At 73.1% G+C, this 115,343-nt stretch carries 92 protein-coding genes and 1 riboswitch (2 of these 93 running past the window's edge); of the genes, 45 read left to right on the forward strand and 47 right to left on the reverse strand.

The genetic code is table 11. The features are described from left to right. The 6 genes from AB0898_RS13845 to AB0898_RS13870 all read right to left on the reverse strand — a co-directional run. Window positions 1-419, reverse strand: partial view of an Lrp/AsnC family transcriptional regulator gene (locus AB0898_RS13845; protein ID WP_366803111.1) — the 5' portion only. It extends 67 nt beyond the left edge of the window; only the first 419 of its 486 coding nucleotides appear in the window; its start codon is at window positions 417-419; its stop codon lies off the left edge, out of view. Between the two features lie 68 nt (window positions 420-487). Next, the gene (locus AB0898_RS13850) at window positions 488-667 is read right to left on the reverse strand and encodes a hypothetical protein (protein WP_366803112.1); all 180 of its coding nucleotides are present in this window, start codon (window positions 665-667) and stop codon (window positions 488-490) included. 125 nt (window positions 668-792) lie between these two features. Next, window positions 793-1,743 carry a cytochrome c oxidase assembly protein gene (locus AB0898_RS13855; protein ID WP_366803113.1) on the reverse strand — a complete coding sequence of 317 codons (951 nt, stop codon included), beginning with the start codon at window positions 1,741-1,743 and terminating at the stop codon, window positions 793-795. A gap of 105 nt (window positions 1,744-1,848) precedes the next feature. Beyond that, window positions 1,849-2,874 (reverse strand): 6-phosphofructokinase, encoded by a 1,026-nt coding sequence (locus AB0898_RS13860; RefSeq protein WP_366803114.1) that lies wholly within the window; start codon window positions 2,872-2,874, stop codon window positions 1,849-1,851. 214 nt (window positions 2,875-3,088) lie between these two features. Beyond that, a complete protein-coding gene (locus tag AB0898_RS13865; RefSeq protein ID WP_161183228.1) occupies window positions 3,089-3,817 on the reverse strand; it encodes a type 1 glutamine amidotransferase in 729 nt (242 codons plus the stop codon). A 20-nt stretch (window positions 3,818-3,837) separates the two neighbouring features. Beyond that, complete coding sequence (locus AB0898_RS13870; protein ID WP_366803115.1) at window positions 3,838-5,076, reverse strand: MurT ligase domain-containing protein; 1,239 nt, start codon at window positions 5,074-5,076, stop codon at window positions 3,838-3,840. Between the two features lie 150 nt (window positions 5,077-5,226). Here AB0898_RS13870 and def point away from each other — a divergent pair, with 150 nt between their 5' ends. Continuing rightward, window positions 5,227-5,766, forward strand: a complete 540-nt coding sequence (def, locus tag AB0898_RS13875; RefSeq protein WP_366803116.1) for a peptide deformylase — start codon at window positions 5,227-5,229, stop codon at window positions 5,764-5,766. An 89-nt stretch (window positions 5,767-5,855) separates the two neighbouring features. Here def and AB0898_RS13880 read toward each other — a convergent pair whose 3' ends face one another. After that, the gene (locus AB0898_RS13880; protein ID WP_366803117.1) at window positions 5,856-6,500 is read right to left on the reverse strand and encodes a TetR family transcriptional regulator; all 645 of its coding nucleotides are present in this window, start codon (window positions 6,498-6,500) and stop codon (window positions 5,856-5,858) included. A 172-nt stretch (window positions 6,501-6,672) separates the two neighbouring features. On the opposite strand from AB0898_RS13880, the gene AB0898_RS13885 reads away from it, so the two are divergent. Beyond that, complete coding sequence (locus AB0898_RS13885; protein ID WP_366803118.1) at window positions 6,673-7,899, forward strand: acyl-CoA dehydrogenase family protein; 1,227 nt, start codon at window positions 6,673-6,675, stop codon at window positions 7,897-7,899. 85 nt (window positions 7,900-7,984) lie between these two features. Here AB0898_RS13885 and AB0898_RS13890 read toward each other — a convergent pair whose 3' ends face one another. The 8 genes from AB0898_RS13890 to AB0898_RS13925 all read right to left on the reverse strand — a co-directional run bounded on the left by AB0898_RS13890 (window position 7,985) and on the right by AB0898_RS13925 (window position 15,788). After that, the gene (locus AB0898_RS13890; protein WP_366803119.1) at window positions 7,985-8,503 is read right to left on the reverse strand and encodes a cupin domain-containing protein; all 519 of its coding nucleotides are present in this window, start codon (window positions 8,501-8,503) and stop codon (window positions 7,985-7,987) included. Window positions 8,504-8,510: 7 nt separating this feature from the next. Then, window positions 8,511-9,725 carry a cytochrome P450 gene (locus AB0898_RS13895; RefSeq protein WP_366803120.1) on the reverse strand — a complete coding sequence of 405 codons (1,215 nt, stop codon included), beginning with the start codon at window positions 9,723-9,725 and terminating at the stop codon, window positions 8,511-8,513. An 11-nt stretch (window positions 9,726-9,736) separates the two neighbouring features. Further along, on the reverse strand, window positions 9,737-10,789 hold the full coding sequence (locus AB0898_RS13900; protein ID WP_366803121.1) for a type III polyketide synthase: 1,053 nt from the start codon (window positions 10,787-10,789) through the stop codon (window positions 9,737-9,739). A 226-nt stretch (window positions 10,790-11,015) separates the two neighbouring features. Beyond that, a complete protein-coding gene (locus AB0898_RS13905; protein ID WP_026248708.1) occupies window positions 11,016-11,246 on the reverse strand; it encodes a DUF6213 family protein in 231 nt (76 codons plus the stop codon). 25 nt (window positions 11,247-11,271) lie between these two features. After that, window positions 11,272-12,657: an NADP-dependent succinic semialdehyde dehydrogenase gene (locus AB0898_RS13910; RefSeq protein ID WP_366803122.1), complete on the reverse strand. Its 1,386-nt coding sequence runs from the start codon at window positions 12,655-12,657 to the stop codon at window positions 11,272-11,274. 74 nt (window positions 12,658-12,731) lie between these two features. After that, window positions 12,732-13,205 (reverse strand): NUDIX domain-containing protein, encoded by a 474-nt coding sequence (locus tag AB0898_RS13915; RefSeq protein WP_366803123.1) that lies wholly within the window; start codon window positions 13,203-13,205, stop codon window positions 12,732-12,734. Continuing rightward, window positions 13,202-14,740: an ATP-dependent DNA ligase gene (locus AB0898_RS13920; RefSeq protein WP_366803124.1), complete on the reverse strand. Its 1,539-nt coding sequence runs from the start codon at window positions 14,738-14,740 to the stop codon at window positions 13,202-13,204. The genes AB0898_RS13915 and AB0898_RS13920 overlap by 4 nt, the downstream gene beginning before the upstream one ends. A gap of 55 nt (window positions 14,741-14,795) precedes the next feature. Continuing rightward, window positions 14,796-15,788 (reverse strand): NAD(P)/FAD-dependent oxidoreductase, encoded by a 993-nt coding sequence (locus AB0898_RS13925; protein ID WP_366803125.1) that lies wholly within the window; start codon window positions 15,786-15,788, stop codon window positions 14,796-14,798. 70 nt (window positions 15,789-15,858) lie between these two features. Between AB0898_RS13925 and AB0898_RS13930 the strand changes: the two genes are divergently transcribed. From AB0898_RS13930 to AB0898_RS13950, 5 genes are all read left to right on the forward strand, one after another. After that, window positions 15,859-16,482 (forward strand): XRE family transcriptional regulator, encoded by a 624-nt coding sequence (locus AB0898_RS13930; protein WP_366803126.1) that lies wholly within the window; start codon window positions 15,859-15,861, stop codon window positions 16,480-16,482. Between the two features lie 112 nt (window positions 16,483-16,594). After that, window positions 16,595-17,566, forward strand: coding sequence for an NADPH:quinone oxidoreductase family protein (locus AB0898_RS13935; RefSeq protein ID WP_366803127.1), 972 nt, complete (start codon window positions 16,595-16,597; stop codon window positions 17,564-17,566). After that, window positions 17,563-18,744 carry an acyl-CoA dehydrogenase family protein gene (locus AB0898_RS13940; RefSeq protein WP_366803128.1) on the forward strand — a complete coding sequence of 394 codons (1,182 nt, stop codon included), beginning with the start codon at window positions 17,563-17,565 and terminating at the stop codon, window positions 18,742-18,744. The genes AB0898_RS13935 and AB0898_RS13940 overlap by 4 nt, the downstream gene beginning before the upstream one ends. Continuing rightward, window positions 18,741-19,853, forward strand: coding sequence for an acyl-CoA dehydrogenase family protein (locus tag AB0898_RS13945; RefSeq protein ID WP_366803129.1), 1,113 nt, complete (start codon window positions 18,741-18,743; stop codon window positions 19,851-19,853). Before AB0898_RS13940 ends, AB0898_RS13945 begins: the two co-directional genes overlap by 4 nt. 135 nt (window positions 19,854-19,988) lie before the next feature. Next, window positions 19,989-20,183: a hypothetical protein gene (locus tag AB0898_RS13950; RefSeq protein ID WP_018546599.1), complete on the forward strand. Its 195-nt coding sequence runs from the start codon at window positions 19,989-19,991 to the stop codon at window positions 20,181-20,183. 24 nt (window positions 20,184-20,207) lie between these two features. Here the strand turns inward: AB0898_RS13950 and AB0898_RS13955 are convergent, their stop codons facing one another. The 4 genes from AB0898_RS13955 to AB0898_RS13970 form a co-directional block, all read right to left on the reverse strand. Then, complete coding sequence (locus AB0898_RS13955) at window positions 20,208-21,407, reverse strand: phosphodiester glycosidase family protein (RefSeq protein WP_366803130.1); 1,200 nt, start codon at window positions 21,405-21,407, stop codon at window positions 20,208-20,210. Between the two features lie 7 nt (window positions 21,408-21,414). Next, window positions 21,415-21,777 carry a DUF779 domain-containing protein gene (locus AB0898_RS13960; protein WP_366803131.1) on the reverse strand — a complete coding sequence of 121 codons (363 nt, stop codon included), beginning with the start codon at window positions 21,775-21,777 and terminating at the stop codon, window positions 21,415-21,417. Window positions 21,778-21,885: 108 nt separating this feature from the next. After that, entirely contained in the window at window positions 21,886-23,811 is a 1,926-nt protein-coding gene (locus AB0898_RS13965) for a peptidoglycan recognition family protein (RefSeq protein WP_366803132.1), read from the reverse strand. Between the two features lie 254 nt (window positions 23,812-24,065). Beyond that, window positions 24,066-25,592, reverse strand: coding sequence for a M1 family metallopeptidase (locus AB0898_RS13970; RefSeq protein ID WP_366803133.1), 1,527 nt, complete (start codon window positions 25,590-25,592; stop codon window positions 24,066-24,068). 184 nt (window positions 25,593-25,776) lie between these two features. Between AB0898_RS13970 and AB0898_RS13975 the strand changes: the two genes are divergently transcribed. After that, the gene (locus AB0898_RS13975) at window positions 25,777-26,685 is read left to right on the forward strand and encodes a UTP--glucose-1-phosphate uridylyltransferase (protein WP_366803134.1); all 909 of its coding nucleotides are present in this window, start codon (window positions 25,777-25,779) and stop codon (window positions 26,683-26,685) included. A 9-nt stretch (window positions 26,686-26,694) separates the two neighbouring features. Here the strand turns inward: AB0898_RS13975 and AB0898_RS13980 are convergent, their stop codons facing one another. Beyond that, window positions 26,695-27,276 (reverse strand): TetR/AcrR family transcriptional regulator, encoded by a 582-nt coding sequence (locus AB0898_RS13980; protein ID WP_366803135.1) that lies wholly within the window; start codon window positions 27,274-27,276, stop codon window positions 26,695-26,697. A gap of 83 nt (window positions 27,277-27,359) precedes the next feature. Here AB0898_RS13980 and AB0898_RS13985 point away from each other — a divergent pair, with 83 nt between their 5' ends. Then, entirely contained in the window at window positions 27,360-28,079 is a 720-nt protein-coding gene (locus AB0898_RS13985) for an SDR family oxidoreductase (protein WP_366803136.1), read from the forward strand. A 91-nt stretch (window positions 28,080-28,170) separates the two neighbouring features. Here AB0898_RS13985 and AB0898_RS13990 read toward each other — a convergent pair whose 3' ends face one another. The 5 genes from AB0898_RS13990 to AB0898_RS14010 are packed head-to-tail and all read right to left on the reverse strand — an operon-like array spanning window position 28,171 to window position 31,209. Beyond that, entirely contained in the window at window positions 28,171-28,935 is a 765-nt protein-coding gene (locus AB0898_RS13990) for a PIG-L deacetylase family protein (protein ID WP_366803137.1), read from the reverse strand. Window positions 28,936-28,939: 4 nt separating this feature from the next. Beyond that, window positions 28,940-29,626, reverse strand: a complete 687-nt coding sequence (locus AB0898_RS13995) for a M15 family metallopeptidase (RefSeq protein ID WP_366803139.1) — start codon at window positions 29,624-29,626, stop codon at window positions 28,940-28,942. After that, entirely contained in the window at window positions 29,605-30,129 is a 525-nt protein-coding gene (locus tag AB0898_RS14000; protein ID WP_366803140.1) for an NUDIX hydrolase, read from the reverse strand. The genes AB0898_RS13995 and AB0898_RS14000 overlap by 22 nt, the downstream gene beginning before the upstream one ends. After that, complete coding sequence (locus tag AB0898_RS14005) at window positions 30,126-30,695, reverse strand: NUDIX domain-containing protein (protein WP_366803141.1); 570 nt, start codon at window positions 30,693-30,695, stop codon at window positions 30,126-30,128. Before AB0898_RS14005 ends, AB0898_RS14000 begins: the two co-directional genes overlap by 4 nt. 37 nt (window positions 30,696-30,732) lie before the next feature. Then, window positions 30,733-31,209, reverse strand: a complete 477-nt coding sequence (locus AB0898_RS14010) for an NUDIX domain-containing protein (protein ID WP_366803142.1) — start codon at window positions 31,207-31,209, stop codon at window positions 30,733-30,735. A 138-nt stretch (window positions 31,210-31,347) separates the two neighbouring features. Here AB0898_RS14010 and AB0898_RS14015 point away from each other — a divergent pair, with 138 nt between their 5' ends. The 6 genes from AB0898_RS14015 (at window position 31,348) to AB0898_RS14040 (ending at window position 38,730) form a co-directional block, all read left to right on the forward strand. Then, window positions 31,348-32,661, forward strand: a complete 1,314-nt coding sequence (locus AB0898_RS14015; protein WP_366803143.1) for an MFS transporter — start codon at window positions 31,348-31,350, stop codon at window positions 32,659-32,661. A 12-nt stretch (window positions 32,662-32,673) separates the two neighbouring features. Further along, window positions 32,674-33,588 (forward strand): alpha/beta hydrolase, encoded by a 915-nt coding sequence (locus AB0898_RS14020; RefSeq protein WP_366803144.1) that lies wholly within the window; start codon window positions 32,674-32,676, stop codon window positions 33,586-33,588. 536 nt (window positions 33,589-34,124) lie between these two features. Next, the gene (gene kdpF / locus AB0898_RS14025; RefSeq protein ID WP_161183200.1) at window positions 34,125-34,214 is read left to right on the forward strand and encodes a K(+)-transporting ATPase subunit F; all 90 of its coding nucleotides are present in this window, start codon (window positions 34,125-34,127) and stop codon (window positions 34,212-34,214) included. Window positions 34,215-34,222: 8 nt separating this feature from the next. Next, window positions 34,223-35,884, forward strand: a complete 1,662-nt coding sequence (gene kdpA / locus AB0898_RS14030) for a potassium-transporting ATPase subunit KdpA (protein WP_366803145.1) — start codon at window positions 34,223-34,225, stop codon at window positions 35,882-35,884. A 32-nt stretch (window positions 35,885-35,916) separates the two neighbouring features. Next, complete coding sequence (gene kdpB / locus AB0898_RS14035) at window positions 35,917-38,016, forward strand: potassium-transporting ATPase subunit KdpB (RefSeq protein WP_407078339.1); 2,100 nt, start codon at window positions 35,917-35,919, stop codon at window positions 38,014-38,016. Window positions 38,017-38,022: 6 nt separating this feature from the next. After that, window positions 38,023-38,730: a potassium-transporting ATPase subunit C gene (locus AB0898_RS14040; protein WP_366803147.1), complete on the forward strand. Its 708-nt coding sequence runs from the start codon at window positions 38,023-38,025 to the stop codon at window positions 38,728-38,730. A gap of 37 nt (window positions 38,731-38,767) precedes the next feature. Here the strand turns inward: AB0898_RS14040 and AB0898_RS14045 are convergent, their stop codons facing one another. Beyond that, complete coding sequence (locus tag AB0898_RS14045; RefSeq protein ID WP_366803148.1) at window positions 38,768-38,968, reverse strand: hypothetical protein; 201 nt, start codon at window positions 38,966-38,968, stop codon at window positions 38,768-38,770. Window positions 38,969-39,229: 261 nt separating this feature from the next. On the opposite strand from AB0898_RS14045, the gene AB0898_RS14050 reads away from it, so the two are divergent. The 6 genes from AB0898_RS14050 to AB0898_RS14075 all read left to right on the forward strand — a co-directional run bounded on the left by AB0898_RS14050 (window position 39,230) and on the right by AB0898_RS14075 (window position 45,965). Beyond that, complete coding sequence (locus AB0898_RS14050) at window positions 39,230-40,447, forward strand: fused response regulator/phosphatase (protein WP_366803149.1); 1,218 nt, start codon at window positions 39,230-39,232, stop codon at window positions 40,445-40,447. A gap of 16 nt (window positions 40,448-40,463) precedes the next feature. Continuing rightward, complete coding sequence (locus AB0898_RS14055; protein WP_366803203.1) at window positions 40,464-42,098, forward strand: CHASE3 domain-containing protein; 1,635 nt, start codon at window positions 40,464-40,466, stop codon at window positions 42,096-42,098. Then, window positions 42,095-42,541 carry a response regulator gene (locus AB0898_RS14060; protein WP_366803150.1) on the forward strand — a complete coding sequence of 149 codons (447 nt, stop codon included), beginning with the start codon at window positions 42,095-42,097 and terminating at the stop codon, window positions 42,539-42,541. The genes AB0898_RS14055 and AB0898_RS14060 overlap by 4 nt, the downstream gene beginning before the upstream one ends. Window positions 42,542-42,627: 86 nt before the next feature. Next, window positions 42,628-43,392, forward strand: a complete 765-nt coding sequence (locus AB0898_RS14065; protein ID WP_366803151.1) for an alpha/beta hydrolase — start codon at window positions 42,628-42,630, stop codon at window positions 43,390-43,392. A gap of 62 nt (window positions 43,393-43,454) precedes the next feature. Beyond that, window positions 43,455-44,972: an amidohydrolase gene (locus tag AB0898_RS14070; protein WP_366803152.1), complete on the forward strand. Its 1,518-nt coding sequence runs from the start codon at window positions 43,455-43,457 to the stop codon at window positions 44,970-44,972. Between the two features lie 288 nt (window positions 44,973-45,260). Further along, entirely contained in the window at window positions 45,261-45,965 is a 705-nt protein-coding gene (locus tag AB0898_RS14075; RefSeq protein WP_366803153.1) for an isochorismatase family protein, read from the forward strand. Window positions 45,966-45,987: 22 nt separating this feature from the next. On the opposite strand, the gene AB0898_RS14080 is transcribed toward AB0898_RS14075, so the two are convergent. Beyond that, a complete protein-coding gene (locus AB0898_RS14080; protein WP_407078340.1) occupies window positions 45,988-47,355 on the reverse strand; it encodes a lysine N(6)-hydroxylase/L-ornithine N(5)-oxygenase family protein in 1,368 nt (455 codons plus the stop codon). 53 nt (window positions 47,356-47,408) lie between these two features. Between AB0898_RS14080 and AB0898_RS14085 the strand changes: the two genes are divergently transcribed. Further along, window positions 47,409-48,365, forward strand: a complete 957-nt coding sequence (locus AB0898_RS14085) for a methionyl-tRNA formyltransferase (protein WP_366803155.1) — start codon at window positions 47,409-47,411, stop codon at window positions 48,363-48,365. Window positions 48,366-48,393: 28 nt separating this feature from the next. Here the strand turns inward: AB0898_RS14085 and AB0898_RS14090 are convergent, their stop codons facing one another. From AB0898_RS14090 to AB0898_RS14100, 3 genes are read right to left on the reverse strand one after another with little or no spacing between them, the layout of a single operon-like run. Beyond that, window positions 48,394-49,272 carry an ABC transporter ATP-binding protein gene (locus tag AB0898_RS14090; protein WP_366803156.1) on the reverse strand — a complete coding sequence of 293 codons (879 nt, stop codon included), beginning with the start codon at window positions 49,270-49,272 and terminating at the stop codon, window positions 48,394-48,396. A gap of 4 nt (window positions 49,273-49,276) precedes the next feature. Next, window positions 49,277-50,362: an iron chelate uptake ABC transporter family permease subunit gene (locus AB0898_RS14095; protein WP_366803157.1), complete on the reverse strand. Its 1,086-nt coding sequence runs from the start codon at window positions 50,360-50,362 to the stop codon at window positions 49,277-49,279. A 2-nt stretch (window positions 50,363-50,364) separates the two neighbouring features. Continuing rightward, on the reverse strand, window positions 50,365-51,390 hold the full coding sequence (locus AB0898_RS14100; protein WP_366803158.1) for an iron ABC transporter permease: 1,026 nt from the start codon (window positions 51,388-51,390) through the stop codon (window positions 50,365-50,367). 225 nt (window positions 51,391-51,615) lie between these two features. On the opposite strand from AB0898_RS14100, the gene AB0898_RS14105 reads away from it, so the two are divergent. Further along, window positions 51,616-73,578: a non-ribosomal peptide synthase/polyketide synthase gene (locus AB0898_RS14105; protein ID WP_366803159.1), complete on the forward strand. Its 21,963-nt coding sequence runs from the start codon at window positions 51,616-51,618 to the stop codon at window positions 73,576-73,578. A gap of 32 nt (window positions 73,579-73,610) precedes the next feature. Continuing rightward, window positions 73,611-73,814 carry an MbtH family protein gene (locus AB0898_RS14110; protein ID WP_366803160.1) on the forward strand — a complete coding sequence of 68 codons (204 nt, stop codon included), beginning with the start codon at window positions 73,611-73,613 and terminating at the stop codon, window positions 73,812-73,814. 46 nt (window positions 73,815-73,860) lie between these two features. Here AB0898_RS14110 and AB0898_RS14115 read toward each other — a convergent pair whose 3' ends face one another. The 10 genes from AB0898_RS14115 to AB0898_RS14160 all read right to left on the reverse strand — a co-directional run bounded on the left by AB0898_RS14115 (window position 73,861) and on the right by AB0898_RS14160 (window position 82,818). Then, window positions 73,861-74,619 carry a glucose 1-dehydrogenase gene (locus tag AB0898_RS14115; protein WP_366803161.1) on the reverse strand — a complete coding sequence of 253 codons (759 nt, stop codon included), beginning with the start codon at window positions 74,617-74,619 and terminating at the stop codon, window positions 73,861-73,863. A gap of 194 nt (window positions 74,620-74,813) precedes the next feature. Further along, window positions 74,814-75,398, reverse strand: a complete 585-nt coding sequence (locus AB0898_RS14120) for a TetR/AcrR family transcriptional regulator (RefSeq protein WP_366803162.1) — start codon at window positions 75,396-75,398, stop codon at window positions 74,814-74,816. A 111-nt stretch (window positions 75,399-75,509) separates the two neighbouring features. Further along, window positions 75,510-76,580 (reverse strand): iron-siderophore ABC transporter substrate-binding protein, encoded by a 1,071-nt coding sequence (locus tag AB0898_RS14125; protein WP_366803163.1) that lies wholly within the window; start codon window positions 76,578-76,580, stop codon window positions 75,510-75,512. Between the two features lie 13 nt (window positions 76,581-76,593). Then, on the reverse strand, window positions 76,594-78,426 hold the full coding sequence (locus tag AB0898_RS14130; RefSeq protein ID WP_366803164.1) for an ABC transporter ATP-binding protein: 1,833 nt from the start codon (window positions 78,424-78,426) through the stop codon (window positions 76,594-76,596). After that, entirely contained in the window at window positions 78,423-80,228 is a 1,806-nt protein-coding gene (locus AB0898_RS14135; RefSeq protein WP_366803165.1) for an ABC transporter ATP-binding protein, read from the reverse strand. Before AB0898_RS14135 ends, AB0898_RS14130 begins: the two co-directional genes overlap by 4 nt. 140 nt (window positions 80,229-80,368) lie before the next feature. Continuing rightward, window positions 80,369-80,743 carry a metalloregulator ArsR/SmtB family transcription factor gene (locus tag AB0898_RS14140; protein WP_366803166.1) on the reverse strand — a complete coding sequence of 125 codons (375 nt, stop codon included), beginning with the start codon at window positions 80,741-80,743 and terminating at the stop codon, window positions 80,369-80,371. A 205-nt stretch (window positions 80,744-80,948) separates the two neighbouring features. Continuing rightward, window positions 80,949-81,323, reverse strand: coding sequence for a hypothetical protein (locus tag AB0898_RS14145; RefSeq protein WP_161183188.1), 375 nt, complete (start codon window positions 81,321-81,323; stop codon window positions 80,949-80,951). Between the two features lie 202 nt (window positions 81,324-81,525). Further along, a complete protein-coding gene (locus tag AB0898_RS14150; protein WP_366803167.1) occupies window positions 81,526-81,870 on the reverse strand; it encodes a hypothetical protein in 345 nt (114 codons plus the stop codon). 106 nt (window positions 81,871-81,976) lie between these two features. Beyond that, window positions 81,977-82,378 (reverse strand): PPOX class F420-dependent oxidoreductase, encoded by a 402-nt coding sequence (locus tag AB0898_RS14155; RefSeq protein ID WP_366803168.1) that lies wholly within the window; start codon window positions 82,376-82,378, stop codon window positions 81,977-81,979. 62 nt (window positions 82,379-82,440) lie between these two features. Then, entirely contained in the window at window positions 82,441-82,818 is a 378-nt protein-coding gene (locus AB0898_RS14160; protein ID WP_366803169.1) for a helix-turn-helix domain-containing protein, read from the reverse strand. An 81-nt stretch (window positions 82,819-82,899) separates the two neighbouring features. On the opposite strand from AB0898_RS14160, the gene AB0898_RS14165 reads away from it, so the two are divergent. Continuing rightward, the gene (locus AB0898_RS14165; RefSeq protein ID WP_366803170.1) at window positions 82,900-84,366 is read left to right on the forward strand and encodes an MFS transporter; all 1,467 of its coding nucleotides are present in this window, start codon (window positions 82,900-82,902) and stop codon (window positions 84,364-84,366) included. A 5-nt stretch (window positions 84,367-84,371) separates the two neighbouring features. Here the strand turns inward: AB0898_RS14165 and AB0898_RS14170 are convergent, their stop codons facing one another. Then, a complete protein-coding gene (locus tag AB0898_RS14170; RefSeq protein WP_366803171.1) occupies window positions 84,372-85,271 on the reverse strand; it encodes an aldo/keto reductase in 900 nt (299 codons plus the stop codon). A 135-nt stretch (window positions 85,272-85,406) separates the two neighbouring features. On the opposite strand from AB0898_RS14170, the gene AB0898_RS14175 reads away from it, so the two are divergent. Continuing rightward, window positions 85,407-86,333 (forward strand): helix-turn-helix domain-containing protein, encoded by a 927-nt coding sequence (locus AB0898_RS14175; RefSeq protein ID WP_366803204.1) that lies wholly within the window; start codon window positions 85,407-85,409, stop codon window positions 86,331-86,333. 19 nt (window positions 86,334-86,352) lie between these two features. Here the strand turns inward: AB0898_RS14175 and AB0898_RS14180 are convergent, their stop codons facing one another. Continuing rightward, on the reverse strand, window positions 86,353-87,513 hold the full coding sequence (locus tag AB0898_RS14180) for a tetratricopeptide repeat protein (protein WP_366803172.1): 1,161 nt from the start codon (window positions 87,511-87,513) through the stop codon (window positions 86,353-86,355). 47 nt (window positions 87,514-87,560) lie between these two features. Continuing rightward, entirely contained in the window at window positions 87,561-91,028 is a 3,468-nt protein-coding gene (locus AB0898_RS14185; protein WP_366803173.1) for a CHAT domain-containing protein, read from the reverse strand. Between the two features lie 140 nt (window positions 91,029-91,168). Here AB0898_RS14185 and AB0898_RS14190 point away from each other — a divergent pair, with 140 nt between their 5' ends. From AB0898_RS14190 to AB0898_RS14220, 7 genes are all read left to right on the forward strand, one after another. Then, window positions 91,169-91,609 carry a hypothetical protein gene (locus AB0898_RS14190; RefSeq protein ID WP_366803174.1) on the forward strand — a complete coding sequence of 147 codons (441 nt, stop codon included), beginning with the start codon at window positions 91,169-91,171 and terminating at the stop codon, window positions 91,607-91,609. After that, window positions 91,606-92,514, forward strand: a complete 909-nt coding sequence (locus tag AB0898_RS14195) for a hypothetical protein (RefSeq protein ID WP_366803175.1) — start codon at window positions 91,606-91,608, stop codon at window positions 92,512-92,514. Before AB0898_RS14190 ends, AB0898_RS14195 begins: the two co-directional genes overlap by 4 nt. A 220-nt stretch (window positions 92,515-92,734) precedes the next feature. Further along, on the forward strand, window positions 92,735-93,877 hold the full coding sequence (locus tag AB0898_RS14200) for a gala protein (RefSeq protein ID WP_366803176.1): 1,143 nt from the start codon (window positions 92,735-92,737) through the stop codon (window positions 93,875-93,877). Then, window positions 93,874-95,868 carry an ankyrin repeat domain-containing protein gene (locus tag AB0898_RS14205; protein ID WP_366803177.1) on the forward strand — a complete coding sequence of 665 codons (1,995 nt, stop codon included), beginning with the start codon at window positions 93,874-93,876 and terminating at the stop codon, window positions 95,866-95,868. Before AB0898_RS14200 ends, AB0898_RS14205 begins: the two co-directional genes overlap by 4 nt. Then, window positions 95,865-97,103, forward strand: coding sequence for an AAA family ATPase (locus tag AB0898_RS14210; RefSeq protein WP_366803178.1), 1,239 nt, complete (start codon window positions 95,865-95,867; stop codon window positions 97,101-97,103). The genes AB0898_RS14205 and AB0898_RS14210 overlap by 4 nt, the downstream gene beginning before the upstream one ends. Window positions 97,104-97,267: 164 nt before the next feature. Then, complete coding sequence (locus tag AB0898_RS14215) at window positions 97,268-98,443, forward strand: DUF2201 family putative metallopeptidase (protein ID WP_366803205.1); 1,176 nt, start codon at window positions 97,268-97,270, stop codon at window positions 98,441-98,443. 176 nt (window positions 98,444-98,619) lie between these two features. Then, window positions 98,620-99,102, forward strand: a complete 483-nt coding sequence (locus AB0898_RS14220) for a phospholipase (RefSeq protein ID WP_366803179.1) — start codon at window positions 98,620-98,622, stop codon at window positions 99,100-99,102. 72 nt (window positions 99,103-99,174) lie between these two features. Here AB0898_RS14220 and AB0898_RS14225 read toward each other — a convergent pair whose 3' ends face one another. Further along, window positions 99,175-99,711 (reverse strand): ABATE domain-containing protein, encoded by a 537-nt coding sequence (locus AB0898_RS14225; RefSeq protein WP_366803180.1) that lies wholly within the window; start codon window positions 99,709-99,711, stop codon window positions 99,175-99,177. A gap of 122 nt (window positions 99,712-99,833) precedes the next feature. Here AB0898_RS14225 and AB0898_RS14230 point away from each other — a divergent pair, with 122 nt between their 5' ends. Beyond that, the gene (locus AB0898_RS14230) at window positions 99,834-100,640 is read left to right on the forward strand and encodes a metallophosphoesterase (protein WP_366803181.1); all 807 of its coding nucleotides are present in this window, start codon (window positions 99,834-99,836) and stop codon (window positions 100,638-100,640) included. 8 nt (window positions 100,641-100,648) lie between these two features. Here the strand turns inward: AB0898_RS14230 and AB0898_RS14235 are convergent, their stop codons facing one another. Then, window positions 100,649-101,041: a hypothetical protein gene (locus tag AB0898_RS14235; protein ID WP_366803182.1), complete on the reverse strand. Its 393-nt coding sequence runs from the start codon at window positions 101,039-101,041 to the stop codon at window positions 100,649-100,651. Between the two features lie 318 nt (window positions 101,042-101,359). Here AB0898_RS14235 and AB0898_RS14240 point away from each other — a divergent pair, with 318 nt between their 5' ends. Then, the gene (locus tag AB0898_RS14240; RefSeq protein WP_366803183.1) at window positions 101,360-102,634 is read left to right on the forward strand and encodes an MFS transporter; all 1,275 of its coding nucleotides are present in this window, start codon (window positions 101,360-101,362) and stop codon (window positions 102,632-102,634) included. A gap of 38 nt (window positions 102,635-102,672) precedes the next feature. Here AB0898_RS14240 and AB0898_RS14245 read toward each other — a convergent pair whose 3' ends face one another. After that, complete coding sequence (locus AB0898_RS14245) at window positions 102,673-103,293, reverse strand: suppressor of fused domain protein (RefSeq protein WP_366803184.1); 621 nt, start codon at window positions 103,291-103,293, stop codon at window positions 102,673-102,675. Between the two features lie 211 nt (window positions 103,294-103,504). Here AB0898_RS14245 and AB0898_RS14250 point away from each other — a divergent pair, with 211 nt between their 5' ends. The 3 genes from AB0898_RS14250 to AB0898_RS14260 all read left to right on the forward strand — a co-directional run bounded on the left by AB0898_RS14250 (window position 103,505) and on the right by AB0898_RS14260 (window position 107,865). Continuing rightward, on the forward strand, window positions 103,505-105,649 hold the full coding sequence (locus tag AB0898_RS14250; RefSeq protein WP_407078341.1) for a SpoIIE family protein phosphatase: 2,145 nt from the start codon (window positions 103,505-103,507) through the stop codon (window positions 105,647-105,649). A 45-nt stretch (window positions 105,650-105,694) separates the two neighbouring features. Then, a riboswitch (Fluoride riboswitch) is annotated at window positions 105,695-105,762 on the forward strand. A 29-nt stretch (window positions 105,763-105,791) separates the two neighbouring features. Next, on the forward strand, window positions 105,792-106,319 hold the full coding sequence (locus AB0898_RS14255; protein ID WP_366803186.1) for an NUDIX hydrolase: 528 nt from the start codon (window positions 105,792-105,794) through the stop codon (window positions 106,317-106,319). Between the two features lie 43 nt (window positions 106,320-106,362). Beyond that, window positions 106,363-107,865, forward strand: a complete 1,503-nt coding sequence (locus AB0898_RS14260; RefSeq protein ID WP_366803187.1) for a cryptochrome/photolyase family protein — start codon at window positions 106,363-106,365, stop codon at window positions 107,863-107,865. Between the two features lie 25 nt (window positions 107,866-107,890). On the opposite strand, the gene AB0898_RS14265 is transcribed toward AB0898_RS14260, so the two are convergent. Beyond that, on the reverse strand, window positions 107,891-108,463 hold the full coding sequence (locus AB0898_RS14265) for a DNA starvation/stationary phase protection protein (RefSeq protein ID WP_366803188.1): 573 nt from the start codon (window positions 108,461-108,463) through the stop codon (window positions 107,891-107,893). Window positions 108,464-108,743: 280 nt separating this feature from the next. On the opposite strand from AB0898_RS14265, the gene AB0898_RS14270 reads away from it, so the two are divergent. From AB0898_RS14270 to AB0898_RS14300, 7 genes are all read left to right on the forward strand, one after another. Then, window positions 108,744-109,454, forward strand: coding sequence for an alpha/beta fold hydrolase (locus AB0898_RS14270; RefSeq protein ID WP_366803189.1), 711 nt, complete (start codon window positions 108,744-108,746; stop codon window positions 109,452-109,454). A 115-nt stretch (window positions 109,455-109,569) separates the two neighbouring features. Then, the gene (locus AB0898_RS14275; RefSeq protein WP_366803190.1) at window positions 109,570-110,994 is read left to right on the forward strand and encodes a cytochrome ubiquinol oxidase subunit I; all 1,425 of its coding nucleotides are present in this window, start codon (window positions 109,570-109,572) and stop codon (window positions 110,992-110,994) included. After that, window positions 110,995-112,002, forward strand: coding sequence for a cytochrome d ubiquinol oxidase subunit II (locus AB0898_RS14280; RefSeq protein ID WP_366803191.1), 1,008 nt, complete (start codon window positions 110,995-110,997; stop codon window positions 112,000-112,002). Window positions 112,003-112,136: 134 nt separating this feature from the next. Next, complete coding sequence (locus AB0898_RS14285; RefSeq protein WP_366803192.1) at window positions 112,137-113,315, forward strand: hypothetical protein; 1,179 nt, start codon at window positions 112,137-112,139, stop codon at window positions 113,313-113,315. A 113-nt stretch (window positions 113,316-113,428) separates the two neighbouring features. Then, window positions 113,429-114,325, forward strand: a complete 897-nt coding sequence (locus AB0898_RS14290) for a hypothetical protein (protein WP_366803206.1) — start codon at window positions 113,429-113,431, stop codon at window positions 114,323-114,325. A gap of 12 nt (window positions 114,326-114,337) precedes the next feature. Next, a complete protein-coding gene (locus AB0898_RS14295) occupies window positions 114,338-114,760 on the forward strand; it encodes a DUF6924 domain-containing protein (protein ID WP_366803193.1) in 423 nt (140 codons plus the stop codon). 75 nt (window positions 114,761-114,835) lie between these two features. Next, window positions 114,836-115,343 carry the 5' portion of an alpha/beta hydrolase gene (locus AB0898_RS14300; RefSeq protein ID WP_366803207.1) on the forward strand. 161 nt of this gene lie beyond the right edge of the window, so only the first 508 of its 669 coding nucleotides appear in the window; its start codon is at window positions 114,836-114,838; the stop codon falls past the right edge of the window.

Consider the following 115,343-nt stretch of genomic DNA (forward strand, 5'->3'; position numbering starts at 1 on the left):
ACGCTGATCGTCTTCCGGATGAAGGGCTCGGCGCGAATACGCTCAAGGACGTCCTCGAAGTGCTCCACGTCCCGCGCCCGTACGTGCAGCAGCGCGTCCGCGCCCCCGGTCACCGTCATGGCCGCCGCGATCTCCGGATGCCCCCGCACGACCTCGGCGAGCCGCCGGGGCGGGGCCGCGCCCTCGCAGTAGACCTCCACGTACGCCTCGGTCCGCCAGCCCAGCGCCGAGGGCCGCACGGTCGCCGTGAACCCCGTGATCACCCCGCTCTCCCGCAGCCGGTCCACCCGCCGCTTCACCGCCGTGGCCGACAGCCCGACCACCGCCCCGATCTCGGCGAAACTGCTCCGCGCGTTCGCCATCAGCGCGGTGATGATCTTCCGGTCGAGGTCGTCGAAGGACGCGGCCCTGCTGTTCATGCGGGCACTGTAAGTCAGCTGGCCGGGGCACTGCCCCGCGAGCCCTGCCGACCGGCCCTAGGGGGTGTCTAGGACTTGGTCAGGACCAGGGCCACGGTCAGCAGTACCAGGACGATCCAGCCGAACCAGAGCCAGCCGTTGCCGCCCAGGACGACCGTGTACGCGGTGACGACGACGAGGCCGCCGACCGTCAGGGCCCCCATGACCCTGGTGGAGCCGTTCGTGGAGCCGTTCGTGGAACCGGGCATCGCGGCACCCTCCTCGTGGTCGGTCCACCCCCATGGTGCCCCGCCCAGGCCGTCCGCGGTACGGCTCGGGGCCGGTCGCGTTCTCCGCGACCGGCCCCGTACGACCCTTGTTCCCATCGGTGGCGTCAGCCCTGGCGCCCGCTCAGCGAGGCCAGATAGGCGTTGTACGCCTCCAGCTCCTTGTCACCGTCCCGGTCCGCGGCGCGGTCCGTGCGGCGGGCCTGCCGCTGCTCGGAGCCGTACCACTGGAACAGCAGGGCGATCAGCACCAGCACCGAGGGGACCTCGCTGAAGCCCCAGGCGATGCCGCCGGCCGCGTTCTGGTCGGAGAGGGCGTCGATGCCGAGGGAGGCCGCCGGGTGCTGGAAGGTCTTCACCATCGGCTCGGACGCCATCATCAGCGCGATGCCGAAGAACGCGTGGAACGGCATCCCCGCGAACAGCTCCAGCATCCGCATCAGATAGCCGGGGCGGTGCGGGCCCGGGTCCACGCCGATGATCGGCCAGAAGAACACCACGCCGACCGCGAGGAAGTGGATCATCATCGCGATGTGCCCGAGCGGCGAGCCCATCAGGAAGTCGAACAGCGGGGTGAAGTACAGCGCGTACAGGCTCGCGATGAACATCGGGATCGTGAACGCCGGATGCGTGATCACCCGCATGTACCGGCTGTGCAGCAGCGCGAGCAGCAGCTCGCGCGGGCCCTTGCGGCCCCGGCCCGCGGTCGGCAGCGCGCGCAGCGCCAGCGTCATCGGGGCGCCGAGCAGGAGCAGGATCGGCGACAGCATGCTGATCACCATGTGCTGCACCATGTGCACGCTGAACATGACCATGCCGTAGTCGTTCAGCCTGGTGCACATCACCAGGCCGATCGTCAGCACGCCCACCGCGAACGACACCGTCCGCGCCGTCGACCACCGGTCCCCGCGCCGCCGCAGCCGCACCACGCCCCAGGCGTACAGCCCGAGCCCGGCCAGACAGGCGACCAGGAAGAACGGATCCGCCGACCACTCCAGCCCCCGTCCCAGCGTGAACGGCGGCAGATCCGGCATCATGCCGTGCCCGCTGTGGTCCATCCGGCGGCTCCTGGTTCGTGGGGGTTGTGCGGATTCTGTCCGCACTCAGGGTACGGGCGCCGCCGTGACCGCCCGTGAGCGGGGTCGCCCGTACCCTCCGGCCCCTCAGACCACGCACTCCGCCTCGGCGTACCGCTCCGCCGGGACCGTTTTCAGCCGGCTCACCGCCTCCGCCAGCGGCACCGTGACGATCTCGGTGCCGCGCAGCGCGGTCATCATCCCGAACTCCCCTCGGTGCACCGCCTCCACCGCGTGCCAGCCGAACCGGGTCGCCAGCACCCGGTCGTACGCGGTCGGAGTGCCGCCGCGCTGGACGTGCCCGAGGATCACCGGGCGGGCCTCCTTGCCGAGCCGCCGCTCCAGCTCCACCGCGAGCTGCCGGGCGACCCCGGCGAAGCGCCGGTGGCCGTACACGTCCGTGCCGCCCTCGTCGAACTCCATGGAGCCCGCGCGCGGCTCGGCGCCCTCGGCCGCGACCACGATGGCCGACCGCTTGCCCGCCTCGAAGCGTGCGCCGACCCGCCGCGCCAACTCCCCGACGTCGAAGGGCCGTTCCGGGACGAGGACGGCGTGGGCGCCCGCCGCCATGCCCGAGTGCAGCGCTATCCAGCCGGTGTGGCGCCCCATGACCTCCACGATGAGCACCCGCTGATGGGACTCGGCGGTGGTCTTCAGCCGGTCGAGCGCGTCGGTGGCGACGCCGACCGCCGTGTCGAAGCCGAAGGTGACGTCCGTCGCGGCGATGTCGTTGTCGATGGTCTTCGGCACGCCCACGATGGGCAGCCCGCTGTCGGAGAGCAGCCGGGCCGCCTTGAGCGTGCCCTCGCCGCCGATGGGGATGATCGCGTCGAGGCCCAGCTCCTCCACATGGCCCCGCACCCGCTCCACCCCGCCGCGCAGCCGCTCCGGACGCACCCGCGACGAACCCAGGATGGTGCCGCCGAGCGCCAGGATGCCGCTCACGGCGTCGAGGTCGAGCTTGATGTAGTCGCACTCCAGGAGGCCCTTCCAGCCGTCCCGGAAGCCGATCACCTCGTCGCCGTGGTCGACGAGGGCGCGGTGTACGACGGACCGGATGACGGCGTTCAGACCGGGGCAGTCGCCACCGGATGTGAGGACACCAATGCGCATAGCCCGAGATACCTTCTCGACGAGTACCGGGAGGCCGGACCGCGTTGTCCGGCGGCTTTCCCGGTCAGAGTACGGCGCGAGCGGCCGCCGCCCCACCGGGCGTCCGCCTGATGGACGCGCCCGCACAAGTGAGCGGACACACAGTCAGGCGGGCCCGTGACACCGTCACAGGCCCGCCTGGAATGTACCGCTTCAACCCTTTCGGGCGTCGCCCTTACGCGGGCTGCTTCGCCGCCGCGATCCGCTCCTCGCGCAGCGCCTCGTACCACCGGTCGTCGATGGGCGGCAGCGCGTTCACGTCCAGCGCCAGCTTCAGCAGCAGGTCCGCGATCTGCGGGTTACGGGCCAGCACGGGGCCGTGCATGTACGTGCCGAACACGGTCCCGTTGTACGCGCCCTCCGTGCCGTCCCCGGTGCCGTTGCCCCGGCCCAGACGGACCTGGGCGAAGGCGCGGGCGGTCGGGCCCAGATGGGTGACGCCCTGGTGGTTCTCGAACCCGGTCAGCGGAGGCAGACCGAGCTGCGGGTCGATGTCGCCAAGGACGTCGCCGACGCACCGCTCGCCCTCGCCGCGCACCGAGACCACGTCGAGCAGACCGAGGCCCGGCTCGCGCTGGCCCAGGTCGTTGATGAACTCGTGGCCGAGGATCTGGTAGCCCGCGCAGACGGAGAACACGATCGCGCCGTTCTCCACCGCCCGCTGGAGGTGACCGTCGCGGCGCAGCCGCTCGGCCGCCAGCCGCTGGGGCCGGTCCTCGCCGCCGCCGATCAGGTAGATGTCACCGGAGGTCGGGATCGGCTGGTCGCTGCGCACGTCCAGCCGGGCCACGTCCAGGCCGCGCTGGCGCGCCCGGCGCTCCACGACGAGGGCGTTGCCCTGGTCGCCGTAGGTGCTCAGCAGGTCGGGATAGATCCACACCAGCCGCAGTTGGTTGTCGCTCATGAGGTGATCGCCCTTCCTGATCAGTTGCCGACCCGGCGGCGCAGGTCCTGGAACGCGGTGTAGTTCGCGATGACCTCGATACGGCCCGGCGGTGCCGCGGCGACGGCTTCGTCGAGGTTCTCGCACACCTGGAAGTTCTGGTTCGCCACTTCCAGGCGGACGGCGAGGTCCAGCTTGCGGTCGCCGATGACGAAGATCGGGTGACCGGTCAGCCGGGTGTAGTCCACGTCCCACAGCCACGAGGTGTCGGTGCCGTCCGCGCCGCGCGCGTTCACGGAGAGGATCACCGGGGTGGGCGGCGGGTCGATCAGGGAGAAGGTCTCCAGCCAGCCGGCCGGGTTCTTCGCCAGCAGCAGCCTGAGGTCCCGGTTCTGGAACTGGACCACGTCGTAGCGTCCGGCGACCGCCTGCACCTGGTACATCCGCTCCAGGGCCACCTGCGGGGGCACCCCGAAGACGGCGGCGACGGCCGCGGAGCTGGCCGCGTTCGCCTTGTTGGCGCGGCCCGGCAGCTGGAGGTGGATCGGCCAGGCCGAGCCGTGCGGGTCGAGCACATGGTCGCCGGAGAGCGCCCAGCTCGGCGTCGGACGGCGGAAGCCGCACTCGCCGCAGAACCAGTCGTCGCCCGGGCGCTGCATGACACCGCCGCAGGACGGGCACGACCAGGCGTCGTCCTTCCACATCTGGCCGGCCGCGACCCAGACCACGTTGGGGGAGGACGAGGCCGCCCACACCACCAGCGGGTCGTCGCAGTTGGCGACGATCACGGCCTTGGAGTCCGACAGACCCTCACGCCAGTTCTCGGCGAGCATCCGGGTCTCGGCGGCACGGTCGAGCTGGTCGCGCGAGAGGTTCAGCAGCGCGATGCACTTCGGGCTGGTGTCCCGCGCCACACCGGCCAGGTACTTCTCGTCCACCTCTATGACGCCGAACTTGGCGTCCGAGCCGCCCGCGAGGGCGGAGGTGATACCGGCCGGCATGTTGGCGCCGAGCGCGTTGGACACGACCGGTCCGGCGGCGCGCAGCGCCTCCGCGATGAGCCGGGTCGTGGTGGTCTTGCCGTTGGTCGCCGACACCAGGACCACGTCCAGGTGTGTGGCGAGCCGGGCCAGCAGGTCGGGGTCGAGCCGCAGAGCGACCTTTCCGCCGATCACCGACCCGCTGCCGCGCCCGGCGGCGCGCGATGCCGCCGCGACCGCCTTGCCCGCGGTCACGGCCAGCTTGGCCCGCGGGGAGAGCGGGTCCGAGTTGCCTGCCATCAGTCCTCGATCCTCCTTGCGTACGCGCCGCGCCTCAGGCCATCCGGCAACGTGGTGGGGGCCTCAGCCTATCGAGAACCGTTCGCACACCCGAATCCCGGCCCACACCGCGCGGTGGTGAGGGGCCGAACGAACCGTACCCTTGCCGCCATGCGACAACGCTCCATCCCGGGCGCCCGAGGGCGCGTCAGGCCCCTTTCCCTCCTCGGCGACCCCGTTCTGCACGCCCCCTGCGCGGAGGTCACCGACTTCGGCCCGGAACTCGCCCGGCTCGTCGCGGACTTGTTCGCGACCATGTACGCGGCCGAGGGGGTCGGCCTCGCCGCCAACCAGATCGGCGTCCCTTTGCGGGTGTTCGTCTACGACTGTCCCGACGACGAGGAGGTCCGCCACCTCGGTCACATCGTCAACCCCCGCCTGGTGACGGCCGACGGAATCGAGCTGCGCGGACCCGAGGGCTGTCTGTCCCTGCCCGGTCTCGAGGCGGGCACGGAGCGGTACGACCACGCGGTGGTCGAGGGCTTCACGGTGGACGGCGAACCGGTGAGCGTGGACGGCACGGGCTTCTTCGCCCGCTGTCTCCAGCACGAGTGCGACCATCTGGACGGCACGGTCTATGCCGACCGGGTCACCGGCCTGCGCAAGCGGCGGCTGGAGCGGCAGGTGAGGCGGGCCGACTGGAGCCGCTGAGGGCCTTATCGGGGTTGCCGGAAGCCCGGGGTGACTCAGAAGCCGGGGTCGGCTCGGAAGCCCGGGGTGGCTGAGAACCCCGGGTCGGCTCAGAAGCCGGGACCGCCGACCCGGTCCCCGGCGGCCGCGAGGCGGCCCCACAGCAAGTCGGCCAGCGAGCGCACCAGTTCGGCACGGGAGCAGGGCCGCTCGCCCAGCCACCAGTCGCCGGCCGCGTGCATCATGCCGACGATCCCGTGCCCCCACACCCGGGCCAGCTGCTCGCTGCCCGGACCGAGGTCCACCCGCTCCTCGATGACCTGGGCCAGCTCCTCGCCCATCCGCCGCAGCAGCGGCACGCTGTGCTTGCCCACGTCGAAGCCCGGGTCGCCGGACGCGCTGCCCTCGGCGGGGTGCATCAGGAAGCGGTAGACCTGCGGCCGGGCCTCGATGGCGGCCAGGTAGGTGTCGAGGGTGTTCTCCACCCGCTCGCGCCGGTCCGAGGGCGCGTCCAGGGCCGCCCGCAGCGAGTCGAGCAGGGCGTCGGTGTGCCGTTTGGCGAGCGCGGCGTAGAGCCCGCCCTTGTCGCCGAAGTGGCGGTAGAGGATCGGCTTGGTGATGCCCGCCTCCGCGGCGATGGCGTTCATCGACGCCTGCGGTCCTTCGCGCAGCACCACCCGGTCGGCGGCCTCCAGCAACTCGCGCCGTCGGCGGTCGGCGGACCGCTGCTGATCGGTCCGCTGCGTGGTGTCCATGTGCTCTCCCCACCTGTGCTGATTCGGTGACGCCTGCGCAAAGTAACACTGAAAGGCCCCCTGACATCGAACGGGATACCGAGAGGCCCTGCGCGGTTGACTTCCCCTACCGGTCGGTAACAGACTGCGGTTACCGCTAGTAACAGTAGTACGCGCCGCCGCTGGAGGGGACATGGCCGAGTTCACCATGGAGCTCAACGACGAACAGAAGGAGGTCCGGGACTGGCTGCACGGTTTCGCCGCCGATGTGATCCGTCCCGCCGCCGCCGAATGGGACGAGCGTGAGGAGACTCCCTGGCCGGTCATCCAGGAGGCCGCCAAGGTCGGCATCTACTCCCTGGACTTCTACGCCCAGCAGTACTTCGACCCCACCGGGCTCGGCATACCCATGGCCATGGAGGAGCTGTTCTGGGGCGACGCGGGCATCGCCCTGTCCATCGTCGGCACCGGCCTCGCCGCCGTCGGCGTCCTCGCCAACGGCACCGAGGAGCAGATAGGCATCTGGATCCCGCAGATGTACGGCGACGCCAGTGACGTGAAGGTCGCCGCCTTCTGCTCCTCCGAGCCCGACGCCGGCTCCGACGTCGCCTCGATGCGGACCCGTGCCGTGTACGACGAGGCCAAGGACGAGTGGGTGCTCAACGGCACCAAGACCTGGGCCACCAACGGCGGCATCGCCAACGTCCACGTCGTCGTCGCGGTGGTCGACCCGGATCTCGGCTCCAAGGGTCACGCCTCCTTCATCGTCCCGCCCGGCACGGCGGGGCTGTCCCAGGGGCAGAAGTTCAAGAAGCACGGGATTCGTGCCTCGCACACGGCCGAGGTCGTGCTCGACAACGTCCGCGTGCCGGGGTCCTGCCTGCTCGGGGGCAAGGAGAAGCTGGACGAGCGGCTGGCTCGGGCGCGGGAGCGGGCCCGCAGTGGCGGTGAGCGGGTCAAGAACGCGGCGATGGCCACGTTCGAGGCGTCTCGACCTGCCGTCGGGGCTATGGCGGTGGGCACGGCTCGGGCTGCTTATGAGGTTGCCCTCGATTACGCCGTCACGCGGGAGCAGTTCGGGCGGCCCATCGTGGACAACCAGGGGGTCGCGTTCCAGCTTGCCGACATGCGGACCTCTATCGACGCGGCTCGGTTGCTCGTGTGGCGGGCTTCCTGGATGGCGGTCAACGGGAAGCCGTTCACCGCGGCCGAGGGGTCCATGTCGAAGTTGTTCGCCTCCGAGACGGCCAAGAAGGTTACCGGGCAGGCGATTCAGATTCTGGGTGGCAACGGGTACACGCGGGAGTATCCCGTTGAGCGGATGCATCGGGATGCGGCCATTTACACGATCTTTGAGGGGACCAGCGAGATTCAGCGGCTTGTTATCGCGCGGACGCTCGCTGGGGTGCCGATTCGGTAGCGCCGTCGGGGAACTGCCTGATTCGGTCCGCGCGTTCGTCGTGGCCGTTCGCGCAGTTCCCCGCGCCCCTTTCGGGTGGGACCAGTCAGCGGTGTTTCAGAGGGGTGAGTTGGGTGATGTCGTAGCGCTTCCTCAGCGCCTCTATCGCCTCGTGATCCGGAGGACCTCCGCTGTCCAGGATCTCCAACAGCTCCTCGAAGTAGCGTTCGTGGTCCGGTGGGGGAGAGGCCTGGAAGAACATCTTCGCCGGGGTGTCCGTCGGGTTGGCGAAGGCGTGGGGACAGCCTGGGGGGACGACGATCAGGGTGCCCGGGGTGGCTCTCACCACTCTCGTGCCCGAAGTCGACTCCCACTTCTGCCAGTTGTCGGGGGTGCGGATGCGCGGCTCGAAGGCGAGGACGTCCAGTTCGCCGTCCAGGACGTAGAACAATTCCTCGCTGCGCGTGTGGACATGGGCGCCGACGTCGAACCCGGGCGGGACCTCCACCTCGAAGGTGGAGGCCGTCCGCGAGTGGGTGCCGGTGACCTTGAACGTGACCCGCTGGGCGGCCGTTTCGACGATCCGGCCCTCTCCCGGCGGTACGAGCAGTCCCTCGGTGGTCATGGGCCGCTCACCAGGTCACCGGCAGCGCTTCTGGTCCCCGGATCAACGCGCCCTTGCGGAAGGGGACTTGATCCGGCGGCACCGCGAGCCTGAGGCCGGGTACCTGGTCCAGGAGCGTGTCCACCAGGAGTTCGGACTCCAGCCGGGCCAGCATCCCGCCGGGGCAGTAGTGCGGGCCGAAGCCGAAGGCGACATGCGGGTTGGGGCTGCGCTCGAAGTCGATCGTCTCCGGGTCCGGGAAGACCTCCGGGTCGCGGTTGGCGGCCAGGTAGGAGACGTAGATCGCGTCGCCCGCGCGCACGCGCACGCCCCTGATGTCCACGTCCTCCAGGGCGATCCGGGACAGCCCGACGGCGTTGCGGTGCGGGATGTAGCGCAGCAGCTCGTCGATCGCCTTCGGGCGGATCGCCGGGTCCCGGCGCAGCCGGTCCGCCAACTCCGGCCGGGTCAGCAGCAGATAGAACATCTGCCCGCTGTTGTTGGTGACCGCCTCGCCGCCGATCTGGAGCAGTACGGCGAGCCCGACGGCCTCCGCCAAAGTGACCTCCGCCCGGCCGACGGCCGCGCCGAGCAGCGAGGCCACGTCCTCGCCCGTGCTGCCCTCGCGCAGGGCGATCAGGTCGGAGAAGTAGGCGCTCATCTCGCGCTTGGCCTTCTCGCTGACCTCCTTGCCGTGCGCGGAGGACAGGATGAGCTGGGTCCACTCGTGCATCGAGTGCCGGTCGGCGGCCGGGACGCCCATCAGCTCGCAGATCACCCCGATGGGGAAGGGGCTCAGCACCGACCGGGTGAGGTCGGCGGGCGGGCCGTCCTGGAGGAGTTCGTCGACCAGCTCCTCCAGCATGTGCCGGGACTTCTCGCGGACCCGCTCCACGCCCTTCGCGGTGAACGCGGCGGCGACCGAGCGGCGCAGCCGGGTGTGGTCCGGCGGGTCCAGGAAGCCGACCGCGCCCCGGTCCGGGATGAAGTGCGGGGCGAGCCGGGTGACCGGCTTGTCCATGACCGCCTCCCGGCCGAACCGGGGGTCGTTGGTCACCATGCGCACATCGTCGTGCCGGGTGACCAGCCACGCCCAGCCCTCGCCGTTGGGCAGCTGGATACGGGTGACCGGGCCCTCGCTCATCAGCTCGGTGAGCACCGGGTCGAAGTCCGTCCCGGCCAGGTCGAGCGCCGGCCACCGCCGGACGGGAGGCTGGGTCTCGGTGAGTGTCTCCTCGGACATGGCGCCTCCTCTCAACTGCCGTCGGACCAGCGGCCGACGGTCATCTCGGCGGTGATACCAGGGCCGAACCCGGCCATCAGCCCCCGCTGTCCGTCCTCGGCGCCGCCGTCGTCGAACAGCCGGCGCAGCGCGTCCAGGACGACGGCGCTCGCGATGTTCCCGTACTCGGTGAGCGTGGACCGGCTGAACCGGAACGCGTACGGCTCGACGTTCAGGAACTTGCTGAGGTCGTCGAGTATCCGGGGACCGCCGGCGTGGATGATGTAGAAGTCCAGCTCGGAGGCGTTCCAGCCGTGGGTGCCCGCGAGGTCCTGGAGCGCCGGGGCGAGCGGCTCCATCGTGGTCGGCACCCGCTTGTCCAGCAGGAAGTGGAACCCGGTGTCCCGCACGTCGTACGAGATCCAGTCCTCGGTCTTGGGGATCAGATACGACCCGTTGCGCTCCAGCCGGACACCCCGGCCGCCCTGGCCGCGTACGACGGCGGCCGCGATGCCGTCGCCGAACAGGCCGTTGGACAGCAGTGATCCGACGCCGAGGTCGGTGGGCTGGTAGCACAGCGAGCAGAACTCGCAGGCCACGATGAGGGCGTTGGCCTCGGGGTAGGCCGAACAGAAGTCGTGCGCCCGGTTGACGGCCGCGCCGCCCGCCGCACAGCCCAGCTGGGCTATGGGCAGCTGCCGGGTGGTGCTGGAGAAGTCCATCTCGTTGATCAGCCACGCGGTGAGCGAGGGCATCATGAAGCCCGTGCACGACACGTAGATGATGACATCGATGTCAGAGGTGAGGAGCTCCGCGTCGTCGAGCGCCTCGCGGATCACCGCCGGGACCCGGGCCTTGGCCTCCGACTCGTACAGCTTGTTGCGCTGCTCGAATCCCGGGTGCTTCAGGGTCTCCTCGATGGGCTGCACGATGTGCCGGGTGCGCACTCCGGTGTTCTCGATCAGCCGGAGGGCCAGCGGGAGCTGGGGGTTGTCCGCGTGATGCGTACGCGCCAGCTCCAGCGTCTCCTCCATCGTGATCACATGCTCCGGCACGGACACCGAGGGTCTGCACAAAGTCGCCATGAGCGGTCCCTGCTTTCGCCGTCCGGCGGGCCTTCGTCCGCCGGTCAGAAGGTGGTCCACCCACACTCACCCGAGAGAGCGACGAACTCGCGCGGTGTTACTCCGAACCGGCGAGAACAGAGAGTAAGGGGTGCCCATTTCCGCAGGTCAAGGGCGACTTCCCTAGGGGCGCGGGGAACTGCGCGATCAGCCCCGGACGGCCCGCACCCAAATGACGACAGAACCCCTACGGCGCCCCACTGCTGTGCGCGATGCACGCCACATCGATCCGGTCCGCCAGTTTCGCCAACTCGATGGCCAGCGCGGCGACCGTATCCTCGTCCAGCCGCTCCCCCGCCTCCACAAGATGCACCCACCGCGCCCCCACACTGCGCAGCAACGCACTCACATCGGCCGCTGAAACCGACAGCGCGCCACGGTCGTCCACGATCAAGGGCAACGTCACTTCGCGGGTCACAGTCGGGATCGTAGTCCGATCAACCTCACGCACCCTGCCAAACCGTCGTGATGTTGCAGAACTCCCTGATTCCCTGCCCGGACAGCTCACGCCCGTACCCCGACCGCTTCACACCCCCGAAGGGGAACGCCGCGTGAGAGGCCGTCATCCCGTTGATGAAGACGCCCCCCGCCTCGATGTCCCGCGCGCAGTGCGCCATCTCGTCCGGGTCGTGGGTCCACACGCTCGAACTGAGGCCGAACGGCGAGTCGTTGGCGATCAGGATCGCCTCCTCCAGATCGTCGGCGCGATACAGCGTGGCCACGGGTCCGAACGCCTCCTCGCGGTGGATGCGCATCTCGCGGGTGATCCCGCCGAGGACGGTCGGCGGGTAGTACCAGCCCACGCCCTCGGGTGCCTCGCCCCCGCACAGCACCTCGGCCCCGCTGCGGCGCGCGTCGTCGACCAGTTCCGCCACGTCGTCGCGGCCCTGCTCGGTGGCGAGCGGGCCGATGTCCACGTTCTCGTCCAGCGGGTCGCCGACGGTGAGGTCCTTCATACGGGCGACGAACTCGGCCACGAACGCGTCGTAGACGTCCCGGTGGATGATGAACCGCTTCGCGGCGATGCAGGACTGGCCGTTGTTCTGCGTCCGGGCGAGCACCGCCGTGCGGGCGGCGCGGTCGAGGTCGGCGGAGGGGAGGACGAGATAGGGGTCGCTGCCGCCCAGTTCGAGGACCGTCTTCTTGATCATCTCGCCGGCGGTGGAGGCGACCGCGCGGCCGGCCGGTTCGCTGCCGGTGAGCGTCGCGGCCTTCACGCGGTCGTCGCGCAGGATCGCGTCGATGGCGGAGGAGCCGATCAGCAGCGTCTGGAAACAGCCCTCGGTGAAGCCCGCCCGGTGGAACAGGTCCTCCAGGTAGAGGGCGGTCTGCGGGACGTTCGAGGCGTGCTTGAGCAGGCCGACGTTGCCCGCCATCAGCGCGGGCGCCGCGAAGCGGATCACCTGCCAGAGCGGGAAGTTCCAGGGCATCACCGCGAGGACCGGGCCGAGCGGGCGGTAGACGACCCGGGCCCCGATGGCGCCGGAGTCCCGTACGTCCGCCGGGTCCGGGACCTCGTCCGCGAGCAGTTCCGCGGCCCGCGCGGCGTACCAGCGCATCGCCTTGGCGCACTTGGCGGCCTCGGCGCGGGCCTGGCCGATCGGCTTGCCCATCTCCAGGGTCATCACCCGCGCGACCTCGTCGCGGTCCTCGTCCAGCAGGTCGGCGGCCCGGTTGAGCAGCCGGGAGCGCTCGGCGAACGGGGTGGTGCGATAGGTGCGGAAGGTGGCCTCCGCGAGCTGGAGCCGGCGCTCCACCTCGGCGTCGTCCATCGGCTCGTACGTCTTGAGCGTCTCGCCGTTCGCCGGGTTCACCGTCGCGATGGGCATGGCTGGCCTCCCTGAGCGGTTTTTCCTCGACCTTCGCGCGCGCCGCCGGGCAGCGCAACGCGTGGCCGTCCGTCTCAGCCCGAGTGCTCCGCCAACCGGTCGAGAAACGCCCCCTGCCCGGCGACGAGCAGTTCCCGCGCCTTCTCAGGGGTGAACCAGGCCACCCGGTCCAGCTCGGGGAAGTCCTGCATGCGTCCCGAACGCGGCGGCCACTCCATGGTGAAGGTGCCGGGGGAGATGGTCTCCGGGTCGAGGTCGCCCGCGACCGCCCAGGCCGTGACGATCTTGCCGTTGCGCTGCGCGATCTCGCCCAGCGGCAGGGCCTCGCCGTCCGGCGGCTCCAGGCCCAGCTCCTCGCGGAACTCGCGCCGGGCCGCCTCCCACGCGGGCTCGTCCGGCTCGTACTCACCCTTGGGCACCGTCCAGGCGCCCGCGTCCTTCTTCGCGAAGAACGGGCCGCCCATATGGCCCAGCAACACTTCGAGACCATCAGCTGTGTGTCGGAACACCAGCAGTCCCGCGCTGCGCTTCGTCGCACGCACTGTCACGCCATGACCTCCGGGTGGGCCGCGAGCAGGTCCTCCACCGTATCGGCTTCCTCGGGCCGCTTGTCCTCGCGATAGCGGACCACGCGCGCGAAGCGCAGGGTGACACCGCCGGGGTAGCGGGTGGAGCGCTGGAGTCCGTCGTAGGCGATCTCCACGACGAGTTCGGGGCGTACGGTCACGCCCCAGCCGTTGTCCTCGACGGCCAGCTCCCCGAGGCGCTCGGTCTGCCAGGCGAGCATCGCGTCGGTCATGCCCTTGAAGGTCTTGCCGAGCATCACGAAACCGCCGTCGGCGCTGCGCGCGCCCAGGTGCAGATTGGAGAGCTTGCCGGTGCGCCTGCCGTGTCCCCACTCGGCGGCCAGGACGACCAGGTCCAGGGTGTGCACCGGCTTCACCTTCAGCCAGGACGCGCCGCGCCGGCCCGCGCTGTACGGCGCGTCCAGGCCCTTGGCCACCACGCCCTCGTGGCCGCGCGCCAGCGTCTCCGCGAGGAACGCCTCCGCCGCGCCGGTCTCCTCGGGACCCGCCACCAGCGCCCGTCGTACCCGCATCGGCTCCGGCACCAGCCGGGACAGCTCCGCGTGCCGCTCGGCGAAGGGCAGGTCCAGCAGATCGCGGCCGTCGACGGACAGCGCGTCGAAGAAGACGGGGGAGACCGGCACCTCCTCGGCCGCCCGCGCCACGTCCACCCGCGAGCCCACCCGTCCCGCCGTCTGCTGGAAGGAGCGCGGCCGCCCGTCCGGGCCGAACGAGATCACCTCGCCGTCCAGCACGAACCGCTCACCCGGCAGACCGAGGGCCGCCGCCACCACCTCCGGCAGCCGGTCGGTGATGTCGTCCAGGGTGCGGGTGTGGACGCCCACCGCGTCGCCGTCGCGGTGCACCTGGACCCGGATGCCGTCGAGCTTCTCCTCGACCGCGCACGCCCCCAGCTTCTCCACCGCCTCCGCCACCGAGGACGCGCTGCGCGCCAGCATCGGCAGCACCGGCTGACCCACGGTGAGCCGGAACCGCTCCAGCGCCTCCGGCCCCTCGGCGAGCAGCGCCCCGGCCACCGGCTGGAGCGACCCGGCCAGCATCACCGCCCGCCGCACCTCCGCCGGTGCCGCGCCGGTCGCGGCGGCCAGCCCCTCCACGGCGGCCGCGTCCAGCGCGCCCTGCCGTACCTCGCCGGTGAGCAGGGCCCGCAGGAAGCGCTGCTCGTCCTCGGTGGCCGCGCCCATCAGTTCGCCGAGAATCCGGGACCGTTCCTTCTGCGAGCCCGCGCCGGACACCGCGCCCAGCTCGGTCAGCCGGGCGTCGACCTCCCGCACGGTGAGCGAGGGCTCCGCTGCGGGCGGCACCGGCTCGCCCAGCACCTTCCAGCCGACACCGATCCGCCCCTGTGGCAGTCGCCCCGCCAGATACGGGATGACGACCGGCACATCCGCCGGCTCCGCCTCCCGGAACAGCTCTGCCAGCAGGGCGGTCTTGCGATTCCGGGACGCCGTGGCGGCGACCTCCCGGGAGACCTCCGCGAGCCGGGTCAGCAACATGCAGCCATGGTGCATCGGGGGAGGGCGGATCACACCCCGGTACGGGAGCCGGGGGTTACGCGGGCTCCGCCGCCTGCGCGTCCAGATCCGCGAAGAGCAGTTCGCCGTTGAGGGCGGCGCCCGCCCGGTAGCCCCGGCTCGCCGCGTTCACCACCTGCTCCGCGAAGCCGCTCGCGTTGCCCGCCGCCCACAGCCCCGGCACGCTCGTCAGCCCCCGCTCGTCGATCACCGGGTACCGGCCGAACGGCGTCTCGCGCATCTCGGCGCCCAGCGCGGTCAGCAGCTCGTCGCGGGGTACGGCGCGCGGGGCGACGTACAGGACCGCGCGGTCGTGGACCGTGCCGTCGCCGAGCCGTACCCCGGTGAGCCGGTCGTCGGTCACCACCAGGCCGGCCACCTCGCCGGGGACGACCTCCACCCCGGCGGCGGCCAGCCTGCGCCGGTCCTCGGCCGCCAGGTCGGACTCCGGTACTTCGTGCAGGAAGAGCCGTACGTCGTCGGACCACTGGGTCACCATCAGCGCCTGGTGCGCGCCGAGCGGGCTGGTGGCGAGCACGCCGGTGGGCAGGTCGCGGGACTCCCAGCCGTGGCAGTACGGGCAGTGGATCACGTCCCGGCCGAAGCGGGCGGCCACGCCCGGGACGGGCGGGAGGTCGTCCCTGAGACCGGTGGCGACGACGAGATGACGGGCGCGTACGGTCCGGCCGCTCGCGAGGGTGACGGTGAAGCCGCCGGGTGCGCGACCGTCAGGTGTCGGGCTCGCGGACACCGCGCGATCCCGCTCCAGTTCGACGCCGTACCGGGCGATCTCCTCGCGCCCCGCCGCCAGGAAGTCCGCCGGTGCCATGCCGTCGCGCGACAGATAGCCGTGCAGGTGGGCCGAGGGCGCGTTGCGCGGTTGGCCCGCGTCCACCACCAGCGTGCGCCGCCTGGCCCGGCCCAGCACCAGCGCGGCGGACAGCCCGGCCGCGCCGCCTCCGACGACGACCACGTCGTAACCGTCCCCGCTGCCGTACTCGTTTCCGGAACTCTCGGTCAAGGTGACCACCTCCGGGTCCGACGGTCGCGCGCTCCCTGCCGTGTTGACAAACCTGTTTGCCGATTCTGCAATGAAAGACATGGACCACAGCCACCAGGGGACGCAGGAAAGCACCGAGGAGAGCACGGAAGAGGTGCTGGCAGGCGTCGGCCCGCGTCTGCGGCGCATCCGCAAGCAGCGGGACGTCACCCTCGCCGCCCTCTCCGAGCGCACCGGCATCTCGGTGAGCACCCTGTCCCGGCTGGAGTCGGGGCTGCGTCGGCCGAGCCTGGAGCTGCTGCTGCCCATCGCACAGGCTCACCAGGTCCCGCTGGACGAGCTGGTCGGCGCGCCGCCGGTCGGCGATCCCCGGGTACGGGCGAAGCCGATGACGCGGGACGGGCGGACCTTTCTGCCGCTGAACCGGCGCCCCGGCGGGCTCCAGGCGTTCAAGGTGCTCGAACCGCAGCGCGTCCGCGAGCCCGACCCGCGCACGCACGAGGGCTACGAGTGGCTGTACGTGCTCTCGGGCAGGCTGCGGCTGGTGCTCGGCGACCACGACGTGGTGCTCGGGCCGGGCGAGGCGGCTGAGTTCGACACCCGGGTGCCGCACTGGTTCGGGTCCACGGGGGAGGGGCCCGTGGAGTTCCTGAGCCTGTTCGGGCCGCAGGGCGAGCGGATGCACGTACGGGCGCGGACGGGGCGGCAGGGGGAGGCGGGCTGATCTCGGGGGGATCGCCGCGGGGGTGGGCGGGACGGCCCTTCCCTCACCGGCAAGCGACCGCTTAGTATGCCGGGGAACCCGGTCGCACGAGGCAGTCCCGTGGAGGCTTCACATGCAGGCATGGCAGGTGCACGAGAACGGCGAGCCGGGTGAGGTGATGCGCCTCGCGGAAGTGGAGCAGCCCGTGCCCGGCGAGGGGCAGGTGCTGCTCCGGGTGCGCGCCGCCAACGTCAACTTCCCGGACGCCCTGCTGTGCCGGGGCCAGTACCAGATCCGGCCACCGCTGCCCTTCACACCCGGCGTCGAGATCTGCGGCGAGACCGAGGACGGGCGCCGGGTGATCGCCAACCCCGCGCTGCCGTACGGCGGTTTCGCGGAGTACGCCCTCGCCGACGCCCGCGCGCTGCTGCCCGCCCCCGACTCGCTGGACGACGCCGAGGCCGCCGCCCTGCACATCGGCTACCAGACCGGCTGGTTCGGCCTGCACCGCAGGGCGCACCTGGAGGCGGGCGAGACCCTGCTCGTCCACGCCGCCGCCGGCGGTGTCGGCAGCGCGGCCGTCCAGCTCGGCAAGGCGGCCGGGGCGCGGGTCATCGGTGTCGTGGGCGGCGCCGAAAAGGCCGCCGTGGCACGTGAGTTGGGCTGCGACGTGGTGGTGGACCGGCTGAGCGAGGACGTGGTCGCCGCCGTCAAGGAGGCCACCGGCGGCCGGGGTGCCGACGTGATCTACGACCCTGTCGGCGGCGCCGCCTACGCGCAGTCCGCCAAGCTCGTCGCCTTCGAGGGCCGGATCGTCGTCGTCGGCTTCGCCAGCGGCACCATCCCGAGCCCCGCCCTCAACCACGCCCTCGTGAAGAACTACTCGATCGTGGGCCTGCATTGGGGCCTGTACAACACCAAGGACCCCAAGCTGGTCCTGCGCTGCCACGAGGAACTCACCGAACTCGCCGCGCGCGGCGCCATCAAGCCGCTGATCAGCGAGCGCGTACCCCTGGACGGCGCGGCCGACGCCGTGCAGCGGGTCGCCGACGGTACGACCACGGGCCGTATCGCCGTGGTCCTGGAGAACGGAGCCGCCGTATGACCGACGCCGGGGAACTGCGCCGCCGCACAGCCGAGTTGCTGGCCGCGCACCCGCCCGCCACCACCGACCGCCTGGACTTCCTGCGCGCGCAGTTCGATGCCGGACTCGCCTGGGTGCACTACCCCGAGGGCCTCGGCGGACTCGGGGTCCCGCGCGCCCTCCAGGCCGTCGTGGACGCCGAGTTGGAGGCCGCGGGGGCTCCCGACAACGACCCCCGGCGCATCGGCATCGGTCTCGGCATGGCCGCGCCGACGATCCTGCGCTACGGCACCGACGAGCAGAAGTCCCGCTTCCTGCGCCCGCTGTGGACCGGCGAGGAGGTGTGGTGCCAGCTGTTCAGCGAGCCCGGCGCCGGCTCCGACCTGGCCGCGCTCGGCACCCGCGCCGTCCGCGACGGCGACTCCTGGGTGGTCGACGGGCAGAAGGTGTGGACCTCCAGCGCCCATCTCGCCCGCTGGGCCATCCTCATCGCCCGCACCGACCCGGACGTGCCCAAGCACGCGGGCATCACGTACTTCATCTGCGACATGACCGACCCGGGTGTCGAGGTCCGGCCGCTGCGCCAGATCACCGGCGAGGCCGAGTTCAACGAGGTCTTCCTCACCGGCGTGCGCATCCCCGACTCCCGCCGCCTCGGCGAGACCGGCGACGGCTGGCGGGTCGCCCAGACCACGCTCATGAACGAGCGCGTCTCCATCGGCGGCATGCGGCTGCCCCGCGAGGGCGGCATGATCGGCCCCGTCGCGAAGACCTGGCGCGAACGCCCGGAACTGCGCACCCACGATCTGCACCAGCGCCTGCTGAAGCTCTGGGTCGAGGCCGAGGTCTCCCGCCTCACCGCCGAACGCCTGCGCCAGCAGCTCGTCGCCGGACAGCCCGGCTACGAGGGCTCCGGCATGAAGCTCGCCTTCGCCCGCCTCAACCAGGAGATCAGCGGCCTGGAGGTCGAACTCCGGGGCGAGGAGGGGCTGTTGTACGACGAGTGGACCATGCGGCGCCCCGAGCTGGTCGACTTCACCGGGCGCGACGCCGGATACCGCTATCTGCGCGCCAAGGGCAACAGTATCGAGGGCGGGACCAGCGAGGTTCTGCTCAACATCGTCGCCGAACGCGTCCTCGGCCTGCCCGCCGAACCGCGCACCGACAAGGACGTCGCCTGGAAGGACCTCGCCCGATGAGCACGACGAACACCGGTGTGCGGACGCCGGACGCCGAACCCGATCTGCTCTACTCGGAAGAGGAGGAAGCGCTCCGCGCCGCCGTCCGTGACCTGCTCGGCGACCACTGCGCCCCCGAGTCCGTGCTCGCCCGCGTCGAGTCGGACACCCCGCACGACCTCGCCCTGTGGAAGCTGCTGGCCGACGGCATGGGCCTGGCCGGACTGCTGATCCCGGAGGAGCTGGGCGGCCAAGGCGCCACGCACCGCGAAGTCGCCGTGGTGCTTGAGGAGTTGGGGCGTTCCGTGGCCCCCGTTCCGTACGTCGCCAGCGCGGTCACCGCCACCGAGGCGCTGCTCGCCTGCGCGGACGCCGAGCTGCTGCGCGACCTCGCCTCCGGACGGGTCGTCGCGGCCCTCGCCGTGGCACTGCACCGCGCCCCCGGCGCCGCGTTCCCGACGGCACGCCTCGAAGGGGGCCTGCTGCACGGGGAGTTGACCGGCATCGCGGACGCGGCCGCCGCCGGCGTGCTGCTCGTCCCGGCCGACGACGGCGGCCTCTACGCGGTGAACGCCGACGCGGTCACCGTCACCCCGCAGCTCTCGCTCGACCTGACGCGCCCGCTCGCCACCGTCACCCTCGCCGGGGCGCCGGGCCGCCGCCTGGGTGCCGCCGATCCCGCCGTGCGACGCGCTCTGACGGCCGCCGCCGGACTGCTCGCCTCCGAGCAACTGGGCATCGCCGACTGGGCGTTGACTGAGACCGTGCGCTATCTCAAGGAGCGCAGGCAGTTCAACCGGCCCGTCGGCGGCTTCCAGGCGGTCAAGCACCGGCTCGCCCAGCTGTGGCTGGAGGTCGTCAGCCTCCGTGCCGCCGCCCGAGCCGCCGCCGACGCGCTCACCACGGGCGTGGACACCGAGGTCGCCGTGGCCGTCGCCCAGGCGTACGCCTCTCCGGCCGCCGTGCACGCCACCGAGGAGGCCGTCCAGCTCCACGGCGGCATCGGCATGACCTGGGAGCACCCCGCGCACCTGTACCTCAAGCGCGCCAAGGCCGACTCGCTCGCCCACGGCACGGCGGGCGCTCATCGGGAGACCCTGGCGACGCTGGTCGATCTTCAGGCGCCCTGACACCGGCCCCGTGACAGCCCCCGTCCGCGCGACATCACCCGGACGGGGGACACGTCAGCCGCCCGGACGAACCCTCCGCTACGCCACACTTGCGGCCGAACGCCGCCCAACGGGCGCGCGCGGAGGAGGTTTCCGATGGCCGTTTCCATCTCGGTGATGTTGCTGCTCCTGATCCTGGCGGTGGTCTTCCTGCGCAATGGCGCACTGAAGATCTCGCACGCCCTGACCTGTGTCCTGCTCGGCTTCTGCCTGGCCGGCACCAGCATGGGCCCGAGCATCTCCAGCGGGCTCACGGCGACGGCGGAGCTGGTGAGCGGGCTGCGGCCCTGATCCCCCGGCTGTCGCCGCACCGGCTCACGGCACCGCGAACACCCCGATGCCGTTCGGTACGGGGCGTTCCGCGCCGCCGCTCGGATGGCTGCGGATCACGACGGTGCCGCCGCGCTCCCGCGTCACCAGCTCGGTCGAACCGCCGCCGTCCAGGTTGAACCCCTCGGCCGCGCCCAGTCTCCGCAGCGTGCCGGCCTCCTCGGCGAGGGTCAGACCGCTCCGGTAGTCGGCGGAGCCGTCCAGCGCGAGCAGCAGGAGCCCCCGGCCGCCGGGGGTGATGCCCACCGCCGTACGCACGGCCGCGACGGTGTCGTCCAGGCCGGGCAGCGGCTCGCCCCGGCTGAGGACGGGAAAGCCGCCGATCGCGAAGGCGTACGGCACCGAGCCCGCCACTAGGCCGTACCTGACGCGCACCCGGTCGCCCACGGACAGCCCGCCCAGCAGCCGCGCCCCGCCGCCCCGCCCGAGCAGCACCGTCGTGTCCCGGTCGATCGGGCCGCCGCCGGGCCCCTCGGACACGGTCACCACCCGGCCGCCGCGCACGGCCACCTCCCGGGCGTCGGTGTCGCAGCCGCCTGCCCTGTCGGTGTCCGTGCCGCATACGGCGCGGGCTCGGGAGACGGTGCCCCACCACATGGTGAAAGCACCTATGGAGTCCTGGGGGACGGCGTACTGGTTGAGGCCGCCGAGCGCGAACGTGCCCGCCGCCGTGTGGACCGAGCCCACCAGCCGCAGCCGTCCCGGCCGGGCCCTGTGGTCGATCCCCACACCCACCACCTCGCGCCCGGTGGTGCCGGGTGGGGGCGTGGGTCCGAAGCGCTGGCCCGCCGGCACCGCCGCCTTCATGGCCCGTCCGTCCGCGACCGCCGGTCCCGAGGTCGCGCCCGTGGCCTCGACGCCCGGATGCCGGGTCTCGGTGATGTCGAAGAAGTCCCCGTTGACCCCCGCGACCGCCCCGGCCGTCTCCGTGAGCCGTGAGACGGTCTCGCGGGCGGCCACCGCGCCCGGATGCAGCAGCCGGACCCGCACATGCCGGTCGCCCAGATCGACGGTGAGCAGATGCGCCCGCGCGGTCCCGGCGGCGCCGGTGACGTCGAACTGCCGGTACCGCACACCCCGTACGACCTGTGTGCCCTCGGGCGCGGCCCCCGCCGGGGCCACGAACACGGTGAGCAGCGCGAACACCGCACCGCACGAAGCGGCCACCGCCGAACGGCGGTTCACGGCGAGGTCAGCCCTCGACCACGTGCGAGCGGATCAGGAACCGTACCCCTTCGGGTGCCTCGAGGGAGAAGCCGCTGCCCCGGCCCGGCACCACGTCCACGGTCAGCCGGGTATGGCTCCAGACCTCGAACTGGGACCTGGACATCCAGAACGGCACCGTCTCCGGCACGTCCTCGACGGCGAGTTCGGCGAGCAGGACGTCGGAGCCGCCGGTGCGGAACTCGCCGGCCGGGTAGCACATGGGCGCGCTGCCGTCGCAGCAGCCGCCGGACTGGTGGAACATCAGCGGACCGTGCTCGGCCCGCAGCTTGCGCACCAGCTCGGCCGCCTGCGGCGTGAGCCGGACGCGAGGGACCTCTTCGTCTGCCATCGCTTCCTCCAATGCCCCCAGTCTGCGGGCTCCCCAACAGCACGTCCAGCACGCGTACTTCACGGCCGAGGGCCGGTCCCGGCGACGGGGCCGGCCCTCGGGGCGTCCTCAGCGCTGCGGTGTCGGACCCGCGTGCGCGGGGGCTCCCGCCGCACCCGGCGTCGAGAGCACGTCCACGTCGCTGGCCCGGACGTAGGCGAGCCGGTGGTCCAGCTGGATCTCGTAGTACGGCTCCTGGCCCTTGATGACCGGCGCCGGGATGTCCTGGAAGGAGGAGCGGTCCACATAGGAGCCGAACACACGTGCCCCGGTCACATACCGCTGGCCGGCCTTGATGGTGTACGGCAGCGGGGTCTCCTGGGCCTCGTCCACGCCGTCGGGGTAGGCGGACTGCTCGGGGAGCGCGCGGCCGTAGACGGGGATCTCGCTCCGGCCCGCCTTGGGGGTGATCATGTGACCGCGCGCGCCGACCGCCGTCGGCCGGCTCTTCGGGTTCTTGAACCACGCCTTGTGGCCCTGGAACCAGATCGCCGTCCAGTCGCCCTTGCGCTCGGCGACCGCGAAGTTCTGGCCCGTCGAGACCCGCGAGGCGAGGTCGTCGATGTCCACCGTGGCGTCGTCGCCGTCCGGGCGCCGGCCGGGGTCCTGGATCAGCGGGGCGTCCTCGGAGGGCTCGGTGTACAGCCGGACGGCGCTCGAACCGTGCGGCGCGCAGGTCGCGCCCTTCTCCGAGCAGCCCGTGAAGAGCGGCTTGTGCTTCGCGTAGTCCGGAAGGATCATCACGACCTCGCTGTCCGGCCCCGCCGTGGCCTTGAGCGGCGCGCCGAGCAGGTCGAAGTAGTGCCGCCAGTCCCAGAAGGGACCGGGGTCGTCGTGCATGTCCGGGATGCTGCCCTCGGTCGGCGAGGGGACGTTGTCGTGCCCGAAGATGTGCCACCGGTCCAGCGGGATGGAGTAACGTTTCGCCAGATATTTCACGAGCCGGGCCGAGGACCGGTACATCTGCTCGGTGTACCAGGCGTCCGGCCGGCGCAGGAAGCCCTCGTGCTCGATGCCGATCGAGCGGCCGTTGACGAACTGGTTGCCGGAGTGCCAGGCGGCGTCCTTGGTCTTCACGTGCTGGGTGACATGACCGTCGCTGGAGCGGATGGAGTAGTGCCAGGACGCCTCCTCCGGGTCCTGGATGGTCGCGAGCATCGAGGCCAGCGGCGCCTCCGTGTCGTGGATGACGATGTACTCGATCCGCTGGTCCTTGGGGCGGTTCGCCAGGTCGTGGTTGCCGTAGGCGTCCTCGTTGATCCGGACGTACGGCGCGCTCAGCCACGAGCAGTTCAGCTCGGGCGGGCACTCGGTGTTCTTCGAGCGCTCCGCGCCCTGCGCGGTGGCGGGGTGCGGGCGCACCCGGGGGTTCGCGGCCAGGACCACGTGCTGCCCGGCGTCGGTGACACGGTCGGCGCCCTTGCGGATGATGTCGAAGACGTCGTTCGCGTACGCCTCGGCCTGTGCGGTGTCGGTCGTCCCGGCGAACTTCGCCACCGCCTCCCACCACTGGGCCGGGTCCGCGCTGAGCGGCTTGCCCAGCTTGCGCTGGGTCTCGGCGAGCAGGGCGGCACCGCCGCGCACATTGGCGGCGTCGTCCTTCTGGAGCCGCTCCAGGGGCAGCTTGAGGAGTCCGGCGGCCCGCCGCAGGTCCGCCTGACCGCCGGTGTTCCGGGAGGCGGCCCCGTGGGAGGCGGCCGGACTCGGCGTCAGCGTCTGCGGCCGGGGTGTCACATGGTGCCGGGGCTGCTCGGGCGGCGGCCCGGCGGAGTCCACCAGGTGCATCGGGCCGTAGCCGCCGACGACACTCGCGACGCCGGGGTGCGAGTCCCACCGCGACTGGAGGTAGGACACGCCCATCAGGACGCTGCGGGGCACGTGGTACTCGGCCGCGGCGGCGGTGTAGTCGTCCTGGAGGCGGTTGTCGGACGGGCCGCCGTCGTCCGAGTGGTCGAGCAGCAGCAGCGGCAGCAGCAGCGCTGCCGAAGCGCTCACACAGACGATTCGCCGGTGTCCGCGCACATAACCGGAGACGCGGGGGGCGACGCGTTTTCTCATACGGGGGGCTCCAACGAGGTCGGCGTGGCCAGAGAATGCGACCAGGGCGCGGGGGTTCGCCCTGCACGTCACCCCTCGTACGTTTCCTTGCCTCGCGCGCCACGTCGCGCCGAGCGTCAACCGCGTGGACCATCCCCCGCGCCGAGGCCACCCGGTCGGCGGCAGTCGCGCCCCGCCCGGCGGACGACGGGTCAGCCGCCCTCCACCGGGTCCGTGTGCCAGTCCGGGTGACCCGGCATCGGCGGGGTGTGCGCGCCGTACAGCCAGGGCTCCAGAAACGGTGTCAGGTCCTCACCCGCGACCTTGGAGGCCAGCCTGACGAAGTCTCGGGTGCCGGCCGTCCTCCCCTGGTACTCCGTCACCCAGGTGCGCTCGATCCGCGCGAAGGTGTCCGCGCCGACCTTCTCCCGCAGGGCGTACAGCACCAGCGCGGAGCCGTCGTAGCGGATCTTCCGGAACAGCGTTCCCTCGGTCGGCTCGGCCGGGGCGCCGTCGTCGTGGCGCCACTGGTCGTGCTGCTCGTAGGCCGAACGCATCATGTCCGCCATGCTCGGACCGCCGTGGCCGTCGGCGTACAGCAGCTCGTAGAACCGGGCGTGACCCTCGCTCAGCCACAGGTCGGACCAGCGGTGGATCGCCACGCTGTCGCCGGTCCAGTGGTGGGTGAGCTCGTGGACGAGGTTGCGCTCGGCGGTCACCTGATCCCCCAGCAGATCGGCGCTCGGCAGGGTCGACAGCGACTGGGTCTCCAGCGCCACGGGCAGATCGCCCGCGCCCACGAGCACGCCGTAGCGGCGGAACGGGTACGGACCCAGCCGCTGCTCCAGCCAGGCGAGATGGTCCGGCGTCAGCGAGCGGTACGCCTGGGTGCCGGCCACCAGCGAGTCCGGCACCACGTCCCTGACGGGCAGCCCGTTCGGCCCCTTGCCGTCGATGACCGTCAGCCTGCCGATCGCGACCTGGACCAGCTGGGCGGCGAGCGGCTGCTCCGAGTCGTACGTCCACCGGGTCCGCCCGCCCGGCAGGGGCTCGCGCTTGACGAGCCGTCCGTTGGCGACGGCCGTGATGCCCGGCGGGGTGGTGACGCGGAAGGTGTACGGCGCGCGCAGGCTGGGGTGGTCGTCCGCCGGGAAGATCATCTTGGCGCCGTCGGGCTGCGGCGACAGCAGGGTGCCGTCGTCGGTGGGCACCCAGCCGTAGTCCTGGATCGCGTCGTCGCGGTGGCGGCGCTGCGTCGGGTCGGCGGTGTACGCCACCCGCACGGTGAACCGGTGCCCGCGCGCGAGGGGCCGGGCCGGTGTGACGACCAGCTCGTCCCCCTTCCGCTCGGTCCTCGCCGGGGCCCCGTCCACGGTGACGGCGCCCAGCGTGTTCCCGGCGAAGTCGAGGTCGAACCGGGACAGGGCCTGGGTGGCGGTCGCGGCGAGGGTCGCGGTGGCGGGGAAGGGGGTGCGGGGCGCGCGCCAGTCGAAGTCGAGGGTGTACCGGTCGACGGTGTACCCGCCGTTGCCGTCGAGCGGCACGAGCGGGTCGCCGATGCCGGGCGCGCCGGGCGCGGGGATGTCGGCGGCCCGGGTGGCGGTATGGGCCGTACCGGGGGCGGGCTGGGCGTCCGGGGTCCTGGAGCGCGGTTCGAGGACGAGGAAGGCGGTGGCGGTGAGCGCGACGGCGGTACCGGTCAGGGCGAGGAGCGGGAGGGTGCGGCGGGGCAGAGGCATGGCGGCACTATGTCAGGGGTGGGGTGATATCAGGGGTTTGGTAGGGGTTTCCCTGATGTCGGTGCCCTCCCCGGGGGCCGCCCGCTGTCCCCGGACTGTGCGGAAGATGTCAACCCCGCACAGCCTTCGTCGTTAGCGTCGGTGCCTGCTGTGACACCCCCTCGGAACAACCTCTGGAGCGCTGATGCCCCCCACCATCCGCCGGGCCGTGATTCCCGCCGCCGGGCTCGGATCGCGGCTGCTGCCGCTGACCAAGGCCACGCCCAAGGAGATGCTGCCGGTCGGTGACAAGCCGGTCGTGGAGCACACCGTGCGCGAGCTGGTGGACTCCGGCATCACCGACATCACCATCGTCGTCTCCGGCGGCAAGTCCCTGATCCAGGACCACTTCCGCCCCAACCCGGCGCTCGTACGGCAGCTTCGGCAGGACGGCAAGACCGCCTACGCCGACGCCGTGGAGGAGGTCGCCGAGCTGGCCCGGCAGGGCCACATCACCTACCTCGACCAGCACGGCCCGTACGGCAACGGCACCCCCGTCCTCAACGCCGCCCGCGGCTTCGGCGACGAACCCGCCCTGGTCCTGTGGCCCGACGACGTCTTCGTGGCCGAGGTCCCGCGCGCCCAGCAGCTCATCCGCGCCTACGAACAGACCGGCTGCCCCGTCCTCGCCCTCCTCCCGATGGACCCCGCCGACTCCCGCCGCTACGGCGTCCCGGTCGTCAAGGAGGACCTCGGCGACGGCATGGTGCGCATCACCGGCCTGGTCGAGAAGCCGGAGCCGGAGGCGGCGCCGTCGGCCTACGCGGCCATCGGCGGCTACGTCGTCACCCCCGGCATCGTCGACGAACTCCGCGAGCAGACCCGGCTCTGGTACGAGGCGGAACGGCGGGGCGCCCCGGCCGGCGAGGTCTACCTCACCGACGCCCTCAACGCCTACGCCGCCCACCACGCGGTCTACGGCCAGGTCATCCAGGGCGAGTGGTACGACACCGGCAACCCCGCCGACTATCTGGTGGCCCAGATGGCCCACGCCCTGTCCCACCCCGAATACGGCCCGGTCCTGCGGGAGTTGGTGCGCAGGCTCGACGGCTGACGGCCGGTCTCAGGGCCGGGTCAGCATGGCCACCAGGTCGTCCGCGAGGGCGTCGTCCACCGGGCGGCCGGTGGCCAGCAAGCGGTACCACAGGGCGCCGAAGACCAGGTCGAGGACCGTCTCCGGCGTGGGGGAGGAGGGCAGATCACCCCGGGCGCGGGCACGGTCCAGGACGACCTGGAGCGCCTCCCGTCTGCGCTCGAGCAGGTCCGCGCGGAAGACCCGGCCGAACTCAGGGTCGATCTGCGCCTGCGCCATCAGCACCCGCAGGATGTCGGCGACCGGGCGTCTGCGGCTGAGCGCGAAGGTGTCGGTGAGGAATTCCCGCAGGTCCGCCGCGTAGGAGCCGTGGTCCGCGTTGGACACGAACAGGCCGGCCTTCGCCGCGAGCGCCTCCAGCAGGACGTGCGCCTTCGACGGCCACCAGCGGTAGATCGTCTGCTTGCCGCAGCCGGCCCGGCTCGCGATGCCCTCGATCGTGAGGTCCGCGTAGCCGGCCTCGCCGACGAGTTCGTAGGCGGCGGCCAGGATCGCGGTCCGGCTCTCCTCGCTGCGTCTGCGGCCTCGTCGGGGTGGGGGTTGCCTGTCCATGACCATGGGGGCTAGCTTAATCGAGACGCGACGGTTCGAAATAAGCGGGCCGTGCTGACGGCTCGCGTTGAGGAGATTTGGTCATGTCCCAGCACACAGCTCTGGTGGTCGGCGGCACGTCCGGGATCGGGCTCGCCACGGCGCGCCTGCTCGCGGCACGCGGCGCGAGCGTGCACATCGTCGGCCGCGGCAAGGAACGGCTCGACGCCGTCGCCGCCACCGACCCCGCCCTCGTCGGCCACCGGGCCGACGCCGCCGACGGCGACGCGATCCGCGCCGTCGCCGAGGGCATCGGCAAGATCGACTGGCTGGTCCTCGCGGCCAGTGGCGGCGAAGGCGCGGGCCCGCTCGCCGAGTTGGACCTCACCGTCCTGCGCCGGGCCTTCGACGCCAAGCTCTGGACGCACCTCGCCACACTCCAGGCGGTCCTGCCGCACCTGACCCCGAACGGCTCGGTCACCCTGCTCGGCGCCGTCAGCGCCCGCACCGGAATGCCGGGCACCGCCGGACTCGCCGCCGTCAACGGCGCGGTCGAGGCACTGGTACGCCCCCTCGCCGTGGAACTCGCCCCGATCCGCGTGAACGCCGTCTCCCCGGGCCTGGTCGACACCCCCTGGTGGGACGGGCTCCCGGAGGAGGCGCGGCAGGGCTACTTCGCCCAGGCGGCCGCCGCCCTTCCCGTACGGCACGTCGCCACGGCGGAGGAGGTGGCCGAGGTGGTGGCCCTCGCGGCGACGAACGGCAACCTCACGGGGACGGTGCTGGAGGCGGACGGCGGGGCGCGGCTGGTGACGCTGGGGTGAACGACTTTGCGGGGTGCGGGGGTTGGAGGCATCGGGCGGCTGAGGGCGCCGGGCGGTTCGGGCCGTCGGGTGAGTCGGGCCGTGAGGCGGTTCAGGCCGTGAGCTCGGTCAGGGGCGGTGTGGCCGGGGTCAGACCCACCCGCAGGTAGTACTCCGTGCCGATGATGCGGTGCCGTGTCGCGGCGGGGAGGCGGGCGAGGATGCCGGGAAGCGGGCGTTCGCGTTCGACCTGGCTGCGGTGGGCCAGGATCGCCGCCCACTTGCGGTCCAGCCACGGGCGTACGTCCACCACCGCGCTCACCTGCTCGCGCGGCACGGCCAGGACGGACTTGCGGACCCTCGTCATCAGGGGTCCGAGGTCGGCCACCGCCGAGTCGGGGTGGGTCGCCAGATACACCGCGCCCGGCTGCCATGGCTCGCCCGCCTCGGGGTGGAGGTCCCCGAGCCCGGCGGCGGCCGCCGCGAGCAGGGTGACCTGGTGGGTGCGGCGGTGGTCCGGGTGGCCGGTGAGACCGCCGTACGCGTCGTGCGTGAGGACGATCTCCGGGCGCGCGGCGCGGATGGCGGCCACCACCCGGGCGACCGCCTCCTCCAGCGGCACGTCGCACCAACGCGGCCGCCCCGGCGCCGAGTCGGGGGCGCGGTCGTCGGCATAGCCGAGCATCTGAGGCGGCTCGGCGCCCAAGGCCCGTACGGCATCGGCCAGTTCGTCCGCGCGCCGGGTGCCGGGCGCCCAGGTGGCGGTCACGACCGTCGTCCGGGCGCCCGCCGCCGCGTGCCGGGCGAGGACACCGCCGGCGACCAGCGACTCGTCGTCCGGGTGGCCGAACACGGCCAGGATGCCGGGCGGTGTCATCGGCTCACCGCTCCGGCGAGAGGGCGTGGTCCTCCACCGGGCCGTACAGCGCGGCGGGCTGGTCCGTCCGGAACGCCCAGTAGCGGTCGCCCCAGCTCCAATGCCACCACTCCGTCCCGTAGTTGACCAGGCCCGCCGAGGTCAGGGCGGCCGAGAGGAGGGCGCGGTGCTCACGGGCCCGGTCGCCGATGTTGGTGGCGTCGGTGTAGCAGGCGCCCGCGCTCTCCTCCGGGGTGGCGTTCATCCGCGTGCCCATGTCGAGTTCGACGCCGTCGCCGTCGGTCAGGGTGAGGTCGACGGCCGCGCCCGCGCTGTGCGGGGCGATCTCCGGGGGCGAGACATAGCGGCTGGCGGCGTCGCGGAGGCGGTCCGACGGCCACTCGGGATTGTCCCGGGCGAGTTCGCCCGCGTACTTCGCGAAGTACCGCCGCTGCAGGGCCGGTGGCCGGTACCCCTCCACGATCAGCAGACCGAGCCCGTCCGGCAGCAGCGACCGCGCGTGCAGCAGCCGCTCCACGACCCCCTCCCGCAGCTGCGCGAAGGCGCCGGCCGCGTCCCGCCTGCGGGCGTCCACATGGAACGCCCCGCCCACGCGGACGTCCACCAGCCGCTCCCCGCACTCCCTGACCGGTATCCCGGCCACCCGGGCGTCGGACATCAGCACGATGCTCACTCGGTCTCCCAGTCCCATGCGTCGAAGTATGCCGCCACACCGGTGAGCCGGGCCTCCAGCACCGCGCTCAGCCGGGCGAAGTCCCTTGACGGCATGAGCGGTTGCCACGCGCCGAGCGGCAGCACCCGCGCCTCGTCGTGTTCCTCCGGGTCGAGTACGAGACCCCGGATCTCCGCCTCGCCGAGCCGCCCGCCGTCGAAGACGAGCCCCATCGTGCTGTACGGCCACGGGGAGCCCGGCAGCCCGAACACCGTCGCCAGCAGCCGGGGCGGCCCCGTCACCCGGATGCCGGTCTCCTCCTCGCACTCCCGGACGGCCGTCTGCCACGGACGTTCCCCGGGCTCCATCGTGCCGCCCGGGAACTGCCAGGGGTGCTCGGCGCTGTAGACACCGTGCAGTTGCAGGGGCCGGTCGTGCTCGTCGGTGAAGAAGACGCAGGCGAAACCGGTGGCCTTCATGACCGTCTCGGCGTACTCCGCCGGAGGCAGCCAGACCTTCTTCCCGAGGGGTTTCTGTTTCAACGAGCCTCCGTGAGAGGGATGTTCGGGCTACCGGCCGCGCCGCCGAACCGTGCGGGGACGATACGGAGCCGCTCCGTCGCCGGGTCGTGGGCGACGGTGTCGCCCGGTTCCTGGAAATGCAGGGCCAGTCGGGCTCCGGCCCGGTAGGCGGTCAGGCCCGCGTGGCAGTACGCCACCACCGGCGCGGGCAGCGCGTCGAGGCCGGCCCAGGTCATCGCGTCGCACACCTCGGGCTCCATGACCGCGGGCTCGCCCGACCAGCGGCGCACCTCGAAGAACAGACCCACGCGCGCGCTGCCGCCGGGGCCGCGGTGGTGCACGGTGAGGGCGGCCCGCACGTCGTCCGGCGCGATGAGCACGCCGGTCTCCTCCCGCGCCTCCCGGATCAGCGCCGTCACCACGTCCTCGTGCGGCCCGTCCAGATGCCCGGACGGCAGGTGCCACAGCCCCGCCGCGTAGACCCGCCCCGCCCGCCGGGACATCAGCACCTCGGGGCCGCGCTCGCCCTCGCGGCGCAGGATCAGATGAACGTCCACCGGCTCGGTGTGACGGCGCCCGGCGCTCAACGGCGGCCCTTCTCACCGGACTTGGGAGTCACCCGACTCACCAGCCCAGCTCCGTGTACGCGCGCCCGGCGCGGATGCCCTCGATGGCCGCGCGGGCGTAGGGGACGACCGGGTCCGGGAGGGCGTCTGGGGGCCACCAGCGCCACGCCAGGCACTTGTCCGGTTCCCGCACCTCCGGCATGCCCTTCAAGTTCCGTACACGGAAGACCAGTTGCATGCGGGGCCGGGTGTGCCGGGCGTCCAGCAGATGCACCACGTGCGCGAACTCCACCTCGGCGGGGTCGATCACCAGCCCGCCCTCCTCGTACGCCTCCCGCACCAGGCACGCGATGGCGGACTCCTGCTCGCAGTGACCGGCCAGGAAATGCCAACTCCCGCCCTCGTAGGCGGAGTCGGGATGGCGCAGGCCGAGCAGCACCCGCCCCTCCGGGTCCTCCGCGTACAGGTGGACGCCGATGACGTTCAGGATTCTCCCGCCCCGCGCTGGTGTGAAGTCGGCGTCGTCGGCGGGCATTTAGGCACCTCTCGGGCGGATACGGCGGGCTTGCTCAGACTGCCCCGGCATGGGCGGGGTCATGCCGCAGGGCGCGGGGATGACCGGTTCGGGGCAGGTGGCGTGAACCCGGCGGTCGTTGGGGGAGACTGGCCGGTCGTGGACCTTGGACGTGTACTGCTCGACGTGACCCCGCTGCGCTCGTCGCCCGCCTTCCGGCGGCTGTGGCTGGGGCAGACCCTGTCCGGGTTCGGCGGGCAGATGACGGCCGTCGCCGTGATGTTCCAGATCTGGCGGACGACCGGGAGCACGGCGTGGACCGGCGCCGTCGGTCTGGCGCAGGCGGCCCCGCTCGTCGGCCTCGGGCTCTTCGCGGGCGCGCTGGCCGACCGGGTGGAGCGCCGCCGCCTCTATCTGTGGACGACCGCGGGCCAGGCCGTCTGCTCGCTGCTCCTTGCGCTCCAGGGGTTCCTCGGACCGCTGCCGCCCGCCGGCGTGCTGGGACTCGTCGCCCTCCAGTCCTGCTTCGTCGCCGGAGGGGCGCCGGTCTCGCGGACGTTCGTCCCGCAGCTGCTCCCCGAGCAGCAACGCGCGGCCGGCCTCGCGCTGCGGCGCATCGCCATGCAGGCCGCCATGCTGGCCGGACCCGCGCTGGGCGGTCTGCTCGTGAGCGGAGCGGGCGTCGGCGGATGCTACCTGGTCGACTCCGTCACCTTCCTCGCCGCGCTCCTCGGCGCCCTCGGCCTGCCCCGGATGCCGCCCGACGGCGACGGCGAGCCCGCCCGGCCGGGGCTGCGCGGCGTCGGGGACGGCCTGGCCTTCCTCGTGCGCACGCCCGTCGTGCGCGGGGCGCTGCTCACCGACCTGGCGGCGACCGTGCTGTCCATGCCGATCAGCCTGTTCCCGCTGGTCAACGCCGAGCGGTTCGGCGGCGATCCGCGCACGCTCGGCCTGTTCCTCACCGCGATCGCCGTCGGCGGGGTGAGCGCGTCCCTGCTGTCCGGGACCTTCACCCGGAGCCCGCGCCCCGGACGGGTCATGCTCGTCGCCTCCGCCGCGTGGGGAGCCGCGCTGATCCTCTTCGGGCTGTCGGCCGATCCCTGGCTCGGGCTGGCCTTCCTCGTCGTCGCGGGCGCCGCCGACACGGTGTCCGTGGTCGCCCGCAGCACGGTCGTCCAGGCGCACACCCCGCGCCCGCTGCTCGGGCGGGTCGGCGCGGCCGAGCAGATCGTGGGCCAGGCCGGGCCCGACCTCGGCAATCTGCGCGGCGGACTCGTCGCGTCCGTCACCACCGGCACGACGGCGCTCGTCAGCGGAGGTCTGCTGTGTGTGCTCGCGGTCGTCGCCGTGGGCGCCACCACGGCCGAGCTGCGCCGTAGCCCCGCGTACCGCGAGGGTGGCCGTGCGTGCCCGTGCGATAAAAATGTCGCCTGTGACACGATAAGTGAGGAATGTGCCCATCTTCAGACATAGGAGGGCGCTGATATGCCGAACGCCGAGCACGCGCGGGAGGCGCTCAAGGGCTTCCTCGACATGTGGGTGACCGGCACGACGGCCGGCCTCCGCGCGCCCCTGCTGCACCGGCCGGGTGAGGTCGGGCTCCCGTACGAGGACGTGTTCTTCCCGTCCATGGACGGCGTGCCGCTCGACGGCTGGTTCATCCCGGCCGACTCGGACAGGCTGGTCATCCACAACCACTTCCTGCCGGGCAACCGGTGCGGTTACCCGGGCCAGTTGCCCCAGTTCGGCGGCCTGGGCGGCTTCGAGGTGAACTTCCTCCCGGAGTACAAGGCGCTGCACGACGCGGGCTACAACATCCTCGCCTACGACCTCCGCAACTTCGGCCTGAGCGGCGCGGCCAACGGCGACACCGTGGGCATCGGACTGCTGGAGTACCGGGACGTCGTCGGCTCGGTGCGCTACGCCAAGTCCCGCCCCGACACGGCCGCCATGGACACCGTCCTGCTCAGCGTCTGCCTCGGCGCGGACTCGACGTGCGTCGCCATGGCCAGGCACCCCGAGGAGTTCGAGGACATCAAGTCGCTGATCCTCCTCCAGCCCGTCTCGGGCAGCTACATCATCGAGGAGTTCGTCAAGGCGAACGACATCCCCCACGGCTACGAGGAATTCGACCGCGCCCTCTTCGAACGCACCGGCTTCCACCTCGCCGAGCAGTCCCCCCTGGAGTACGCCAAGTCGATCCGCATCCCCACCCTCGTCGCCCAGGTCCACCACGACTCGATGACCCGGCCCGAGGACGTGCAGTCGATCTACGACGCGATCCCGGCGGAGGACAAGAAGCTCGTGTGGATCGAGGGGACGACGCAGCGGTTCCGGGGCTACAACTACTTCGGCGAGCATCCGGAGGTCGCGATCGAGTGGTTCGATTCGCATATGTAGCTGGAGCATGTGTGGGGCGTCTGTGTGTGGGGTGCGCACATGGGGGCCGCCCACATAGGGCCCGCCCACATGCGTCCACGCGCCCCAGACCTGCGGAGTTCCTCAGCGGCTACGAACCCGAGCTGATCCGCGCCGACCCCCACCGCCAGGCCGTACGGGCGAGCGCGTCACGCGCTAAGACAAGCAGCACCTCTTCCCGACGGAGACCGCGATCTACCGCGCGGGCGCGACCGGACGCACCCTCGAACTCGGCGGCCGGCGGCTGGACCTTGGCATCTGCCACGACTCCGGCTTCCCCGAGCACGCCCGAGCCGGCCTGCGGAGCCGTCGCCGTAAGAGCCTCGTCAAGGCAGGCCCCGGTGGCGTAAGAGGGCTGTCAACGTGGGGGCCGGACCGGGCGGGGGAGGGGTTTGCTCGAAGGGTAAGCGATCAGTTCTTTCCCTTCAGGAGTCCAAGATGGCCGATACGGCCCTCGTTCTCGCCGTCCTCGCGGGTTTCGCGCTGGTGGCTCTCGTCGCCAAGGGGGTGACGAAGCTGTGACCACCGAGAACGTCGTCGGTCTCGTCGTGGCCGTCGCCCTCCTGGGCTACCTCGTCCTCGCCCTGATCTTCCCGGAGAGGTTCTGAGCGCGGCCATGAGTCCCGTACTCGCGAGCGTGCTCCAGCTGCTCGCCCTGACGGGCGCGCTCGCGCTCGTCCACATCCCCCTCGGCACCTATATGGCCCGGGTCTACGACTCCCGCAGACATCTGCGCGTGGAGCGGTGGATCTACAAGGGCATAGGCGCCGACCCCGGCACCGGCATGACCTGGCCCGCCTATCTGCGCGCGGTGCTCGCCTTCTCGGTCGCCGGTGTCCTCTTCCTCTATCTCCTCCAGCGGCTCCAGGGCGTGCTGCCCGGCTCGCTCGGCTTCGCCTCGGTGCCGCCGACGCAGGCGTTCAACACGGCCGTCTCCTTCGTGACGAACACCAACTGGCAGTCGTACTACGGCGAACAGACCATGGGGCACGTCGTGCAGACCTCCGGTCTCGCGGTGCAGAACTTCGTCTCCGCCGCCGTGGGCATGGCCGTCGCCGTGGCCCTCGTACGCGGCTTCGCCCGGTCCCGCACCGGTGAACTGGGAAACTTCTGGGCCGACTTGGTGCGCGGCACGGTACGCGTCCTGCTGCCGCTCGCCGTGCTGGCCGCTCTCGTACTGGTCGCCTGCGGAGTCATCCAGAACTTCTCCGGCATCCACGAGGTCGGTCAGTTCATGGGTGGAGACCAGCAGTGGAACGGCGGCGCGGTCGCCTCCCAGGAGGCCGTCAAGGAGCTGGGCACCAACGGCGGCGGCTACTTCAACGCCAACAGCGCGCACCCCTTCGAGAACCCGACGCCCTTCACCAACCTCTTCGAGATCTTCCTCATCCTGGTGATCCCGTTCTCGCTGACCCGTACCTTCGGCGTGCTCGTCGGCTCGGTGCGGCAGGGGTACGCGATCCTCGCCACCATGGGCGTCATCTGGCTCGGCTTCTCCGCCCTGATGATGTGGACCGAGTTCGCCCACCACGGCCCGGCGCTCCAGGCGGCCGGCGGCGCGACGGAGGGCAAGGAGGTCCGCTTCGGGATCGGCGGCTCGGCGCTCTTCGCGGCCTCCACCACGCTCACCTCGACCGGCGCGGTGGACTCCTTCCACTCCTCGTTCACCGGGCTCGGCGGCGGTCTCACCATGCTCGGCATGATGCTGGGCGAGATCGCGCCCGGCGGCACCGGCTCCGGCCTCTACGGCATGCTGATCATGGCGGTGATCGCGGTGTTCCTCGCCGGTCTGATGGTCGGCCGGACCCCCGAGTACCTGGGCAAGAAGATCGGCGCGCGTGAGATGAAGCTCGCCGCCTGCTACATCCTCGTCACCCCCGCCCTGGTGCTGGTCTTCACCGCCGCCTCCATGGCGCTGCCGACCCCGCCGCACTCGATGCTCAACTCCGGGGCGCACGGCTTCTCCGAGGTGCTGTACGCCTTCACCTCGGCGGCGAACAACAACGGCTCGGCCTTCGCGGGGCTGAACGCGAACACCGACTGGTTCAACGTCACCACCGGGTTCGCGATGCTGCTCGGCCGCTTCCTGCCGATGGTGTTCGTGCTCGCGCTCGCCGGCTCGCTCGCCGCGCAGCGCCCGGTGCCGGTCACCGCGGGCACCCTGCGCACCGAGAAACCGCTGTTCACCGGATTGCTGGTCGGGGCGATCCTGATCGTCACCGGGCTGACCTACTTCCCGGCGCTCGCGCTGGGTCCGCTCGCCGAAGGGCTGGCGTGATGACCACTCGTATGGACAGGCAAGAGGACTCGATGTCCGCACTCACCTCCGCCCCCACCGCCCCCCAAGAGCCGCCGGCACCGAGGCGGGACCCCCAACGCCGGGTCGGCGTGGGCCTGTTCGACCCCCGGCAGCTGGTCAGGTCGCTGCCGGACGCCGCCCGCAAGCTCGATCCGCGTGTCATGGTCAAGTCGCCCGTGATGTTCGTCGTCTGGATCGGCTCGGTGCTGACCACCGCGTTCTCCCTCACCGACCCCACCGACTGGTTCGGCTGGGCGATCAGCGCCTGGCTGTGGCTGACCGTGCTCTTCGCCAACCTGGCGGAGGCGGTCGCCGAGGGCCGGGGCAAGGCGCAGGCCGACAGTCTGCGCCGGGCCAGGACGGACGCGGTGGCGCGCCGGCTGACCGACGGCCGCGAGGAGCGGGTGCCCGGCACCGAACTCGGCATCGGTGACCTGGTGGTCTGCGAGGCGGGGGACATCGTGCCCGGCGACGGTGACGTCGTCGAGGGTGTCGCCTCCGTGGACGAGTCCGCCATCACGGGCGAGTCGGCGCCGGTCATCCGCGAGTCCGGCGGCGACCGCAGCGCGGTGACCGGTGGCACGCGGGTGCTCTCCGACCGCGTCGTCGTCCGGATCACCACCCGGCCCGGCGAGACCTTCGTCGACCGGATGATCGGCCTCGTCGAGGGCGCCGCCCGGCAGAAGACGCCCAACGAGATCGCGCTCGACATCCTGCTCGCCTCGCTGACCATCGTCTTCCTGCTGGCCTGCGCGACGCTGCCGCCGTTCGCGGACTACGCGGGCACCCACCTCACCATGGTCGTCCTCATCGCCCTGCTGGTCTGTCTGATCCCGACCACCATCGGCGCCCTGCTCTCCGCGATCGGCATCGCGGGCATGGACCGGCTCGTCCAGCGCAACGTGCTGGCCATGTCCGGGCGGGCCGTCGAGGCGGCCGGTGACGTCTCCACCCTGCTGCTCGACAAGACCGGCACCATCACCCTCGGCAACCGCCGCGCCGCCGAGTTCGTGCCCGTGCGCGGCATCACCGAAGCCGAACTCGCGGACGCCGCCCAGCTGTCCTCGCTCGCCGACGAGACGCCCGAGGGCCGCTCCGTCGTCGTCCTCGCCAAGGAACGGTACGGGCTGCGCGAGCGGCACCAGGGCGAACTGGTGGGCGCCGAGTGGGTCGCCTTCTCCGCCCGGACCCGGATGTCCGGGGTCGACGTGGCGGGGCGCGAGGTCCGCAAGGGCGCGGCCGGTTCGGTGGTGGACTGGGTGCGCGAGCGCGGCGGATCGGTGTCCGACGACGCGGAGGCGGTCGTGGACCGCATCTCCCGCGCCGGGGGCACCCCGCTGCTGGTCGCCGTGCGCGACGCGAAGGGGGCGCGGGTCCTCGGTGTCGTCCACCTCAAGGACGTGGTCAAGGACGGGATGCGGGAGCGGTTCGCGGAGCTGCGCCGCATGGGCATCCGTACGGTCATGATCACCGGGGACAACCCGCTGACCGCGAAGGCCATCGCCGAGGAGGCGGGCGTGGACGACTTCCTCGCGGAGGCCACCCCCGAGGACAAGATGGCCCTCATCAAACGGGAGCAGGCGGGCGGCAAGCTCGTCGCGATGACCGGCGACGGCACCAACGACGCCCCCGCGCTGGCCCAGGCGGACGTGGGCGTGGCGATGAACACCGGTACGTCGGCAGCCAAGGAGGCCGGCAACATGGTGGACCTCGACTCCGATCCCACCAAGCTGATCGAGGTCGTCCAGATCGGCAAGCAACTCCTCATCACACGGGGTGCGTTGACGACGTTCTCCATCGCCAACGACGTCGCGAAGTACTTCGCGATCATCCCGGCGCTGTTCGCGGCGGTCTACCCCGGCCTGGACGCGCTCAACGTGATGCGGCTGTCCTCACCCGACTCCGCGATCCTCTCGGCCGTGATCTTCAACGCGCTGGTCATCGTCGCCCTGGTGCCGCTCGCCCTGCGCGGGGTGCGCTACCGGCCCGTCGGCGCCGACCGGATGCTGCGGCGCAACCTCGCCGTCTACGGCCTCGGCGGTCTCGTCGCGCCCTTCGCCGGCATCAAGCTCATCGACCTGCTCCTCTCGCTGATTCCCGGGATCGGGTGACGGACCATGAACAACTCCCTCGTGACGAAAGCCCGGTTGCTCGGCGCGGGCCTGCGGGCGCTGCTGGTGCTCAGCGTGCTCACCGGCGTGCTGTACCCGCTCGCGGTCACCGGCGTCGCCCAGTCGCTGTTCCACAGCGCGGCCAACGGCTCCGAGGTGCGGGCGGACGGCCGTACCGTCGGCTCGTCCCTCATCGGTCAGTCGTACGACCTGCCGCCGAAGAAGGGCGAGAACGCGCCGGGCCCCGACCTCCGGTGGTTCCAGGGGCGCCCGGCGAACGGGCTCGGCGCCAACAGCGTCAACACCCGCTACCACCTGCTGCTGTCCGGCGCGACCAACCTCGCCGCCGACAGCGGTGCGGTGCGCGGCCGTTGCCCCGCCGTCCCCGAGGAGGGCACCCTCTGCGCCCAGGTCCTCGCCGCCCGCGCCGCGGTCGTCCGCGACAACTCGGTTCCCGGCCACCGGGTCACCCCCGCCGACATCCCGCCGGACGCGGTGACCTCCTCCGGTTCCGGCCTCGACCCCGACATCTCACCGGCCTACGCCCTCCTCCAGGTCCGCCGCGTGGCCGAGCGCAACGGCCTGCCCGTCTCCCGGGTGCGTCACCTGGTGGACGCGCACACGGAGCGGCGGACGCTCGGCTTCATCGGTGAACCCCGGGTGAACGTCATGGAGTTGAACGTGGCGCTGCGGGAGGTGGTGGCGCGGGGCTGACCGGAGTGCCCTTCAGCCCGGCGGAGCGGAGCCCTCATCAGGCGCGCCGCTCCGCCGCCGCGTGCCACCACCCCGGCGGGGAAGGGCCGTTCACCTCGGAGGTGGACTGGCCGGGATGCAGCCCCAGCCGCCGGAGCGCCCCGGCGTCGACGCGGACGTCGAACCAGCCGTGCCAGTGGCCGTCGGCGCCGACCCCGCAGGCGTGCCGCCAGCCGATCTCGTCGGGGGCGAAGGGCATCCAGTCGATGCCGCGTTCGCGCAGTCAAGCCCGCGCGGCCGCCATCGGCCGGAGGGCGCCCGGCAGATTCTCGTAGGCCGTGACGGTGATCCACTCGGTGCCCGTTGTCTCCATGTTCTCCATGATGCCCGGGATCGCTTCCCCGCTCCCTGGGCATAGGGGACTGGTGACCATCGGATGGGTGCGATGAGTATGCTCGGCCCCTGGCGGTCGGCGTCCACTGAGCGTAGGCGACGGGTAAGGGTGGGGAGAGGCGGAGCCATGGTGACGTCGCGGACGAGTGCGGCACGGCTCGTGCCGGCGGCGCGCGAGGAGGCGGGGTGGGACGGCCGGGAGCCGTCGGTGCTCCTGGTCGAGGACGACCCCGGGGACGCCCTCCTGGTGGAGGAACTGGTCGCCGACAGCGCGCTCAAGATGAGCCTGCGCTGGGTGCGTTCGATGGCCGAGGCCGCGGACGTGCTCGCCGCCGAGGTGCCCGACTGTGTCCTGCTCGACCTGCATCTGCCCGACGCCCAGGGCCTGGAGGCCCTGTCCATGGTCCAGGCGCACGCCGACCAGATGGCCGTCGTCGTCCTCACCGGCCTCGCCGAGGAACAGACCGGCCTCGCCGCCGTCGCGGCGGGCGCGCAGGACTACCTCGTCAAGGGCCGCGTCGAACCCGAACTCTTCGGCCGTGCCGTGCGCTACGCGATCCAGCGCAAGCAGGCCGAACAGGCCGCCGTCGCCCTCCAGGCCAGCCAGATGCAGGCCCGGGAGAACGCCCGCCTCGAACGCGGCCTGCTGCCCCGGCCGCTGCTGCGCGCCGACGGCGTGAACGTCGTGGCCCGCTACCGGCCAGGGCGCGCCCAGGCGCTGCTCGGCGGCGACTTCTACGACATCGTGCAGAGCGCCGACGGCGCCGTCCACGCCCTGGTCGGGGACGTCTCCGGACACGGTCCGGACGAGGCCGCCCTCGGCGTCGCGCTGCGCATCGCCTGGCGCACCCTGGTCCTCAGCGGCATCACCGGCGCCGAACAGGTGGGCCGCCTGGAGGAGTTGCTGGTGGCCGAGCGCGCCCGGGACGAGGTCTTCGCCACCCTGGTGAGCCTCGCCGCCGTACCCGGTGCCCACAGCGCCAGCGTCGTACGGGCCGGACACCCCGGCCTGCTGCGCCGTACCGGCGCCGAGGTGGACTGGGTGGAGGTGCCCGGCGGACCCGCGCTCGGCGTGGTCCCCGGAGTGGCCGGCTGGCCGACCTCCGAACTGCCGGTGCCGCCCGGCGCGTCCGTGGTGCTGTTCACCGACGGCCTGTTCGAGGGGCACGTCAGCCGGGGCACCGAACGCCTCGGCGAGGAAGGCCTGCTGGCCCTCGCCCGCGAGTCGGGCGCCCTGCCCGCCGAGGACTTCGTGGACACCCTGATCGACCGCGCCGAGGGGCTGGCCGAGGCACGCGGCGGACTCGCGGACGATGTGGCCGTCGTCCATGTGAGCTGGAACTAGAAGCGACATGACACATATGGAGTCGGAGCACACGGTGAGGAACGACAAGGGCGCGCGCCGGCGCAGTCTGACGGTGCAGGGCTGGTTCCAGCTGGTGCTGGCGCTGATGGCCCTGCTCGTGGTGGTCGGCACGGTGATCGGCGCCGACCTGCTCGGCCGCACGGCCCAGGCCACCGACAGACTGCTCCTGCGCGTCCAGCCCGCCCAGACGGAGGCGTACCGGCTCCAGTCCGCCCTGGTCAACCAGGAGACCGGCATCCGCGGCTACGCGATCGCCGCCGACCGGCAGTTCCTCACCCCCTACACCCAGGGCAAGACCGACGAGGCCCGCTCGGCCGCCCGGCTGCGCGAGCTCGTCGAGGACCAGCCCGCCCTGCTCGCGGACCTGGACGCCGTCGAGCGGCAGGCCGCCGACTGGCGCCGCGCCTACGCCGAGCCGATGGCCGCCTCCGTCAGCCCCGGCGACCCGAAGCGCGTCGACAAGACCACCGCCGAACAGGGCCGGCGCAACTTCGACCACCTGCGCGCCACCTGGGCGAAGCAGAACGCCGATCTCGCCCGCACCGTCCGCGAGGGCCACGCCGAGATCGCCCACGAACGCACCGTGCGCAACTCGGTGCTCGGTGGCATGGTGGCCGCCTTCCTGCTCACCGGCGTCGCCCTCGCCTTCCTCGTGCGCATGCTGGTCGCCCGCCCGCTGGAGATCCTCGGCACCGCCTCCCGGCGCGTGTCGGGCGGCGACTTCGACCACGTCATCACCGGCGGCGGCCCCGCCGACCTGACCGCGCTCGCGGACGACGTCGAGGGGATGCGCAGGCGCATCGTCGCCGAACTCGACGCCTCCCGCGACCAGGAGCGCACCCTGGCCCGCCAGGCCGCCGACCTGGACGCCCAGGCGGTCGAACTGCGCCGTTCCAACGTCGAGTTGGAGCAGTTCGCCTACGTCGCCTCCCACGACCTCCAGGAACCCCTGCGCAAGGTCGCCTCCTTCTGCCAGCTCCTGGAGAAGCGGTACGGCGACCACCTGGACGACCGGGGGCGGCAGTACATCGACTTCGCCGTGGACGGCGCCAAGCGGATGCAGGTGCTCATCAACGACCTGCTCACCTTCTCCCGCGTCGGCCGGCTCAACGACGCCCGGGTGCCCGTCGGCCTCGGCCAGGCCCTGGACAAGGCGCTGGCCAACCTGGGCGCGGCCGTCGAGGAGTCCGGCGCCGTCATCGACCGCCCGGACACCCTGCCCGAGGTCGTCGGCGACCCCACCCTGCTCGCCATGCTCTGGCAGAACCTGGTCGGCAACGCCCTGAAGTTCCGCCACGCCGAACGCGTCCCGCACCTCACCATCACCTGCGAACCCGACCCCGACGAGCCCGGCATGGCCCGGATCTGCGTCAAGGACAACGGCATCGGCATCCCTGGGGAGTTCGCCGAGAAGGTCTTCGTCATCTTCCAGCGGCTGCACAGCCGGGACGCCTACGGTGGTACGGGCATCGGACTGGCGCTCTGCAAGAAGATCGTGGAACATCACGGAGGCAGAATCTGGCTCGACACCGAGTGCACGGACGGCACCCGCTTCTGCCTCACGCTTCCGCCGGCCGCCCCCGTCCCGGACGAGTCCGGCGCCGAACCCCAGGAAAAGGCCTTGACATGACGACCCCCGCCGCCACCCCCATCGACGTACTCCTGGTCGAGGACGACCCCGGGGACGAGCTGATGACCCGGGAGGCGTTCGAGGACAACAAGATCGGCAACACCCTCCATGTCGTCCGGGACGGCGAGGAGGCGCTCCACTTCCTCTACCGGGAGGGCGAGCACGCCGGCGCCCCGCGTCCCGACCTGATCCTGCTCGACCTCAACCTCCCCAAGTACGACGGCCGTCAGGTCCTGGAGCGGATCAAGTCCGACCCGGACCTCTCCCACATCCCCGTCGTCGTCCTCACCACCTCGGCCGCCGAGGAGGACATCCTGCGCAGCTACAAGCTGCACGCCAACGCGTACGTCACCAAGCCGGTGGACCTGGACCAGTTCATCGCCGCGGTCCGCCAGATCGACGACTTCTTCGTCCAGGTGGTACGGCTGCCCCGGCAGGGCTGAAGGGGCCTTTGGCGTCCGGCGGTTCGGCGAGGGGGTGCTCCGGGGGCGGTTACACTCGTCCACTCATCGTGATCAAGGAGTAGACCATGCGCAACGCCGCTGTCACGCCCCGAGGGGACCTCATGCGCTGGGTCGAGCTGCCCGGCCGGGACGCCCCGCGTGTCTACGTCCACGGACTCGGCGCCACCTCGCCCGCCTACTTCACCGAGAGCGCCGTACACCCCCTGCTCGCCGGCCACCGCTCGCTGTTGATCGACATGCTGGGCCATGGCATCAGCGACCGTCCGGCGGACTTCGACTACAGCCTGGAGTCCCACGCCGACGCCCTGGCCGCCGCGCTGACCTCCGCCGGAGCCGACGGCGCCGAGCTGATCGGGCACAGCATGGGCGGCTCCGTGGCGATCGTCCTGGCCGCACGCCACCCGGAGCTGGTCTCCCGGCTGGTCCTGATCGACGCCAACCTCGACCCGATCACGCCCGACCCCGACGCCCCCGGAAGCTCGGGCATCACCGCCTCCTCGGAGCGGGAGTTCCTCGACGGCGGCTGGGAGAGGTTGCGCGACACGGCGGGCCCGCACTGGTGGGCCACCATGCGCCTGGCCGACCGCACCGCCCTGCACCGCAGCGCGAACCGGCTCACCCAGGGCACCACCCCCACGATGCGCGAGCTGCTGCTGAAGCTGCCGATACCGCGCACCTTCCTGTTCCCCGAGGCGAACGGACCGTTCCCGGGCACCGAGGGCCTGGAAGAGGCCGGGGTGCGGGTCGTCGCCGTGCCCGACTGCGGGCACAACATCATGCTGGACAACCCCGAGGCCTTCGCGCGGGAGACGGCCGCCGCCCTGGCGTGACTTAGGCATGCCTAAGTAGAGTTCGGGTGGCCGGACGCCCCGACTCCCCGCTGGAGCCCGCCATGACGAGCACTGCCGATGTGTCCACCGCGACGGCCGGCACGGAGGCGCCGCTGTGGCTCGCCCGGGTACGGCTCGGTGCCGGGGGGCCGCTCGCGCGCATCCGGGTCGCGGACGGCCGGGTCACCGAGATCCGGGCCGGGGAGGGGCCTCAACCCGACTCGCGTGAGCCGGTGTTCGACCTCGCCGGGCGGACCGTACTGCCCGGGCTGTGGGACGCCCATGTGCACATGGGGGAGTGGGCCGTCGCCCGCACCCGGCTCGACGTCTCCGGCCCCGGCTCGGCCCGCGCGGTCGCCGAGGTCGTACGGGAGCGGGCCCGACTGCCGCTGGACGAGAAGGTGTTGACCGGGTTCGGCTTCCGGGACGGGCTCTGGCCCGACGCCCCGCACAAGGACGTCCTGGACGCCGTCGTCCCCGGTGTGCCCGTCGCCCTGGTGAGCCAGGACCTGCACACCGCGTGGCTCAACTCCGCCTGCCTCGCCCTCGTCGGCCGCACCGGCCACCCCAGCGGGGTGCTGCGGGAGCACGAGTGCCTGGAGGCTCTCGCCGCACTGCCGAAGGCGCCCGTCGAGACCGTGGACCGCCTGGTCGGGGAGGCATGCAGGGCGGCCGCCGCGCGCGGGGTCACCGGGATCGTCGACTTCCAGTACGGCGACACCGTCACGGACTGGGCGCGGCGCGCAGCGGCCGGACGGCTGCCGGTGCGGGTGGAGGCCGCCGTCTATCCGGCGTACCTCGACGCGGCGATCGGGCGCGGGCTGCGCACCGGCTCCGCCGTGGACGGAGGCGCCGGGACCGTGCGCGTCGGCCCGCTCAAGCTCTTCACGGACGGCTCCCTCAACACCCGTACCGCCCTGTGCCGCGACCCCTACCCGGGGCTCGGGGACACCCCGCACGCGCACGGCATCCAGGAGACCGGCACCGAGGAACTGGTCGCGCTGATGCGCCGCGCCGCCGCCCACGGCATCGAACCGGCCGTGCACGCCATCGGCGACCACGCCAACACGGTCGCCCTGGACGCCTTCGAGGCCGTGCGCTGCCGGGGCCGGATCGAGCACGCGCAACTGCTCGGCGCCGCCGACCTGCCGAGGTTCGCCGCACTCGGGGTCACAGCGGGCGTCCAGCCCCGGCACGCCACCGACGACCGGGACATCGCGGACCGGCACTGGGCGGGCCGCACGGACCGCGCGTTCGCCTACGCGGACCTGCTCGCGGCCGGGGCCCGGCTGGAGTTCGGCTCGGACGCGCCGGTCTCGCCGCTGGACCCGTGGCTCGGCATCGCGTCGGCCGTGGGGCGCACCGGGGACGAGCGGCCGGCCTGGCATCCCGAGCAGCGGGTGCCGCTCGCGGCCGCGCTCGCCGCCTCCGCCCGGGCCAGGCGGCTGATCAGGGTGGGCGACCCCGCCGACCTGGTGTTCACGGACGTGGACCCGCTGGCGGCGGACCTCGCGACCCTGCGCACGATGCCCGTCTTCGCGACCATGCTCGGCGGCCGCTGGACCCACGGACCGGCCTGAGCGAGGGAGCTTGCGCTTCGCCGTTCCACGCGCATACTTAGGGTACCCTAACTTGGGATCTCGTCTCCGGAGCGGAGCCGTGGACGGCGTGCGCCGGTGCGCGCGCCGCACAGGTGCACGGCGGCACGGCCGCCGGATCCAGAAGGTGTGGCGGTGCCCGTCGGCGCCGGAACACGCGGCGGCCCCCGACCGGCTTCGCCCCGCCCGGCGACACCCGGGCGCGCCGACGCGCGGCCGTACCCGAGGGCGGGGTGCGACCCGTCGAGCCGACCGCGAGAGGCGAAGCCCATGCCGTTCCCGTTCCCCGAGACCGTGATGCCGTCCGGAGCGATCCCGTCCGCCGGCGCCGCCCCGCTGCCCCGGCCCGCCCACCTCCCGGACGCCGCCGCCCCGTCCGCCGGTGCGGTCCCGTACGGGACGCCCGAGCCCGATGGCGGCCCCTCCTGGTGTCTGGAGGTCCGCCGGGCCGTGCTCCTCGTCCGTGACGTGCGCGGCTGCCCCGTGGGGGACGACTCCGGGTTCGTCGCCCGCACCGAGCGGCTGGTCCGGGCCGCGCGCGAGGCGGCCGTGCCGGTCGTCTACGCGGTGCGGGTGCCGGAGCCGGGTGCCGTCCCGGCGGTGCGCGGTGTCGTCGACGCCGTCCAACCCCGGCCCGGCGACAGCCTGTTCACCGGCAAGCGGTGCAGCGCCTTCGCCGGTACCCGGCTGCGGGCACGGCTGACGGAGCTGGGCCGCGACCAGCTGGTGGTCGCCGGGGTCGCCGCCGCCACCGACATACTGCTCACCGCGGCGGACGCCTGGATGCAGGACCTGGAGCCCTTCGTGGCCGCCGACGCCGTGGCCGACCGTACGGCCGCCGACCACGCGATGGCCGTACGGTGGCTGGCCGCCACCTGCGCCGTCGTCGTGGACACCGACGCGCTGGTGGCGGCGTTCGGCGGGCACGGGACGGCCGGGACGCCGGCGGACGGGCGGTCCGGCACCCCCGGGTGACCCTGCCGGGGGTGCCGGACCGCTAGGGCCTGTCGTAGGCCGGCGCCCGTCCGGCGAGCAGGGAGCGGTGGATCTCCTCCGCGCGGACCGCCGTCGTGGACAGCAGGGTGCTGGTCAGGCCGTGCGTGTGCTCGGTCCCGCCCTGGAGGTAGATCCCGGCGGTGACCTCAGGGGCCGTCGCCACCCGGTGGTCGCGGCCCACCCGCAGCTCGTCGCCGTCGTCCCGCAGGCAGAGCTTGGCCGACTCGCCGAGCAGCCGGGTCAGGTCGCGGGGCCGGTACCCGGTCGCGAGGACGAACAAGTCGGCCTCCAGGACCTCGTGTTCACCGGTCGGCAGGAACTCCACGGTGATGTCCAGCCCCTCGCCGCCGGAGCGGGGCTGTACGTCGCGTACCCGCGAGACGTTGAGGAAGCGCAGCCGTTCGCGGCCGGCGACCTTCTCGCGGTACGAGGTCGCGTACAGCGCCTCGATCAACTCCATGTCCACCACGGAGTAGTTGGTGGAGCGGTGGTAGTCGAACAGGGACTGTTTCACCTCGGCCGGGGCGCCGAAGTACAGGTCCACCGCCTCCGGGTCGAAGATGCGGTTGGCGAACGGGCTGTCGTCGGCCGGGGTGTAGCCGTACTTGGCGAAGACCGCGCAGACCTCCGCGTCCGGGAAGGAGCGGTGCAGGAAGTCCACCGCCTCGGCGGCGCTCTGCCCGGCACCGAGCACGACGGCCCTGCGCACCGGGGCGCCGGTGGTGCCGAGTTCGCCGACGCGGGGGAGCAACTGGCTGTTGTGCCAGACGCGTTCGGTCAGCTCCAGGCCGGGCGGCACATGCGGTTCCAGGCCCATCGCCACGCTGATGTTCCGCGTCCGGTACCGCACCGTGCGGCCCGGCTGCTCCGGGTCCCGGCAGTGCACGTCGAAGTACTCGACCGTGCCCGCCTCGTCGCGCACCGGCTCGACGGCCGTCACCTCGCTGTCGTAGCCGACGAGGTGTCCGACGCGCTCGGCGGCCCACTCGAAGTACTGGTGGAACTCGGCGCGCAGCGGGAACAGCGTCTTCTGGTTGAGGAAGTCGATGAGTCGGCCGCGCTCGCGCAGGAAGCAGAGAAAGCTGAAGTCGCTGGTCGGATTGCGCAGGGTGACCAGGTCCTTGAGAAACGACACTTGCATGGTGGCGTCGTCGATGAGCATGCCCCGATGCCAGCCGAAGCGCGGCTGGCGTTCCAGGAAGCGGGCGGTGAGGCGTTCGCCCTCCGGACGGCTCGCGTTGTGTTCCTCAACGGCTATGGCCAATGCGAGATTTGACGGACCGAACCCGATTCCGAGGACATCATGAACGATGTCGGATTCCGTGCGGGGTGACTTCACCGTGGCATCGCCTCCCTCAGGCAGCCACATGTTAGATAAGGTTAGCCTTACCTAGCAACGGAGTCGTCGAAGAGGAGATCCTCATGCGCGTCGCCATGTTCGGCTATCAGACCTGGGGCCACCGCACGCTCCAGGCGCTGCTGGACTCCGGTCACGAGGTCGTCCTCGTCCTCACTCACCCGGCGAGTGAACACGCGTACGAGAAGATCTGGGACGACAGCGTCGCCGAACTCGCCGAGAAGCACGAGATACCCGTGCTGCTGCGCAACCGCCCCGACGACGAGGAAGTCCTCGCCGCCGTGCGGGAGGCGCGGCCCGACATCATCGTGGCCAACAACTGGCGCACCTGGCTGCCCCCGGAGCTCTTCGACCTGCCCCCGCACGGCACCCTCAACATCCACGACTCCCTGCTGCCCTCCTACGCCGGGTTCTCGCCCCTCATCTGGGCCCTCGTCAACGGCGAGGAGCGGGTCGGCGTCACCGCGCACCGCATGAACGGCGAGCTGGACGCGGGCGACATCCTGATCCAGCGCGCGGTGCCCGTCGGGCCGTCCGACACCGCGACCGACCTCTTCCACCGCACCGTCGACCTCATCGCCCCCGTGGTGCGCGAGTCCCTCGACCTGATCGCCTCCGGCGCCGACGCCGGGCGCTGGCGGCCGCAGGACCGGAGCAGGGCCAGCTTCTTCCACAAGCGCTCGCTGGAGGACAGCCGCATCGACTGGAGCTGGCCGGCCGAACGCCTGGAACGCCTGGTGCGGGCCCAGTCCGACCCGTACCCGAACGCGTACGCCTTCCATCGCGGCGAGCGCCTGCGGATCGTGTCGGCCGCCGTCTCCGAGGGGCGCTACGGCGGCACGCCGGGCCGGATCTTCATCCGTGAGGGCGACGGCGTGGTGGTCGTGGCGGGCCCCGACGCCCACTCCGGGCAGGGACGCGGGCTGCTCGTGCGGCGGGTGCGCACCGAGGACGGCACGGAGCTGGCCGCCACGGAGTACTTCCGCACGATGGGCGGTTACCTCACCTCGCGGCCCGAGTAGCCCTGTCCTGAGGCTTTCTGAGCAGCCGTCAATCCGTCGCCGTCGCGGGCTCCTTGGAGTCCGCGTGGTGGCGGCCCATCGGTATCACCAGCGGGGTGCCGCTCACCGGGTCGGTGGTGATCCGGCAGCGCAGATCGAAGACGTGCTCGACGGTCTCCTCGGTCACCACCTGGGCCGGCGGGCCCTCGGCGACGATCCGGCCCGCCTTCATGGCGATGACGTGATCGGCGTACCGGCAGGCCTGGTTGAGATCGTGCAGCACCATGACGACGGTGCGGCCCTCGCGCCGGTTGAGGTCGGTGATCAGGTCGAGCACGTCGATCTGATGGGCGAGGTCCAGATAGGTCGTCGGCTCGTCCAGGAGCAGGACGGGGGTGCCCTGGGCGACGGCCATGGCGATCCAGGCGCGCTGCCGCTGGCCGCCGGAGAGCTCGTCCACCGGCCGGTCGGCGAGATCGGTCAGGTTCGTCGCCGCGAGAGCGCCGTGCACGGCCTCCTCGTCCGCCTTCGACCACTGACGCCACCACGTCTGGTGCGGTGAGCGGCCCCGGCTCACCAGGTCCAGCACGGTCAGCCCCTCGGGGGCCACCGGGGTCTGCGGCAGGATGCCGAGCTTGCGGGCGAGTTCGCGGGTGGGGACCGAGCGCAGGGCGGTGCCGTCCAGTTCGACCGTGCCCTGGCGCGGGGCCAGCAGCCGGGCGAGCGCCCGCAACAGGGTGGACTTCCCACAGGCGTTGGCGCCCACGATGGCCGTGATACGGCCGGTCGGCACGGCGAGGTCCAGGCCCTCCACCACCGCCCGGCCGTCGTAGGCGAGATGGAGGTCGTGCGCCGTCAACCTCGGTTCGTACCGCCCGGGTTGAGTGGTCTTTTCGGCAAGCGGGGTGCGCGCGTCGGTGGATGCCATGCGATCAGCCTCCTGAGCCCGCGCGGTTGGCGCGGATGAGCAGCCAGAGCAGGACCGGCGCGCCGAGCACACCGGTGACGATCCCCACGGGCAGTTCCGTACCGGGGATCGCCTCCCGGGCGATCAGGTCGGACCCGAGGACGACGAGGGCGCCGGTGAGACCGGAGACGAGCGGGGGCGGCGAGTCGGTCGCGGCAAGGCGCTGGGCGATCTGCGGGGCGGACAGCGCCACGAAGGCCACCGGACCGGCCGCCGCCGTCGCGAAGGCCACCAGGCCCACCCCGGTCACCAGCAGCGCGAGCCGCACCGGCTGGACCGGCGTGCCGAGCCCCGCCGCCACGTCGTCCCCGAGCTGGAGCGTGCGCATCCAGCGGCCCATCGCCAGCGTGACCGGCAGCAGCACCGCCATCGACACGGCGAGGGCGTCCACCTGGTCCCAGGTGCGGCCGTTGAGGTTCCCCACCAGCCAGCCGACCGCCTCCTGGGCCTCGAAACGGTTGCCGCGCGCCACCAGGAAGTCGGTCGCGCTGGTGCAGATCCACGACACCCCGATGCCGACCAGGATGATGCGGTAGCCCGTCGCCCCGCGCCGCCACGCGAGCGCGTACACGACGGCGGCGGTGGCCAGCGCGCCGAGCAGCCCCAGCGTCTGCAGCCCCAGCCCGCCGGTCCAGCCGAGCACGATCGCCGCCACGACCGCCGTACCCGCGCCCTCGGTCAGCCCGATCATGTCGGGGCTGGCCAGCGGATTGCGCGTCATCGTCTGGAACACCGCGCCCGAGACCCCGAAGGCGATCCCGGCGAGCAGCCCGGTCAGCGCGCGCGGCAGCCGCAGATCCTGGACGACGATCACCGTGCCCGGATCGCCGGCGCCGGTGAGCGCGCGGACCACGTCGGGCAGCGGGATCGGATAGTCCCCGAGCGTCAGCCCCCAGCAGAACAGCAGGAACGCCGCGGCGCCGACCAGTACGCCGGTCAGGAGGAGCCGCGGGCGCAGGATGCCCGAGACGGGCGGCACGGCGAGCCGGTACGGCCGTCCGCGCCGGATCGGGGGCGCCGGTATCGCCGGGGAGGTGGGGTGGGCGGGCATCCTCATACCTCCGCGAGCTTGCGGCGTCGTACCAGGGCGATGAAGAACGGGCCGCCGACGAACGCCACCAGGACGCCCGCCTGGATCTCGGTCGGCGGGGCGACGATCCGGCCCAGGGTGTCCGCCGCGAGGAGCAGCATCGGCGCGATGGCCGCCGACAGCGGCAGCAGCCAGCGGTGGTCGGGGCCGATGCCGGCCGCCTGGGCGAGGACGCGGGCGATGTGCGGGACGACCAGGCCGAGGAAGACCACCGGGCCGATCACGGCCACCGAGGCGCCGGTCAGCAGCACGATCGCCGTCACCCCCTGGAGCCGTACGAGCCCGAGACGGCGGCCGAGCGAGGCGGCCACGTCGTCGCCGAGGGCGAGGCTGTTGAGCGCGGGCGCCGAGGCCAGCGCGAGCACCGCGCCGACGGTGAGGAACGGCAGCACGCCGACCAGGTCGCCCCAGTCCTGGTCGGCCAGTGAACCCGCCGACCAGAAGCGGTAGCGGTCCAGCGCGTCCGGGTCGGTGAGCACGATCGCGCTCGTGCAGGAGGACAGCATGAAGGTGATGGCGACGCCCGCGAGCGCCAGCTTCACGGGCGTCGCCCCCGAACGGCCCTGCCTGCCGAGGAGGTAGACGAGGACGCTCGCCGCGAGCGCCCCGGCGAACGCGAACCACACGGTGCCGTGGAGCGAGGAGAGCCCGAACACGCCCACCGCGACGACGATCGCGAACGACGCCCCCGCGCTGACCCCGAGGATGCCCGGGTCGGCCAGCGGATTGCGGGTGAGTGCCTGCATCAGTGCCCCGGACAGGCCGAGCGCGGCGCCGGTCGTCAGGCCGAGCAGGGTGCGCGGGACGCGCGCCTCCCAAACGACGTTGTCGACCGTCCTGCTGGGCGCGTGACCCAGGAGGGCGTGCACCACCTGGTCCAGCGGGACGCTCAGCGCGCCCAGCGCGACCGAGAGCAGGGACAGCAGCAGGAGCGCGGCGAGAAGGAGGCCGACGAGGGCCGAGCCGCGCAGCTTTCCGCCTGGGGCCACTGGACTCTCTCCACGTCATCGTCCGTTCGCGGGCGCCTGGTTGACAGGTAAGGCGAGCATAACCTCAGTTGTCGCCCATCGGGTCGATCTTCTCGAAGAGGGCTATCAGGTAAGGCAATGCTTACCTTACTATGCGAGCGGTTGCGGCTCCCAGAGCCGGTTCCGTCTCGCGAAGGGGAGGCACGGGCCGCTGTGTCGGGTAACACGCGTTCTGCTGAAGAGGCGATGACCGAAGAACCGCGGACCCCCGGGGCCGCGACCGCGCGGGACCACTGGCGGCAGCGGTTCGCCGGCCCACCGGCGGACACCGCACTGCCGGCCGACCTGGCCGCCTCCCGCCCCTCCGCCCCCACGGCAGTGCGGCAACGGCCGCTCGGTGTGCCACGGCCGGCCGAACACGTCCTGCTCGCCGCCCACTTCGCGCTGCTGCGCCGGTACGGCGGTGCCGCCACCGACTTCGTGGCGGCCCGGGCGGGGCTCCCGCTGCGGGTCGCCGTGGAGGGGACGACGACCTTCGCGGAGCTGTGCGACCGGGTGGCGGCGGAGATCGACGCCGCCGAGGAGCACCGGCTGTCCACCGCCGAGGTGCTCGCCGCGCTGACCGTCGAACCGGGCCGTGGCGGAGCCCTGTTGTGCGCCACCGGCTTCGGACCGGACCCCTGGAGCGGCCCGCTCGACCTCGCCCTGAGCGTCACGGCGGAGGACGAGCTGCGGGTGGCGTACCGCACCGACCTCTTCGAGCCCGCCACCGCCGACCGCGTCCTCGGCCACTACGCCACCCTCCTCGCCGACGCCCTGGCCCGCCCCGAAACCCCCGTGGGCGACCTGGAGTTGCTGACGGCGGCCGAGCGCGCGATCGTCCTCGACGCCTGGAACGACACCGCGCACGACGTGCCCGCCCTGACCTGGCCCGAGATGTTCGCCGCCCAGGTCGCCGCCCGCCCCGACGCCGTCGCCCTCGTCCACGAGGACGTGACCCTCACCTACGCCGAACTCGACGCCCGCGCCGCCCGGTTGGCCCAGGCGCTCGCCGCGCGCGGGGCCGGTCCCGAGAAGGTCGTCGCCATCGCGGTGCCCCGCTCGGCGGACCTGATCGTCGCCGAGGTCGCCGTGCTGAAGTCGGGGGCGGCCTACCTCCCGCTCGACACCGACTATCCGGCCGACCGTGTGGCCTACATGCTCCAGGACGCCCAGCCGGTGTGCGTCCTGACCACCGGCGAGGTCGCGCCCGAACTTCCCTCGGACGTGCCGCTGTTGGTCATGGACGCCCCGGAGACCCGGGCCGGGCTCGCGGAACTCCCGACATGCGACCCCGAGTCCGCCCGCGCCCTGACCACCGCCCACGCCGCCTACGTCATCTACACCTCCGGTTCCACCGGCCGCCCCAAGGGCGTCGTCCTCACCCACGCGGGCGTCGCGGGGCTCGTCGCCACCCAGAGCGAGCGCTTCGGGATCGGCCCGCACAGCCGCGTCCTCCAATTCGCCTCGCCCAGCTTCGACGTGGCGTTCTGGGACCTCTGCCTCGGCCTGCTCTCCGGCGGCCGGCTCGTCGTCGTACCCGCCGACCGCCGCTTCCCCGGCGCACCGCTCGCGGAGTACGCCCTCGAACACGGCATCACCTTCATGATCCTGCCGCCCGCCCTGCTCGCCGCGCTGCCCGAGGATGTACAACTCCCCTCCACGGCAACCCTGCTGGCCGGCACCGAGCGGGTCTCGCCCGAGCTGGTCGGGCGGTACGCGCGCGGCCGGATGATGTTCAACGCCTACGGTCCGACCGAGGCCACCACCAACTCCACGCTGGGCCTGTGCGATCCGGACACCCCGGCAGGCACCATCGTGCCCATCGGCGTCCCCGACCCCGGCACCCGCGCCTATGTGCTGGACGACCGGCTGCGGCCCGTACCGGCGGGCGTGGTGGGCGAGTTGTACCTCGGCGGCGACGGGCTCGCGCGCGGCTATCTCGGCCGGCCCGCGCTCACCGCCGAGCGGTTCGTGGCCGACCCCTTCGGGGCGCCCGGCGAACGGCTGTACCGCACCGGCGACTTGGTGCGCTGGAAGGCCGACGGCCGGCTGGAGTTCCACGGCCGCGCCGACAGCCAGATCAAGATCCGGGGCTTCCGGATCGAGCCCGGCGAGATCGAGTCCGTGCTGCGCGCCCACCCGGCCGTCGACCAGGCGGCCGTCGTCGTCCGCGAGGACCGCCCCGGCGACCGCCGGCTCGCCGCGTACGTCGTGCCCTCGCTGGACGGCGAGGCCGAGGTCGCGGAGTGGAAGGACCTGCACGAACTGCTGTACTCGGCCGCCGGTGCGGAGGGCTTCGAGGAGAACTTCGCGGGCTGGAACAGCATGTACGACGGGCTGCCCATCCCGCTCGCCGACCTGCGCGAATGGCGGGACGCCACCGTGGCCCGCGTCCGCGCGCTCCGGCCGCGCCGCGTCCTGGAGATCGGCGTCGGCAGCGGGCTGCTGCTCTCCCGGCTCGCCCCCGACTGCGCCGAGTACTGGGGCACGGACCTGTCCGAGGAGGCGATCGGCGCCCTCCGCGCACAGGTGGCCGCCGTGCCCGGCCTCGCGGACCGGGTGACCCTGCTCGCCCGCCCCGCGCACGACATCACCGGGCTGCCGGAGGGCCACTTCGACACCGTCGTCGTCAACTCGGTGATCCAGTACTTCCCCGGCGCGGAGTACCTGACGGACGTGATCCGCGCCGCCGCCCGGCTGCTCGCCCCGGGCGGCTCCCTCTTCGTCGGTGACGTGCGCAATCTGCGGCTGCACCGGGCGCTGTGCGCGGCGATCGAGCAGGCGCGCGCCGAGGACGGGACCGACAAGGAGGCGCTGCGCGCGGCCGTGGACCGGGCGGTCGCCTGGGAGGGTGAACTCCTCGTCGATCCGGACTACTTCACCGCGCTCGACGGGTTCACCGCCGAGGTGCGGATCAAGCGGGGCGTCCATCACAACGAGCTGACCCGTCACCGGTACGACGTGGTCCTGCGGCCGTCGGCCGGCCTCGCGGGTGGCGGGCGTGCGGTGGAGACCGTCCCGTGGTCCTCCCTCGGCAGCCCGGACGCCCTCGGCTCCCGCCTCGGCGCCGGCCGCCCCGCCGCACTCCGCGTCACCGGGGTACCCAACGCCCGGCTCGCCCCCGACCTCGCCGCCCTCGGCACCCTGGACGACAGCAGCCGCTCCGGAACCGGCGGCGCGGGGGTGGACCCCGAGACGCTGTACGCGACGGCCGCGCGGCACGGGTATCGCGCGGACCTCACCTGGAACGGGGAGGCCGAGGACGGCAGCGTGGATGCCGTGTTCTTGCTGGGCGAGGGCGAGGGCGAGGGCGAGGGCGAGGGCGGGGGCGCCGTCCCCGGTCCGCTCTACCTCCCCGGCCGGAACCGCCCCCTCACCAACCGCCCCGCGCCGTTCCGCAACGTCACCGCCCTGATGACCGCGCTCCGCGCGCACGCCGCCGCGTCCCTGCCCGAGTACATGGTCCCGGCCGCCCTGGTCCCGCTGGACCGGCTGCCCGTCACCCCGAGCGGCAAGCTGGACGCGGCCGCGCTGCCCGCCCCCGACTACGGGCTGCTCAGCGCGGGACGTGCCCCGCGCACCCCGCGCGAACGGCTGCTGTGCGAGCTGTACCGGCGTGCGCTCGGCGTGCCCTCCGTCACCGTCGACGACGACTTCTTCGCCCTCGGCGGTGACAGCATCACCGCCATCCAGCTGCTCGTCCTGGCCCGCCGCGCCGGTCTGGAACTGACCCCGCGCGATGTGTTCCGGCATCGCACGGTGGCTCAGCTGGCCACCGCCGCGCGCATCCCGGCCGCGGAGAGCGACGCCACCGACGACATCCCGTGGCCCGCCCCGACCGAGGACGAACTCGCCGCGCTCCAGGGGCAGTACCCCCTCGAAGTCGCCGAAGTGCTCCCGCTCGGCCCGCTCCAGGAGGGCTTCTGGTTCCACGCGCTGGTCGACGGCGGGGAGAGCGACGCCTATGTCGTCCAGCAGGTCATCGAACTCACCGGCCCCGTCGACGGCACCCGGCTGCGCCGGGCGGCTCAACGCCTGCTGGACCGGCACGCCCCGCTGCGCGCCTGCTTCCGCCAGCTCCCCGACGGCCGCCCGGCCCAGATCATCGCCACCGGTCTCGAACTCCCCTGGCACGAGGTGGACCTCGCCGCCCAGGAACCCGCCGTACGCGCGGGCCTCGCCGAGGCCGTCGCCGCCGACGAACGCGCCCACCGCTTCGACCTCGCCCGGCCGCCCCTGCTGCGCTGCGCCCTCGTACGGCTCGGCGCGGAACGCAGCCGGCTGATCCTGACGTTCCATCACATCGTCGCGGACGGCTGGTCCCTGCCCGTCCTGCACCGCGAACTCCTCGCGCTCTACGGCGACGAGCCCGCACCGCTCCCGGAGCCCGCCCCCTACAGCGCCTACTTGGCCGGGATCGCCCGCGCCGACCGCGAGGCCGCGCGCGACGCCTGGCGTACCGCGCTCGCCGGGGTCGAGGAGCCCACCCGGATGGTGGAGACCCCGGCCGGCGCCGGGCCGCTCGCCCCGGCCCAGATCCGGGTCGTACTGCCCGAACGCGCCACCGCGCTGCTCACCGCCCGCGCCCGCGAGCACGGCGTCACCCTGGGAACCGTCGTCCAGGCCGCCTGGGGTCTGCTGCTCTCCGGGATGACGGGCCGTCAGGACGTGCTGTTCGGCACCACCGTCTCCGGCCGGGACGCGGCGGTGGACGGCATCGAGTCGATGATCGGCCTGTTCATCAACACCCTCCCCACCCGGTTCGCTTGGCGCCCCTCGGACTCCCTCGGCGCCGTCCTCGAACGCCTCCAGCGGGAGCAGAGCGCCCTGCTCGGCCACCAGCATCTCGGGCTCGCGGAGATCCAGCGCGTCACGGGGCACCCCGGTGGCGGTGAACTCTTCGACACCCTGGTGGTGTTCGAGAACTACCCGGCCGAGCCGCACCTCACGGACGCCACGGGCACGGTACGGATCGCGGGGCACGCCTTCCACGACACCGTGCACTATCCGCTGGCGCTCATCGTGAAGCCCGGCCGGCGACTCGACCTGCGCCTCAAGCATCACGCGGCCAGGCTGCCGGGGGAGGTTGTGCAGACCCTCGCGGACCGGCTCACCCTCGTCCTGAACGCCCTGGCCGACGACCCCGGCCGCACGCTCGCCTCCCTCGACCTGCTCACCCCGGCCGAGCGCGCCCACGCCCACCCCGAGGGCGAACGCCACCCGCTGCCCGCCACCACCCTGCCCGAGGCTATCGCCGCCCAGACCGCGCGCACCCCGGACGCGACCGCCGTCGTCTTCGACGGCACCACCTTGACCTACGCCGAACTCGACTCCCGAGCAGAGGCGTTGGCCCGCCGCCTGCGGGCCCGGGGGGCCGGTCCCGAGCGGTTCGTCGCCGTCGCCGTACCCCGGTCGGCCGAGCTGATGGTGGCGCTCCTCGGCGTGCTGAAGACCGGCGCCGCCTATCTGCCGCTCGACCTGGACTACCCGGCCGACCGGCTGGCGTATCTGCTCACCGACTCCGGCGCCCGTACGGTCGTCACCACGACACGGGACACCGAACGGCTGCCGGACGCGGGCGACTTGGACATCGTGTGCGTGGACGCCGAGGAGGACGCCGTCGCGGCCGGGGGTGACGCGGTGGAGGCCCCCCACCCCGACCATCCCGCCTACCTCATCCACACCTCCGGCTCCACCGGCCGCCCCAAGGGCGTCGTCGTCTCCCACCGGGCCGTCCTCAACCGGCTGGCCTGGATGCAGGGGGCGTACGGACTGACCGCCGAGGACCGGGTGTTGCAGAAGACACCGGCCGGATTCGACGTGAGCGTCTGGGAGTTCTTCTGGCCGCTGTGCGAGGGTGCCGCCGTCGTGCTCGCCGCTCCGGACGGCCACCGCGACCCGGCGTACCTCTCCCGGCTGGTCCGGGACGAGCGGGTCACCACGCTGCACTTCGTGCCCTCGATGCTGGAGGCGTTCCTCGCCTCGGACGAGGTGACCGCCGACCCCGGCTGGGCGATGAGCCTGCGCCGCGTCTTCAGCAGCGGCGAGGCCCTGCCCGGCCACGCGGCCGCCCGCTGGCACGCCCTGACCGGGGTGCCGCTGCACAACCTCTACGGCCCCACCGAGGCCGCCGTCGACGTCACCCACCACCCCTACGACGGCGCCCCCGACCCGACCGTCCCGCTCGGCCGACCCGTCTGGAACACCGGCCTGCGCGTGCTCGACTCCTGCCTGCGCCCGGTGCCCGACGACGTGCCCGGCGAGCTGTACCTCACCGGCGTCCAGCTGGCCCGGGGCTACCACGGCCGCCCCGGCCTCACCGCCGAACGCTTCCTCGCCGACCCGTACGCCGGCACGCCCGGCGCGCGGATGTACCGCACCGGCGACCTCGTGCGCCGCCGCCCCGACGGCACGCTCGACTACCTCGGCCGCGCCGACCGCCAGGTCAAGCTGCGCGGCAACCGCGTCGAGCCCGGCGAGATCGAGGCCGCGCTCACCGCCCAGGACACGGTGGCACGGGCCGCCGTGACCGTACGGGACCGGCGGCTGGTCGCCTACGTCGTCCCGGCCGCCGGGCGCACCGTCGAGCCCGCCGGGCTGCGCGCCGCCCTGGCCGACGCGCTCCCGGCCGCGATGGTGCCGGACGACTACGTGGTCCTCGACGCGCTCCCGCTCACCCCGAGCGGCAAGCTCGACCAGGCCGCGCTGCCCGCCCCCGAGGCCGAGCGCGCCGTACGCCGGGCTCCCGAGGGGGAGCGGGAGCGGCTGCTCACGGAGATCTTCGGCGCGGTCCTCGGCATCCCGGACGCCGGTCCCGACGACGACTTCTTCCTGCTCGGCGGCGACAGCATCAGCTCCATCGCCGTCTCCAGCCGGGCCCGCGCGGCCGGGCTCGACCTCGGCCCGCGCGACGTGTTCACGCACCGCACCCCGGCGGCACTGGCCGAGGCGGCCCCGGCGCTCGCGGTCACGGCCGGTACCCGTACCGCCTCCGCGCTCGCCCTCACCGACGCCGAACGGGCCCGGGTGCGCGCCCTCGCCGGACCGGCCGGGCTCGCGGACGTCTGGCCGCTGGCCCCGCTCCAGGAGGGCCTGTTCTTCCACTCGAACTACGACGACGGCTCGACCCTGGACGTCTACACCGTCCACGAGACCTTCGACTTCGCGGACCGGCTCGACGCCGGCCGGCTGCGCGCCGCCGTACGCACCCTGCTGGCCCGCAACCCCGGCCTGCGCGCCGGGTTCACCAGCGACGGACTCAGCCGCCCGGTGCAGTTCATCACCGAGGACCCCGGCATCCCCCTCGAAGAGGCCGACCTGTCCGGGCTGGCGCCCGCCGAACAGGACGCCCGGCTGGCCGAGTTGACCGCCGTCGAGCGCGAGCGCCGCTTCGACCTGACGGCGCCCCCGCTGTTCCGCCTGCTGCTGGTACGGCTCGGCGCGGAGCGCGGCGACCGGCTGATCATCGGCCGCCATCTGATCCTCTGGGACGGCTGGTCGGCGTGGCTCTTCCTGGACGAGCTGTTCACCCTCTACGCCACCGGCGGCGACGCCGACACCCTGCCCGAACCCGGCAGTTACCGCGACTACCTGACCTGGCTCGACGCCCAGGACGACCGCGACGCGACCACCGCCTGGCGTACCGCCCTCGCGGGCCTGGACGAGCCGACCCTGCTCGCCCCGGGCGCCGACGGCCTGGACCCGGTGATTCCCGACCAGTTGGACCTCTGGCTGCCCACCGACCTCGGCGAGAGGCTACGGGAGACCGGGCGTGCGCACGGTCTCACCCTCAACACCCTCCTCAACGCGGCCTGGGGGCTCACCCTCGCCTCCGCGACCGGACGTACCGACGTGGTCTTCGGCACCACCGTCGCCGGACGGCCCAGCGAGGTCCCGGAGGTGGAGCGCATCATCGGTCTCTTCCTCAACACCGTTCCCACGCGCATCGCCTACGACCCCGCCGAGCCGGTGCTCGACCTGCTCCGCCGCGTCCAGGGCGAGCGCCTCGACCTCATGCCGCACGAGCACTTGAGCCTCGGTGTGCTCCAGGCCGAGACCGGGCACCGCAAGCTGTTCGACACGCTCTTCGTACTGCGCAACAGCGACACCGCCGAGCGGCTGGCCGGCCTGCGCACCCGGCACGGCGCCACCGCCGTCGCCAACGTGGACGCCACCCACTATCCGGTCAACCTCGTCGTCACCCCGGGCCCGCGGGTGCAGGTCACCCTCACCCACCGCCCCGACCTGATCCCGGCCGGCCGCGCCCGCGCGCTGCTCGACCGCTTCGCCCTGCTGCTCGACCGGCTGACCACCGACCTCACCGCCCCCGTCGGCTCCCTCGACCCGGCGCTCCCCGAGGAACGGGCCGCACTCGCCCGGCAGTGGGCCGCCAGCCGTGTCCCCGACCCCGAGGACACCATCGCCGACCTGCTCGCCGCCCAGGCCGCCCGCACCCCCGACGCCCGCGCCCTCGTCTTCGGCGACCGCACCCTGACCTACGCCCAACTCGACACCGCCGTCGACCGCATGGCCCACCTGCTCATCGGCCACGGCGCCGGACCCGAGACGATCGTCGCCCTCGGCCTGCCCCGCTCCCTCGACACGGTGATCGCGCTCTTCGCGGTCCTGCGCACCGGCGCCGCCTACCTCCCGCTCGAACTCGACCACCCCGCCGACCGGTTGTCGCTCATGCTGGCCGACGCCCGGCCCCTGCTGCTCCTGACGACCACCGCCGTCTCGGCGACCCTGGACGGCGACCTGCCCCGCGTCCTGCTCGACGACCCGGAGACGCACGCCGCCCTGGACGCCCTGCCCGCCACACCCGTTCGGCGGCGCTTCAGCCTGGAGCACCCCGCCTACGTCATCTACACCTCCGGCTCCACCGGCCGCCCCAAGGGCGTCGTCACGCCCTACCGGGGCCTGACCAACATGCAGTTGAACCACCAGAAGGAGATCTTCGACCCCGCCGTCGCCTCGGCCGGCGGACGGCGGCTGCGCATCGCGCACACCGTGTCCTTCGCCTTCGACATGTCCTGGGAGGAGCTGCTCTGGCTCGTCGAGGGCCACGAGGTGCACATCTGCGACGAGGAACTCCGCCGTGACGCCGAGGCGTTGACCGCCTACTGCGAACAACACCGCGTCGACGTCGTGAACGTCACCCCCACCTACGCCCGCATCCTCATCGAGCAGGGCCTGTTGGAGGGGCACGTCCCGCCGCTCGTGCTGCTCGGCGGCGAGGCCGTCCCCGAGACGGTGTGGACGGCGCTGCGCGACACCGAGGGGACGTACGGCTACAACCTGTACGGCCCCACCGAGTACACCATCAACACCCTCGGCGGCGGCACCCACGACAGCGCCACGCCCACCGTCGGCCGCCCCATCCGGGGCACCCGCGCCCACATCCTCGACGCCTGGCTGCGGCCGGTGCCCGACGGCGTGCCCGGCGAGCTGTACATCGCGGGCGTCGGACTGGCCCGGGGCTATCTCGACCGCCCCGGCCTCACCGCCGACCGCTTCGTGGCCGACCCGTTCGGAGAGCCCGGCGAGCGCATGTACCGCACCGGCGACCTGGTGCGCCGGGGTCCCGACGGCAACCTCGACTTCCTCGGCCGCACCGACGACCAGGTCAAGATCCGCGGCTACCGCGTCGAGCCCGGCGAGATCGAGACCGCCCTCAGCCGCCACCCGCTGGTCGCCCAGGCCGCCGTCGTCGTCCGCGACGAACGCCTCGTGGGCTACGTCGTCCCCGCCCGCACCACCGGCGAGGAACGCTCCACCGCCGAGGACGCCCAGGTGGGGGAGTGGCAGGAGATCTACTCCGACGAGTACGAGGAGATCGGCACCGCCGTCCGCACCGAGCGCTACGACGGCTGGGACAGCTCCTACGACGGCCGTCCCATCCCCTTCGCGGAGATGCACGAGTGGCGCGAGGCCACCCTCGCCCGCATCACCGCGCTGCGCCCGCGCCGCGTCCTGGAGATCGGCGTGGGCTCAGGGCTGCTGCTCTCCGGCATCGCCCCCGACGTCGAGGCGTACTGGGCGACCGACTTCGCGGCACCCGTCATCCGCAAGATCGGTGAGGAACTGCACTCTCACGCGCCCGAGTTGGCCGCCAAGGTCGAGCTGCGCTGCCGGCGCGCCGAGGACTTCACCGGGCTGCCCACCGGGTACTTCGACACCATCGTCATCAACTCGGTCGTCCAGTACTTCCCGAGCATCGACCACCTCACCACGGTGATCCAGGGCGCCATGGACCTCCTCGCCCCCGGCGGCGCCCTGTTCGTCGGTGACGTACGCAACCTCCGGCACGCCCGCCTGTTCCACACCGAGATCCAGCGCGCCCGGGGCCTGGAAGGGGCGGAGCTGGAGCGGGCCGTGGAGCGCGGCCTGCGTCTGGAGAAGGAACTCCTGGTCGACCCCGACTACTTCACCACCCTCGGCCACCACGTCGACCTGCGCACCAAGCGGGGGCACCACCACAACGAACTCACCCGGCACCGGTACGACGTGGTGCTGTACCAGGGTGAGCCGGATGTGTTCGTGGACGGGCTGCCCCCGGTCGCCTGGCCGGGCGTCGCGGATCTCGAACAGCGGCTGGTGGACGGCCCGTTGCGCGTCACCGGAGTTCCGGACGGCCGTACCGTCGCGGGCGGCGTCGATCCCGAGAGCCTGCACGAGCTGGGCGCCCGGACCGGGCACCAGGTCCTCACCACGTGGTCTTCGGAACCCGGCACCTACGACGCCGTGTTCGTCGCCCCCGGCGAACTCCGGCTCACCGCCGGCCTCTACCGTCCCGGCGCGGGCACCGCCCCCTACGCCAACGACCCCACCGCGGCCCGCGAGACCAGCGCCCTGGTACGGCGCCTGCGCGAGGACCTCGGCCGCGAACTGCCGGACTACATGGTCCCGTCCGCCTTCGTCACCGTCGACACGCTGCCCATGAACGCCAACGGCAAGCTCGACGTGCGCGCCCTCCCCGACGCCGAACCCGTCACCGCGCTCGGCGGCGGACGCGGACCCCACACCCCCGAGGAGGAGACGCTGTGCCGGCTCTTCGCCGAGGTGCTCGGGCTGCCCGAAGTCGGCGCCGAGGACGGCTTCTTCGACCTCGGCGGCCACTCCCTGCTCGCGACACGGCTGGTCAGCCGGGCCCGCACCGAACTGGGCACCGAACTCGCCATCCGCGACCTCTTCGAGGCGCCGACCCCGGCTCTGCTCGCCGTCCGCGCCGACAACGGCAGGCCCGCCCGGCCCGCCGTCACGGCCGCCCCGCGCCGCCCGGACCGCGTGCCCCTGTCGGCCGCGCAACGACGCCTGTGGCTCGTGGAATCCCTCACCGGCTCCGGCGCCGCCTACAACTTCCCGCTGGTCGTGCGGTTGCGCGGCGCCCTGGACACGGAGGCCCTGCGGCTCGCGCTGCGTGACGTGGCCGCCCGCCACGAGTCCCTGCGCACGCTCGTCGCCGAGCACGACGGAGAGCCGTACCAGCACATCCTCGCGGCCGGGGACGCCGTACCCCTGCTGACCGTCACCGACCGCGCCGAAGACGAGCTGCCCGAGCTGATCGAGGCCGCCCAGCGCCGCCCCTTCGACCTCACCCGCGAACTCCCGCTGCGCGCCGAGGTGTTCCACCTCGCGCCCGACGACCATGTGCTGGCGGTCGTCCTGCACCACATCACCACCGACGAGTGGTCCGACCGCCCCTTCCTGGCCGACCTCGAAACCGCCTACGCCGCGCGGGCCGCCAGACGCGCCCCCGAGTGGCCCGCGCTGCCCGTGCAGTACGCCGACTACACCCTCTGGCAGGACGCTCTCCTGGAGCGGCTGGGAGAGCAGCAACTCGCCTACTGGAAGCAGACGTTGCGGGACCTCCCGGACGAGCTGCCGCTGCCGCTCGACCGGCCCCGCCCCACCGCGCCCACCGGCGAGGGCGCCACCGTGCGGTGCACGGTCCCCGAGGACACCGGGCGGGCCCTGCGCGACCTGTCCGCCACGACCGGCGCCAGCATGTTCATGCTGCTCCAGGCCGCCACCGCCGCCCTGCTCCACCGGCTCGGAGCGGGCGACGACATCCCCCTGGGTGCCCCCATCGCGGGCCGCACCGACAGTCAACTGGACGATCTGGTCGGCTTCTTCGTCAACACCCTGGTGCTGCGCGCCGATCTGTCCGGCGAAGACCTCACCTACCGCCGACTCGTGGACCGGGTACGGGAGTCCTCGCTCGCCGCCTTCGAGCATCAGGACGTGCCGTTCGACCATGTGGTGGAGGCCGTCAACCCGCCCCGCGCCAGCGGCCGCAACCCGCTCTTCCAGGTCATGCTGGGCTACCACCACCGCCCCGACGGCGACCCCGGCACCCTGCTCGGACTGCCGGTGAGCCGCTGGTACGACATGGACACCGGGACCGCCAAGTTCGACCTCGACTTCACCTTCGTGGACGAGTCCGACAGCACCGGCCGCATCACCCTCCTGCTGGAGTACGCGACCGACCTGGCAGACCCGGAGACCGCCGGCCTGCTCGCCCGGCGACTGGTCCTGCTCCTCACCGAGGCCGCCCGCACCCCGGACGCCCCGATCGCCGGGCTCGACCTGCTCACCCCGGGGGAGCGGGACGCCGGCTGGAACGACACCGGGCGGCCGCCGGAGACCCGCAGCGTTCCGCGGATCCTCGCGGACACGGCCCGCGCGCATCCCGGCCGTACCGCACTGGTCACGGGGCCGGACGGCGACCTCAGGCGTACCTCGTTCGCCGAACTCCAGGGTGAAGTGCGGGGGTTGGCTGCACTCCTGCGCTCCCGGGGTGTCACGGCCGGTTCCGTGGTCGGCCTCGCGCTGCCCCGGCACGCGATGGTGCCCGCACTCCTCGGTGTCCTCGCCTCCGGCGCCGCCTATCTCCCGCTCGACCCGGAACTCCCGGCCGAGCGGCTGGAGTTCATGCTCGGCGACGCGGAGCCCGTCTGCGTCCTCACCACCCGCGCGCTGGCCGACCGGCTGCCCACGGACACCCCGCGTCTCGTCCTGGACGAGGCCCTGCTGCCGGACCCCGGCGAGGGCCCGCTGTCCGACACCGGCGACGTCCGGAGCGCCGACCCCCAGGACGCCGCCTACGTCATCTACACCTCCGGCTCCACCGGCCGCCCCAAGGGTGTCGTCGGCACCCACCAGGGCCTGAGCAACCTCTACGCGTCCCACCTGCGCGACCTCGTCGAACCGGCGGTGCGCGACACCGGCCGCGACACCCTGCGCGCCGTACACGCCGCCTCCTTCGTCTTCGACGGCTCCTGGGAACCCCTGCTCTGGCTCCTCGCGGGCCACGAACTGCACGTCGTGGACGAGACGACGATGCTCGACCCGGCCGCGCTGCTGCGCCGGCTGGACGACAGCGCGATCGACTTCACCGACCTCACCCCGACGTATCTCCGCGAGCTGATCCACCACGGCTTCCTGACCCCGGGTACCCGCGTGCCCGCCGTGCTCGCCGTCGGCGGCGAGGCCACCCCGCCCGACCTGTGGGGGCGCCTGACCGCGCTGCCCGGCACGGCCGTGCACGATCTGTACGGGCCCACCGAGTGCGCCGTGGACGCCTACGGCTGGCACCACACCGCCGACGGTGCCGGCGCGGCCCCGCTGGACAACATCCGCGCCCACGTCCTCGACCCGCTGCTCCGGCCCACCCCTGTCGGCGCGCCCGGCGAGCTGTACCTCGCGGGTGCCGGACTGGCCCGGGGGTATCTGGGCCGACCCGGCCTGACCGCCGAGCGCTTCGTGGCCGACCCCTTCGGGGAGCCCGGCGCGCGGATGTACCGCACGGGTGACCTGGTGCGGCGGCGCCACGACGGCACGCTCGTCTTCCTCGGGCGCGTCGACGACCAGGTCAAGCTGCGGGGCTTCCGGATCGAGCCGGGGGAGATCGAGGCCGTCCTCACCGGCCACCCCGGCGTGTCGGCCGCCACCGTGGTCGTGCGGGAGGACCGGCCGGGGGCGCCGCGACTGGTCGCCTATGTCGTCCCGGCGCAGGACACTGCGGGTCTCGATCCCGCCGAGCTGCGCGCCCACTCCGCCACCCGGCTGCCCGAGCACATGGTCCCCGCGGCCTTCGTCACCCTCGACGCGCTGCCCCGCACGGTCAACGGCAAGCTCGACCGGAACGCGCTGCCCGCCCCCGACCCGGCTACGACCGCGATGCCGGGCGGCCGGGCGCCGCGCACCCCGCGCGAGGAGCTGCTGTGCCAGCAGTTCGCCGCCGTCCTCGGAGCGGAACGCGTCGGACCGGACGACGACTTCTTCGCCCTCGGCGGTCACTCGCTGCTCGCCATGCGGCTGGTCAGCCGCGTCCGCAGCCAGCTCGGCGCCGAACTCACCCTGCGCACGGTCTTCGACGCCCCCACCCCGGCCCGCCTCGCCGCCCGCCTGGACACACCCGGCTCTGGCCGGCGCCCCGCCCTCGCCGATCCCCGGCCGCGCCCGGAGCCGCTCCCGCTGTCGGCGGCCCAGCGGCGGCTGTGGCTGCTGGCCCAGGTGGAGCGGGACAGCACCGCGTACACGATCCCGGCCGCCTGGCGCCTGACCGGAGCGCTGGACCGGCGGGCGCTGGCGGACGCGCTGAACGACGTGGTGGCCCGGCACACCCCGCTGCGCACCGTCTTCCCGTCCGTCGACGGAGTGCCGTACCAGCGGGTGCTCGACCCGGCCGAGGCCCACGTCCCGCTCGCCGAGGCACCTTATGAGGAGCTGCCCGCCCACGCCGGTCACGTCTTCGACCTGGAGCGTGAACTCCCGCTCCGCGCCACGCTCTTCGAGACCGGCCCCGACGAACACGTCCTGCTGCTCCTGCTCCACCACATCGCCACCGACGAGTGGTCCGACCGGCCTCTGCTGGCGGACCTGAGCGCCGCCTACGCGGCCCGTACGGCGGGACGCGCGCCCGACTGGGCCCCGCTTCCCGCGAGTTACCCCGACTACACCCTCTGGCAGCGGGACCTGCTGGAGGCCACGGAAGCGGAGCTGGTCGCCCACTGGACCCGGGCCCTGCGCGGGCTGCCCGCCGAGCTGAACCTGCCGGCCGACCGGCCGCGCCCGGCCGAGTCCAGCGGGCGCGGCGACACCGTCGGCTTCACCGTGTCCGCCGAACTGGCCGACTCCTTGCGCGGGTTGGCCCGTACGCACGGCGTCAGTATGTTCATGGTCGCCCAGGCGGCCGTGGCCGCCCTGCTGCACCGGCTCGGTGCCGGGGACGACATCCCGCTCGGCGCCCCGGTGTCGGGCCGTACCGACGAGGCGCTGGAGGGGCTGGTCGGCTTCTTCGTCAACTCCCTCGTACTGCGGACCGATCTGTCCGGCGACCCGACCTTCGCCGACCTCCTCGCTCGCGTCCGGGAGACCGACCTCGCCGCCTACGACCACCAGGACCTGCCGTTCGAGCGGCTGGTCGAGGCCGTGAACCCCGAACGCTCGCTCGCCCGGCACCCGTTGTTCCAGGTGATGGTCGTCCACCTCGCGGGCACCGGCGCCGGACCCGCGCTGCCCGGCGTCGCGGCCCGCCGTGAACCGGTCGGCCAGGCGACCGCCAAGTTCGACCTCAGCTTCGACTTCGTGGAGGAGGGCGAGGGCATCCAGGGCTGGATCGAGTACAGCACCGACCTCTTCGACCGCTCCACCGCCGGCCTCCTCGCCCGCCGGCTGGAACGGCTCCTGGCGCAGGCCGCCGCCGACCCCGGCCGCCGCGTCCGCGACCTCGACGTGCTCCAGGACGAGGAACGCGCCCGCGTCCTCACCGAGTGGAACGCCACCGACCACCCCGTCCCGGCCGTCACCCTGCCCGAGCTGTTCCGTGCCCAGGCGGCGCGCACCCCCGACGCCACCGCCCTTGTCTTCGAGGGCAGTTCACTCACCTACGCCGCACTCGACGAGCGCGTGGACCGGCTCGCCCGCGCCCTCCGCGCCCGCGGCGCGGGACCCGAGGCCACGGTCGCCGTCGCCCTGCCCCGCTCCACCGCCCTGGTCGTCGCGCTGCTCGCCGCCCACCGCGCGGGCGCCGCCTACCTGCCGCTGGACACCGGCCACCCGGCCGGCCGGCTGGCCTACACGCTCACCGACGCGCGCCCGGCCTGCCTGGTCACCGCCGACAGCATCGACCTCCCGGACACCGGAGTGCCCCGCCTCGCCGTGGACCTGGACGGCACCCCGGCCACCACGCAATCCGCCCCGCTCCCGGACGCGTACGATCCGCTCCACCCCGCCTACGTCATCTACACCTCCGGTTCCACCGGCCGCCCCAAGGGCGTCACCGTCCCCCACTCGGCCATCGTCAACCGGCTGTTGTGGATGCAGGACGCCTATGAACTCGGCTACGGCGAGCGGGTGTTGCAGAAGACCCCGGCCGGGTTCGACGTGTCCGTGTGGGAGTTCTTCTGGCCGCTGATCACCGGTGCCACCCTGGTCGTGGCTCCGCCCGAGGCCCACAAGGACCCGGCCCGGCTCGCGAACCTCCTGTGTGAACAGGGCGTCACCACCGCGCACTTCGTGCCGTCCATGCTGCGCGCCTTCCTGGAGGAGCCCTCGGCCGCCGACCGCACGGCCCTGCGCCGGGTGTTCAGCAGCGGGGAGGCACTGCCCGCCCCGCTGGCCGCCTGCTTCCACCAAGTGCTCCCGGACGCCGCCCTGCACAACCTCTACGGCCCGACCGAGGCCGCCGTCGACGTCACCGCGCACGAGGTGGGCCCCGACCCGGTGAGCGTGCCGATCGGCCGGCCGGTCCACAACACCCGCGCCTACGTCCTCGACGCCGGACTGCGCCCGGTACCGCCGGGAGTGGCCGGTGAACTGTACTTGTCCGGTGTCCAGTTGGCGCGCGGCTACCTCGGCCGGCCCGCCCTCACCGCCGAGCGGTTCGTCGCGAGCCCCTTCGACGCGCCCGGCACCCGCATGTACCGCACCGGCGACCTGGCCCGCTGGACCGCCGACGGTGAACTGGAGTATCTGGGCCGCACCGACCACCAGGTGAAGCTGCGCGGCTTCCGTGTCGAGCCCGGCGAGATCGAGGCCGTCCTCGCCGCCCACCCGTCCGTCGCCCACGCCACCGTGCTGCTCCGCGGCGAACACCTCGTCGCCTATGTCGTCCCCTCCGGCGAGGGGGAACCCGGCTCCGCACCGCTGCGCGCCCACGCGGCGGCCGCCCTGCCCGACCACATGGTCCCGGCCGCCGTCGTCACCCTCGACGCGCTCCCGCTCACCCCCAACGGCAAGCTCGACCGCACCGCCCTGCCCGCGCCCGACTTCGCCGCCGAGGTCACGGACACCCGCCCGCGCACCCCGCGCGAAGAAGCCCTGTGCACCCTGATCGCCGGGGTGCTCGGGCTCGAACGGGTCGGCCCCGACGACGACTTCTTCGCCCTCGGCGGGGACAGCATCGTCGCCATGCAGCTCGTCGCACGGGCCCGCGCCGCCGGGCTGGCCTTCAGCCCGCGCGACGTGTTCCGCCACAAGACGGCCGCCGGACTCGCCGCCACGGCCACCGCCCCGGCCCTGCCGGACACCCCCGACGCCACCACCGACCTGCTCGCCCTCACCGACGCGGAACGCGCCGAACTCACCGGCCTGCCCCCGGGCACCGAGCTGCTGCCCGTCACCCCGCTCCAGGCCGGACTGCTCTTCCACGCCGCCCTGGACGACGGCGACGAAGGCCCCGACGTGTACACCGTCCAGGTCTCCTACGACCTCGAAGGGCCCCTGGAAACCGAGCGGTTGCGCACCGCCGCTCAGCGTCTGCTCGACCGGCACGAGAACCTGCGCGCCGGATTCCGGCACCTGGCGTCCGGGCGGCCCGTCGCCGTCGTACCGCGCACGGTCGCGGTGCCCTGGCGGCAGCTCGACCTCGGTGCGGACGACGCCGGGGACGCGGACGACACCGGTGGCGCGGACGGCCACGGCACCTGGAGCAGGCTCCTTCGCGAGGAGCGGCGCCGCTTCGACACCGCCCGGCCGCCCCTGCTGCGGCTCCTCCTCGCCCGCCTCGGGCCGGACCGGCACCGCCTGGTCCTCTCCCACCAGCACCTCCTGCTCGACGGCTGGTCGCTGCCCCTGCTCACCGCCGAGCTGTGGCAGCTCTACGAGGGCCGGGACCTGCCCGCCCCCGCTCCCTACCGCGCCCAGCTGCGGCTGCTCGCCGCCCGCGACCCCGAGGTCTCCGCCACGGCGTGGGCCGACGCCCTGGACGGACTGGCCGAGCCCACCCGGCTCGCCCCCGCCGACCCCGGCCGCGCCTCCGAGGTCCCGCACACCCACACCGTCGAACTGGACCCGGACCGCACCGCCGCCCTCGACGCCTTCGCCCGCGCCCAGGGCCTCACCCTCAACACGCTGGTCCAGGCGGCCTGGGGCATCCTGCTCGGCCGGCTCACGGGGCGTGACGACGTGGTGTTCGGCGCCACCGTGGCCGGTCGATCACCCGAACTCCCGGGCGCGGAGACGATGATCGGCCTCTTCATCAACACCGTGCCCGTACGCGTCCGCATCCGGCCGGGGGAGAGCGTCGCGGACCTGCTCGCCCGGCTCCAGGACGAACAGTCCCGGCTCATCGACCACCAGCACCTCGGCCTCGCCGACATCCAGCGGGCCGCCGGACTCGGCGAACTCTTCGACACGCTCATGGTGTTCGAGTCGTACCCGGTGGCCGAGGAGCCCGACGACGCGCGCACGGACCGCCCCCGGATCACCGTCCGGGACCACGAGGACGCCACCCACTACCCGTTCGCCTGGGCCGTGGAGCCCGCCGAACGGCTCCGGCTCACCGCCGAGTTCCGCCCCGGTTCGTTCGAGGAGGGGACCGTACGGCACATCACGGCCGCCCTGGTGACCCTGCTGACCACGATGGCCTCCCGTCCCGAACTGCCGGTCACCGGGCTCGACTTGCTCGACACGGCAGGCCGCCACCAGGTCCTGGAGACCTGGAACGACACCGCGCTGCCCGCGGCCTCCGAACACACCACCGTCCCCGCCCTGTTCGCCGCGCAGGCGGCCGCGACCCCGGACGCGCCCGCCGTCAGCGACGCCACGACCGGCTGGACCTTCGCCGAACTCGACGCCCGCACCGACCGGTTGGCCCGCGCCCTCGCCGCCCGGGGCGCCGCCCCCGAACGCCTGGTCGCCCTGGCACTGCCCCGCACCGCCGAGCACATCGCCGCGATCCTCGCCGTGCTGAAGTCGGGCGCCGCCTACGTGCCCCTCCACCCCGACCTGCCCGAGGCCCGCCTGCGCGACCTCCTCGCGGACACCCGGCCGGCCCTGATCCTCACCACCGCCGAACTGGCAACCTCCCTGCCCGGTACGGACGTTCCGGTCGTACGCCTGGAGGAGCTGACCGACGCCCCCGAGGCCCCCGTCACCCCGCCCGGGCCCGACCACCCCGCCTACGTCATCCACACCTCCGGCTCCACCGGCCGCCCGAAGGGCGTCGTCGTCACCCACCGGGGACTCGTCAACCTCTTCCACAGCCACCGGCACGACCTGCACGAGCCGGCCAAGCGCCGCACCGGCCGCCGTCATCTCCGTGTCGCCCACGCCTGGTCGTTCGCCTTCGACGCCTCCTGGCAGCCGCAGCTCTGGCTCCTGGACGGGCACGCGCTGCACATCGCGGACGACGACACCTGCCGCGACCCGGAACTCCTCACCGCGTTCATCCGCGACCGGGGCATCGACTTCATCGAGGTCACCCCCTCCGTGCTCGACCGGATGGCGGACGCCGGACTGTTCACTCCGGACGGAGACTGCCCGCTCGCGGCCGTCGGCTTCGGCGGTGAGGCGGTGCCCGAGCCGCTGTGGACCCGGCTGGCGGCGCTGCGCGACACCGACGCGGTGAACCTGTACGGCCCCACCGAGGCCACCGTGGACGCCCTGATCGGCCGGGCGGGCGACAGCGAGCGGCCCGTCGTCGGCCGTGCCGTGCACAACTCCCGCGCCTATGTGCTGGATGCGGCGCTGCGGCCGGTGCCGCCCGGGGTCACGGGCGAGCTGTATCTCTCCGGCCCCGGTCTGGCCCGCGGCTATCTCGGCCTGCCCGGCCGGACCGCCGAGCGTTTCACCGCCGACCCGTTCGGGGTGCCCGGCGCCCGTATGTACCGCACCGGAGACCTGGCCCGCTGGACCGAGGACGGCCTGCTGGAGTTCGCGGGCCGCGCCGACGACCAGGTGAAGATCCGCGGGTACCGCGTCGAACTCGCCGAGATCGAGGCCGCGTTGGACACCCACCCGGCCGTCGTACGGTCGGTGGTCACGGCCCGCGAACTCCGGCCGGGCGTACGGCAGCTCGTCGCGTATGCCGAGGTTCCGGACGGTGACGCCGAACCGGCCGATCTGCGCGCCCACTTGGCCGCGCGGCTCCCGCAGTACATGGTCCCGGCCGCCGCCGTGGTCCTGGACCGGCTGCCGCTGCTGTCCAACGGCAAGCTGAACCGCGCGGCCCTCCCCGCGCCCGACCTCGCGCGCACGGGCGGAAGGGCGCCCGGGAACGAGACCGAACGCCTGCTGCGCGACCTGTTCGCGGAGGTCCTGGGCGTGCCCCCGGCCGCCGTGGGCGCCGACGACGACTTCCTCGCCCTCGGCGGGGACAGCATCGTCGCCATGCACCTGGTCGCCCGCGCCCGGACCGCCGGACTCAGGATCACGCCCCGCCAGGTGTTCCGGCTGCGCACGGTCGCCGAGCTGGCCGCCGTCGCCGTACCCCTCGGCGCCGCCGAGCGTGTGCCCGGGCACGACGACGGCACCGGCACCGTCCCGCTCACGCCGATCATGCACGCCCTGCGCGAGCGCGGCGGCCCCATCGCCGCCTACCATCAGGCCGCCCTCGTCCAGACCCCGGCCGACCTGGACGAACCCGGACTGCGCACCCTGCTGCGGACACTCGCCGACCGCCACGACATGCTCCGCGCCCGCCTGGACCGGGGGCCGGACGGGCGGACGTGGACCCTCCAGGTGCCCGGCTCGCAGGACGTCGACACCTGGCTGACCCGCGTCGACGTACGCGACGCCGACGACGGAGGGCTGCGCGAGGCCATCGCCCGGCACGCCGCCCGCGCCCGCGACGGGCTCGACCCGGACGGCGGCGCCATGGTCCAGGCCGTGTGGTTCGACGCCGGACCCGGCCGGCCGGGACGACTGCTGCTCCTCGTGCACCACCTGGTGATCGACGGCGTGTCCTGGCGGGTCCTGCTGCCCGACCTCGCCGCCGCCTGGGCCGACCTGCGGGCCGGGCGTCCCCCGCAACTCGCCCCCGTGGAGACCTCGTTCGGCCGCTGGTCCCGGCTGCTCGCCGCCCACGCCACCGACCCGGCCCGCACCGGCGAGCTGCCCCGCTGGCGTGCCGAACTCGCCCCCGGCGCCGGGCTGCCGCCGGCCCGTCCGCTGGACCCGGCCCGGGACACCGTCGAGACCACCCGCTATCTCTCCCTGACCCTGCCGCCCGACATCACCGGGCCGCTGCTCGGCCGCGTCCCCGCCGCGTTCGGCGCCACCGTGAACGACGTGCTGCTGACCGCGTTCGCGCTCGCCGTGGCGGACTGGCGACGGCGCGCACTGGACGCCGGGAACGCGGGCGGAGCCGTCCTCGTGGACCTCGAAGGACACGGCCGCGAGGAGGAGTTGGCCGGGGACGCCGATCTGTCCCGCACGGTCGGCTGGTTCACCAGCGTGGTCCCGGTCCGGCTCGACCCCGGCGACATCGACCCGGCCGACGCCCTCGCGGGCGGACCCGCGCTGGACGCCGCGCTCGCCGCGATCGGCCGCCACCTCGCGGACCTGCCCGCCTCGGGCATCGGGCACGGGCTCCTGCGCCACCTCAACCCGGAGACCGGCCCGCTGCTCGCCGAACTCGACGAACCCCAGATCGAGTTCAACTACATGGGCCGCTTCGGCCACGCCGAGGCCGCCGACTGGTCCTACGCCCCCGAGGAGGACGCCGCCGACCTCGACGCCGACCCCGCCATGCCGATGTCGCACGCCCTCACGCTCAACGCCCTCACCGAGGACCGCGCCGACGGTCCCCGTTTGAACGCCCACTGGGCCTGGGCGGCCCGGCTGCTCACCGAGGACGCGGTGGACGACCTCGCCCGGACCTGGTTCCGCGCCCTGGAAGCCCTCGTACGACGGGCCGACGCCCGCACCGAGACCGACTGACCGACCGACCCGACGACCCGGAAAGGCCTCCCATGACCAACCCGTTCGAGAACCCCGACGGCGTCTACTCCGTCCTCGTCAACGACGAGGGCCAGCACAGCCTGTGGCCCGACTTCGCCGACGTACCGGCCGGCTGGCGTGTTGCGCACGGACCGGCCGGCCGCCAGGAGTGCCTGGACTACGTCGAGACCCACTGGACGGACATGCGGCCCAAGAGCCTCATCGAGCGGTCCTGAGGGCCGAGTCCCCTGCCGGGGAAGGGACGGCGAAGCCTGCGCACCGTCAGGCCGAGGCCCCGCAGTCGACGACCAGATCGGTGCCGACCACCGCACCGGCCTCGGGCGAGGCGAGGTAGAGCACCGCGGCCGCCACTTCCTCGGCTTCCGCGAGCCGGCCGAGCGGGTTTGCCGTCTTCACCCGCTCGGCGCGGTCGGCCTCGGTCTCGCCGGGCCGCAGCGACATGGGGGTGGCGGAGGCGCCGGGGCTGACGGCGTTGATACGGATGCCCTGGTGGACGTGGTCGAGAGCGGCGGCGCGGGTCAGCGCGGAGACCGCCGCCTTCGAGGTGATGTACGCGGCGAGGTTCGGGATGCGGAGGTGTGCGCCCAGGTTGGAGGAGATGTTGACGATGGCGCCGCCACCGTTCGCCTTCATGTACGCGATCTCGTGCTTCATGGCCAGCCAGACACCGGTGACATTGGTGCGCAGCACCGCGTCCCAGTCCTCCTCGCTCACATCGCCGACGGCTCCGACGGCACGGAGTATCCCGGCGTTGTTGACCGCGATGTCCAGCCCGCCGAAGCGGGTGACGCTCTCGCGTACGAGGTGCTGGAGCCGGCCGGAGTCCGTGACATCGGCGGTGACGGCGGTCGCGATGCCGCCGGCGACCTCGATGAGGGCGACCGTCTCGTCCAGGGAGGCCGCGGTGCGTCCCGCGACGACCACGGACGCGCCCTCGGCGGCGAAGGCGCGGGCGATCGCGCGGCCGAGGCCGGAGCCCGCGCCGGTGACGAGGACGGTCTTGCCGGTGAAGCGGTTCATTTCGGTGACTCCCGTGACTGATGGGCTACTTGGTGCGGTGGTTCAGTGGGGCGACCGCGCCGAGAGTGGTCCTGCCGCGACCAGGGGCGAGGCGTTGCCGCCGAGTGCGAGCAGGTTCTCCTCCGCCAATATTTGACTGATCGGTTCATTATTCGGGCATGCGGCAGGAGCCCGGTGGATGCGATGAGGGTGCGTCAGTCCAGCAGGGCCAGGGCCTGCTCGGCCGCGTCCCGCACCCGGGCGGGATCGTTCGACGCCTTGCCGACGACCCGTACCCCCTGGAGCAGTACGAGCAGCATGCGGGCCAGGGCGCGCGGATCGCGGCCCTCGGGCAGCTCGCCCTGGGCCTGGGCCCGCACGAGCGCGGAGTGCAGCGGGATCTCGACGTGCTCCCAGCTGAGCTCGACCCGACGGGCCGCAGCGGGGTCGTGCGGGGCCAGCTCGGCCGCGGTGTTGGTGACGAAACAGCCGCTCAGCCGGCCCTCGGGGGCGGTGGCCTCCGCGGCGAAGCGGCGCACCACGGCCCGCACCGCGGGCAGCGCGGGGCCCGGCTGGGACAACTCGGCGAGGAGAACCGGGTCGTGCGTCTCGGCGTACCGGTCCAGGGCCTTCAGATACAGCTCGTGCTTGTTGCCGAAGGTCGCGTAGATGCTGGCGCGGCCGATGCCGAGGTGCTCGACCAGATCCGTCAGTGACGTCGCCTCGTAGCCGCGCTGCCAGAACAGCTCAAGGGCCGACTGCAGTGCGGCGTCCGGATCGAATTCCTTGGTCCTGGCCATGGTGAAGACATAAGCAGATCTGGAACGGTCGGTCAAATAAGATGGTGGTGTGCTGCGCGAACAGCTCCAGCGGAAGCCGTGGCCCGCGCATCCGCTGGAGCTGTTCCGCCTTCAGGACGCCGGCTGCCCCACCTTGGTCGCCGGCTTGCCGTCCACGGCCGCGTCGAGCTGCGGCACCAGCCGGTCGAGGACGTACGGGATGCTCAGCACGGTGGAGAGGGACACCGCGTTGCCGTAGTCGCTGGTCTCCTTGACGAAGACCTCACGCCCCTGCTTCACCACCTTCAGGTCGCCGTACAGCGGGTTCTTGTGCAGCTTGGTGACCGCCGAGGTGGTGTCGGGCGCGATCCACACCGCCACGTCCTGGTCGAGCAGGTCGTACCGCTCCTTGCTGATGTTGGCGCCGAACTGGTCGCCGATCAGCTTGTCCAGGTCCTTCGGCAGCGAGAAGCCGAGGTCCGCGAGGAGCCGCGAGCGCGGGTCCTGGCTGCCGAAGACGAAGACGCCCTGGTACGGCGTCGCCATCACGGCCGTCTTCCCGGCGAAGTCCGGATGCGCCTTCTTGGCCGCCGCGAACTTGTCCTGCACGCCCTTGACCAGCTGCTTCGCCTCGGCCGGCTTACCGAGCGCCTTGCCGATCTCCTCCGTCTGCTGCTGCCAGGGGATGCCGTAGTCGTTGTACTGCTTGGGCTGCGCGACGACCGGCGCGAACTTCGACAGGTTCTCGTACTGCGACTTGGTGAGCCCCGAGTACAGGGCCAGGATGAGGTCCGGCTTGAGCGCGGCGATCTTCTCCACCTGCGGTCCGGTGCCGGTGTCCTTGAGGACGGTGGGCGCGGGGGACGAGCCCAGCTTGCCGCTGGCCCAGGGGCCGACGGCGCCCTTGTAGCCGCCCACCCACTCGGTCGTGCCGACCGGCACCTTGCCGAGGGCGAGCACCGCGTCCTGGTCGGTCAGGCCGACGGTGACGATCCGCTTCGGCTCGGACTTGATCGTCGTACTGCCGTATTTGTGCGCGATGGTGACGGGGAAGGCGCCGCTCGACGCCGACGAGCCCGACCCGCCGGACGACCCCGCGTGGTCGTCGTCGGCGGAGGAGCCGCACGCGACGGCCGCGCCGACGAGCAGGAGTACGGAGGTGAGCAGTCCGGTCAGCCGGGTGGCTCTACTGGCACGGGCCATCGAGTGATCATCCTTACGGTCGTGAACGGTCGGTCGGTGCGGGGGGTCCGGGGGGTTCTGGTGCGGGGGAGGGGCCGGGGGACGCCGGGCGCTGTGCGGACCAGGCACGCCACAGCCGCGCGTACGCGCCGCCGGCGGCGAGCAGTTCCTCGTGGGGGCCCTGCTCCACGATCCGGCCCTCGCGCATCACCACGACGCGGTCGGCGGTCGCGGCCTGCCCGAGCCGGTGGGCCACGACGATCGCGGTCCAGCCCTTGAGCACCTGCCGGGCGGCCGACTCCAGCAGCCGGGCGCCCGAACTGCCCGCCTCCGCCGTCGCCTCGTCGAGTACGGCGACCGGCGGATCGGCCAACCACAGTCGGGCGAGCGCCAGTTGCTGGGCGCGGTCGGCGGTGAGCCGGTGTCCGCCGTCGCCCACCACCGTGTCGAGCCCCTCCGGCAGCGCTTCGGCCCAGTCCCGCGCGCCCACGGCGGCCAGCGCCTCCAGCAGCTCCCCGTCGGTGGCGTCAGGGCGGGCGAGTCGTAGGTCGTCGGCGAGCGGCCCGGCGAAGACGTGCACCTCCTGGGTGACCAGCGCGACCGAGCGGCCGTACTCGTCCGGCTCCGCGCCGTCCACCTCGATCCGGCCCGCGTCCGGCCGGTGGAGCCCCGAAATCAGCTTCGCCAGCGTCGACTTGCCCGCTCCGGTGGTGCCGACCAGGGCGACGGTCTCGCCGGGGCGGACGGTGAGGTCCACGTCGTGCAGCACGGGGCGGCCGGGCAGGTAGGCGTGGGAGACACCGGTGACGGTGACACCCGCGTCGGAGCCGGGCAGCTGGCCGACTCGCCTTTCCTCGGCCGGGAGTTCGTCCACGACACCGACGAGCCGGGCGAGCGCGGCCGTGGCGGACTGCGCGTCGTCGAGCAGGACGAGGGCGGTGTTGACCGGGCCGAAGAGGCTGTGGAAGTACAGCGCGGCGGCCGTCGCCGTGCCCAGCGAGGCCGAACCGGAGCGCACCAGCAGGAAACCGGTGGCGAGAACGGCCGCGAGTCCCGCGAACTCGGCGATGTGCAGGCGGGCGTAGAAACGCAGGACCAGTCCGACACCGCGCATGGTGAGGTCCACCGCCGCCCGCGAGCGCTCGGTGACCCGGCGCAGGTGGGGTGCCTCAAGTCGCAGGGCCCGTACGGTCGTCGCGCCGCCGATGGTGTCAAGGAGCTGCTGCTGCTGGGCGCCGGTGGCGACGCGCTCGCGGGCGTACAGCGGCACGGCGTTGCGTACGTACCAGCGGGCCGTGTGCGCCTGTACGGGCACGGCGACCAGCGCGGCCAGCAGGAACCGCCAGTCCAGCACGGCGAGGGCGACGAGGGTCAGCACGATCGACAGGGCGGAGCGGGCGAGTTCGGGCAGCGCGGTGCGGACCGCTTCGGCCACGCGGGAAACGTCGCGTGTGACACGGGAGTTGAGGTCGCCGGACCCGGCCCGCTCCAGCCGGTCCAACGGCAGGGACAGGGCGCGCTCCACGAACCGCTCGCGCAGCCGGGCGAGTGCGCTCTCGCCGAGCCGGGACACCCGGGCCATGCCGAGCGCGGTCGTCACGCCCTGCACCACCGCGACGGCGGCCAGGGCGACGACCGGCGCCGTGAGCGCGCCCGGCGGCCGGTGCTCGGTCACCAGGTCCACCACCCGGCCGAGCAGCGGCTGGGTGGCCAGTCCCACGGAGGTGGAGAGGACCAGCAGGCCGAACCCCGTTGCCGCGAGCGCGCGTTGGGGGCGGAGCAGCTCACGTACGGCGGCGCGGGTGCGGGCCGGGGTGGCGGTGGGCAGGAGCGCGTGGTCCGGCGCGGGCGCCTCGGGGAGGGTCATGCCAGTACCGCCGTCCGGTAGGCCGCGTCGGTCTGTACGAGGTCCGCGTGCGTGCCCCGGGCGCCGACCCGGCCGGCGTCGAGCAGGACCACGCGGTCGGTGACGGCCAGCAGGGCGGGGCTGTTGGTCACCAGGACCGTGGTGCGGCCCGCGCGCACCTCCCGTACGCCCTGGGCGATCCGTGCCTCGGTCACCGCGTCCACGGCGGTCGTCGGGTCGTGCAGCACCAGGACGTCCGGTGCGGCGCCGAGGGCTCGGGCGAGGAGGACGCGCTGCCGCTGGCCACCGGAGAGGGAGCGGCCGCCCTCGCCGATGCGGGTGGCGGGGCCGTGCGGGAGGGAGCGGATGACCTCGTCGGCTCGGGATGCGGCGAGTACGTGATCGTTCTCCGCCGGGCCTCGGCCGGCGGTCGGCCCGGCGTTCACGGTGGTGGCCCAGGGGTCCAGGTTCTCCGCCAGCGTGCCGTCGAACAGGGCCGCGTCGTGCGCCGCGACCAGGACCGCCGTGCGCAGCAGCGCCGGGTCCAGGGAGGTGAGCGGTACGCCGTCCAGCTCGACGCCGCCCGCCTCCGGGTCGGCCTCGCGGGCGAGGCAGCGCAGCAGCGCCTGGGCGTCGGCGGGGTCCGTGACGGCGATGCCGGTCAGCTCGCCGGGGGGCAGGTCGAGGTCCACTCCGGCCAGGCTGCCGAGCCGTATGCCGCGCAGCCGGAGGCCACCGGGGGTGGGGGTCGGCAGGGGGGTGGGGTCCGGGGGTGTGGCGGGGGCATCAGCCACGGGGGGCGCAGGGGTCACGGCGGCCACAGCGGGCACGGGGGCCGCAGGGGCCACGGCGCCCACCGCGGGCTCCGCCGCGAGGACGGCGGCCACGCGGGCGGCGGAGGCGCGGCCCTGGGCGAGTTCGGCGTTGACCCAAGCGAACACCTCAAGTGGCCCCAAGAGAAAGAGGGCCAGACCCACGGCCGAGACCAACTGGCCGAGGGTGATGGCGCCGCTCAGGGCCAGCCGGCCGCCCGCCAGGGCGATCAGCGCGATGAAGACACCGGTGAGGGCGAGGACGAGACCGGTCTGCCAGGACTCGGCGCGGGCCGCCCGCAGGGTCGCGGCGAGCGAGTCGCGGCTCGTGCGCCGGTACCGCTCGACCGCCGCGCGCTGGGCACCGAGCCCCTTGAGCACCCGCAGCCCGGCCACCAGATCGGCGGCCACCCCGGACGCGTGCGCGGCCCGCTCCTGCTCGGCCTCGCTGCGCCGCTCCAGCGGCTTGCCGAGCAGATGCCCGGCCCACAGCAGCGCGGGCGTGCCGAGGAGCACGATCAGTCCGAGCGGTACGGACACGAACAGCAGGGCCACCGCGCCCGCCGCGACGCCGACGAAGGCCGAAATCCCGCTCATCAGCGCCATGTTGACGGCGCCGACCCGCTTGGCGTCCTCGGTGGCGATGCTGACCAGCTCGCCGGGCAGCCGTCCCGACTCCGCGCCGCCCCGGGCGTCCAGGACCCGGCGTACGAGGGCCACCCGGAGTTCGTGCGCGGCCTCCTCGGCGGCGCGTTCACCGGCGCGGGCGCCCAGCCGGAAACTCCAGGACAGAGCCACGTAGACGACAGCGAGCACCCCGAGCCAGAGGGCCAGCAGCCGCCCGTCCGAACGGGCCACGGCGCGGTCCACGACGACACCGATGAGCACCGGCACGGCGACCTCGCCCAGTTGATGACCCGCCCCGAGCAGCACGGCGAGCGTGAGGCGGCGCCTCTGACGCTGGACGGCGTGTGCCAGGACGTCCCGCCCCGACGGCTTCCCTGTTCCCACCAGCCACCCTCCGGAACCGGTCAACTTAGGGAAGGCTAGTCTAAGTAAGCGCGGCCGCGTCAATGCTTTCGGCAGGGTGGTGGGTGCCGAGTGGCCGCCGGGCCGCCCGCCGGGCGACGGCGGGGATGTGACGACAGGGCCTAATGCGCGGTGCGCGAGGACATCGCGGGCGAGGCGTCCGCCGCCTCGTCCGACTGCCGCAGCTCCGCGAGGAGTTCGTTCTGCCCGGCCAAAAGCTCGGTGAGGATGCGGCGGGCCGCCCGCAGCAGCTCGGCCACATCACCACCGGCGAGGGCGTAACTCACCGTCGAGCCCTCGCGGATGGACACGACGATCCCGGACCGCCGCAGTACGCCGAGCTGTTGGGAGAGGCTGGACGGCTCGATCTCTATGTCCGCCAGCAGGTCCCGCACGGGTACGGGGCCGTGCTGGAGCAGTTCGAGGACCCTGATGCGCACGGGGTGCCCGAGCATCCGGAAGAACTCCGCCTTGGCCTGATAGAGGGGGACTTGCATCGGAGCTCGCTCCCTGCCGCGTCGGGGACGGTCGGTCCAGGGCGCGGCGGCCGGCCCGGAGGGCGCCGCCGCGCGCCATACGCCCTGTACGGGCGATCCTTCTCGTCCCGGGCCACGCACGACCGCGAGTTGGGATCATGCTGATGTCGCGACTTGAAGAAGTCTTCACATCGTGGGCATGCGGGGCCCGGGACCTGAGAAGGCGTCAGACCTCAAGCTGTTCTTCGACGCGCTTGAGCTGGTGGCGGGCCATCGCGAGATTGGAACGCGACTTGTCCAGCACCAGGTAGAGGAAGAGGCCGTTGCCGTTGCGCCCGGTGACCAGCCGCATCAGGTGGTACTGCGCGCCCAGCGTGATCAGCACGTCCTCGATCTGGCTCTTGAGCCCCAGCTCCTCCATCGTGCGCACCTTGGCGCGGATCACGTCCGTGTTCCCCGCCGCCGCGATGTTGAGGTCCAGATCCTTGCCCCCGCCCAGGGTGCCCAGGGCCATACCGCTGGTGTAGTCCACCACCGCCGCCCCCATGGCCCCCTCGACCCCGGCCATCATCTCCTTCAGCGAAACCTCGACACTCGCCATGGTGATCCTCCCCTTGAACCTCGTCCGAACCGGCGCGACTTGATCCGCCCGGTGCCCGCACGCTAGGCGAGCGGCACCGGCGCCGGTACGAAGGTCTTCGGGAGTGAAGGGTGTTGACCGAGAGGTGTCGAGCGACGATCGCTCAGCGACCGCAACAGGGCGTCCAATGACAGGAGTTGACCGTGTGGCGGAGACTCGACCGTCACTCGGGGTGAGCCACCGCCGCCTTCTGCAGCCGGACCGCCGTCAGCAGACTCAGCCCCCGCTCCGACTGGCGCAGTGCCTTCAGGGCCGAGACCGAGCCGATGTCCCCGGTGAAGCCGGCGGCGGCCAGCCGGTCCCGGTACCACTGGGCGCACAGCCGGCCTTCGTCGGCGGTTCCGGTGTCGGCGACGATCTCCAACGCCCGCTCCAGTCCCGGCCGTTCCCCGGGAGCGGCCTCCGCGAGTGCCTGCCGGAGCGTGGCCGACACCAGGTCCGCGTCCCGGACGACCAGGGCGAACTCGCGCCTGCCGGTGAGGTCCTTGAGGTGCTTGATTTCCGTCATGCGGATCATGGTGCTCGGCAACCGGCGCCGTGGCCAAGCGACTTGAGCAGACTCTGAGCCGGGCGGCCCGCGGCCCCGTGAGGCCGGCCGCGGGAGCCCGACGGTGTCAGCCGCGCGGGCTGCTGATCCGCTCCGGCTGGATCACGTAGACGACCCGGACCTGGTCGCGGCCCCCGAACCACGGGTACGGGCCGCCGAGGTACTTCTGCGAGAGCGCCTCGATGTGGTCGACCGCGCCCTCCTTGGTGACCTTCACGACCCGGCCGCGGATCTGGACGTAGTTCGAGGGGTCCGACGGGTCGGACACCGCGACCGCCACCCGGGGGTCGCGCTCGATGTTGCGGGTCTTCTGGTGCGACTCGACGCTGTTGATCAGGACGTACTCGCCGTCGGTGTCCACCCAGGTCTGGGTGAGCTGGGGCGAGCCGTCAGGCATCGTGGTGGCGATGTAGCAGGTGCTGGGGCGGCGCAGCAGCGCCACCAGGTCCTGGCCGAGGGGGACGGGCATGGGGCTTCTCCCGGATCTGTTCGCTGAGAGGATCACCGTATCCGGGGCCGCTCCCCGCCGCGCTAAAGGGCGGCGTCGTACGCGGCCCGGGCGGCGGTGATGTCCGCCCGGTGCCGTTCCGCCCAGCCGACGAGCCCGGTGAGGCTCGCGTGGAGTTCGCGGGCCATGGGGGTCAGGTCGTACTCCACCTTCGGCGGCACCGTGGGGTAGACCGTTCGCACGAGCAGGCCGTCGCGTTCCAGCTTGCGCAGGTTCAGGGTGAGCATCCGGCGGCTGATGCCGGGGATGGCCCGCTCCAGCTCGGTGAACCGGACCGGTCCGTGTGCGGTGGCGACGAGGATGCCGATGCTCCACTTGCCCGCGACGTGGTCGAGCACCTCGGTGAGCGGGCACGCCTCGTTGCTGACCTGGTCGGACACATCGGTGTGACTGCGTGACATGAAAGTGCCTCCTTCCGCCGCGCGTCATGGTTACAGACCATGGCCCCTGTAACAAGTCGTGCCCCATAGGAGGGAACCCACATGTGGCGAACCCACACACCCGCACGTACATCACGGTGGCCGGCGCTGGCCGTGCTCTGCGCCGGGCAGCTGATGGTCATCCTCGACGGGACCGTGGTGAACGTGGCCCTGCCCGCTCTCCAACGGGACCTCGGCTTCTCCCCGTCCGGCCTGGCCTGGGTGCTCAACGCCTACCTGGTCCCCTTCGGCGGTCTGCTGCTGCTTTCCGGACGCCTCGGCGACCTCGTGGGACGTAAGCGCGTCTTCGTCGCGGGCCTGGTCATTTTCACGGCCGCCTCCCTGCTGTGCGGGGTCGCCCAGGACCCGGCGACCCTGCTCGCGGCCCGGTTCGTCCAGGGTGCCGGCGGCGCGGTGACCTCCGCCGTCACGCTCGGCATGGTCGTCACCCTGTTTCCCCGGCCGAGGGAGCGGGCCAAGGCCATCGGCGTCTACAGCTTCGTCCAGTCCGCCGGCGGTTCGCTGGGCCTGCTCGCCGGGGGTGCGCTGACCCAGACCGTCGGCTGGCACTGGATCTTCTTCGTCAACGTCCCGATCGGCATCGCGGCCGCGCTGGCGGCCGGACGCGTGCTCGCGCCCGAATCCGGAGCCGGCCTCCGCGAGGGGAGCGACGCCGTGGGCGCGCTCCTGGTCACTACCGCGCTGATGCTCGGCGTCTACACGATCGTCGGGACGGCCGGCCGCGGCTGGACCTCGGCCCACACCCTGGGCTGCGGCGCCGCCGCGCTCGCCCTGCTCCTGGCCTTCGTCGCCCGCCAGGCGAAGGCGGCCCACCCCCTTCTGCCGCTGCGGGTGTTCCGCTCGCGCGAGGTCTCCGGAGCGATGGGCATCCAGGCCCTCATGGTGGCCGGGATGTTCAGCTTCCAGTTCCTGTGCGTGCTCTACCTGCAGAAGGTGCTCGGCTTCGACGAACTGCGCACCGGGCTCGGCATCTTCCCGGTCTCCGTCTCGATCGGCGCGCTCTCCCTCGGCCTCTCGCCCCGGCTGATCGCACGCTTCGGCCCCCGCGCCGTCCTTCTCCCCGGACTCGCGCTGATCACCGGAGGCCTCGCCGCGCTCGGCCGCGTACCGGCGGGCGGGAGCTACGCCGTCGACGTCCTGCCCGCGCTGCTGCCCCTCGGCATCGGCTTCGGCCTCGCGATGCCGTCCCTGGCCACCCTCGCCATGTCGGCGGCCACACCCCAGGACTCCGGGATCGCCTCCGGCATGTTCAACACCATGCAGCAGATCGGCAGCGCCTTCGGCCTCGCCGTCCTCAGCACGCTCGCCACCACGCACACGGACGCGCTGCGGGCCGACGGGGCGTCCAACACCTCGGCGCTCACGGGCGGTTACCAGCTGGCCTTCCGTATCGGCGCGGCCCTGGTCGCCGTCGCCCTCCTCCTCGCCGCCACCCTGCCGCGCCCCCGCGCCACGGCGCTACGCCCGGCGAGCGAGGAGGAGCCGGTCGCCGGGAACGCCGCCCGATGACCCGGTCACGCGGCCGCGTGGTGGAGGGTGGCCAGTTCGTCCTCGGAGAGGCGCAGCGAGCCGGCCGCCACGTTCTGGGCGAGGTGGCCGAGGTCGCCGGTGCCGGGGATGGCGAGGACGTGCGGGCCCTGTTGGAGTGTCCACGCCAGCCGGACCTGGGCGGTGCTCACCCCGTGGGTACGGGCGATGGCATGCACCCGGCCGCTGTCCCGCGCGGGGGCGCCGACCGTGCGTCCGGTGCCCGCGATCGAGTAGAACGGCACGAACGCGATGCCCTGTTCACCGCAGATCCGCAGGAGTTCCTCCTGCTCGGGTGACGCGCCGACGCCGTACATGTTCTGCACGCAGACCACCGGTGCGATGGCCTGGGCCTCGGCGATGTGGTGGGAGCGGATGTTGGACAGGCCGAGGTGCCGGACGAGCCCGGCGTCGCGCAGTTCGGCGAGCGCGCCGAAGCGGTCGGCGATGGAGTCGGTGCCGACGATGCGCAGGTTGACCACATCGAGGTGGTCGCGGCCGAGCTGGCGCAGGTTCTCCTCGACCTGGCCGCGCAGTTGCGCAGGGGTGGCGTGGGGCAGCCAGTCGCCCGACGGGTCGCGGCCGGGGCCGACCTTGGTGGCGATGACGAGGTCGTCCGGGTAGGGCGCGAGGGCGCGGCCGATCAGCTCGTTGGCGGAGCGCAGGGGCGAGAAGTAGAACGCGGCGGTGTCGAGGTGGTTCACACCGAGCTCGACCGCCCGGCGCAGCACCCGGATCGCCTGGTCGCGGTCGCGCGGGACGGCGTCGGGCACGAGCGCCTCGCCGTGCTGGGGGAGGCGCATCGTGCCGAAGCCGATCCGGTTGACGGTGCGGTCGCCGAGCTTCCAGGTGCCCGCTGCCGCCGCGGTGATCGTCTGTGAGGTCATGCCGGGATGATCGGCGCACGCTAGCCTGAGGGGCCATTGATTAAGGCATGTCTGAATCCTCCGGGGGAGCCGGCCGTGGCGGAACTGGCGTTCTCTGCGAACGACTTGGCGAAAGTGCGGTTCGCCGTCTCGCCCATGTGGGAGGTCGCGCCCAGCTTCCGGCTGCTGATGGCGGACACGGCTCACCCGGTCCACCGGCCCTGGATCGAGCAGGTACGGCCCCGCGTACTGGCCGCCGGCCTGGACCGGGGGTGGCTCGCCGAGCTGATCGGACCGTCCGGCTACGTGCCCGACTTCCTCACCCCGGCCCCGGCGCAGTCGGCCCCCGCACCGGTGGCGGAGTGGGACGCGATCAAGGCCTCGCCCGCCGACCGGGTCCGCCGGGACCTCGACCACCTCGCCCGCCACCAGGGACATCTCGGACCGCGCCTGACGGGCCTGCGCGCCGACCCGCCCTCCCGTCTGGCCAGGCTCACCCAAGAGATCGAGACCTACTGGGAGTTGGCGCTCGCCCCCTACTGGGCCCGGATCAGGGCCGTACTGGACGCCGACATCTACCACCGGGCCCGCACGGTCGCCGAGCACGGCGTGGAACGCCTCTTCAACGACCTTCACCACTCGGTGAGTTGGCACGACAACGCGCTCACACTGGTCCGCCGGAAGCGGAGCATGCCCCGCCGGTCCGTGGGCGCGGGGCTGCTGCTGATCCCCTCCGCGTTCACCGGCCCCGGACCGCGCACCCAGGTGAGCCCGCCGGACCCGCCCCAACTCGCCTATCCGGCACGGGGTATCGGCACGCTGTGGGAGACGCGGACCGCCGCCACCGGCACACCCGCCCTGGTCCGCGTCCTCGGCCGCTCACGCACGCTGCTGCTGACCGAACTGGAGACCCCGGCCTCCACCACCGAACTCGCCCACCGCACCGGACTCTCCCCGGCCGGGGTGTCCCAGTACCTCACCGCGCTGCGCGACGCGGGCCTGGTCAGCGCCCACCGCGCCGGACGCTCCGTGCTCTACGCCCGCACCGCTGCCGCCGAAACCCTTCTCCAGGCGTCCTCCTGACGCCTTCCGGCGCCGGTCGCTAAGCGGGGTTGTCCCGCAGCCACGCGAGCCGTTCGGCGGCCGTGCGGGTCAGCGGGTGGTCCGGGCCGAACACGCGGGTGTAGTCGGACCGGCAGCGGCGCAGCAGATCGGCGGCCTCGGTGCGCTCGCCCGCGTCGATGAGGACGTTGGCCAGGTTGTCGCGGGCCTGGACGGTGTCGGGGTGCCCTTCGCCCTTGATGCGGGAGGTCTCGGACACCACCTCGCGCAGGATCACGGCCGCCTCCCCGTACCGCTCACGGGCGTGCAGGACGGCAGCGAGGTTGTTGCGGGTGTTCCGTGCCTCCGGGTGCGCGGCGCCCTTGACCCGCCGCTGGGCGGCGAGGACGGTACGCATCACCGCCTCGGCCTCGTCGAGCCGGTCCAGGCGGCACAGCGCGGCCCCCAGATTGGCCTGGGCGGCGAGTCCGGTCTCGCCGTCGCGCTCGCCTTGCCGCTCCAACTGGGTGAGGAGAGTGCGGAGTTCCGTCTCCGCCTCGGCCCAGCGGCCGCATCTGATCAGCGCGGCCGCGTGCCGCCCGGTGTCCGACAGCACCGTGGGATGGCCGGGCCCGAGCTGCCGCCTGCGGCGCTCCAGCACATCCCGGTGGAGGCCCACCGCCTCGGGTTCGCGCCGGAGTTCCTCCAGCGCCCGCGCCAGCCCGCTCGCGCTGTCGAGGGTGTCCGGATGGTCGCGGCCGAGCAGTTCGGCCCGGCCGGTCCACACACTGCGCCAGACCTCCTCCGCCTTGCCGGGATCGCCCATGCGCTGCAGCAGATCGGCGATGTCGGCGGCGGTCGTCAGGGTGTCCTCGTGGACGAAGCCGAGCTGCTCGGCCTGGAGGCGCACCAGGTCCATGAGACGTTCGAGGGCCTCCTCGCGGCGCCCCTCCAGCCGCGCCAGCGCGCGGGCGTAGTCGCGGAACGCCAGCAGGGTGTCGGGGTGTTGGGGCCCGAGCCGTTCGTAGGCGGCGTTGGCCTTCATGCCATAGAACTCGTGCGGCGGGATGCCGACGCGGGCGATCTCCTCCTCACCGCCGTCCTCGTTCAGCAGCGTCACCACCAGGTCGGCCGCCCGGGGCTGCTCCGGATCGGCGGAAGGTGGTGCCGGCGGCGGCTGCCGTGGTTCGTCGTCGCGCTTCCCGCGCCACAAGGGGGCCATGTCGCGACCAACTCCTTCTCGTCTGCTTCCTCTTCGGGCTTTTCCGGTCAGGCCCCCGAGTGCACATGGGCCGCCCAGAGGCTGGGGCTGTCGGGGAACGCGGTACGGCACTGTCGTACGGCGTGGTGCAGCGCGAGCGCGGCGCGGTCCGTGCCGAGGGCCGGCGACGCGGACGGTACGCCGGTCCGTAGCCGGCGGTAGAGGCTCTTCGTCACACGGACCGCCACCGCGTCGTGCACGGGCCACAAGGTGCCGATCGCGTGCGGGTAACCGGCGATCTGGAAGGCCGAGGTGATGTGGATCGCCTCGTCCGCCAGCAGCTCGGAACCCCGCGCCGTGTCGCACGCCGACAGCACCGCGAGCCGGGCGTTGGGCAGTTCGAGACGCGAGATGTGACGTACCGTCAGCGGATGCTCCTGGTGGTCGTGCACCAGCAGCCGCGCCCGCGACGGGTTATCCGGGTCGCTCACCCCGTGACAGGCGAAGTGCACATACGGATGCGCGGACAGGACGCCCAGCACGTTGTCGCGCGTCGCACGCGGGCCCGCGAGCACGCCGGGCACCGGGAACAGCGCGCGCAGCTCCCGCACCTCCCGGCGCACACCGCCGAGGGGCCGGGTGCCGGGCGCGTCGGGGACGACCACCGCCAGCAGGCCGCCCGCCGGATGGGGCGTCGCCGCGCGGGCGCGGGCGTAGGCGAGGGCGCGGACGGTCGGGGTGTAGGACGAGACGACGAGGTCGAGGACGGTCTGCGGTCGGTCCGCCTGCGGCGAGGGTTCGGCCGGCGGCCCGGAATCTGTCGGTGGCGGGGGGCCGGCCGGCGGCCGGGAATCTGACGGTGACGGGGGTTCGGGTTGCGGCCCGGGTTCCGGCAACTCCTCGTGGCGGCCCGCCGCGTGCAGCGGAAGTGCCGCGAAGGCACCGCCCGGCGACCACCACAGCCGGGGCCACGCGCCGTCGGCGGGCGGAGTGAGCAGCCCCAGCTCGCCGAGCACCGGCTCCGCGACACAGTCCCACGTCCAGGCCAGCACCTCACCGACCGTCTCCTGGCCCTCCCGCTCCCGCCCCGGTACGGAGGCGTCGACCAACGCGCCTTTCAGCCGCTCCACTTGTCCGTCCAGCACCTCGGGAGTCACCCGGGACAGCGGGACCAGCCCCACGCCGTCCGGCCGTACGACCAGGGCGTCGCTCCGGTAGACGCTGGAGTACAGCACCGCGACGGGACCGTCCTCGGCGCAGGCCAGCACCTCGTCGTACGTCGGCGCGCCGAGGAAGTTGGCGAAGCCCGGCAACGCGCGGATGTCGGTGACGAGTTGCTCCCACCGGACCGCCAGGGTGTGCCGCAGATCCGCGATGCCCGCCGCGTCGGAGCCTTCGGCGGGCGTGTCGGAGTCGGTCAGCTCGATGAGCCGGCGCAGATGGACGAACCGGTCCGCCGCGAGCGGATGTCCGGCACGCAGCCGCTCCCACTCGGCGCGCTCGGCGATCGCCTGGCCGAGCAGCACTCCGCGTCCCTGCTCCAGGAGCAGTACGGCGTGGTCGAGTCTGCCCAGCTGTACGGCGCAGGCGGCGGCGTCGGCGGCGAGCCCCTGCACACTCACCAGCTCGTGTTCCTGGTCGTCCCGTGCGAGACGCCGGGTGATGCTGAACGGCAGCAGCGCGAGGGCGAGTTCGAACCCTTCGAGCGCCTCCTGCCACCGGCCCGCGTCGGCCGCCGCCGTACCCCAGTCGCAGGCGGCCAGGACGCGCCGCGCGGCGGGCAGCGCCTCGATCCGGGCCACCTGCCGGTAGGCGTCCTCGGCCGCGCGCAGCACGGCGGGGTCCTCCGTCACGAGATGCAGGGTGCGCAACGCGGAGGCGTACGACTGGAGATACCCGGCGGTGTGCGCCGTGCCGGCGGCGGAGGCCCACACCGCCCGGCCGAGCGTGGACACCGCGCGGTGCAGGAGCGCCGGGTCCTCGGCCGAGCGGGCCGCGCCGAGCAGGCTGAGGCCCAGGTTGTGCAGGTAACTCGCGTGCTCCGGGCTGCCGTACGCCGAGCCCTCCACCGCGAGGTTCAGCACCTCGGCGGACTCCTCCAGGTCGGCCGGGTCGCCGCCGCTCAGATACCGCTTGTGCAGGGCGTTGCCGAGGTGGTTGAGATGTGCGGCGAGTTCGGGGGAGTCCGGCGGGGTCTGGGCGAGGACCTGCCGGGCCGCTTCGACGGCCTCGACGGCCGCGCCGGGGTCCGCCGTGCGGTCGTACCAGGTCTGGAGGAGGACGCCGAGGTTGGCCAGTTGCAGCGCGGACTGCTGCGGGGAGTGGGGGAAGCGCGGGGCGAGCCGGGCGAGTTCGGCCGCTTCGCGCAGGGCGGCGAGATCGCCGGTCTGGTGGTAGCGCTCGCGCAGGGCGACGGCCAGATTGGTCAAGCGGCCGAAGTGGTCGGGGAGGTCCGGGGACGGTCCGGCAACTGCTTCGCGCAGGATCTCCACCGCCTGGTCCAACAGCACAGTGTCACCCGTGCGTTCCTCCAGTCGGTGCAGGGCGTTGCCGAGGCTGTTCAGCCGCTGGGGGTGTAACGGGCTGTCCGGGGCGGTGCCCGCGACCGCCTCGCGCAGCAGCGTCACGGCCTCGTCCAACTGCCCGGTGTCCTCGGTGTGTTCGGAGGCGAGCCGCAGGGCGACCCCGAGTTCGGCCAGACCGCGTGGGCGTGCGGGATGGCCCGGGGGCGTGACGGCGACGGCTGCCCGGGCGGCCTCGATCATGTCCTCGATGTCGGCGGTGTCGCCGGTGAGTTCGGCCCGCGCGACGGACGCCGTGGCGAGATTGAGCAGTGCCGGTGTCCGGCGGGGATGGCCGACGGGCGTGGCCGCCAGGACCGCTCGCAGCAGTGCCACGGCCTCGCGCGCGACATCCGGTGAACGGTGGGATCTGACGGCGTGGTTGAGCGTGGAGGCCAGGTTGTTGCGGAGGGCCGCGATGTCCTCCTTGTTCTCGGGAACGTCGGCGAGCAGGCTGAGGGCGTGCCGCTGCAGTCGCTCCGACTCGGCCAGATCGGCCGCGCTGCCGGTGAGCCTGGCGCGTTCGAGCAGCAGGGTGGCGAGGGTGTCGTAGGTCGCCGAGGGCTGGTTCGTGCCGTCCTCGGGCATGCCGGCCGCGCGCCGCAGCACCTCGATCGCGGTGTCCATGTCCGCCTGGTCCCGGTCGAGTTCGAAACGGTCGGCGAGCATCCGGCCCAGCAGGCGCAGATCCTGTTCGCGCACGGTCGGGCGCACCACCAGCCGGTGGCCCAGCCCGATCGACTCGTCCAGGTCACGCCGGTCGCGGAAGGCGGTCCAGCGCAGCACCAGGGTCAGCCGCAGGGTGGACTCCCAGGTGGTTCGCACGTGTTCGGCCGCGGGCTCCGTCCTCAGCACCGCCCGGCAGATCTCGGTGCCGCTGTCCAGCGAACGGCGGTCACCGGTGCGCCGGAAGTGTCCGACCAGCGCGACGACCCGTTCGAGGGACTCCCTGTCCGGTCCGTTGCCGTCTGCCATCGCCCGCCCCCGTGCGGCTCGCTGTGGGCTCTCGACCGTGGCGCGCGGCGGGAACTCCGAAGCCCGATTTTACCCAGGAAGCCCCGCTGTCACGCTCGTTGTGGTGAGCTTGCGACCGGCTGATCCACGGAGGTGCGGTGATGGGCGGACTCGGTGACGGAGCGGGCGAGGGAGCGAGCGGGTTCGGGCACGAACGGCTGGCGGCCCTGTGTCATCGGCTCGCCGCCTTGCGGGGGACGGCGGACCTCGATCCGTCGGCACGCCTCCTGATGGAGCACATCGCCTCCGAGGTGCGCGGCGGCCGTCCGCCCGAGGAACTGGAGGACGACTTCGACGAGTTGGAGGACCTGTTCCTCGCATCCGGGCTCAGCGCCGGACTCGGCTCCTACCGCACCGACGCCCCTCCTCCGTACCAGAGCTTCCCCGGCACCGGCCCGGGGCACCCTCCGCTGTACTTCCTCGCCTGCCCGCGCGGCCACTGTGCCCGGGTCGAGTCCCCGCCGTCCGAGGAGGCGGACGAGGGCCCCGCGGCCTGCCTGATCTTCGGCGAGACGCTGCGGGAGATCGGGCTGCGCCAGTGAACGCGTTCCTCGGAGCGCTGAGCGGCAAGATGGCCGAACGCTGGCTCGCCCTGCTGGCCGTCCCCGGGCTGGTGTACCTGGTGGCACTGGCCACGGCGGTCACCCTCGGGCAGCGCCACTGGTACGACACCGGGCGGCTGCGGGCCCGCCTGGACTCCCTGGCGGAGGCGCCCGGTGCCCACAGCCCCGGCGCCCTCGCGGTCGCGGCGGTCGCCGTACTGGCGGGGGCCGCGCTCACCGGTACGGCCGCGCAGGCGCTCGGCGCCCTGATCGAGCGGACCTGGCTCATGGCACCCCGGGGTCCGCTGACCCGTCTGCTGGCCGCGCGCCGGCTGCGCCGCTGGCGCGCCGCCGACGCCGGCTACCGCGCGGCGCTGGTCGCCGCCGGACGCGCCAGGCTGAGCGGCCGGGACGACACCGGCGCGCTGGCCGACGAGGCGGAGGCGCGCTACGCCGAGCGCAACCGGATCGCCCTGCTCCGGCCTCGGCACCCGTTCTGGACGGGGGACCGGGTCACCGCACCGGACCGGCGTGTCTGGCGCGCTTACCGTCTCGACCTCAACGCCGCCTGGCCGCACCTCTGGCTGCTCGCGCCGGACAGCACCCGTACGGAACTGAGCACCGCGCGTGGCTCCTTGAGCGCGGCGGCCCGGCTGAGCGCCTGGGGCGTGGCCTACCTGCTGCTGGCGCTCTGGTGGTGGCCCGCCGCGTTCGTCGGCGCGGCGACCGCCCTGACGGGCCTGTCCCGTGGCCGCGCCGCCGCCGTGTCCTTCGCGGAACTCGCGGAGGCACTCGTGGACTTGCACGGCAGGGACCTGGCGACGGCGGTCGGGGTGGAGTGCGCGGGGCGGATCACTCCGGAGGTGGGGGACAGCGTGACGCGGCTGCTGAGCAAGCCGGACTGAGGGTCGGGGAGGGGTGGGGGATTCACTCAAACCGGTGATCGAAAATCTGTTCCCGTGTGGCTAAGATCATTCACGCAAGGCCGTAGCGCAGAGGTCGTCGCGCCTACGCATCAAGCTGGAGGACGTCGGTTCGAATCCGACCGGTCTTGCACCCTCCTCTTCTCATGTCGACGCACGTCGACGCGGACCGCCGGGCCCCGGCGAAGGATCGGTGAGTGTGATGACCCAGCCGACGACGCCCGTACGCTGCCCGGCGATCGAGCACCCCGACCTCCCCCTGGCCGACCCCGCCGCGCTCGGCCCGCTGCTCGAACGCCTCATGGACCCCCAAGCCCCGGGCGCCGACGAGACGTTCGCGCTCGGCACCCTGCGCGCCGACGGCCGGGTGGACCTGTGCAAGCAGGGCCTCGGGCCCGACGGCGCCGCCCGGCTGCTGCCCGTCGCCGCCGCCTCCCGGCACGCCGCCCATCTGCTGCTCGGCACCAACGCCCTCGGTGACGAAGGCGCCCGCTCGGTCGCCGCCGCCCTGAGCGGCACCCCCGCCCACGGCGTGCACACCCTCTACCTGGGCTGCAACCGCATCGGCCCGGACGGCGTGACCGCCCTCGCCGGAGCCCTCGCCGACGACACCGCGCTGCGCGCCCTCTGGCTCAAGCGCAACCCCGTCATGGCGGACGGCGCCCGCACCCTCGCCGCACTGCTGCGCCGCAACACCACGCTGCGCACCCTCGACCTGGTCAACTCCGGCATCGGCGCCGAGGGCGTACGCCTCCTCGTGGACGCCCTCCTGGACCGCCCCGCCCCGCTGGAGCGGCTCTTCCTCGGGGGCAACGGCCTGACCCCGGCCGAGGCCCCACTGCTCGCGGCCCTAGTCCGGGACGCGGGCGTGCGCGAGCTGTACCTCACGGCCAACCACCTCGGCGACGAGGGCACCGCCGTCCTCGCCCGCGCGGCCGACCCCGCCCGCCCCCTGCGCCTCGGCCTCGGCGGCAACGGCATCGGACCCGACGGCGCCCGCGCCCTCGCCGATGCCCTCGACGGCATCGAACACCTCGACCTCGGACGCGCCATGTCCGAGCGCAGCCTCGGCGCCCCCGGCAACGAGACCGGCGACGAAGGCGCCCGGGCCCTCGCCGACGCCCTGCCCGGCAGCCCGCTGCGCCGCCTCGAACTGCGCCACACCGGCATCACGGGACGCGGCGCCAAGACCCTGCTCGCCGCCCTGCCCGACGGCCACCGCCTGGAGTACGTCGGCCTCGGCCCCGGCCTGCCCCGCCGGGTCAAGCGCTCCTTCGCCGCGCGCATGTGCCCGGCCCGCCCCACGCACCCGGACCTGCGCGCGATCGGCAGCGTGTACCGATGAGCCCGCTGCCGCCCGTCGCCCTCCCGCCCGAGGACGCCTCCGCCTGGGCCCGCGTCCGCCGGTACGCCGTACCCCGCTGGATGATCGAGCGCGCCACCGAGGCCCGGCTCGCCGGTGACTGGCGCGCCGCCTGCGAGGCGGCCGCCGTGGACATCACGCCCGGCGTCGACCCGGAGCAGGCGGCCGTGGCCCACGGCGCCGACGTGGCCGCACGCGTCGCGGAGGACCTGCGCCACTTCGCCCCCGACCTGCTCCGCTGGCACCTGCCCCGCGCCCTCGGGGGCCGTACCGTCATCGCCCCCTCCCGCCGGATGCTCCTCGCCGTCTACGGCGGCAGCGGAGCCTGCCTCTCCGTCACCACCTCCCCGATGCTGCGAGGCCCCCAGCGCCTTTGTCTGCACCTCGGCCCCGTCGCCGAGTCCGGCCGCGACCGGCTCCACGGACTGCCGTACTCCACCGAGGACTGGACCGCCGCCCGCCGCTTCTGGGACGCCCGCCGCAGCGGTGAACTGCGCTACAGCGCGGGCGGATTCGGCTCCGCCCGGCTGCCCTTCCTGCACCCGGACGGCACCCCGCTCACCCCGGAGGAACTGCCCGCCGAGGACCCCGGCCCCGCCGACCCGGCCGCCCGCGCCGAGTGGGTCGCCGTGCTCCAGTCCCGGGGCGAGCATGCCGAGGCGTACGCCCTGGCCGGTCTCGACCTCGACCTCACGGCACCGCCGGCCGGCAACCGCTACTACCGGCCGCTCGACGTGGCCGCGATGGCCCACCGCGACGAGCACGACCTCACCAGGATCGTCCCCGAGATCCGGCTGCTGGAGCGGGCAGGACGGGGTACGAGCTTCCGCATCCCCCTGCACTGGCAGGGCCACCTCCGCGTCGACGTCGCCCCGGCGGACCAGGAGGGCACCCCCGCCCGGGTCACCGGCCGCGAGCACAAGGACGACGCCGCCGTCCCCCGTCTCCCCGAGTACGCGCGGCAGCGGCTGCCCGACATCGCCCTGTTGCGCGCGGGGCTGATCCGTCCGCAGGCGCTGCACCCCCTGGTCGCCGCCGCCCTGCTGCCGCACGCGGGTCCCGCCACGGGCCCTGACGGGCCGCCCGAGCCCGTCCCGGTCCGCGTGCGCTGCCGGGGCGAGTGGCACCAGGTCGTCTTCCGCGACGGCACGCTCGCCGTACCGCACACCGAGCAGGAGCAGCGGCGCGAGGTCGCCCTGCGCGCCTTCGGCGGCGCCATCTCCGGCTGCTTCGCCACCCAGCACACCTGGACCAGCGGCGAGGGCCGCCTGCCGCGCGCCCTGCGGGCCCAGCACCGTGACCTGTTCGAGCGCGCCCAGCACGGCGACACGCCCGGTGTACTGGCCCTGCTCGACGCCGGTACGGACCCGTACGTCAGGAATGCGGGCGGCCGCACCCTGCTGCACGTCCTGCACCTGCTGGACCACCGCGAGCTGCTGCCGCGCCTGCTGGCGGCCGGCCTCGACCTGGAGGCGCGGGACAAGACGCAGCGCACCCCCCTCCAGAGAGTCGTCGAATTCGGCGGCTCGCCCGCCCTGGTCCGGGATCTCCTCGACGTGGGCGCCCGCATCGACGGGGTCAACGACAGCGGTCTGTCCCTCGCCCAGGTCATCCGCTCCTACGACCGGTACGACCTCATGTTCCTGCGCCGCCGCGTGCTGAAGGAGCACCCGGGCATCGGCTCCGAGTGGTACGACGAGTACCTGAGCGAGCGGGACGAGGAGCCGGACTGGGACGAGGACCCGCCCTTCGACTGGGACGACGACCCGGACGCCGGCGACCGGGAACCGGGCGAGGACCCCGAGACGGTCACCGGGACCCCCTGGGCGGCCGAAATACCGGACACCGCAGAGGAGTTCGGGCCGCACCCCGCCGAGGAGGCCGGCCACGGCGACGACCCCTGGCCGCCCGGCACGGGCCGCACCGTCACCCGGCACGAGCACGACGACGAGCACGAGGACGACCGAGCATGACCACCTCCGCCACCTCCGCCACCTCCGCGCCGGCCCCCGAGTCCGTCCCCGCCGCACCTCCCGGCCCCCTCGCCGCCGCCGACGCCCTCAACGCCCGGCTCGGCGTCACCCGGCGCGAGCCCTCCGCGAACCCCCAGCTGGAGGCGCTCGCCCTCGCCGTGACGGCCAACCAGCCGGTGCTGCTGTGGGGCGAGCCGGGCATCGGCAAGTCCGCCGGCATGGAGCAGCTCGCCGCCGCGCTCGGGGTCCGCCTGGAGACGGTCATCGCCAGCGTGCACGAGCCTTCCGACTTCGCCGGACTCCCCATCGTCGGCGACGACCCCGCCACCACCGGCGTCCCCATGGCCCCGCCGGACTGGGCGGTCCGGGTCGCCCGCACCGGACACGGCCTGCTCTTCTTCGACGAGCTCTCCTCCGCCCCGCCCGCCGTGCAGGCCGCCCTGCTGCGCGTCGTCCTCGAACGCCGGGTCGGCAGCCTCGCCCTGCCTCCCTCGGTACGTATCGTCGCCGCGGCCAACCCGCCCTCCAGCGCGGCCGACGGCTGGCACCTCAGCCCGCCGCTCGCCAACCGCTTCGTCCACCTGGACTGGACGCACGACCCGCGCACCGTGGCCCGTGGCATGGCCGGCACCTGGCCCGAGACGACGCTCCCGGCCGTCGACCCCGCCCGCGCGTCCGGTGCCGCCGCCCGGGCGAGGGGCGCGATATCCGGCTTCCTGACCGCCCGTCCCGGGCTGGTCCACCACATGCCCAAGGAGGCCGAGGGCCGGGGCCGCGCCTGGCCGTCGCCGCGCACCTGGGAGATGGCGCTGCGTCTGCTCGCCGCCGGATACGCTTCCGGTGCCCGGGCGGAGGCGCGGGCCGCCGCGCTGATGGGCGCCGTCGGCGAGGCGGCCGGCATCGAACTCCTCTCCTACCTGGAGAACCTCGACCTGCCCGACCCCGACCGGGTGCTGGCCGACCCGGCCGCCTTCGCCCTTCCCGAACGCGGCGACCGCCAGCTGGCGTTCCTCATCGCCGTGGTCGCCGCCGTGCAGAGCGAGCCCACCCGCCCCCGCTGGGAGGCGGGCTGGGAGGTGCTGGCCAAGGCCGTCGACGCGGGCGTACCCGACGTGGCCGCGCGGGCGGCCGGCGACCTCGCCGCGATGCGCGAGCCGGACTGGCCCGTCCCGCCCGGCATCGACGCCTTCCTGGAACTGCTCCAGCTCGCCGGCGCGCTGCCCGGCGCGCACTGACCGGCCCGCCCGTGTCAGCTTCCCGGGACTCGGCCGAGCGGCCGCGCCACGAACCGCCGGACAGCCAACCACAGGACGGCAGCCCGTCGTCACACCGCGAGCGGCCGCACGGCGAACCACCGGTCCACGAGCCACCGCACCACGACCTCCCACCTCGCGAACCCCTGGACCGTGCCAAACTCCTTGCCGCGCGCTACAAGGCGGCCGAGGCGCGCCCCTATCTGGCCTCGGCCCTGTACGCGCTCACGGTGGTCGCCTCCGAGCAGGTGCCCACCATGGCCGTCGACCGCCACTGGCGCTGCTACGCCTCCCCGCCCTTCGTCGCGGCCACCTCCGTCGACGAACTCGCCGGGGTGTGGGTGCACGAGGTCGCGCACCTGCTGCGCGACCACCACGGCCGGGCCGCACGGCTTCCCGCGGCCGATCAGGGCGACCCGCTGCGGGTCAACATCGCGCAGGACTGCGAGATCAACGACGACCTGCTCGCCGACGGACTCCGCCTGCCCGCGGGCCGCGTGGAGCCCGCCCTGTTCGGCCTGCCGCCGGGCGGCCTCTTCGAGGGCTATCTGCCCGGAATCCCGGCGACCCCGCGCCACCACCCGGACTGCGGCTCCGGCGCGCACGGCGTCCCCTCGCCCTGGGAACTGGGGGAGCGGGGCGGTCCGGCCCGGCTCGGACCGGTGGAGGCGGAGGCCCTGCGCCGCCAGACCGCGCAAGCCGTCCGCGCGCACCAGCGCACCCGGGGCAAGGTCCCGGCGGGCTGGCGGCGCTGGGCGGAACAGCTGCTGGAACCCACCGTCGACTGGCGCAAGGCGCTGAGCGGGGCGGTGCGCGAGGCCGCGGCCTGGGCGGGCGGCGCGGTCGACTACACCTACCGCCGCCCGTCCCGCCGCACCCCGGCCCTCGGCGGCCGTGTCGTGCTCCCCAGTCTGCGCAGACCGCTGCCGCGCGTCGCGATCGTCGTCGACACCTCCGGCTCCATGGGCGAGGACGACCTCGCCGCCGCGCTCGCCGAAGTGTCGGGCGTCCTGCGGGAAGTGGGCATCGGCGGCAACCGGGTGACCGTCCTCGCCTGCGACGCCGACGTGCACGCCGTCTCCCGGGTGACCAGCGCCGACGAGGTCGAACTCGCCGGTGGCGGCGGGACGGACCTGCGCGTCGGCATCGGCAGGGCGCTCGCCGCTCCGGAGCGGCCGAACATCGTCGTCGTACTGACCGACGGCTTGACGCCGTGGCCGTCGGAACCCGTCTCCTGCCGTCTCATCGCGGCGCTGACGGGCCGGTCCGCGCCGCAGCCGCCGTCGTGGGTCGAGACGGTACGGGTCCCGACGGCGGACTGAGGGCTCGTCAACTCGCGTAGATTTGGCGAACTTTGTGGATCCCGGAGATGCCGCGCGGCTGAATTCGCGCCATTTATTTTTTGACATGGACTGTTCACGGGGGCGCTCCTGGGCCAAGCTGAGCCCGCCTCGCGAACCCCGCGAGCACTCACGGGCCCCACACACCGGAGGTCTCCATGCGTCGTCGTCTTGCCGCTCCCCTCGTCGTCGCCGCTCTCGCGCTCCCCGCGGTCCTCGTCCCGGCCACCACCGCCTCGGCCGCCCCCGCCGACAAGATGCAGGTGCTCAGCTCCTGGACGCAGACCAGCGCGGCCAGTTACAACGCCTGGTACGCCGCCCGGTCGAACCAGGGCCAGTGGGCGGCCTACGGGTTCGACTGGTCCACCGACTACTGCAGCTCCTCGCCCGACAACCCCTTCGGTTTCCCGTTCCAGACCTCCTGCGCCCGCCACGACTTCGGCTACCGCAACTACAAGGCCGCCGGCGCCTTCGACGCCAACAAGTCCCGCCTCGACTCGGCCTTCTACGAGGACCTCAAGCGCGTCTGCAACAACTACTCCGGCGCCACCAAGACCGCTTGCAACTCCACCGCCTGGACCTATTACCAGGCGGTCAGCATCTTCGGCTTCAAGGCATCCAAGGCGACGGCCGCCAAGTAGCCGTAGCGGCCGCGTAGTCGACGGCAGGGCCGGTTCCCCGTACCGGTCCTGCCGTTTCCGCGTCCGGCGCGCCTAACGGTTCCTCGCGTAATGCCGCGCCGCGCGTGCTCTGTTGGCGCAGGAGGTCTTGCAGTACGTCTGTCTGCCGTGGTCCTGGACGAAGTAGCGGACGCAGCGGGGCGCGGGGCAGGCGCGCAGTCGCTCGCGCAGTGGTCCGGAGAGGAACTCGGCCGCCGAGCGGGCCAGTCGGGCGGGCAGATCGGCGGTCCCCGTGAGGCGCAGGAGCGGGGGTGTGCCGGGGTCCGGCCAGTCCAGGCGTACCGTCACGCGTTCCCGGCCCGCGTAGTGGTTCAGCAGGGCGAGCGCCTCTTCCCGGGAGAGGCCCGGATCGGTGCGGGAGTCCTCGCGGCCGGTGGCGTAAGCGAACAGGGCGCGGACCGCCCGCCGTACGTCGATCACGTCGTCCCGGAGGTCTTCGGCCGTGCCGGGTGGCGCCCACGTCAGAAACCCCGAAATGGTGGCGAGTTCGTCGGCCACGCCGCCGTGGCCGTCGTGGTGGACGGTGCCCGTCAGGTCGAACGGTGAGAGTTCCGCGATGCCGGTTTCCATGAGCACTCCTAACGGTTATGGTCAAGTTTATCGTTAGAACGAGACGAGGGGTGGCGGCGGGTATGGCACAGGGTGCGACGGAGGTCCCGGGCGAGTCGCTTACGGGAGGCGGGAGTTCACGTGTGACCCTCGCCCACATCAGCGACCTCCACTTCGACGGCGGCGCCCGCGCCGAGGAGCGGGTCGTGCGGGTGCTCGGCCGACTGCGGTCCATGCCGGGGCCGTTCGACGCGCTGCTGGTCACCGGGGACATCGCGGACCACGGCACCGAGGCCGAATACGAGTGCGCGGCAAGGCTGTTGGCGGACTTCCCGGTGCCCGTACTGTGCCTGCCCGGCAACCACGACGTGCGCGGCCCCTACCGCAAGGTCCTCCTCGGCGAGCCCGCCTCCGACGCGCCGGTCAACCGGTTCCATCAGGTCGGGCCGCTCGCCGTCCTCATGCTCGACGTGATCGTCCCCGGCCGCGACGAGGGTCACCTGGCCGGCGAGACGGCGGACTGGGTGCGCGCGACGATCCGCGACGCCCTGCCCCCGGGCACGCCGGTCGTCCTCGCCCTGCACCAGCCGCCCGTCGCGCTCGGACGCGACCTGGTCGACTCCATCATGCTCGACAACCCCGACGACCTCGCCGCGCTGATCGCCGAACACCCGCAGGTCACCGCGGTGTTCGGCGGCCACACCCACTCCGCCACCGTGACCACGTTCGCGGGCCGCCCCCTCGCCCTCGGCCCCGGCGTGACCTCCACCCTCCGGCTCGACTGGGAGACCGGGGTGGAGGAGTGGGGCGAGGTGATCGACCGGACGGCTCCGCCGGGGTTCGCGGTGCACGTCATCGAGTTCCCGGCCGAACTCGCGGAGGATTCGGCCGACTTGGCGCCCCGGGCCGCCGGAGCACGGCTGACCTCGCACTTCCGCACCTGCGGCTGACGGCGCGGTCAGGTCTGGTACGGATACAGGGCCACGCTCTCCGATCCCACGTCGATCCGCACCCAGGAACCGTCCAGCCCGCCGGGGACGGGAGACGTCAGATCCAGCAGCACGGACCAGTGACCCAGCTGGAGGCAGGCGGCACCGTCGTCGAGCAGGCGGAGGCGGCCGCTGAGGCTCACCCGGCCGCCTTCCTGCCGGAGTCCGGGCTCGGCGGCAGCGGCCGGCCGGGCGTTCCGGCCCCACCGAATGTCGTCATCGACGGTCCATTCGACGAGGTGCCGGCCGTCCGCCTCTCGCGGATCACCGCGCCAGAGCACCACGGCAGAGCCGATCGGGGTGTGAACCCGGACCCTCGTGTGCGGCGAGATCGGCGGCAGGCGCTCCGTGCGGACGAACATCGCCTCATCATCCATGACGTCACAGGTCAGGACGGCGGCCGGACCCTGAACCCCGACCACCGGAAGCCATCTCGAGCATCGATGTCAGACCCGGGGGATACGGTCGGCCCATGAGAGCTGATGGAACGTTCGGGGTGAAAGCGTCCGTCCCGGCCGAGGTGACACCGGACGCGGCCGTCACCACCGGCAGTTGACGAGTGCCCCCGCCGGCACTCCGACGAGCGCACTCCGACGAGCGCACCCCGACCAGCGCACCACGGACAACGCACCACGGACAGCGCACCACGGACAGCGACCCACCGACCGAGAGGAACGCACGTGGGCTTCATCCGGATCGTCCCGCCCGGCGGTCCCGCGCGCACGCTCGCGCTGGCCCAGCTGACGAACTCCGTCGGCGACGGCGCGTACTACGTCTGCTCGGTGCTGTACTTCAGCCGGATCGTCGGCCTCAGCCCGACCCGGATCGGCGCCGCGCTCACGCTCGGCTGGGCGCTCGGTGCCGTCGCCGGGGTGCCGCTCGGCCACCTCGCGGACCGGCGGGGCCCGCGCGGCATCGCCATCCTCATGTCCGTGGCGACGGGCCTTGCGGTGGGGTCGTTCCTCTTCGTCCGCTCGTATCCGGCGTTCCTGGCCGCCGTCTGCGCGTACACCTGCTGCCAGTGCGGGCTGGGGGCGGCACGGCAGGCCCTGCTCGCCGGGCTGGTCGAACCGGCCCGGCGGACCGAGACCCGGGCGTACCTCCAGTCGACCGTCAACGCCGGACTCGCCCTCGGGGCGGCGCTGGGCGGTATCGCGCTGCGGCTCGACACGGAGGCGTCGTATCTGACGGCGCTGGCGGCGGACGGGGCGAGCTTCCTGCTGGCCGCGGCAGTGCTGGCCCGCCTGCGGCCGCCGACCGGGATACCGGTGGCCACGGGACAGGACGGGCCGAGCCTGTCCGTCCTCCGCGACCGCCCGTACGCCCTGGTGTCCCTCCTCAACATGGTCATGCTGCTCTACATGCCGCTGCTCAGCGTGGTGCTGCCGCTGTGGATCGTGGAGCGCACCGAGGCCCCGAGCTGGACGGTGTCGGCGCTGCTGGTCGTCAACACGGTCGGTGTGGTCCTCTTCCAGGTCCGCATGGCGGGCCGCGTCACGGACCTGTCCTCCGCGTCCCGCGCGATACGGCACGCCGGGCTGGTCCTGCTCGCCGCCTGTGGCTGCTTCGCGCTGTCGGCCACCGGCACCACCGCCTGGACCGCCGGGCTCGTCCTGCTCGCCGCCGCCTGCGTCCAGGTGCTCGGCGAGATGCTTCTCGGCTCCGGCTCCTGGGAGATCGGCTTCGCCCTCGCCCCGCCCGACAAACAGGGCCAGTACCAAGGCTTCTACGGCGCCGGCACCGCCGTGGCCCGCCTCATCGGCCCGCTCCTCCTGACCACCCTCGTCCTCTCCGGCGGCACGCTCGGCTGGCTCCTGCTGGGAGCGCTGTTCCTGACGGCGGGCCTGGCGATGGGCCCGGCGGTGCGGTGGGCCTCCGGCCGGGGCGCGGCCGGGGTGGTGTCCGGGGCGACGGAAACGGGGAGCCGGCAGGCGGAGGGTGATCCCGCGTTGTAGGGCCGTGCCCGGAGATATGCGGGGCCGTGCCCGGAGACTCAGACGACCGACGCCCTGAAGGGATCGGTGGGGATGATCTCCGCCTCGTCGAAGAGCCGCTCCAGCGCCTCGTGCCCGTGACGCCTGCGGAACTCGATCTCGGCCGTCGTCACGGGCAGGGTCCACAGGATGCGGGCGTGGCCCCCGGGGACGGGACAGTGTTCGAGGTCCGGTCCGTGGAGATAGGGCAGGCTGATCAGCAGGTGATCGCAGGCCGACCCCGGCACCCACGGCTCACCGATCGGCATGCTGTGCTCCAGGCCGAGCCGGTGTCCGCGGTGGTAGGCGGCGATCATCGCCATGAGCTCGACGAACCGCTGGTCGCGGACGTGGGCGGTCATCACGAACTCAAGCCCGTGACCGCCCTTCTCCGTCGGGTCCGTCGCGGCCCAGCACCCGGCGGTCACATAGGCCCAGCCGTCGCCGCGCGGACCGGGCCCCACCACGAGTACGCGCGCCCCGGGTGCCACCTCTCGCCGTTCCGCCCCGGAACCGAACCCGGAGCCGAGCCCGGGATTGAAGTCGGGACCCAAGCCGACGGCCTCCACGGCGTGCCCCGCGAAGTACGCCCGGACATGCGACTCAACGGCCTCCGCGGCCGGCACCCTCGCGTCACTCACCGTGTGATCATCCCACCGCGTACGGCCCTCTCCCACGCCGCCCGCCCGCCGACCACAGCCCGACCACACCCCGGCCGCACCCCGTACAAGCCCCCCACCCCCCTCCCCTCCCCGCGCGGCAGCGCCCCTCGCGGCATAGTGGTATCAGCTGACGCAAAAGGCGCGGTCCGGGCGTAACCCGCGTCGGACCGGGCGACGGGAGGCGGCGGGTATGGGTGGCAAGGACCTCTGGAGTCGCGGGCCCGGGCCGGCCGGGACCGGGGACGCCGGGGTGCCCGGGGGACTGCTGGACCTGCTGCACGCCTCGGCCGTGGTGGTCGACGGCCAGGGCCGCATCGTGCTGTGGAGCCCCGAGGCGGAACAGCTCTTCGGGTACGCGGCCGACGAGGCGCTCGGCGCGTCCGTGGACGAGCTGCTGGCCGCGCCGGAGGACGTGGAGCACGCGCACGAGCGGTTCGGGCGGATCCACGCAGGCGAGAGTTTCGCGGGCGTCTTCCCCGCCCGCTGCAAGGACGGTTCCACCCGCCTGGTGGAGTACCGCAAGGGCCGGCTGCACGACCCCGACGGCCGGGTGCTGGGCCTGGCGCTCGCCGCCGACGAGGGCACCGTACGACGCGTCGAGGGCGACCTCGCCCTCTCCGAGCTGCTGATCGACCAGTCCCCGGTCGGGCTCGCGGTGTTCGACACCGATCTGCGCTGGATGCGGATCAACCGCGCCCTGACCACCGCCAACGGGGTCACCGAGCACGAGGTGCGCGGGCGGCGCCTGGAGGACACGCTGCCCGAGCTGGACACCACCGCGATCGAGTCCGCGATGCGACAGGTGCTGCGCACCGGCGAGCCGATCCTCGACCAGCGCACGGTGGGCCGTACCCCGCTCGACCCGGACCACGACCACGCCTGGTCGGAGTCGTACTACCGCATCGAGGACCGGCGCGGGCATCCGCTGGGCGTGGCGGTGTCCGTCGTGGACGTCACCGAACGGCATCTGGCCGCCACCGAGATCGCGGCGGCCCACCGGCACCTCGCCACCCTCACCGAGGCCAGTTCCGGCATCGGCAGCACGCTCGATCTGCAACAGACCGTGCGGGAGCTGGCCGCGGCCGTCGTGCCCCGGTTCGCCGACCTGGCCACCGTCGACGTACTGGACTCCGTGGTCGGACAGCGTTCGCTGGCCCCGCACTCCGGCGAAGGCCACGGCGGCTTCCGTACCCTCGCGGTCGCCGCCGCCCGCCCCGACGGCAGCGACGGCACCGCCGAGCTGCCGGACGGACTCACCGGCTCCGGCTCGTCCCCGCTGCTGTGCCGCAGCGTCCGCGAGGCCGCGCCCGTACTGATCCCCCGCGTGGACGCCGCCGCGCTCCGCGAGCTCGCCCGGGACGAGCAGGCCGCCGAGGCGCTGCGCGGCACCGGGGTCCGCAGCCTCCTGGCCGCGCCCCTGCTGGCCCGGGGCTCCGTGCTCGGCGTGCTCACCCTCTACCGCACCGCCGACACCCGCCCCTTCGACAGCCGCGACCTCCAGCTGGTCTGCGAACTCGTCGGCCGCGCCGCCGTCAGCGTGGACAACGCCCTGCTCTACGGCCGTGAGCGCGAGACCGCGCTCACCCTCCAGCACAGCCTGCTGCCCCAGCAGCCCCCCGACCAGCCCGACGGCCTGGAGATCGCCGTCGGCTACCGGCCCGCGGGCAGCGGCACCGAGGTCGGCGGCGACTGGTACGACGTACTGCCGCTCAACGACGGCCGGGTCGGACTCGTGGTCGGCGACGTCATGGGCAGCGGCATACGCGCCGCCGCGATCATGGGTCAGCTGCGCACCACCACCCGCGCCCTGGCCCGCCTCGACCTCCCGCCCGCCGAACTGCTCGGGCACCTCGACGAGACGGCGGCCGGCCTGAGCGAGTCCTTCGCCACCTGCGTCTACGCCGTCTGCGACCCCAAGCGCGGCACCTGTGTGCTGTCCAGCGCCGGACATCTGCCGCCCGTGCTCGTCCAGCCCGGACAGGGCGCCCGGCTCCTCACCCTGCCCACCGCCGCCCCGCTGGGCGTGGGCGGCGTACCGTTCGGGACGCTGGAGACGAAACTGCCCGAGGGCTCCCTGCTGGCCCTCTACACGGACGGCCTCGTGGAGTCCCGGCACGACGCCATCGACGTCGGCATCGAGGCCCTGAGCCGCGCGCTGGAAGGAGCCGCCGGCTCCACCGCGTCCGCCGGCTCCACCGCGCCCACCGGCCCCACCACCCCCGCCGGCTCGCTCCAGGACATCTGCGACATGCTCCTCGACACCCTCGACCAGTCCGCCGGGGACGACACGGCCCTCCTCCTGGCCCGCCTCGGCCCGCCCGGGGGAGCGGAGTAGGGCTCACCGTTTGCCCGGGCCCCCGGCCGGTTCGACAATGGACGCAGCACTCGCGGCGATGAGGCTCGCCGTAACCGCGGGCGCGTACGCCCGCTGATGGCCTCTGCCGGCACACCCGCACGTCATACGCGAGGAGGTCGGCATGACGATGCCCGACGACATGATGCTCCGCTGCTCCACCATCCTCTTCCGGGGACAGTGCGTGCTGCTCGTCCACCGCACCGCCCAGGGCCTGGACGACTGGGTGCTGCCCGGCGGCACCCCCCGGATGGGCGAGAGCATGGCCGCGTGCGCCCGCCGCGAGCTGCGCGAGGAGACCGGCCTCGCGGTGGAACCGACACGCGTCGCCTTCGTGCTGGAGGCCGTCGACCCCGACAGCAGACAGCGCACCGTCGACCTGGTCTTCGCCGCCGACGGCTCCGCCCACGGCCAGAACCCGGTGGCCCGCGAGCCGGGCATGACACCCGAGTTCGTGCCCTTCGCCCGGCTGCGCGCCCTCGACCTCAAGCCGCCCCTGGCCGGACACCTGCCCGGCTTCTACCACCACGGCGCCCGCCGCTACGCCCCCTACCTCGGCAACCTCTGGCGCCCCAACGACACCGCCTCCCGCATCAGACGCGCCACCACTTTCTTCCGCCGTACCCCGCGCCCCGCCCCCGAACTGGACTGACGGCACCCGCGGAACCGGCCGGCCGGAGGAACGAGGCGCTCCCATGACCGACCCGCACTGGCTCTTCGGCGACCAGCTCGGCCCCCACTTCCTCACCGGCGACGACGCCCCCGCCCGCGACGCCCCCCTCGTCATGATCGAGGCCCGCTCGGTCTTCCGGCGCCGCCGCTTCCACCGCGCCAAGGCCCACCTGGTCCTCTCCGCGATGCGCCACCGCGCCGCCGAACTGGGCGACCGCGTCCGCTACGTCCGCGCCGAGACCTACCGCGAGGGCCTCGGCGAAGCCGTCGGCGACACCCCCGTGACCGTCCACCACCCCACCTCACGCGCCGCCCTGCGCCTGGTCCGCTCCCTGGACCGGGTCCGCGTGCTGCCCACCCCCGCCTTCCTCATCCCGCACGACGCCTTCCGCGCCTGGGCCGACGGCCGCGACGGACGACGGCTGCGCCAGGAGGACTTCTACCGCTGGGTCCGCCGCGAACTCGGCCTCCTCATGGACGGCGACACCCCGGCAGGCGGCCGCTGGAACCACGACCACGCCAACCGCGAACCCCCGCCCAAGGGCGCGAGCACCCTGGGCGCCCCCGCCCCGTACCGGCCCCGCGAGGACGACATCGACGCCGAGGTCCGCGCCGACCTCGACCGCTGGGAACAGCGCGACGGCATCCGCTTCACGGGCCGCGACGGCCCCCGCCGCTTCCCCGCCTCCCGCCGCGAGGCCGTCGCCGCGCTGCGCCGCTTCACCGCACACCGGCTCGCCGGATTCGGCCCGCACGAGGACGCCATGCTCGCCGCCGACCCGGTCATGAGCCACAGCCTGCTCTCGTCCTCCCTCAACCTCGGCCTCCTCGACCCCGCCGAGACCGTCGCCGCCGCCGAGGACGCCTGGCGCTCCGGGCACGCGCCCGTGCACAGCGCCGAGGGGTTCGTACGGCAGATCGCCGGCTGGCGCGAGTACGTCTGGCACCTCTACTGGTACTTCGGCGAGGACTACCGCCACCGCAACGCCCTGCGCCACCACGCCCCGCTGCCCGACTGGTTCGACGGCCTCGACGCCGACGCCGTCACCGCCCGCTGCCTGGCCACCGCCCTCGCCCAGGTCCGCGACACCGGCTGGACCCACCACATCCCGCGCCTGATGCTGCTCGGCAGCCACGCCCTCCAGCGGGGCTGGGACCCGGCCGCGGTGACCGACTGGTTCCACCGCAGCTTCGTCGACGGCTACGACTGGGTGATGCTGCCCAACGTCGTCGGCATGTCCCAGTACGCCGACGGCGGCCGCATGACCACCAAGCCGTACACCTCCGGGGGCGCCTACATCCACCGGATGAGCGACCTGTGCGACGGCTGCGCGTACCGCCCGGGCGACCGCACCGGCGCGCGGGCCTGCCCCTTCACCACCGGCTACTGGTCCTTCGTCCACCGCCACCGCGCCGTCCTCGCCGGCAACCCGCGCACCGCGCGCGCCGTCCAGGGCCTGGACCGGCTCGGCGACCTGGACGAGGTACTGCGCACAGAGCGGGGGCGCGGCGCCGGACCCCCGTGACGCCGCGCCCCGATCCCGCACGTCCTCAGCTCAGCTCGGCGCCCTTGGCCGCGGCCTGCTCCTCGGTGCGCGCGCCACCGGTCGCGAGCGTGCCGCCCGCGCTCTCCAGGTGCGCCCGCACGAACCACTGGAACTGCTCCAGGTCCCGCAGCTGCTCGATCAGCAGATCCTCGGTGGCGGGGTCGATGTCGCCCGCCTCCTTGACCGCGGCCCGTACGCCTTCGATCACCCCGGTGTAGACGAGGTCGAGAGCACCCAGATGGGCGATGGCGTCGCCCCGGCCGATCGAGTAGTCGTCCCAGGTGCGCTCCGCCACCAGCCTGCCCGGCGTACCCTGTGCGACCCCGCCCAGCGCCGCGATGCGCTCCGCCACGTCGTCGGCCATCTCGCGCACCCGGTCCACCTGCGGGTCGATCATCTCGTGCACGGCGATGAAGTGCGGCCCGACGACGTTCCAGTGCACGTGCTTGAGCGTCAGATGCAGATCGTTGAGCGCGTGCAGCCGCAGCCGCAGCACCCCGATCAGCCGCCCCGCCGCCTCGCGCTCGATACCGGGGACGGTGTACTTCGGGGTCAGGTCCTTGATCTCCTTCGTCATGGTTCCACCTCGGGTCTCTCGCGGGCGTTGCGTTCCTTGCCCGATCACGGGTGCCCCGGTCCGGCGCGGTCAGACCTGCCGGGTTTCCGGCCGGCCGGTTCCCGGTTCACTGTCGTCGGCGTTGTCGGCCGGTTTCCGGTCCCGGCCAAGCCGGACGGCGCCCGGCTACGGATTCCCCACGGCGGCCGACGATCACGGCGGGAGACGATCACGGTGGCCGACGATCACGACGGCCGGCCGTCACGACAGGCGACGACCACCACAGCGGGGAGCACGGCGGATGACCACGGACAGGACGGCGACGGACGACCGGCGGACGGAAAGCGCCCTGCTGGTACGGCACGCACCCGAGACCGTACGGGCCGCCGTCCTCACCGCCCACGGCGGCCGCGCCGAGGACCACACCCTCTCCCGCCCCTGGCACCTCGCCGCGCTGCGGATGCGCTCCCTCCTGCGCGCGGTCGGCACCGGCCTGCCCCCGGACCACGTCCTGCTCGGCGAGGTCCGCTACCGCCACCGGGGCTGGAACGACGGCGCCGCCGCCGACGACGTCCGCCGCGCCCTCGCCGAACTGGCGGCCCGCTACGGCCCCGTCCCCGTCGTCCTCGTCGGCCACTCGATGGGCGGCCGGGCCGCCGTACGCGTGGCCGGCCACCCCGCCGTATGCGGCGTGCTCGCCCTCGCCCCCTGGCTGCCGCCCGGCGAACCCGTCGCCCACCTCGACGGCGCCCGGCTGCTCGTCCTCCACGGCGACGCCGACCACGTCACCTCCGCGGCGGACTCCACCCGCTTCGTCCAGCGGGCGCGCGCCGAGGGGGCCCGCGCCGGGATGGCCGTCCTCGACGGCACCGACCACGCCATGCTGCGCCGCCTGCCCACCTGGCACACCCTCGCCGCCGAGGCCGTCTCGGACCTGCTGCGCACCCGGCCCGTCCCCGGGGGCCTGGTCGCCCGGACCACCACGTCCGACGCCCCGGCCGTACATCTCTAGACCCAGACATACCGGGACGCATCCGAACCCGGCGTACGACATGAAACAGATCCATGGAAGGCGGCCGTAGACCCCGGTGGCCGCAGTCCCTCCCGAGGACGAGGAGGAACCGTCCATGTTCACGGTCGACCCGGCCGGCCTCACCGCGATCCTGGCCGCCGCGGACCCCGATCAGCTGCTGCCCGCGCGGGAGCAGATGGCGTTCACCCTGGGCTTCCACATCATCCTGGTGCCCTTCGGCGTGGCGCTGACCTCCCTCATGCTGATCGCCAACTACCGGGGGCTGCGCAAGGGCGACGAGGCGGCCCTGCTCCTCGCCCGGCGCTGGTCGAAGGTCGCCGCCGTGCTCTTCGCGGTCGGCGCCATCACCGGCACCGTCCTCTCCTTCGAACTGGGCATCCTCTGGCCCGGCCTGATGAAGACCTACGGCGCCGCCTTCGGCTTCCCGTTCGCCATCGAGGGCCTCTTCTTCTTCCTGGAGGCCATCTTCGTCGCCATCTACATCTACGGCTGGGACCGGATGCGCCCCTGGGCCCACTTCTGGGCGGGTGTGCCCGTGGCGCTGGCCAGCGTCGGCGGAGCGGCCGCCGTCATCGCGGCCAACAGCTGGATGAACCAGCCCGGCGGCATCACGATGCGCGACGGCAAGGTGATCGACGTACGCCCGGCCGAGGTCTTCTTCAACGGCGCCTTCTGGTGGCAGTTCTGGCACATGCTGCTCGCCGCCTACATCGTCGCCGGATTCGTCGTGGCCGGCGTCTACACGGTCGGCATGCTCCGGGGACGGCGCGGCCACTACCAGCGGCTCGGCTTCCTGATCAGCTTCGTCACCGCGGCCGCCGCGCTGCCCGTGCAGATCTTCGTCGGCGACACCATCGCCCGCGAGGTCTTCGACGACGAGCCCGCCAAGTTCGCCGCCATCGAACTGCTCCCCACCACCGGCAGCCACGTCCCCGAGACCCTGGGCGGCTTCCTCATCGACGGCGAGGTGCGCTACGGCATCTCGGTGCCGAGCGTCGCCTCCATCCTCGCCGGGTTCAAGCCGTCCACCACCATCAAGGGGCTCGACGCCGTCCCCGTGGCCGTACGGCCCACCACCGAGCAGGTCAACATCGTGCACTGGGCGTTCGACATCATGGTGGGCACCTCCATGGTCATGCTGGCCGTCGCCGCCTGGTTCGTGTGGGTGTGGTGGAAGCGCCGCCACACCCTGGAGACCGACCGCTGGTTCCTGCGCGGGGCCTCCGTCTGCGGGGTGCTGTCCATCCTCAGCATGGAGAGCGGCTGGGTCGTCACCGAGGTCGGCCGCCAGCCCTGGATCGTCGTCGGCCTGCTGCGCACCCGGGACGCGGTGGCCACCCAGGGCAACCTGTGGATCACCTTCGGCGTCGTGGTCGCCCTCTACGCCGCGGTCGGCGCCGCGGCCATCTGGGTCCTGCTGTCCATGAAGAGACGGTGGCAGAAGCAGGGCGACGGGACCGTTGACGTGCCCTACGGACCGGACGCCTCGCGCGAGCGCACCGAGGGGAAGGTGTCGTAAATGGCCGACGTGGTCGCGGTGTTCCTCTTCATCGGCGTCATCGCCTACGCGGTACTCGGCGGAGCCGACTTCGGCGCGGGCCTCTGGGACCTGCTCGCGGGCGGCGCCCGGCGCGGCGACGCGCCCCGCCACCTCATCGACTCCTCCCTCGCCCCCGTCTGGGAGGCCAACCACACCTGGCTCATCTACTGCCTGGTCGTCCTGTGGAGCGGCTTCCCCACCGCCTTCGCCGCCCTCACCACCACGCTGTACATCCCGCTGGTCCTCGCCCTGCTCGGCATCGTCCTGCGCGGCGCCGGGTTCGCCTTCCGCAAGGCGACCATCAGCACGCCCGAACGACGCGTGTACGGCGTCGCGTTCGCGCTGTCCTCCGTCCTCACGCCGTACTGCTTCGGCACCATCGCGGGCGGCCTGGCCTCCGGCCGCGTACCGACGGCCGGCAACGGCGACGCCGTCTCCAGCTGGGTCAACCCCTCCAGCATCCTCGGCGGCGTCCTCGCGGTCCTGGCCTGCGGCTATCTCGCCGCCACCTACCTCACGGTCGAGGCCCTGCACCGTGACGAGCACGCCCTCTACCGCTACTTCCGCGACCGCGCCCTGGCCGCCGGAGCGGTCACCGGCGCCGTGAGCATCGCGGGCATCTTCGTCCTCCAGGCCGACGCCCCCCGCCTGTTCTCCCATCTCACCGGCCGCGCCCTGCCGTTGGTCGTCCTGGCCGCGCTCGGCGGCATATCCGGACTCGTCATGCTCCGCGCCCGCAGGACCTTCGGTGTACGGGCCATCGCCGCCGGGGCGGTCGCCCTGGTCGTCGCGGGCTGGGGCGTCGCCCAGTACCCGTACCTCCTCGGCACCCACCTCACCCTCACCGAAGCGGCCGCCCCCGACGCCACACTCGCGGTCGTCGTGGGCGTGGCGTGTGTGGCGGCGGTGCTGATCGTTCCGTCGATCCTGCTGCTGTTCCGGCTGAGCGGGCGGGGGAGCGTGGGGGTGGGGGACCGGTCGTTGTGAGGGAGGTGAGCGGGAAGGGACCACGCAAGGGGTGACATCCCGCTAAAGTGGGGCGACTTGGGCGCATCCGTGAAAAGGGACACCACTCGTGTGCACCGGAGCGCCCCCGCATCCGGCGAACGAGGAACCCCACGGTGAACCCGTACACCCCCGCACCCCCACGGCCCGCTCCGGCCCGCCCCTGGTGGAAGACCACCGCCGCCGGACTGGGCCTTCTGGCGGCGGTCGCCCTCATCGGCGCGTTCAGCTTCCCGCTGGGCTTCCTCGCGATGGTCGCCGCCGTCGTACTGCTCTGGTTCCTCCCGCCCTGGCGCTGGTTCGGCAAACTCGGGGCGAGTATCGGGGCGTTCATCCTCCTGGCGGTCGGCGCGGGCGCCGGCGGCCAACTCGACGACACCGCCACCCGCACGGACGCCAAACCGGCCGCCGCGCGGACCCACGGTCCGAGCCCCGAGCCGTCCCGGCAACGGACGAACGAGCCCACCCCGCCGCCGAGTTACCGGGGCAAGCCGCTCGACCAGGCCGAGACCGCCGCCCGCGCCGCCGGCTACACCACCGGCCACCACGACGCCTCCGCCGACCACCGCGCGATCGTCGTGCGCTCGGGCTGGGTGGTGTGCTTCCAGAACGCCTCCGGCGGGAGCGGGCGCACATCGATCGCCTTCGCCGCCGTCAAGTCCGGGGAGCCGTGCCCGAAGAAGGACGGCGCGAGGATTCCCTGGCCGGTGATGCCGGACCTGACGAGCCGCACCTGGCAGGCCGCCGTAGGGGAGTTGACGGACCTCGGGGTGTCCGAGGACGCGATCCGGGCCGAGTCGCACTACATGAACGACGCGCTGCCCAAGGGGGGTTACGGGACCTGGCGGGTGTGCGACCAGAGCCCCGCGAAGGGCGACGACATCACCGGCGAGGTGACACTCGGGCTGGCCTCGCCGAAGGCCGGGTGCGCGAGGGGGAGTTCCTACCTGGGCGACAAGGACGACGACGGGGTTCCGGACTACCGGGATCACACCGATGACCGGGTGCGGAGTACGACTGGGGGCGGCGGAACCGGGGGAGCCTCCGGGGGGTCGGGAGGCTCCGCGACGGGAGGCGGGGGCTCGTCCGCGAGTGGTGGTTCGGGTACGGGCGGTGGGTCGTCGTCGGCCTCCGGTGGCGGCTCTTCCTCCACCGGAGGCGGTGGTGGTGGGGGCCCGGTCGTCCACCCCGGCGCCTTCTGCGCGCCTGCGGGAGCCAGGGGCGTCACCCAGGCGGGCACCTCGATGGTCTGCGGCCCCGCCTCCGACGGCCGCAACCGCTGGCACTCGGGCTGACGGAACCGACGCGCCGGGGTGGGGTGTTCGGGGGCGCCCGAAAATCCCTTGCTCCCCGGTCCGCCCCTTGATGGGATGCAGGGGTTTCGACGGTGGGAGGGGACGGCTTGGCGGTGTTCGGGTGCGCGGGCTGCGGTGCGGTGCTGACGGCGGCGGTGTCGGAGGTGGCGCTGCCGGTCCATGTGATCGACACCCACTGGGAGACGCTGCATCCGCCCCTGCTGGAGGCCGGGTCCTACGCCGTCGACCCCGCGCAGTCGGACGCCGTTCTCCTCGCACCCGGCGACACACGTGGTACCCGGCTGATCCTGGAGCGGGCCGCCGGCTACTGCATGGGGATCGACGGCAGGGACGGCCCGAACCTCGCCTGCCTGAACTGCGATCTGCCGGTCGGCACGAGGATGGACGACTGCGGCTGCTGGCAGGTCGTCCGGCTCGTCCCGCAGGCCGTGGTGCGGCTGCCCGGCCCGCCCGAGCGCCCCGTCATGGACTGGCCGGAACTGCTGGCCACCGACGCGCTGTGGCACCGGCTGAGCAAGTTCCGGGACATCCCGGCGGGCGTGGCCCTCGCCCATGTGGCGGTGGCCGCCGGGGGCGCGCCGGTCGAGGCGGCGCCCGGCCCGGTCGCCGGCCTCCTCGGCCGGGCACTCGCCAAGCTGCCGCGCACCGGAAAAGCCCCGAAGCGGCTGGACCTCGCGGGCCCGGCCTTCGGCGAGCCGCCCGCCGACCTGGTGCTCGTGCCGATCCATCCCCAGACCGGCGACATCTGGCAGCCGCGCACCGGTGCGGTCCCGGTCCCCCTCGACGCCGCCCTCTGGGCCGAACTCGCCTTCCCACCCCACCGAACCCGCCTCCCGGCGGTCGGCGGCCTCCCACCCGGCACCGAACGGGACGACCCCCTGCCACCCCACCCGCCGTACCCCATCGAGCCGTCCCCGTACGCGTTCCGGAGCACACTCGCGCGGCTGACGACTGCGGTCGATGTCGATGTCGATGGCGGCGTCGGGTGAGAGGATCACGGGATGCCTTTGCCTCAGCCTGATGATCTGACCTCGCTGGTGCTGCGCACCGACTTCGGCGACGACGGAGCCTGGGACGCCGTTCGAGCCGCGCTCGACGCGGCCGGCGATCACCGCCATGCCACGTATGCCGGCGAGCCGCGCTTCGCCGGTGTGGAGGTCCAGGCGCTGGTGGACGAAGAGGCCGCCGCGGATGAAGAGGCTCAGATCATCCACGTCTTTCTGGCTGACGCGGCCACGATGAAGGATCCGGATCACTCGCTTCTCGCCGTGGACCTCTCGGACGAGCCGGGGCGGACGTTCCGGCTCCCCGCCCGGTGGTTCCCGGACGTCTCGGCGAACCTCAGCATCGCCAACATGGACTTCGCGGATTTCGCCGACACCGCTGATGGTTCAGGGACCTTCCGCGGCTTCGGCGAGGGCTGACGTGTTGCCGCAGAGGCCGGCCATGGTCCGTAGCCAGGATCACCGGCCTGACAACGACCCGAGGAGGTGGGCGAGTTGACCGCCGTGGTGCTCGTTCACGGTCTGTATCACTGCCCCGAACACTTCGCCGTGGTGGCGGAACGCTTGCGGACCGCAGGGACCGAGGTGGTGGTTCCCGAGCTCCACCGGGGCTCGCTGGGCGCCGACACGGCGGCGGTGCAGGCTGCCGTCGACGCCCTGGAGGAGCCTCCGGTCGTGCTCGGCCACTCCTACGGCGGGTCGGTGATCACCGGGGTGCGCGGAGCGGGGCACCTGGTCTACCTGGCGGCCTTCGTGCCCGATGCCGGCGAGAGCGCGGCGGGGCTGGGCGGGGCGTCCCCGCAGCTCCAGGACGCGATCAGCCGGCAGCCCGACGGCTCGACCAGCCTGCGCCCCGACCGCGCCGCCGACACCCTCTACGGCGACTGCCCCGCACCCCTCGCCGCCTGGGCGGTGGGGCTGCTCCGCGCGCAGGCCCCCGGTTGCGGACGAGGAGTCCCGGAGCACCACGGCTGGAAGCGAACTCCCTCCACCTACGTCGTCT

Origin of the sequence: Streptomyces sp. NPDC005435 (genome assembly GCF_040703155.1) — a bacterium.
Taxonomy (GTDB): domain Bacteria; phylum Actinomycetota; class Actinomycetes; order Streptomycetales; family Streptomycetaceae; genus Streptomyces.

Bases quoted from the DNA above. Each gene is read 5' to 3' on its own strand.
- AB0898_RS13850 (WP_366803112.1), bottom strand. From the start codon at position 667: ATGCCCGGTTCCACGAACGGCTCCACGAACGGCTCCACCAGGGTCATG.
- AB0898_RS13855 (WP_366803113.1), bottom strand. From the start codon at position 1,743: ATGGACCACAGCGGGCACGGCATGATGCCGGATCTGCCGCCGTTCACG.
- AB0898_RS13860 (WP_366803114.1), bottom strand. From the start codon at position 2,874: ATGCGCATTGGTGTCCTCACATCCGGTGGCGACTGCCCCGGTCTGAAC.
- AB0898_RS13865 (WP_161183228.1), bottom strand. From the start codon at position 3,817: ATGAGCGACAACCAACTGCGGCTGGTGTGGATCTATCCCGACCTGCTG.
- AB0898_RS13870 (WP_366803115.1), bottom strand. From the start codon at position 5,076: ATGGCAGGCAACTCGGACCCGCTCTCCCCGCGGGCCAAGCTGGCCGTG.
- def (WP_366803116.1), top strand. From the start codon at position 5,227: ATGCGACAACGCTCCATCCCGGGCGCCCGAGGGCGCGTCAGGCCCCTT.
- AB0898_RS13880 (WP_366803117.1), bottom strand. From the start codon at position 6,500: ATGGACACCACGCAGCGGACCGATCAGCAGCGGTCCGCCGACCGCCGA.
- AB0898_RS13885 (WP_366803118.1), top strand. From the start codon at position 6,673: ATGGCCGAGTTCACCATGGAGCTCAACGACGAACAGAAGGAGGTCCGG.
- AB0898_RS13890 (WP_366803119.1), bottom strand. From the start codon at position 8,503: ATGACCACCGAGGGACTGCTCGTACCGCCGGGAGAGGGCCGGATCGTC.
- AB0898_RS13895 (WP_366803120.1), bottom strand. From the start codon at position 9,725: ATGTCCGAGGAGACACTCACCGAGACCCAGCCTCCCGTCCGGCGGTGG.
- AB0898_RS13900 (WP_366803121.1), bottom strand. From the start codon at position 10,789: ATGGCGACTTTGTGCAGACCCTCGGTGTCCGTGCCGGAGCATGTGATC.
- AB0898_RS13910 (WP_366803122.1), bottom strand. From the start codon at position 12,657: ATGCCCATCGCGACGGTGAACCCGGCGAACGGCGAGACGCTCAAGACG.
- AB0898_RS13920 (WP_366803124.1), bottom strand. From the start codon at position 14,740: ATGTTGCTGACCCGGCTCGCGGAGGTCTCCCGGGAGGTCGCCGCCACG.
- AB0898_RS13930 (WP_366803126.1), top strand. From the start codon at position 15,859: ATGGACCACAGCCACCAGGGGACGCAGGAAAGCACCGAGGAGAGCACG.
- AB0898_RS13935 (WP_366803127.1), top strand. From the start codon at position 16,595: ATGCAGGCATGGCAGGTGCACGAGAACGGCGAGCCGGGTGAGGTGATG.
- AB0898_RS13940 (WP_366803128.1), top strand. From the start codon at position 17,563: ATGACCGACGCCGGGGAACTGCGCCGCCGCACAGCCGAGTTGCTGGCC.
- AB0898_RS13945 (WP_366803129.1), top strand. From the start codon at position 18,741: ATGAGCACGACGAACACCGGTGTGCGGACGCCGGACGCCGAACCCGAT.
- AB0898_RS13950 (WP_018546599.1), top strand. From the start codon at position 19,989: ATGGCCGTTTCCATCTCGGTGATGTTGCTGCTCCTGATCCTGGCGGTG.
- AB0898_RS13960 (WP_366803131.1), bottom strand. From the start codon at position 21,777: ATGGCAGACGAAGAGGTCCCTCGCGTCCGGCTCACGCCGCAGGCGGCC.
- AB0898_RS13970 (WP_366803133.1), bottom strand. From the start codon at position 25,592: ATGCCTCTGCCCCGCCGCACCCTCCCGCTCCTCGCCCTGACCGGTACC.
- AB0898_RS13975 (WP_366803134.1), top strand. From the start codon at position 25,777: ATGCCCCCCACCATCCGCCGGGCCGTGATTCCCGCCGCCGGGCTCGGA.
- AB0898_RS13980 (WP_366803135.1), bottom strand. From the start codon at position 27,276: ATGGACAGGCAACCCCCACCCCGACGAGGCCGCAGACGCAGCGAGGAG.
- AB0898_RS13985 (WP_366803136.1), top strand. From the start codon at position 27,360: ATGTCCCAGCACACAGCTCTGGTGGTCGGCGGCACGTCCGGGATCGGG.
- AB0898_RS13990 (WP_366803137.1), bottom strand. From the start codon at position 28,935: ATGACACCGCCCGGCATCCTGGCCGTGTTCGGCCACCCGGACGACGAG.
- AB0898_RS13995 (WP_366803139.1), bottom strand. From the start codon at position 29,626: ATGGGACTGGGAGACCGAGTGAGCATCGTGCTGATGTCCGACGCCCGG.
- AB0898_RS14010 (WP_366803142.1), bottom strand. From the start codon at position 31,209: ATGCCCGCCGACGACGCCGACTTCACACCAGCGCGGGGCGGGAGAATC.
- AB0898_RS14020 (WP_366803144.1), top strand. From the start codon at position 32,674: ATGCCGAACGCCGAGCACGCGCGGGAGGCGCTCAAGGGCTTCCTCGAC.
- kdpA (WP_366803145.1), top strand. From the start codon at position 34,223: ATGAGTCCCGTACTCGCGAGCGTGCTCCAGCTGCTCGCCCTGACGGGC.
- kdpB (WP_407078339.1), top strand. From the start codon at position 35,917: ATGTCCGCACTCACCTCCGCCCCCACCGCCCCCCAAGAGCCGCCGGCA.
- AB0898_RS14040 (WP_366803147.1), top strand. From the start codon at position 38,023: ATGAACAACTCCCTCGTGACGAAAGCCCGGTTGCTCGGCGCGGGCCTG.
- AB0898_RS14045 (WP_366803148.1), bottom strand. From the start codon at position 38,968: ATGCCCTTCGCCCCCGACGAGATCGGCTGGCGGCACGCCTGCGGGGTC.
- AB0898_RS14050 (WP_366803149.1), top strand. From the start codon at position 39,230: ATGGTGACGTCGCGGACGAGTGCGGCACGGCTCGTGCCGGCGGCGCGC.
- AB0898_RS14055 (WP_366803203.1), top strand. From the start codon at position 40,464: ATGGAGTCGGAGCACACGGTGAGGAACGACAAGGGCGCGCGCCGGCGC.
- AB0898_RS14060 (WP_366803150.1), top strand. From the start codon at position 42,095: ATGACGACCCCCGCCGCCACCCCCATCGACGTACTCCTGGTCGAGGAC.
- AB0898_RS14065 (WP_366803151.1), top strand. From the start codon at position 42,628: ATGCGCAACGCCGCTGTCACGCCCCGAGGGGACCTCATGCGCTGGGTC.
- AB0898_RS14070 (WP_366803152.1), top strand. From the start codon at position 43,455: ATGACGAGCACTGCCGATGTGTCCACCGCGACGGCCGGCACGGAGGCG.
- AB0898_RS14075 (WP_366803153.1), top strand. From the start codon at position 45,261: ATGCCGTTCCCGTTCCCCGAGACCGTGATGCCGTCCGGAGCGATCCCG.
- AB0898_RS14080 (WP_407078340.1), bottom strand. From the start codon at position 47,355: ATGTGGCTGCCTGAGGGAGGCGATGCCACGGTGAAGTCACCCCGCACG.
- AB0898_RS14085 (WP_366803155.1), top strand. From the start codon at position 47,409: ATGCGCGTCGCCATGTTCGGCTATCAGACCTGGGGCCACCGCACGCTC.
- AB0898_RS14090 (WP_366803156.1), bottom strand. From the start codon at position 49,272: ATGGCATCCACCGACGCGCGCACCCCGCTTGCCGAAAAGACCACTCAA.
- AB0898_RS14095 (WP_366803157.1), bottom strand. From the start codon at position 50,362: ATGCCCGCCCACCCCACCTCCCCGGCGATACCGGCGCCCCCGATCCGG.
- AB0898_RS14105 (WP_366803159.1), top strand. From the start codon at position 51,616: ATGACCGAAGAACCGCGGACCCCCGGGGCCGCGACCGCGCGGGACCAC.
- AB0898_RS14110 (WP_366803160.1), top strand. From the start codon at position 73,611: ATGACCAACCCGTTCGAGAACCCCGACGGCGTCTACTCCGTCCTCGTC.
- AB0898_RS14115 (WP_366803161.1), bottom strand. From the start codon at position 74,619: ATGAACCGCTTCACCGGCAAGACCGTCCTCGTCACCGGCGCGGGCTCC.
- AB0898_RS14120 (WP_366803162.1), bottom strand. From the start codon at position 75,398: ATGGCCAGGACCAAGGAATTCGATCCGGACGCCGCACTGCAGTCGGCC.
- AB0898_RS14125 (WP_366803163.1), bottom strand. From the start codon at position 76,580: ATGGCCCGTGCCAGTAGAGCCACCCGGCTGACCGGACTGCTCACCTCC.
- AB0898_RS14130 (WP_366803164.1), bottom strand. From the start codon at position 78,426: ATGACCCTCCCCGAGGCGCCCGCGCCGGACCACGCGCTCCTGCCCACC.
- AB0898_RS14140 (WP_366803166.1), bottom strand. From the start codon at position 80,743: ATGCAAGTCCCCCTCTATCAGGCCAAGGCGGAGTTCTTCCGGATGCTC.
- AB0898_RS14145 (WP_161183188.1), bottom strand. From the start codon at position 81,323: ATGGCGAGTGTCGAGGTTTCGCTGAAGGAGATGATGGCCGGGGTCGAG.
- AB0898_RS14150 (WP_366803167.1), bottom strand. From the start codon at position 81,870: ATGACGGAAATCAAGCACCTCAAGGACCTCACCGGCAGGCGCGAGTTC.
- AB0898_RS14155 (WP_366803168.1), bottom strand. From the start codon at position 82,378: ATGCCCGTCCCCCTCGGCCAGGACCTGGTGGCGCTGCTGCGCCGCCCC.
- AB0898_RS14160 (WP_366803169.1), bottom strand. From the start codon at position 82,818: ATGTCACGCAGTCACACCGATGTGTCCGACCAGGTCAGCAACGAGGCG.
- AB0898_RS14165 (WP_366803170.1), top strand. From the start codon at position 82,900: ATGTGGCGAACCCACACACCCGCACGTACATCACGGTGGCCGGCGCTG.
- AB0898_RS14170 (WP_366803171.1), bottom strand. From the start codon at position 85,271: ATGACCTCACAGACGATCACCGCGGCGGCAGCGGGCACCTGGAAGCTC.
- AB0898_RS14175 (WP_366803204.1), top strand. From the start codon at position 85,407: ATGTGGGAGGTCGCGCCCAGCTTCCGGCTGCTGATGGCGGACACGGCT.
- AB0898_RS14180 (WP_366803172.1), bottom strand. From the start codon at position 87,513: ATGGCCCCCTTGTGGCGCGGGAAGCGCGACGACGAACCACGGCAGCCG.
- AB0898_RS14185 (WP_366803173.1), bottom strand. From the start codon at position 91,028: ATGGCAGACGGCAACGGACCGGACAGGGAGTCCCTCGAACGGGTCGTC.
- AB0898_RS14190 (WP_366803174.1), top strand. From the start codon at position 91,169: ATGGGCGGACTCGGTGACGGAGCGGGCGAGGGAGCGAGCGGGTTCGGG.
- AB0898_RS14200 (WP_366803176.1), top strand. From the start codon at position 92,735: ATGACCCAGCCGACGACGCCCGTACGCTGCCCGGCGATCGAGCACCCC.
- AB0898_RS14205 (WP_366803177.1), top strand. From the start codon at position 93,874: ATGAGCCCGCTGCCGCCCGTCGCCCTCCCGCCCGAGGACGCCTCCGCC.
- AB0898_RS14210 (WP_366803178.1), top strand. From the start codon at position 95,865: ATGACCACCTCCGCCACCTCCGCCACCTCCGCGCCGGCCCCCGAGTCC.
- AB0898_RS14220 (WP_366803179.1), top strand. From the start codon at position 98,620: ATGCGTCGTCGTCTTGCCGCTCCCCTCGTCGTCGCCGCTCTCGCGCTC.
- AB0898_RS14225 (WP_366803180.1), bottom strand. From the start codon at position 99,711: ATGGAAACCGGCATCGCGGAACTCTCACCGTTCGACCTGACGGGCACC.
- AB0898_RS14235 (WP_366803182.1), bottom strand. From the start codon at position 101,041: ATGTTCGTCCGCACGGAGCGCCTGCCGCCGATCTCGCCGCACACGAGG.
- AB0898_RS14250 (WP_407078341.1), top strand. From the start codon at position 103,505: ATGGGTGGCAAGGACCTCTGGAGTCGCGGGCCCGGGCCGGCCGGGACC.
- AB0898_RS14255 (WP_366803186.1), top strand. From the start codon at position 105,792: ATGACGATGCCCGACGACATGATGCTCCGCTGCTCCACCATCCTCTTC.
- AB0898_RS14260 (WP_366803187.1), top strand. From the start codon at position 106,363: ATGACCGACCCGCACTGGCTCTTCGGCGACCAGCTCGGCCCCCACTTC.
- AB0898_RS14265 (WP_366803188.1), bottom strand. From the start codon at position 108,463: ATGACGAAGGAGATCAAGGACCTGACCCCGAAGTACACCGTCCCCGGT.
- AB0898_RS14270 (WP_366803189.1), top strand. From the start codon at position 108,744: ATGACCACGGACAGGACGGCGACGGACGACCGGCGGACGGAAAGCGCC.
- AB0898_RS14275 (WP_366803190.1), top strand. From the start codon at position 109,570: ATGTTCACGGTCGACCCGGCCGGCCTCACCGCGATCCTGGCCGCCGCG.
- AB0898_RS14280 (WP_366803191.1), top strand. From the start codon at position 110,995: ATGGCCGACGTGGTCGCGGTGTTCCTCTTCATCGGCGTCATCGCCTAC.
- AB0898_RS14295 (WP_366803193.1), top strand. From the start codon at position 114,338: ATGCCTTTGCCTCAGCCTGATGATCTGACCTCGCTGGTGCTGCGCACC.